The sequence below is a fragment of the Pseudomonas parakoreensis genome (assembly GCF_021602155.1).
Classification (GTDB): domain Bacteria; phylum Pseudomonadota; class Gammaproteobacteria; order Pseudomonadales; family Pseudomonadaceae; genus Aquipseudomonas; species Aquipseudomonas parakoreensis.
Map to the genome: position 1 here is coordinate 1 of NZ_BQHY01000008.1, position 113193 is coordinate 113193.

Genomic DNA, 113193 nt, shown 5'->3' on the forward strand with positions numbered 1-113193 from the left:
GCGCGGCCCATCGGGGATAAATCCCCTCACTACAAGGGTTCCCCCCAACATTAGTGTCCGCCCAGCCTCCCCCCGCTCGCCCTCGGCCCCATGCCCCGCTATACTTCCCGGCTTTTCCTGAATAAATGCCAATAGGGTCCCGCCGCGCATGGATAAGACCTACCAGCCGCACGCCATTGAAACTTCCTGGTACAACACCTGGGAGTCCGAGAACTATTTCGCACCGCAAGGCGCGGGCGATTCCTACACCATCATGATCCCGCCGCCGAACGTCACCGGCAGCCTGCACATGGGTCACGGTTTCAACAACGCGATCATGGACGCCCTGATCCGTTTCCGCCGCATGCAGGGTCGCAACACCCTGTGGCAGCCGGGCACCGACCACGCCGGTATCGCCACGCAGATGCTGGTGGAGCGCCAACTGGAAGCCACCGGCCAGAACCGCCACGACCTGGGCCGCGAGAAATTCCTCGAGAAAGTCTGGGAGTGGAAGGATCAGTCCGGCGGCAACATCAGCCGTCAGATCCGCCGCCTCGGCTCGTCCGTGGACTGGAGCCGCGAGCGCTTCACCATGGACGACGGCCTCTCGGAAGCGGTCAAGGAAGCCTTCGTACGCCTGCACGAAGACGGTCTGATCTACCGCGGCAAGCGTCTGGTCAACTGGGACACCAAGCTGCACACGGCGATTTCCGACCTCGAAGTGGAAAACCACGACGAAAAAGGTTTCCTGTGGAACCTCAAGTACCCGCTGGCCGACGGCGCGAAAACCGCTGAAGGCAACGATTTCCTGATCGTCGCGACCACCCGTCCGGAAACCATGCTCGGCGACTCCGCCGTCGCGGTTAACCCGAACGACGAACGCTACAAAGCCCTGATCGGCAAATTCGTCGAGCTGCCACTGGTTGGCCGCCGCATCCCGATCATCGCCGACGATTACTGCGACCCTGAATTCGGCACCGGCTGCGTGAAGATCACCCCGGCCCACGATTTCAACGACTACGAAGTCGGCAAGCGCCACAACCTGCCGCTGCTGAACATCTTCGACAAGAACGCCAACGTGCTGCCCGCAGCCCAGGTGTTCAACCTTGACGGCACGTTGAACGACAGCATCGACGGCAAGATCCCGGCCGAGTACGCCGGTCTCGAGCGTTTCGAAGCGCGCAAGCAGATCGTCGCTGCGTTCGATGCCGCCGGCCTGCTGGTCAGCGTCGACGATCACAACCTGAAAGTGCCGAAAGGCGACCGTTCCGGCACCGTGATTGAGCCGTGGCTGACCGACCAGTGGTACGTGTCGACCAAGCCTCTGGCCGAGCCGGCGATTGCCGCCGTTGAAGACGGCCGCATCCAGTTCGTGCCCAAGCAGTACGAAAACATGTACTTCTCGTGGATGCGCGACATCCAGGACTGGTGCATCAGCCGTCAACTGTGGTGGGGCCACCGGATTCCGGCGTGGTACGACGAGTCGGGCAAGGTCTACGTCGGTCGCGACGAAGCCGAAGTACGTGCCAAGCACAACCTCGGCCCGGACGTTGCGCTGCAACAGGACAACGACGTGCTCGACACCTGGTTCAGCTCGGGCCTGTGGACGTTCTCCACTCTGGGTTGGCCGGAAAAGACCGAGTTCCTGAAGAAATTCCACTCCACCGACGTGCTGGTCACCGGTTTCGACATCATTTTCTTCTGGGTCGCCCGGATGATCATGCTGACGATGCACCTGATCAAGAACGAGGACGGCACCCCGCAGGTACCGTTCAAGACCGTTTACGTGCACGGCCTGGTGCGTGATGGCCAGGGCCAGAAGATGTCCAAGTCCAAAGGCAACGTCCTTGACCCGCTGGACATCATCGACGGTATCGAGCTGGAAGCCCTGGTGCAGAAACGCACCTCCGGCATGATGCAGCCGAAACTGGCGAAGAAGATCGAGAAGCAGACCCGCGACGAGTTCGCCGACGGCATTGCCAGCTACGGCACCGACGCCCTGCGCTTCACCTTCTGCTCGCTGGCCTCGACCGGTCGCGACATCAAGTTCGACATGGGCCGCGTCGAAGGCTATCGCAACTTCTGCAACAAGATCTGGAACGCCGCGCGTTATGTTCTGGACAAAGGTGAAGACTGCGGCCAGAACGGCGAAGCCTACGAGCTGTCGCTGGCGGATCGCTGGATCATCTCGCAACTGCAACGCACCGAAGCCGAAGTAACCCGTCAACTGGATCAGTTCCGTTTCGACCTCGCCGCGCAAGCACTGTACGAGTTCATCTGGAACCAGTACTGCGACTGGTACCTGGAACTGTCCAAGCCAGTGCTGTGGGACGAAAACGCGCCGGTCGAGCGCCAGCGCGGCACCCGTCGCACGCTGGTGCGCGTGCTGGAAGTGGCGCTGCGTCTGGCGCATCCGTTCATGCCGTTCATCACTGAAGAAATCTGGCAGCGCATCGCGCCGCTGGCCGGTATTCAGGGCAAGACGATCATGCTGCAGCCTTGGCCAGTGGCCAACGAAGAGCGCATTGATCCGGCCGCCGAGGACGACATCGAATGGCTCAAAGGCCTGATGCTCGGCACGCGCAACATTCGTGGGGAGATGAACATCGGCCCGGGCAAACCGCTGCCGATCTACCTGAAGAACGTCAGTGCTGAAGACCAGCGTCGTCTGACCGAGAACGAAGCGCTGCTGAAGAAGCTGGCGCGTCTGGAATCGATCACCGTGCTGGCCGCTGGCGAAGAAGCGCCACTGTCGGCCACCGCGCTGGTTGGCGAGATGGAAGTGCTGGTGCCGATGGCCGGCCTGATTGACAAGGGCGCCGAGCTGGCGCGTCTGGACAAGGAAATCCTGCGTCTGCAGGGTGAAGTCCAGCGAGTTGGCGGCAAGCTGTCGAACGCCGGTTTCGTTGACAAGGCCCCGGCCGAAGTCATCGAGAAGGAACGCGCCAAACTGGCCGAGGCGGAACAGGCCTTGGGCAAACTGGCCGAGCAACACGCGCGGATTTCCAGCCTGTAAGGGCAAGCCGCAATGACAAAGGGAGGCCAAGTGGCCTCCCTTTTTTATTCCAGAACACCAATCCCCTGTAGGAGCTGCCGAAGGCTGCGATCTTTTGACTTTGATTTTTTTAAAAACAAGATCAAAAGATCGCAGCCTTCGGCAGCTCCTACATGCGTTCGGCGCATGACTCATCAATGTGGGACAATACCCGCCACTTTCAGCCATACCCGAATCGATCACACCCATGAACGCCCCCCGCACACCCAAACCTGCGCGCAACAAGCCTGATGCCGCGACCCCGGCCAAAGCCGTCGAGCCGCGTGAAAAGGCCAGCCTGCACCCGCGCAATCGCCATCAGGGCCGCTACGACTTCCCGGCGCTGATCAAGACCACGCCGGAACTGGCGAAATTCGTGATCACCAACCCGTATGGCAAGGAAAGCATCGATTTCGCCAGCCCCGACGCGGTGCGCGTGTTCAACCGGGCGCTGCTCAAAGCGTTTTATGGGATCGAGCATTGGGACATCCCGGCCGATTACCTCTGCCCGCCGGTGCCGGGCCGTGCCGATTACGTGCACTTTCTCGCGGACCTGCTGGCCAGCATGAACGACGGCAAGGTGCCGCGCGGCGCGATCGTGAACGTGCTGGACATCGGCATGGGCGCCAACTGCGTTTATCCGCTGATCGGCAACAGCGAATACCGCTGGCACTTCCTCGGCTCGGAAATCGACCCGACCGCCGTGGCTGCCGCCCGAGCCATCGTCCAGTCCAACGGGCTGAACAAGGTGATCCAGCTGCGCCAGCAGGAGAACCGCAAGCACATCCTGATTGGCTTGCTGGAGCCGGGCGAGCGCTTTGATCTGACCATGTGCAACCCGCCGTTCCACGCCTCGATGGAAGAGGCAACCAAGGGCAGCGAGCGCAAATGGCGCGCACTGGGCAAGGCTGATCCGAAACGCAAACTGCCGGTGCTGAACTTCGGTGGTCAGTCTGCCGAGCTGTGGTGTGAAGGCGGTGAAGCGCGTTTCGTGACGCAACTGATCGCCGAGAGCGCGAACTACCAGCACAAGGTGCTGTGGTTCAGCACCCTGGTCTCGAAAGCCTCGAACCTTCCGGCCATCGAAACCGCCCTGAAAAAGGCCGGCGTGCTGGAAAGCCAGGTGGTGGAGATGTCGCAGGGGCAGAAACAGAGCCGCTTCGTGGCGTGGACCTTTCAGACCAAGTCGGAGCAGCAGATCTGGCGTCGCGAGCGCTGGGTTCGCTGATTCTGTAGGAGCTGCGGCACGCTGCGATCTTTTGATCCTGCTTGAAAACAAGATCAAAAGATCGCAGCCTCGTTTCACTCGACAGCTCCTACAGGGCGGCGTAACGCCTTGCCAAATCGCAGGCACAAAAAAACCGTGCCCGGATCACTCCGGTGCACGGTTTTTTATCGCTGCGTCTTACTTGTTCACAGCGTCGGTCAGGCCTTTGGCCACAACCAGCTTGATCACTTTCTTGGCAGGGATTTCGATGGCAGCGCCAGTCGAAGGGTTACGGCCAGTGCGGGCAGGACGCTCGGTCACTTTCAGCTTGCCGATACCTGGCAAGGTGATTTCGCCGCCGTTTTCCAGCTGATCGGCAACGATTTGGCCCAGTTGGTCCAGAGCGTTACGCGCGGTGGTTTTCGGCGCGTCGATAGCTTCAGCGATGTCGGCGATCAGTTGGTCTTTAGTAAGAGCCATGTAGTGTTCCTTCCCTATCAAATTCATATGGATTGCAGAGTGCAGTGTCAGCCATCGAGCCCGATCTTCTGGATCTGGCACCCTCGGCGATAACCACGACGAGTCGGGTTATAGATGCCGAAATCAGGGTTTGGTTCGACCTGACAAATGCTGATTGCACGCTTAACGCAGTGACTTCGCGTAAGACCGGGCAAAACTAGCACAGAGACGGGGAAATATCCGCCTCTAGCTACCCATTTGGTCAGGTTTATTGCTCTAAATCGGTAAAAAACTGCATAAGCACAGGCGCTTGCCCCGGATTTAGCCTTCAACCCCGTGATTACGCGACCACGGGCCACAATTTTCAAGTCATCCCCCATTCATGTAGGAGCTGCCGAAGGCTGCGATCTTTTGACTTTGATTTTTCAAAAACGAGATCAAAAGATCGCAGCCTTCGGCAGCTCCTACAGGGAGCCTCGGATGGAGTTTGCGGTACACTGGGCGCTTTTTCGGGGGAGCCCGCCCTCCTCCCTTCCACCAGCCGAGAAGCCCATGCCGATCCGTCATTGCATCGTCCACCTGATCGACAAAAAACCCGACGGCACGCCCGCAGTTCTGCACGCCCGCGACTCCGAACTGGCTGAGTCCGCGGCCATCGAGAACATGCTCGCCGACCTCAACGAGAGCTACAACGCCAAGCAAGGCAAAGCCTGGGGCCTGTTCCATCCGGAATCCGGCGCGTTTCCGTTCAGCGGCTGGCTGAAGGAATACATGGAAGGCGGCCAGGACTTCACTGCGTTCAGCAAAGTCGCGGTCGAGCATCTGCAGAAACTGATGGAAGAGTCGAACCTGTCGGTCGGCGGCCACGTGCTGTTCGCCCACTATCAGCAAGGCATGACCGACTACCTGGCGATCGCCCTGCTGCACCACAGCGAAGGCGTGGCGGTGACCGACGAGCTGGACGTCACCCCGTCGCGTCACCTCGACCTCGGCCAACTGCACCTGGCGGCGCGGATCAACGTCTCCGAGTGGCAGAACAACAAGCAGTCCAAGCAGTATATCTCGTTCATCAAGGGCAAGAACGGCAAGAAGGTTTCGGAGTACTTCCGCGACTTCATCGGCTGCCAGGAAGGCGTCGACGGCCCGGGCGAGACCCGCACCCTGCTCAAGGCCTTCAGCGACTTCGTCGAGAGCGAAGACCTGCCGGAAGATTCCGCTCGCGAGAAAACCAAGACTCTGGTCGATTACGCCAGCAGCCAGGCCAAGCTCGGCGAGCCAATGGGCCTGGAAGAGCTGTCGGAGCTGATCGACGAGGAGCGCCCGAAGGCCTTCTACGATCACATCCGCAACAAGGACTACGGTCTGTCGCCGGAAATTCCGGCGGACAAACGCACCCTCAACCAGTTCCGCCGCTTCACCGGCCGCGCCGAAGGCCTGTCGATCAGCTTTGAAGCGCACCTGCTGGGTTCGAAGATCGAATACGACGAGGAGGCCGGCACCCTGATCATCAAGGGCCTGCCAACCTCGCTCACCGATCAGCTCAAGCGCCGCAACTGATGCTGGGCAATGTGCTGAAGAAGGTTGCGCTGGTTCTGCTGGTGGTGGTGATCTATCAGAACTGGGGCAAGATCGAGCGGGTGTTCAACCCGTCGCAGATGGTCTCTGAGCAGACGCGGGCGCAGGCCCGTGTCGTGCTGTATGCCACTGACTGGTGCGGCTACTGCAAACAGACCAAGCGTTTTCTCGACAGCAAGGGGATTCCTTTCCGGGAATTCGATATCGAGAAGGACGCCGAGGCGCGCAAAGCGTACGAGGCGCTGGGCGGGCGCGGGATTCCGTTGATCGACGTGAATGGCACGCTGATTCGCGGATTCGACCCGGACGAAATCCTCGCTGCCCTGCAGTAACACAACTCCTCTGTGGTGAGGGGATTTATCCCCGATCGGCGGCGAAGCCGTCGCAAAATCTGCCTGGTAGGGCGTGCAGTTTTTTGGGGGCGCTTCGCGCCCCATCGGGGATAAATCCCCTCACCACAATTGCCCCCCCAAGCAAAGGCCGCTTGCTGATCAGCGGGCTTCGATGCGGAAACCAAAGCGCGGGAAGTGCACGTGCACCACGCCGCCACGCGGGTCTTCGCGGCGCAGGATCAGCTCTTCGCGGCCAGCAAACAGCAACTCGCCTTCCACCGGATCCACCCCGTAGTCAATGGCGGCAATCGCCACCTGCTGCCCGGCCTTGAACCCGTTCGGATCGACAAACTGCTCATCCGGCAACGCCGCCGGCGTCGAGGTGCGCGCCACTTGCAGCGCCTCCTCGGCGCTCATTTCGCTCGCGGCGCCATGGCCAAAGCCCAGCACACGCCCAAGCCAGGCCGTCACGGCCGGATATTCATCGACCAACGGCGCAGTGACGTGCGTCGCCTTGAGGAACCATAGCGGATGCGCCAGGGCGAAGTCGGCAATCGACGGCTCACCGAACAGAAAGTCGCCCTGCTCGCGCTGCAACTGCTGCTCCAGGCGCGACATGATCGTTGGCCATTGGTGTTTGGCCTGTTCGGCCGGCAACCGCGTGGCGCTGCCACCACTGAACAGACCGGCACGGTCAGCCATGAACGCCTTGATCGCCTCCGGCGGCAACTTGCCGAAACGTACCGCCACCGACTCCGGCTGGAACACCAGGCTGACCGCATGCTGGAACACCACCGAATCGGCCCATGCCGCGAAGCTGGCACTGATCATTTCCTGACCTTCCGGAAAAAACGCCGGCAGGGCTTTTTCCTGCTCCAGACGACGGGCGATCAACGAGGTGTCGCAATAGATGTCCGCGCCGACCTGCAACACCGGAGTCTTGCGGTAGCCGCCAGTAAGCGCGGTCAGATCCGGCTTGGGCATCACCGGCGAGATGTGCACCGAGCGCCAGGACAAGCCTTTGAAGCCCAACAGCAGGCGAGCCTTTTCGGCAAATGGAGAGGTCGGGTAATGATGCAGAATCAACTCGGACATGCTCGGCTCCGCCGCACAGAAAGTGAATCGGCAGCTTAGCGTGCATTTGATTAGCAGCCTACAGATCTGACTGATGGGAACCGATCAGTCAGATTGATAAGACGCGACCAGGCATTCCTTGGCGCTCTTGCGCAGCTTCTTGATCAAGCGCTCCTGACGCAACGCATCGCTCTTGTCGCGGCAACGTTCGGTGTAGACCAGCGCCATCGCCGGGCTGGACAGGAAGAAGCGCGCGCCCTTGCCGCTCTGATGCTTGGCAAAGCGCCGCACCGGATCGTCGCTGATCCCGCAATACAGCGAGCCGTTGGCCGCGCGCACGAGATAGACGAACCAGGATTTGCTCACGGGTTCGACAACATCAACCGGTTTTTCGCTGAGGCTGGTCACTTCGGGATCTGGACGTGCAGGAAACAGGCCGCGATCTTATCAGCGACCGGCCTGAAATGCCTTCAGCCCTTTCAGCGCCTGTGCGCGAACGGCATTGCGCACCAGCGGTGTCCAGCCCAGCAGCAAGCCCTTGAAACCCAACGCCTGACGCGACCAGCGCCACAGGTCGAAGTGATCGTGATGCTCGCAGATCTTGCCGTCACGAAAGACGAAGCGCGCCTGAATATCGTTAATCACCACGTTGCCGGTCTGGCTGAACAGATACGTCGCCACCCAGTGCGCGCCACCGCTGCGCTCGTCGGCGCGGACATTGTCGAAGGTCAGGGAGAAGTCCTTGGCGCGAGTGGTGAGCATGCGCCACATGTCGCCGGCATCGCGCCCGCGCAACTCGCCGAAGGCCGGATCGCTGAACACCACGTCATCGGTGTAGCACGCGGCCATGGCCTCGGCGTCGAGGCGCTGGAAGGCTTGGTAGAAGCGGGTGATCAGGGCGGCGTGGGCTTCGCTCATGGGCAAACTCCGGGAAATGGACAGATTGCCAGCACGATAAGCTGCAAATCGCAGAAACACTATCGGCATTCGCAAAGCGAATACCACGCAAGATTTAAAGCACCGCAAAAACTATGGGAGCGAGCCTGCTCGCGAAGAGGCCGGCACATTCAACACGATCAGTGCCTGAACCACTGTCTTCGCGAGCAGGCTCGCTCCCACATGGGATATCACTGGCCGCAAAAAAGGGTTACGCGTCAGATCTTTTCGCTTTGCACTTGCACGTACAGCGCCCGGCCGGCACCAAGGCCGGCAACGATCGCACCGGTGCCGATGATGCCGAAAATCCAGCCCACGGCATTCCAGCCGCCAGTCCAGTCATGCACCACGCCGACGGCGAACGGTCCCATCGACGCCAGGGTGTAGCCGAAGCCCTGGGACATGCTCGACAGGTTCGCCGCCACATGCGAATCCCGCGAGCGCAGCACGATCAAGGTCAGCGCCAGACTGAACGTACCGCCCTGCCCCAGCCCCAACAGAATCGCCCAGCCCCACAGCCCTTCAATCGGCGCATACAGGCAACCGAACAGACCGCCGAGGGTCAGCGCCATCACCACCACGATCGCCAGACGCTGATCCTTGCCCCGGGTCGCCAGCCACGGCGCCGCGAGGGAGCTGGCGAGCTGGATGATCACCGAGCCGGACAGCACCAGGCCGGCCTGGGTCGGAGTCAGACCACGACCGATCAGGATCGACGGCAACCAGCCGAACACGATGTACGCCAGCGACGATTGCAGGCCCATGTACAAGGTAACTTGCCACGCCAGCGGATCGCGCAGCAGCCCACGCACCCGATAGGCAACGTTGTGCGCGCCGTGTTTCTGCCCGACTTGCGGCAGCCAGAACAGCGCCGCCACCAGCGCCGGAATCACCCAGAAGCCCAGGCCCAGTGCCCAGCTGTTATTAAAGTGCTCGCTCAACGGCACAGTCGACCCCGCCGCCATCGCCGCACCCAGGCACAGCGCCATGGTGTAGACGCCGGTCATGGTTCCGGCGTGTCTGGCGAAGTCGCGTTTGACGATGCCCGGCAGCAGCACGCCGATAATGCCGATGCTTGCGCCACCGAGGACGCTGCCGGCGAACAGCCCGATCTCACCGAAGTTGCTGCGCAGAATGATCCCGGCGGCCAGGGTCAGCAGTATCCCCAACACCACCCGTTCAGCGCCGAAACGCCGCGCGAGAATCGGCGCCAGCGGCGCGAACAAACCGAGGCACAACACCGGCAGCGTGGTCAACAGACCGGCCTGCGCCGCAGACAGGCCAAGGCTTTTCGACACTTCGCTGAGCAACGGCGCCATGCTCGACAGTGCCGGGCGCAAGTTGAGCGCCACCAGAATCAGCCCCAGCAGCAACAGCCACGGCCGACGCACCAGCGGATGGCTTTGCTGTACTTGTTCGTCGTCAGCCTCGGCATCGATCAGCAGCTCTTCGAGCTCCGCCGTGCGCTTGGGGGTTGAAAAGTTTTTCTCGCTTTCGAGGTTCATTGATCAACTGCCTCGATATGGCTTTGGCCCGTTCCGGGTCGCGTTGTTCGACGGCATCGAGCAACTCGATGTGCAGGTCGAACACTTCCTGACGGCGCGGGACGATGTTCAGCGTCTGGCGCAATTGCGCGCCGACGATGCTGGAGAAATAGCGATACAACTCGCTGAGGGTGGGGTTGTGCGCGGCGTCCACCAGACGGCGGTGGAACACCAGATCGCAGGCAATGTAAGTGTCGAGATCACCGTGGTAATGACTGCCACTGGTGCCAAGTGCCTCGCGCAGTGCGACCAGATCCTCATCGGTACGACGCAGCGCGGCCAGACCAATCGCCTCGACTTCGAGGATGTGGCGGGTTTCCCGCGCCTGCTCCAGCGAGCAACGGGACAACGCCTTGAGCGTGTCCATCGGATCCACCACCGCGCGCAAATAACTGCCGTCGCCCTGCCGGATTTCAATCAACCCGGAAAACGCCAGCACGCGCATGGCTTCACGCACGGTGTTGCGGCTGATGCCCAGTTCGGCGCACAGCTCAGGCTCGGTCGGCAGCCTTTCGCCGACCTGCCACACGCCATCGGTGATGCGTTGGCGCAACTGATCCAGGGCCTGATCGACCAGGGATCGCTTGATCAAAGGTGAGATGTCTGTCATGAAATTCGCCCTTTCATCCAATCATAGGATGAATTTTCTGACATCTTAGTCAGCTGGCCGGGTTCATACAACCCCGTGTAGGAGCTGCCGCAGGCTGCGATCTTTTGATCTTGTGTTTAACGATCAACATCAAAAGATCGCAGCCTGCGGCAGCTTCTACAGGGGAAAAATGAAAATCGCGGCAAAAGAAAACCCGGCACAGGGCCGGGTTTGGTTTGCACGTCCGCTTGGGATCAATGCAGGATCTGACTCAGGAACAGTTTGGTGCGGTCATTCTGCGGGTTGTCGAAGAAGTCGTTGGGCGCTGCCTGCTCGACGATTTCGCCTTTGTCCATGAAGATCACCCGGTTGGCCACGGTGCGGGCGAAGCCCATTTCGTGGGTCACGCAGAGCATGGTCATGCCGTCTTCGGCGAGGCCGATCATGGTGTCGAGCACCTCTTTCACCATCTCCGGGTCGAGTGCCGAAGTCGGTTCGTCGAACAGCATGATTTTCGGTTTCATGCACAGCGCGCGGGCAATCGCCACACGCTGTTGCTGACCGCCGGACAACTGCCCCGGGAATTTATGCGCCTGCTCCGGGATGCGTACACGCTCCAGGTAATGCATGGCGATTTCCTCGGCCTTGCGCTTGGGCATCTTGCGCACCCACATCGGCGCCAGCGTGCAGTTCTGCAGGATGGTCAGGTGCGGGAACAGGTTGAAGTGCTGGAACACCATGCCGACTTCGCGGCGGATCGCTTCGATCTGCTTGAGGTCGTTGGTCAGCTCCACGCCATCAACCACGATGCGGCCCTGCTGGTGTTCTTCCAGGCGATTGAGGCAGCGGATGGTGGTCGACTTGCCGGAACCCGACGGGCCGCACAGAACAATACGCTCGCCCTGTTTGACGTTGAGGTTGATGTCCTTGAGCACGTGGAACTGGCCGTACCACTTGTTCACGCCCTGCATCTGGATAATGCCTTCAGGGCCCACAGGCTTTTTGATTGCTTCGCTCATTTACAAAGAACTCCTAACGCTTGTGGCCAGTGTCGAGCTTGCGTTCCAGATGCATGGAATAGCGCGACATACCAAAACAGAAAATCCAGAACACCAGGGCGGCGAACACGTAGCCTTCGGTGGCCATGCCCAGCCATTTCGGATCGGCAGCGGCTTGCTTGACGCTGTTGAGCAGGTCGAACAGGCCGATGATGATCACCAGGCTGGTGTCCTTGAACAGCGCAATGAAGGTGTTGACGATGCCCGGGATCACCAGCTTCAGGGCTTGCGGCAGAATCACCAGGCCCATGGCGCGCCAGTAACCGAGGCCCATCGCCGCAGCCGCTTCGTACTGCCCTTTGGGGATCGCTTGCAGACCGCCGCGCACCACCTCGGCGACGTAGGCCGACTGGAACAGAATCACCCCGATCAGCGCCCGCAGCAGCTTGTCGAAGTTCATGCCCTCGGGCAGGAACAGCGGCAGCATCACCGAGGACATGAACAGCACCGTGATCAACGGCACGCCACGCCAGAACTCGATGAACGTCACGCAGACCACGCGAATCGCCGGCATGTTCGAGCGACGGCCCAATGCCAGAATGATCCCCAGCGGCAAGGCGCCGGCGATACCGACAGTGGCGATGACCAGGGTCAGCATCAGACCGCCCCACTGACTGGTCGCCACAGTGTCGAGGCCGAACACGCCACCGTGCAGCAGGCACCAGGCGACGATCGGGTAGATCACCAGGAAGCTCAGGCCGTACACCGCTTTACGCGGGAAGCGCGAGATGAACAGCGGCGCCACGCCGAGCACTGCCAGCCAGACAGTGAGGTCTACACGCCAGCGCAGTTCCACCGGGTAGTAGCCGTACATGAACTGGCCGAAACGCTGTTGAATGAACACCCAGCAGGCGCCGTCCTTGGTGCAGTCGGCGCGGGTGGTGCCGACCCAGTTGGCATCGAGGATCGCCCAGCTGAGGATCGGCGGCACGACGAGATAGATCAGGTAGAACGCAAACAGGGTCAGCAGGGTGTTGAGCCAGCTGGAGAACATGTTGGCGCGTATCCATGCCATCGGGCCGAAAACCTTGGCCGGCGGTGGCATGTCGGGTTTGAAAGTATGGGTTGTCATGCGCGTTTCCTCACCGCTCGATCAGCGCAATGCGCTTGTTGTACCAGTTCATCAGCAGGGAAATGCTGATACTGATCGCCAGGTACACGCTCATGGTGATGGCAATGACTTCGATCGCCTGACCGGTCTGGTTGAGCACGGTGCCGGCGAACAGCGAAACCATTTCCGGATAACCGATACCGGCGGCCAGCGACGAGTTTTTCGCCAGGTTCAGGTATTGGCTGGTCAGCGGCGGAATGATCACCCGCAGCGCTTGCGGAATGATCACCTTGCGCAGGGTCGGGCCGTTACGCAAGCCGAGCGAACGCGCCGCTTCGGTCTGGCCATGGCTGACCGACTTGATCCCGGAACGGACGATTTCCGCGATGAATGCTGCGGTGTACACGGTCAACGCCAGGGTCAAGGCGAGCAGTTCCGGGATCAGCACCCAGCCGCCGACGAAGTTGAAGCCCTTGAGTTGCGGCATTTCCCAGTGCAGGGGTGCACCGAAGATCAGCGTGCACAAGGTCGGGATCACCAGCAGGATCGCCAGGCCGGTCCAAAACTTGTGGAGTGGTTCGCCGGTGTCTTCGAATCGCTTGTTGGCCCAGCGGCACATCAGCACGATGGCGACGATGGCCAGCACCACGCTGATGAAGAATGCCCAGAAGCCGTCAGCCATTTGCGCGGCCGGCATGTTCAGGCCCCGGCTGCTGACAAAGAAGGTGTCACCGAAGTTGTGGCTGTTACGCGGACCCGGCATGGTCAGGAACACCGCGAAGTACCAGAACAGGATCTGCAGCAGCGGCGGAATGTTGCGGAACACTTCCACATACACGGTCGCCAGTTTGCTGATGATCCAGTTCGGCGACAGCCGCGCCACACCGATGATGAAGCCCAGCAGGGTCGCCAGGATCACGCCGATGAAGGTCACCAGCAGCGTATTGAGCAGGCCGATCACGAACACCCGCGCGTAACTGTCCGCTTCGGTGTAGGAGATCAGGTGTTGAGCGATGCCGAACCCGGCACTGCGCTCGAGAAAGTCGAAACCGGACGTGATGCCCCGGTGTTGAAGGTTGGTCTGGGTGTTATCAAACAGATACCAGCCCATGGCGACCACCGCCACGACGGTGATGATCTGAAACAGCCACGCACGCACTCGCGGATCGCTGAGGCTGAACCTCTGCTTTGGTGCGCCGATTGAATTTTGCATGAAGTGCCCCGGAAAAAATGGAACAGAACATCACCCGGCGGTTGGCCCGCCGGGTGATAGAACCATTAGCGCACTGGTGGTGCGTACTGAATGCCGCCGTTGGTCCACAGCGCGTTCAGGCCACGGTCGATTTCCAGCGGAGTGCTCTTGCCGAGGTTTTTCTCGAAGATTTCACCGTAGTTACCGACCTGCGAAACGATTTTCACAACCCAGTCCTTCGGCAGTTTCAGGTCCTTGCCGTATTCACCGTCAGCCCCCAGCAGACGAGCAACGTCCGGGTTCTTGGTGGATTTGGCTTCTTCCAGCACGTTTTTCGAGGTCACGCCGGCTTCTTCGGCGTTCAGCAGCGCGTAGCCAACCCAGCGAACGATCGCCAGCCACTCGTCGTCGCCATTACGCACGACCGGGCCCAGTGGTTCTTTGGAGATGGTTTCCGGCAGTACCACGTAGTCTTTTGGCGAGGCCAGCTTGCTGCGCTGTGCGTACAGCTGCGACTTGTCGGAGGTCAGCACGTCGCAACGACCGGATTCCAGCGACTTGGCGCTTTCATCGGAGGTGTCGAAGGTGATCGGGGTGTACTTCAGGCCGTTGGCGCGGAAGTAGTCGGAGACGTTCAGTTCGGTGGTGGTACCGGCCTGGATGCAGATGGTTGCACCGTCCAGTTCCTTGGCACTTTTCACGCCCAGCTTGTTGTTGGCCAGGAAGCCCACGCCGTCGTAGTAAGTGATGAAGCCCGGGAATTTCAGGCCCATGCCGGCGTCACGCGAGCTGGTCATGGTGGTGTTGCGCGAGAGCAGGTCGATTTCGCCGGACTGCAGCGCGGTGAAGCGCTCCTTGGCGTTCAACTGGCTGAACTTGACCTTGTTGGCGTCGCCGAATACGGCAGCGGCCACAGCGCGGCAAACGTCAGCGTCGATCCCGAGAATCTTGCCCGAAGCGTCCGGCACCGAGAAACCCGGCAGACCGTCGCTCACGCCGCATTGCACGAAACCTTTCTTTTGCACGGCATCCAGGGTTGCACCCGCCTGAGCGAACCCGCTGACGCCGAGTACTGCTGCAGCAGTCACGACCGCCAGAGTGGATTTCAACATCTTCATTCAAACCTCCAGTTTTGCTCTTGTTGTGTCGGAGCTTGAGTCCAGTCGCACCCTTTTGAGGCGTTGTTGACCCGTGTTGGCTTTTTTTAGGGTCAACCGACGTAAGACCTTCGCTATGAGTCTAGTAGGAGAAAATCCACATCATGGACAACTCACTTCTCACCAGTCGGCCGAACGGGCTGTAGCCCTTTCACGTTCGCGTTGCCCGTAGCGGCCATTGGCGAACATCCATCACCGGATTCTTTGCAATCCCTTCGCACGACGTACACTGATAGTGTTACCGCAAGGCGTAGGACGCTTCATACAGAATCCTCCATAGCAAAGCCCGTACCACACCGCTTGCTGAAGCGGTTGCGCGACAGGTCAATAGCAAAACTTGTAGCCTTGCGACATCTTGTTAACGGATCGACCGGGCGCGCACGCAAATCACGCACTTATTGAGAGCGCCCGCACATTTTTGGAGCAGCCATGCACGAGCCCCTGATTCTTCAACCCCAAAAGCCCGCAGACGCCTGTGTGATCTGGCTGCACGGTCTCGGCGCGGATCGCTATGACTTCCTGCCAGTGGCTGAAGCGCTGCAGGAAAGCCTGCTGAGTACGCGCTTCGTATTGCCGCAAGCGCCAACCCTGCCCGTCACCATCAACGGCGGTTACGCGATGCCGAGCTGGTACGACATAAAAGCAATGAGTCCGGCGCGGTCGATTGACCGTGAGCAGTTGGAAGCGTCGGCGGATCGCATCATCGAATTGATCGAAAAGGAGCGCGCCAGCGGAATAGACGCCTCGCGGATTTTTCTCGCCGGGTTTTCCCAGGGTGGCGCCGTTGTGCTGCACACCGCTTATATAAAGTGGCAAGGCCCGTTGGGTGGTGTACTCGCCCTGTCCACCTATGCCCCGACCTTCACTGACGAGATGGAGCTTTCAGCCAGTCAGCAGCGCATTCCAGCGCTGTGCCTGCACGGTCAATTCGACGGCGTGGTGCAGAACTCGATGGGGCGCAGCGCCTATGAGCATTTGGTGAAGCATGGTGTCACCGTGACATGGCAGGAATACCCAATGGAACACGAAGTGTTACCCGAAGAAATTCGCGACATCGGGGTCTGGCTGGGTGAACACCTGCGTTGATCGTTTCAGTTCGAACGTCCCTTTGATCATCCCACTACGCCGAGCCCGCTTCTTGCATTACACTGGCCGGCGTACATTCCTTAACCAATTGATGAGATGACCGTGCTCAAAGCACTCAAGAAAATGTTCGGTAAAAGCGAGGCTGAGCAGCTCGCGCCAGTCCCCAGTGCGCCGTCGCACGCCCCCGGCCCTCGCAGTGAAGCGCCCAAGGTTGAACGTCCGGCTCCGGTAGCGACACCCAAGCCCGAGCCGAAACCCGCCAGCGCCGCCGAACCTGCCCGCGCCGAAGCGCCGAAACCGGCCCGTCCGCGCCGCGAACCGAAGCCCAAGGCACCGGTCATCCCCTGGAAACTCGAAGACTTCGTCGTCGAGCCACAGGAGGGCAAAACCCGCTTCCACGATTTCAAACTGGCTCCGGAACTGATGCACGCCATCCAGGACCTGGGCTTCCCGTACTGCACGCCGATCCAGGCGCAGGTGCTGGGTTTCACCCTCGCCGGCAAAGACGCCATCGGCCGCGCGCAGACCGGCACCGGCAAGACCGCCGCGTTCCTGATCTCGATCATCACCCAACTGCTGCAGACCCCGCCGCCGAAAGAACGCTACATGGGCGAACCCCGCGCACTGATCATCGCGCCGACCCGTGAGCTGGTGGTGCAGATCGCCAAGGATGCGGCCGACCTGACCAAGTACACCGGCCTCAACGTGATGACGTTCGTTGGCGGCATGGACTTCGACAAGCAGCTCAAGCACCTCGAAGCACGCCACTGCGACATCCTCGTCGCCACACCGGGCCGTCTGCTCGACTTCAACCAGCGCGGCGACGTGCACCTGGACATGGTCGAAGTGATGGTGCTGGACGAAGCCGACCGCATGCTCGACATGGGCTTTATCCCGCAAGTGCGGCAGATCATTCGCCAGACTCCGCCGAAGTCCGAGCGTCAGACCCTGCTGTTCTCCGCGACCTTCACCGAAGACGTGATGAACCTGGCCAAGCAATGGACCACCGATCCGGCAATCGTCGAAATCGAAGTCACCAACGTGGCCAACGAAAACGTCGAGCAGCACATCTACGCGGTAGCCGGTGCGGACAAGTACAAATTGCTGTTCAACCTGGTCAACGACAACGGCTGGGAGCGCGTGATCGTCTTCGCCAACCGCAAGGACGAAGTGCGCCGCATCGAAGAGCGTCTGGTACGTGACGGCATCAACGCTGCGCAACTGTCCGGCGACGTGCCGCAGCACAAGCGCATCAAGACCCTGGAAGGCTTCCGCGAAGGCAAGATTCGCGTGCTGGTGGCCACCGATGTCGCCGGTCGTGGCATCCACATCGACGGCATCAGCCACGTGATCAACTTCACCCTCCCGGAAGTCCCGGACGATTACGTGCACCGCATCGGCCGTACCGGTCGCGCCGGCGCCGATGGCGTGTCGATCAGCTTCGCCGGTGAGGACGACTCGTACCAGTTGCCGTCGATCGAAGAGAAGCTCGGTCGCAAGATCAGCTGCGAAACACCGCCGACGCACCTGCTGCGCGCAGTCGAACGCAAGCGTCCGCAGCCGCAGTAAACGACCCGAAAGCAAAAAGCGCAGCCGGCAACGGACTGCGCTTTTTTTTGCCCGACGTTTTCACCAGGCGCTTGCGATAGATAACTAAAAGTCCATAATGGACAAATAAGTTTATATCCAGACCGCGGAGCCTGACATGTCCAGTACACCCTACGTGATCGACCACACCCAGGCCCGCGAGCTGCTGGCGCGCATTGACGTGCCGCAGATCCTGCGCAAACTGTTTCGCGACCTTGCCGCCGGCCACGCCGTACAACCCGCGCAGCAACTGGTGGAGTTCCCGCAGGGCGCCGGCGACTTTATCAACTACCTGGGCGTGCTGGCCGAGGACGGTGTGTACGGGGTCAAGACCTCGCCGTACATCGTCCGCGAACAAGGGCCGCTGGTGACGGCGTGGACACTGTTGATGTCGATGCAAACCGGCCAGCCACTGCTGCTGTGCGACGCCGGCGAACTGACCACCGCACGCACCGCTGCGACCACCGCCGTTGCTGTCGATGCCCTCGCCCCGCTGAATGCCACACGACTGGCGATCATCGGCAGCGGCAAGGTTGCCCAGGCGCATCTGCATTACGTGAAAGGGCTGCGCGACTGGCAGCGCATCAGCGTGTACTCACCGAGCCTGTCTGAAGACGCTGAAACCCGGGCGCTGCTGAAAGAGATCTACCCCGGGTTGAACATTGCCGACAGCCGCGCAGCCGCCCTCGCCGAGGCCGACGTGATCATGCTCTGCACGTCATCTGCCGGTCCGGTCATCGACCCGGCCAGCTTGAGCAAACCGGCACTGATCACCTCGATCAGCACCAACGCCCCCCGCGCCCATGAAGTACCGCCAAAGACTCTGGGCGACATGCAGGTGTTCTGCGACTATCGGCTGACCACGCCGGGCTCGGCGGGTGAAATGCTGATCGCCGCCGAGCAGCATGGCTGGAACAAGGATTTGATCATCGGCGACCTGGCCGATCTGCTCAGCGAGAAAGTGCAGCGCCCCGGTTACGACCGTCACGTGTTCTTCCGTTCAATCGGCCTGGGCCTGGAAGACATTGCGCTGGCCAATGCTATTTATCACCTCAAGCACTGACACCTCGATCCCTTGTAGGAGCTGACGAGTGAAACGAGGCTGCGATCTTTTGATTTTCAAAAGACAAGATCAAAAGATCGCAGCCTCGTTTCACTCGTCAGCTCCTACAGGATTCCAGATAAATTGGGAGATTTCATGAGCCAGGCAGATTTCATCATCATCGGCGGCGGGATTGCCGGTGCTTCCACCGGTTTCTGGCTGTCGCGCCACGCCAAAGTGATCGTGCTCGAACGCGAATCACACCCGGCCTATCACTCCACCGGACGTTCTGCGGCGCTATATACCGCCGCCTACGGCACGCCGCAGGTGCGCGCGCTGACACTGGCCAGCCGTGCGTTCTTCGACCATCCGCCGAGCGGCTTTTGCGAGCACCCATTGCTGACACCGCGCGGCGAAATGACCGTGGATTTCACTGGTGATGCCGCCGAGCTGAACAACCAGTACCTCAGCGCCAAAGCCACAGTGCCGGAAATGCAACTGCTCAGCGCCGATGAAGCCTGCGCTCGCCTGCCGATCCTGCGTCGGGAAAAAGTCCACGGCGCGATCTACGACCCGACCGCCAGCGACATCGACACCGACGCCCTGCATCAGGGCTACCTGCGCGGTATCCGCCGCAACAACGGCCAAGTGCACACCGATTGCGAAGTGCTGGGCCTGCGTCGTGACACTGACGGCCAGTGGCAAGTGCAGACCAACGGTCAGACCTTCAGCGCGCCGGTCATCATCAACGCCGCCGGCGCCTGGGCCGACAAGATCGGCGCACTGGCCGGTGCCCAAGCGCTGGGCCTGCAACCCAAGCGCCGCGCGGCGTTCATTTTCGCCGGTCCCGAGGGCGTGGACATTCATCACTGGCCGATGCTGGTCAGCCTCGATGAGTCGTTCTATATGAAGCCCGACGCCGGGATGTTCCTCGGTTCGCCGGCCAACGCCGACCCGGTCGAACCCCACGATGTGCAGCCGGAAGAGTTGGACATCGCCATGGGCATCTACCAGATCGAAGAGGCCACGACCCTGACCATCCGCCGCCCGACCCGCACCTGGGCCGGTTTGCGCAGTTTTGTCGCCGACGGTGATCTGCTCAGCGGTTTCGATCCGCAGGTGCCCGGGCTGTTCTGGGTCGCGGCCCAAGGCGGTTACGGTATTCAGACCTCACCGGCCATGGGCCAGGCCAGTGCGGCATTGGTACGCGGTGAAGCCTTGCCTGAACATCTGCAGCAGTTCGGCCTGAGCAGCGCCATGCTCTCCCTCGCAAGGCTCGGCTAAGACCCTTGGCGGATGACGCGCCCAACGGATTGCGGCACACTCGCAGCGCCCCCGTGCACGGGGGCGTTGACGCCGCCTGGAGCTCCACAAACATGACCGCCCCCGAATTCGATCCGGCACTGGATAATTTCCGCGCCATCGCCGACGCCATCGCCACGCTGTTCTTTCCCCACGCCGAAGTGGTGCTGCACGACTTGCGCACGCAGAAGGTCGACTACATCGCCAACAACTTGTCCAAACGCGAGATCGGCGACGATTCATCGCTTGAAGACATGCTCAGCGAGGAGGTCAGTGAGCGCAACATCGGTCCGTACGAAAAGCTCAATTGGGACGGCCAGAAGATACGCAGCCTGAGCACGGTGCTGCGCGACAGCGAAGAGCGGCCACTGGCGGTGCTGTGCATTAACCTGAATATTTCGTTGTTCGAGAATGCCAAGGCTGCGCTGGACCTGTTCCTGTCACCGAGCAAACTGATCCCGCAGCCGGATTCACTGTTTCGCGATGACTGGCAGGAGCGCATCAACACCTTCCTCCACGCCTGGCTGCGCGAGCGCCAGCTGAGCCTGAATCTGCTGACTCGCGACCACAAGCGCGAACTGGTGCTGGCGCTGCACGCCGAAGGCGCGTTCAAGGGCAAGAGCGCCTCGAACTATGTGGCCAACGTGCTGAACATGGGGCGGGCGACGGTGTACAAGCATTTGAAGGAATTGAAGGGCTGAAGATCTGCATTGGCATTTCCGGCCCCATCGCTGGCAAGCCAACTCCCACAGTTTTTTGGGTGTACACAAAATCTGTGCACGACTCGGTCGCTGTGGGAGCTGGCTTGCCAGCGATAGCGGACTGTCAGTCGCCGTAGATGTCGGACTTGAAATACTTCTCGGAAATCTTCTGATATTCGCCGCTGGCACGAATCCCGTCGATGGCCGTATTCAACTGGCTGACCAGTTCGGTATTGCCCTTGCGCACCGCAATCCCCGCGCCTTCGCCCACGTACTTCGGATCCTTCAGTTCCGGCCCGACAAACGCGTAACCCTTGCCGCGTGGCATCGACAGGAAGTCGGTCAGCGGGATGGTGTCGGCAAAAATCGCATCGAGCCGCCCTGCTGCCAGGTCCATGTAGATTTCTTCGTTATTGCCATAGCGCTTGACGATGATGCCCTTGGGTTCGAAGACCTCGGTGGCATACCGGTCGGTGGTGGTCGCACGCTGCACACCGACGGTCTTGCCCTTGAGGCTGGCGTACTGGTCATCGACCGTGGCGCCTTCCTTCATCACCAGCCGCGACGAAGTGAAGTAGTACTTGTGGGTGAAATCCACCGACTTCTTGCGGTCTTCGTTGATGGTCATCGACGACAGCGCCATGTCGATTTTCTTCACTTTCAGCGAAGGGATCAGGCCATCGAACTCACCCTCGACCCACACGCACTTGACCTTCATCTGCGCGCACAGGGCGTTGCCGATGTCGTAGTCGAAACCGACGATCTCGCCCTTGTCGGTTTTCGAGGCGAACGGTGGATAAGCGGCCTCAATGCCGATGCGCAGGGCTTTCTCAGCGGCAAAGGAATGGGTGCACGCCAACAGGCTCAGGGCCAGACCGGTGATGAGGGGGAGTTTCTTCATGTTCGTTCTCTCGCGGGTTGTTGTTGGTTTGGCAAGACAGAAGAAAGGAGCTGGAAAGGGGAATGCCTTTTTTGTACTTATAAATCCATATTGGACTCGCACGTACAAATCGTCAATTAGCTGAAGAAAGGTATTTGGTGTTGCGGATGGCCTCATCGCCGGCAAGCCATCTCCCACAGGGTTCAGAGGTGTACATGAATATGTGCATGACACAAAACACTGTGGGAGCTGGCTTGCCAGCGATGACTGACTAGAGGGCAATGCAGTAATTACTTCTTCCAGCGATCCGCCGCAGCATGATCACTGTCACGCCCTTCGACCCAGCGCGGGCCATCGCGGGTGTTTTCTTTTTTCCAGAACGGCGCGCGGGTTTTCAGGTAGTCCATGACAAAGGCGCAGGCGTCGAATGCCGCCTGGCGATGGGCGCTGGCCGCGCCGACAAACACAATCGGCTCGCCCGGCTCCAGCGCGCCGATGCGGTGCAGCACTTCCAGCTTCAGCAGCGGCCAGCGCTGCTCGGCCTCGACGGCGATCTTGCCAAGGGCTTTTTCGGTCATGCCCGGATAGTGTTCAAGGAACATCCCGGCCACATCCAGCCCGTCATTAAAGTCGCGCACGTAGCCGACAAAACTCACCACCGCGCCAACGCCGACATTCGCCGCGTGCATCGCGTTGACTTCAGCGCCGGGATCGAACGCCGTGGACTGCACACGAATCGCCATGTCTCAGCCTCCGGTCACGGTGGGAAAGAACGCCACCTCGTCGCCGTCGCTCACCGGTTCGTCGAGCTGGCACAGGTCTTCGTTGCGCGCGCACATCAGGTTCTGCTCGCTCAAGACCTCGGCGCCATCGCGTTGCGCGAGCAGCGTACGGACATCGTCGACCGTGGCGAAATCGCCTTCGACCTTGACCGAGTCCACGCCCAGCGCTTCACGGTAACGGGCAAAGAATTTAACCGTCAGTTTCATGGTTGCTCCGCCTGAAAATGCCCGCTCTTGCCGCCGACCTTTTCCAGCAAACGCACGCTTTCGATGGTCATGCCCCGGTCCACCGCTTTGCACATGTCGTAAATGGTCAGCGCGGCAACGCTGGCAGCGGTCAGTGCTTCCATCTCCACGCCGGTCTGCCCGGAGAGCTTGCAGCGGGCGACGATGCGCACACTGTCGTCACCCTCAGCGCTGAGTTCAACCTTGACACCGGTGAGCATCAGCGGATGGCACAACGGGATCAGATCGCTGGTTTTCTTCGCGGCCTGAATGCCGGCAATGCGAGCGACGGCAAACACGTCACCCTTGGGGTGGCCGCCGCTGACGATCATCTGCAGGGTTTCGGGCAGCATGCGCACCAGCGCCTGGGCCGTCGCCTCACGGAATGTCACGGCTTTTTCGGTGACGTCGACCATGTTGGCGCGACCTTGGGAATCGAGATGAGTCAGCACGGGATTACTCCTGATCAGGAGCGTGGATTGTAAACCTGTGGGTCAAATTTCCGCACCCACGAATTCTTCGTGTAGGAGCTGCCGAAGGCTGCGATCTTTTGACTCTGATATTTAAATCGCAGCCTTCGGCAGCTCCTACAGTGGATCAGAGGTGTTCATCGGTTAGGCATCAATCAAGGGATTTTGTGGTTCAGGCATAAAAAACCGGGCGACTTTGCGGCCGCCCGGTTTTATTGGAAGGGTTACAGATGCGATTCGGCGTATTCGGCCAGGATCGAGCGTGGCACGCCCTGCAGGGTGATGTGCACCCCGTTGGGGAAATCCTTGAAGCGTTCGGTCAGGTAGGTCAGCCCGGAGCTGGTCGCGGACAGGTAAGGGGTGTCGATCTGTGCCAGGTTGCCCAGGCACACCACTTTGGAACCGGCGCCGGCCCGGGTGATGATGGTTTTCATCTGGTGCGGCGTAAGGTTCTGGCATTCGTCGATCAGGATCAGGCTCTGCTGGAAGCTGCGACCGCGAATGTAGTTGAGCGATTTGAACTGCAACGGCACTTTGCTGAGGATGTAATCGACGCTGCCATGGGTGTTTTCATCATCCATGTGCAAAGCTTCGAGGTTGTCGGTGATGGCCCCCAGCCAGGGCTCCATTTTTTCCGCTTCGGTGCCGGGCAGGAAGCCGATTTCCTGGTCCAGGCCCTGCACGCTGCGGGTCGCGATGATGCGGCGATAGCGCTTGCTGACCATGGTCTGCTCGATCGCCGCGGCCAGCGCCAGAATGGTTTTACCGGAACCTGCCGCACCCGACAGGTTGACCAGATGAATGTCCGGATCCAGCAGCGCGTAGAGCGCCAGACTCTGATAGATGTCCCGCGGCTTGAGGCCCCAGGCTTCCTGGTGCAGCAGCGGTTCCTGGTGCAGGTCGAGGATCAGCAGCTTGTCTTCCTGGATTTCCTTGATCCAGCCGACAAAGCCTTGTTCGTCAATGATGAACTCGTTGATGTGCACCGCTGGCAGGTTGTCGATCAGCTGCACCTGATGCCAGGTGCGGCCGTGATCCTGACGGGTATCGACCTTGCTCACGCGGTCCCAGAAGGAGCCGGTCATGTTGTGATAACCGTTGGGCAGCAGGGACACGTCATCGACCAGTTGGTCGGTGCTGTAGTCCTCGGCATCGATGCCGCAGGCGCGCGCCTTGAGGCGCATGTTGATGTCTTTGGTGACCAGCACCACCGCCTTCTGTGGATCACGGGTGTGCAGGTCGATCAACTGGTTGATGATTTTGTTGTCGTTCAGGTGCTCGGGCAGAATCAGGTTCGACTCGGCCTGTTTGCTCATCAGAATTGACAGCAAGCCTTTCGGCCCGCCCTTGCCGCGCTGGATCGGCACACCCAGCTCGACGTCCTCGGGGGAGGCATCGCCCAGGGTCTTGTCGATCAGCCGGATGGCCTGGCGGCATTCGGCAGCAACGCTGTGATGGCCGCTCTTGAGCTTGTCCAGCTCCTCAAGCACGGTCATCGGGATCGCGACGTGGTGTTCTTCGAAATTCAGCAGGGCATTTGGATCGTGAATCAATACGTTGGTATCGAGTACATAAAGGATTGGCTGGTTGGAAGAAGGGCTACGTCCGTGATCATCCATACTCGGTCACCTTTGTGGGAGCCATTCGACGCAATACCTGGGCGGTGCTGCGCCTCGAAGTGACTGCCGAATTCATCCACGAGGGCCTGGATGAACTGCACACAAAAGGAGTCTTGGAAGACGCCACCTGTGTTGCAGGTTTCGGCGGTCTGTCTTCGTAATACTCCAAAACCCATGACATAAAAAAGCACTTTGACGGTTTTTTTAAGTTTATTTTGCAGAGTGACGAAAAGCCCTTGGCGGACCGTGCAGACCCCGCTAAAGTCGGAAGTCCGCCTGCATCGAATTCTCTGAAAAAATCGCCAAAAGCCCAATGTTTCCGGGCTTTTTCCGTTTACTAGCGAAACCCGTCCTGACAATCTTCAAAGCCGATGCCGCTTTGCGCAGTCTGCGTGATCAACCACGGCAACGCGGTCCTCACCGCATCCTGTTTCATGTTGAAATTGATCACCCCGTGGCGCCATAACAGCATCAGGGTCAGCACTCGCTGCGCGCTCTGCGCCCCCTTGAGCTTGCCGGCACCATCCTGGGCATCGATGTCCCACAGCGCCACTTGCAAGCCCTGATTGCGCAAGAAGCTGCCAGCATCAGAACGACGCTGTCCCTCCGGCGGACGGAACAGCGGCACGTAGTTTTCCGGCAACTTGTTCTTCACCAGATCACTGCTGCGGCGCACCGAGTCCTGCCAGTCCTGCCAATAGCTGTGGGAACGGAACTCCCAACCTTGCACGCCGACACACTGTTTCGAGAACTCCGGTTGCAGGTTGCTCACCGAGCGATCCGCCAGTCGTGCCTGCACATCCTTGCCCAACAGGAAGAACGTGCCGCTGAGATTGGCTTTGCGCAGGTAGTCGGCGATCCAGTCGGTGTTGTCCGGTTGCAGATTGGCAGCACTGTCGAAACTCAGCAGAAACAGCCGGTCATGCATCTCGTCGCCGCTGCGTTCATAGTCGCCGAAACGATCGATTTCACTGCTGGTCTGCGGCGACAGCGCGGCCTTGCGCATCAGCTCGTCCAGGTACTGCAGATGAAACAACCGGCTCGGTTCGGCCCATTTGGTGTAATAACTGTCGTCGCTGACCACGAACTTGGCGGCCTGCTCGCGCAGGGTCGGCAGGTCTTCGACGAGGAAGCAGAACGAGGCATCCTGATCGCAGCTCTGCTGGGCGAAGTTGTAGTTGGCCAACAGACGCTCCCAGAGCCGCTGCCGCAGGCGGCTGATCGCGTCGACATTGACCGTGCGCAGGCCAAGACGCTGGGCCAGCGCAGCCTCGTCCAGCGCTTCGGTGCCGAGCAGGCCCCGGGCGAACATGAGGATTTCCGCGCGCGAGGCGACGTCAAACAGCGTCGGATTGCTGAGCTGCTCCGGCCAGGTGCTGCGATCCAGCGTCGCGACATCGCCCGGTGCCGCCATGGCCCCGCAGCTCATCAGCCACGCCGTGAATAAAAGAACAATGCGCAAAGGGGTGTCTCCATAACCAAACCCGCGCGGCACTATATCGCGGGTGGCCGCAGGACAATCAAAAGAAAGATCAAAAGATCGCAGCCTTCGGCAGCTCCTACAGAGGCAGCCAACAGTCGACCGTAACCTGTAGGAGCTGCCGAAGGCTGCGATCTTTTCCAGCACACCATCGATCACCTATGGGCTTGATAGCTGGAGTCAACCCGGCCAACCCCCTAGAATCGCCCCCACGATTAAAGGAGACGACTTCATGCTGATGGTGATTTCCCCCGCCAAGACCCTCGATTACGAAACACCGCCGGCGACCCAGCGCTTTACCCAGCCGCAATACCTCGACCATTCCCAGGAGCTGATCCAGCAACTGCGCGAACTGAGCCCGGCACAAATCAGCGAACTGATGCACGTGTCCGACAAGATTGGCGGCCTCAACGCCGCGCGTTTCGGCAGCTGGACGCCCGCCTTCACCCCGGAAAACGCCAAGCAGGCGCTGCTCGCCTTTAAAGGTGATGTGTACACCGGCCTCGACGCCCAGTCCTTCAGCGAAGCCCAGTTCGACTACGCGCAAAAGCACCTGCGCATGCTCTCCGGCCTTTATGGCCTGCTGCGTCCGCTGGATCTGATGCAGCCGTACCGTCTGGAAATGGGCACCAAACTGGCCAACGCCCGTGGCAAGGATCTGTATGGGTTCTGGGGCACCCGCATCAGCGAATGGCTCAACGAAGCCCTGGCCGAGCAAGGTGACGACGTGCTGCTGAACCTGGCGTCCAACGAGTACTTCTCGGCGGTCAAACGCAGCGCCCTGAACGCGCGGATCATCAACACCGAGTTCAAGGACCTGAAGAACGGTCAGTACAAGATCATCAGCTTCTACGCGAAGAAGGCCCGAGGACTGATGAGCCGTTTCGTGATTCAGGAAAAAATCAATGATCCCGCCCTGCTCAAACAGTTCGACGTGCAGGGTTATCAGTACAGCGCCGAGCAGTCGAAACCGGACAATCTGGTGTTTCTGCGCGACCACGCCCCGGAATAAAGCATGCCCAATGCACGACTCTTTCTATAAGGAGTCGTGCAGCTCGCACGACGTCAAAAATCCCCCGCCTCATTTCGCCGTTTTATTGGCGCCATAAAATCGTCCCGCCCGATTCTAATTTTAGTTTCACTCGACACCCGCACTTTTTTTCAGTAGTGGCACGTAAATTTTTTTACGGTAGTGGCACAAAACTATCGAGCTCGATTGCGCACCGATTAATAAAGGCCCAAATCGAAAGTGCTATCAATTTGAGACCAGTGCCATCTTTGTCAATATTTCAAAAAATTTCAGATTTCGCGATGAGCGGGTAGGAACTATGTCCAAATGCATAGCTCATACCACCGGTAACGATTCTCGCCGAGTTTGTACGAGATAACTTACGCAGAGCGGAGAACCATGTAACCAAGTTGTCACAGCAACTTGCCTAGATGGTTCACTCATCTGATCAACTAACGATGGATAGGTGATACGCACCATAAACATCCTCTACAAGGCCAAGGCTGCGCCCCTGTAAACGTGCTCGCCTGAGCACCCAACCGCTTGATCTACGGGCTTTTCGTCCGACATCAGGTGGACTGAAAACATGCACAAGAGTCTTCCAGCAAGAAGATCCGCTGCATAACAGGGCAAGTCATAACAACCAGGCCTAGTTGCGCACATCTTGAGTGCACTTATTTAGACACTCGGAACTTAGTATGCCTGCACACGGCATTGTGGCGCCTGTTTGCCGCACTTTCGAGTGCACTATGACCGCTGAACACCATTAACTCCGGCCATCTAATGGCTTGATAAAACACAGAGGTATTTGCGATGCGCATCAGCATATTTGGTTTGGGTTACGTTGGCGCAGTATGTGCCGGTTGCCTGTCTGCACGGGGCCATGACGTGGTTGGCGTCGATGTTGCCAAAGACAAGATCGACATGATCAACGCCGGCAAGTCGCCGATTGTTGAACCGGGTCTGGGCGAACTTCTGGCCCAGGGTATCGAGACCGGTCGTCTGCGCGGTACAACCAACTTCGCCGAAGCAATTCGTGACACCGACCTGTCGATGATCTGCGTCGGTACACCGAGCAAGAAGAACGGCGACCTGGAACTGAACTACATCGAGGCGGTGTGCCGCGAGATCGGTTTCGTGCTGCGTGAAAAATCCACCCGCCACACCATCGTGGTGCGCAGCACCGTGCTGCCGGGTACCGTCGCCAACGTGGTCATCCCGATCCTCGAAGACTGCTCGGGCAAGAAGGCCGGTGTCGATTTCGGCGTCGCGGTCAACCCGGAATTCCTGCGTGAATCCACCGCGATCAAGGACTACGACCTGCCACCGATGACCGTCATCGGCGAGTTCGACAAGGCCTCGGGCGACGTTCTGCAATCGCTGTACGAAGAACTCGACGCGCCGATCATCCGCAAGGACATCGCCGTCGCCGAGATGATCAAGTACACCTGCAACGTCTGGCACGCAACCAAGGTCACCTTCGCCAACGAGATCGGCAACATCGCCAAAGCGGTCGGTGTCGATGGCCGTGAAGTGATGGACGTGGTCTGCCAGGACAAGACGCTCAACCTGTCCCAGTACTACATGCGCCCGGGCTTCGCCTTCGGCGGTTCGTGCCTGCCCAAAGACGTGCGCGCCCTGACCTACCGCGCCGGTTCGCTGGACGTCGAAGCGCCGCTGCTCAACTCGCTGATGCGCAGCAACGAATCGCAAGTGCAGAACGCCTTCGACATCGTTGAAAGCCACGACAAACGCAAAGTCGCGCTGCTCGGCCTGAGCTTCAAGGCCGGCACCGACGACCTGCGCGAAAGCCCGCTGGTGGAACTGGCCGAAATGCTGATCGGCAAGGGCTATGACCTGAGCATCTACGACAGCAACGTCGAGTACGCCCGTGTTCACGGCGCGAACAAGGACTACATCGAGTCGAAGATCCCGCACGTGTCGTCCCTGCTCAACGCGGACTTCGATTCGGTGATCGACAACTCCGACGTGATCATCCTCGGCAACCGCGACGAGAAATTCCGCGCGCTGGCCCAGGAAGCTCCGCAAGGCAAACAGGTCATCGACCTGGTCGGCTTCATGGCCAAAGCCACCAACCCAGGTACTCGCACTGAAGGTATCTGCTGGTAACACAGACGTTGCGCGCCGCCGCGTAACCCATAGGCGGCGCGCAACCAATGTGTGATCCCGGAATGTAGGAGCTGCCGCAGGCTGCGATCTTTACCCGGCGCACTTGAGTCCTGAGTGAACCCGAAAAGATCAAAAGATCGCAGCCTTCGGCAGCTCCTACACAGGGTTCGCCCGAATTGCGCGTGACATTGCAGTTCTTTGTAAGCCTGCCTTAACCCCATCGGGCCACCGACAGGCTCGCCCGAGATAGAGACGGATGCAGATTATGCACAGGCTAAAGCACGGCCTACTTCAGGCCGCCGGTTGGCTGTTTTACCTCAGTTTGTTGATGGGCCTGGCCTTGATGCTGCCCACGTCCACATTCGACTCCGAGTCGAAGGACTTCATTTTCCTGATTGGCGCCGTGGGTATCTGGCGCTACTCGATGGGTGCAACGCACTTTGTGCGCGGCATGATTTTTCTCTACATCGTTTACCCGCACCTGCGCCGCAAAGTGCGTAAGCTGGGTAAAGCGGCGGACCCGTCGCATGTGTTTCTGATGGTCACCAGTTTCCGTATCGACGCGCTGACCACCGCGCAGGTCTACAGCTCGGTGATCCGCGAAGCCATCGACTGCGACCTGCCGACCACCGTGGTCTGCTCGATCGTCGAGATGTCCGATGAGCTGCTGGTCAAGGCGCTGTGGGCGCGGATGAATCCGCCAGACCGGGTGAAGCTCGACTTCGTGCGCATTCCCGGCACAGGCAAACGTGATGGCCTGGCCTACGGTTTCCGCGCGATCTCCCGTCACCTGCCGGACGACCGCGCCGTGGTGGCCGTGATCGACGGTGACACCGTGCTCGGTGAAGGCACCGTGCGCAAGACCGTGCCGTGGTTCCAGCTGTTCGGCAATGTCGGCGGCCTGACCACCAACGAATTCTGCGAAGTGCGCGGCGGCTACATCATGAGCGAATGGCACAAGCTGCGTTTCGCCCAGCGTCACATCAACATGTGCTCGATGGCCCTGTCCAAGCGCGTACTGACCATGACCGGGCGTATGTCGGTGTTCCGCGCCACCGTGGTGACCGACCCGGAATTCATCGCCGACGTCGAAAGCGACTCGCTGCAACACTGGCGCCTGGGCCGTTTCAAGTTCCTCACCGGTGATGACAAATCGAGCTGGTTCAGCCTGATGCGTCTGGGTTACGACACCTTTTACGTGCCGGACGCCGCGATCAACACCGTTGAACATCCGCCGGAAAAGAGCTTCATCAAGGCCAGCCGCAAGCTGATGTTCCGCTGGTACGGCAACAACCTGCGCCAGAACTCGCGAGCGCTGGGGCTGGGTGTGAAACGCCTCGGCGCCTTCACCTCGGTGGTGCTGTTCGATCAGCGTGTGTCGATGTGGACCTCGCTGCTGGGCCTGACCGTGGCGATCATCGCCAGCTTCAAGTACGGCGGTGCGTTCATCCTCGCCTACCTGCTGTGGATCGGCATCACGCGCCTGATTCTGACCTTGCTGCTGTCGTGCTCCGGTCACCGGATCGGCCCGGCCTATCCCGTGATTCTGTATTACAACCAGATCGTCGGTGCGCTGGTGAAGATCTACGTGTTCTTCCGCCTCGACCAGCAATCCTGGACGCGCCAACCCACTTCCCTGACCCGTGATCTCGCCAGCTTTCAACGTTGGTTCAACACCTGGTCGTCTCGGACCATGACCTTCTCCGCCGGCAGCATTTTCGTCGCCGTGCTGCTGATGATGGTCTGACCTGCCCCTATTGAATTAACAAGGAAATCGCCCCCATGAATACCGCCGTCAACGCCAACGTAGTGCATGAATCCGAAGCCCAGCGTCAGCACGCCCGAGTGAAAATCCCGGCCAAACTGCGCTTCTTCGGCCCGGACCGGACGCCGGTCGAGGCGCGGGTCCTGGACCTGTCCGCCGGTGGTCTGGCGTTCAACGCCGGACAACTGCCGCTCAAGACCGGCGACGTGTACAAGGCACGCCTGCAATTCGTGATCGACAACCTCGGCCTGGCCATGGACGTCGAACTGCAAGTGCGCTCCTACGACCGCCAGAGCGGCCGCGTCGGTTGCCAGTTCCAGAACCTCGAACCGCAAGACATCTCGACCCTGCGTCACCTGATCACATCGCACCTGGCCGGCGACATCGTCAGCATGGGTGAAGTGCTGGCGACGCTGCAGCGCGACAACTTCACCAAGGCGCGCAAGGTCAAGGACGGCGGCAGCGGCATGACCCCGTTCGGGCGTCTGAAAGCGGTGACCTTCAGCGCCGGGGTATTCGCCATCGGCCTGGTGGCGTTCGGTTTCGTCTTCAAGTCGGTGTACGGCATGTACTTCGTCAGCCATGCGCAGGCCGGTCTGGTCAGCGTACCGGGAATGAACATCACCATGCCGCGTGACGGCACCGTGCAGAGCCTGGTCAAGTCCGACGGCGTCGCCGCCAAAGGCGCCCCGCTGGCGACCTTCAGCACCAGCATGCTCGACGTGCTCAAGGGCCATCTCGACGAAGACCAGTTGCAACCGGCCAAGGTGGAAGAACTGTTCGGCAAGCAGATGACCGGCACCCTGACCTCGCCGTGCGATTGCACCGTGGCCCAGCAACTGGTGGCTGACGGTCAGTACGCAAGCAAAGGCGACGTGATTTTCACCCTGGTACCGCGCAACACCCAGGCCACCGTCGATGCACGCTTCTCCTATCGCCAGTTCGGCGACGTGCGTCCGGGGACACCAGTGAGCTTCCAGATTGCCGGCGAAGACCAGACCCGCACCGGCAAGATCGTCAGCAGCACCAGCCTGAAAAGCGCCGACCTGTCCTCCGACATCCGCGTGCAGATCCAGCCGGACGAACCGCTGGACAGCAGCTTCGCCGGCCGTCCGGTGGAAGTGAACAGCGACCGTGGTCCGAACCTAAACTGGCTGATCGACAAAGCCATGGCTGCCGGTCTTTAAGTCGAGGACATGCCTGTGACTATCATCCGTCTCCTGAGAACACCGCGATCCCTGTGGGAGCTGGCTTGCCAGCGATTGGATCAACGCGGTCTGTCTGACACACCGAGCCGCCTGAATCGCTGGCAAGCCAGCTCCCACAGAGGTCATATGGTGTGCTCGCTGGCACTGGCCGTCAGCCTCGCCGGTTGCGCCGGCCTGCCCGACCAGCGCCTGGCCAACGAAGCGCTCAAGCGTGGCGACACTGCCACTGCCGCGCAGAACTACCGCGCACTGGCCGATCTGGGTTACAGCGAGGCGCAAGTCGGTCTCGCCGATATTCAGGTCGACAGCCGCGACCCCGAGCAGATCAAACAGGCCGAAGCGACCTACCGCGCAGCCGCCGACGTGTCGCCACGGGCCCAGGCCCGTCTCGGCCGTCTGCTGGTGGCCAAGCCCGGTTCCACCGAAGCCGAGCACCACGAAGCAGAAAGCCTGCTGAAAAAAGCCGCCGCCAACGGCGAAGGCAACACGTTGATCCCGCTGGCGATGCTGTACCTGCAATACCCGCACAGCTTCCCCAACATCAACGCACAGCAACAGATCGATCAGTGGCGCAAATCCGGTTACCCGGAAGCGGGTCTGGCGCAGGTGCTGCTGTATCGCACCCAAGGCACTTACGACCAGCATCTGGATGACGTGGAAAAGATCTGCAAAGCCGCGCTCAACACCACCGACATCTGCTACGTCGAACTGGCCACGGTGTATCAGAAACGTGCCCAGCCTGAGCAACAGGCCGAGCTGCTCAAGCAGATGCAGGCCGGTTACAGCCGCGGCACGGTCAGCGCGCAGCGCGTCGATTCGGTGGCCCGCGTGCTGGCTGATTCGACCCTGGGCAAGACCGACGAAAAGACCGCACAGTCGCTGCTCGAACCGATCGCACCGGGCTACCCGGCGTCGTGGGTGACCCTCGCGCAACTGCTTTACGACTTCCCGGAACTGGGCGACGTCGATCAGATGATGAAGTACCTGGACAACGGCCGCGCCGCCGACCAGCCGCGCGCCGAACTGTTGCTGGGCAAGCTCTATTACGAAGGCAAACTGGTGCCGGCCGACGCCAAAGTCGCCGAAGAACACTTCCAGAAAGCCGTCGGCCGCGAAGTCGCCGCTGACTACTACCTCGGCCAGATCTATCGCCGTGGTTACCTGGGCAAGGTCTATCCGCAGAAGGCTCTCGACCACCTGCTGACCGCTGCGCGCAACGGCCAGAACAGCGCCGACTTCGCCATCGCCCAACTGTTTTCCCAAGGCAAGGGCACCAAGCCCGACCCGCTCAACGCCTATGTATTCAGCCAATTGGCCAAGGCGCAGAACACCCCGCAAGCCGATGAACTGGCGACCACCCTCGCAGCGCAATTGCCGCCCGAGCGTCTGGCCGAAGCCCAGCGCCTGCTGCAACAGGAACAGGCCAGCCGTGGCGCCCTGAACCAGAACACGCTGCAACTGCACGCCCTGCAAGAAGAAGACGGCGAGGAATCCCTATGAAGTTGAATCCCTTTGTGAAGGCTGGCATTGGCCTCACGTTCGCGCTGATCTGGTCTTGCCCGACACTGGCCGCGATCACTGAAACCAAGAACTTCGGCCTGGAAGTGAAAATCACCGGCCAGTCCGAAGACGACCGCGACCTCGGCACCGCCAGCGGCGGCGACGTCAACGGTGTGGGCCTGGACCTGCGTCCATGGATCTACGGCGAAAGCGGCGCGTGGAGCGCCTACGCCATGGGTCAGGCCGTGATCTCGACCGACATTATCGAAACCGACACCCTGCAGCAGTCCGACGGTGAACAAACCACCGACAACAGCGACCGCAAAACCAAGAAAAACTACCTGGCGATGCGCGAATTCTGGGTCGGCTACAGCGGCCTGACGCCGTACCCCGGCGAGATGCTCAAGTTCGGTCGCCAGCGTCTGCGCAATGACGACGGCCAATGGCGTGACACCAACATCGAAGCGCTGAACTGGACCTTCGACACCACCCTGCTGCGCGCCAACGTCGGTGTCGCCGAACGCTTCAGCGAATACCGCACCGACCTCAAAGAGCTGGCGCCAAAAGACAAGGATCGCCTGCACGCCTACGCCGATGCCGCTTACCAGTGGACACCGGGTAACTGGGTCGGCATTCGCGGTCATCACACCCACGACAACGGCAAGCTCGATTACGCCGAACCGGGCGTGCCCCGCGACACCCTCGACAAAACCCAGAACGGCGACATCAGCTGGCTCGGTCTGACCGCCGACAGCGACGCCTACAACTGGCGCAACACCAACACCATCAACTACTGGGGCAGCATCACCGGCATGAGCGGCGACCTTGATTCGGTCAACCCGCTGAACGCCGATGGCAGCCGTCCGGCGCAAGCCAAGCGCAGTGATGACATCAACGGCTGGGCCACCGACCTGGGCGTGCGCCTGCGCCTCGATCCGCAGTGGCAGGTCGGTGCAGCCTACGCCCGCGCCAGCGCCGATTACCAGCAGAACGGTCTGGAAAGCAACCGCTCCAACTACACCGGTACCCGCTCGCGGGTGCACCGTTTCGGCGAAGCATTCCGTGGCGAAATGAACAACATGCAGACCGCGACCCTGTTCGGTTCGTGGATGCTCAACGACCAGTACGACGCCAGCCTGATCTACCACAAGTTCTGGCGCGTGGACGGCAACAAGCCGGTGGGCAGCAACGGCATCAACGCCGTGGAAAACAACACCGACGACGTCACCGGCGCAATCCTCTCCAGCACCTCGCTGCCACTGCAGGATGGCAACAAGGACCTGGGTCAGGAAATGGACCTGGTGGTGACCAAGTACTTCAAGCAAGGCTTGCTGCCGGCGGCGTTGAGCCAGTCGATCGACGAACCGTCGGCGCTGGTGCGTTTCCGTGGCGGTGTGTTCAAGCCGGGTGATGCCTATGGCAGCCAGGTCGATTCGTACATGCACCGCGCGTTCATCGACGTGATCTGGCGCTTCTGATGCAAACCGCCAAGGGAGTGCCCGACATGCACCATGCAAGGAAAGGCTCGCTCAGCCTGTTGGCCGGCGCCATGCTGCTGGCCTCCGCTGGCGCGTTCGCCACGGTGGAACCGGCCAAGCCGGTGACCACCGCCAAAGAGCTGCAACAAGCCAAGACCTACACCGTCAGCAGCGCGCCGACCGAGGCGCTGGAGCTGGCCAAGCCGAAACTGCCCGACCTGTCCGGCTTCACCGCCGAGGCTGCCGCTGCGAAGATCAATCGCAGCAAACCGGGCAAGATCAGCGTGCGCCGGATGATGCAGGAAGACGCCCTGAAGGACTTCATCGGCGGCGACAACAAGATGGCCGAATGGGTGGTGCGTCAGCACGGTATCCCGCAGGCGATCTTCGTCGATGACGGTTACCTGAACCTCAAGGATCTGGCGCAGAAGCTGCCCAAGCAGTACTTCAGCGAGACCTCGCCGGGCGTGTACCTGGCGAAGCTGCCGATTGTGGTCGGCCGCAAAGGCATCCTCGAAATCGACGGCCAGACCCAGGAATTGCGCCTGTCGCAAGAAGCGGGTTCGTTCCTGGTCAACGACGGTCAGTTGTTTGTGCGTGACACCAAAGTCACTGGCTGGCGCGAGAAGGACAACGGCCCGGCCACCTTCCGTTCGCCGAAGGAGTTCCGTCCGTTCCTGCTGGCCTGGGGCGGCACCGAGACCTACATCGTCAACAGCAAGATGGCCAGTTTCGGTTACGCCAACAGTAAGTCGTACGGGGTGAGTATTTCCCAGTACACGCCGAACATGGCCAAGGTCCTCAAGCGTCCCGAGCCGACCGGCTGGATCGTCGGCTCCGAGTTCTCCGACATGTGGTACGGCTTCTACTGCTACGAGACCCGCGACTTCGTGGTCAAGGGCAACACCTACAAGGACAACATCGTCTACGGCATCGACCCGCACGACCGTTCCCACGGTCTGATCATTGCCGAGAACACCGTCCACGGCACGAAGAAGAAGCACGGCATCATCATTTCCCGTGAGGTGAACGACAGCTTCATCTTCAACAACAAGAGCTACGACAACCACCTCTCGGGCCTGGTGATCGACCGTAACAGCGTCAACAACATCATTGCCTACAACGAGATCTACAAGAACCACACGGACGGCATCACCCTCTACGAGTCCGCCGACAACCTGCTGTGGGGCAACAAGGTCATCAGCAACAAGCGCCACGGCATCCGCATTCGTAACAGCGTGAACATCCGCCTCTACGAAAACGTCGCCATGGCCAACGGGCTGACCGGCGTCTACGGCCACATCAAGGACCTGACCGACACCGACCGCGACATCAAGCTCGACCCGTTCGACGCGCAAGTCTCACTGATCGTGGTCGGCGGTGAACTGGCGGCCAACGGCAGCGGGCCGATGGCCATCGACTCGCCGTTGAGCGTCGAGCTGTATCGCGTATCGATGCTGGCGCCGACCAAGTCCAGCGGCATCAGCTTCAACGGCATCCTCGGCGAACGCCAGGATGAAATTCTCGACCTGCTGGTGCGCCAGCAGAAAGCCGTACTGATCGACCCTGTCGAACGCCAGACCGAACTGCGGGACTGAGGATAATTTTATGCACCCACACTTGATCAAATTACTCAGCCTGTCGGCCCTGACCGTGGGCATTCTGGCGGCCAGCAATGCTGCCCGCGCCGATGAAGCGGCGGGCGCCACCGCGCCAAAATTCAGCGCCGAACCGTGCTGCAACCTGTGCCCGGCCGCGCACGACGCGAAGAACTACACCACGCGTTATCAGCAGAACTTCACCACCCTGGTGCAGGCGCAGGGTGACTGGCTGTTCCGTACCCAGGAAGATTTGCGCACCGAGTTCAACACCACCCCGGCCGGCTACAAACGCCTGCAACAACTGCACGATGCGTTCAAGGCCAAAGGCGTCGAACTGGTGATCGTTTACCAGCCGACCCGTGGTCTGGTGAACCGCAACAAGCTCAACCCGCAGGAAAAAGCCGCGTTCGATTACGAGAAAGCGCTGGGCAACTACAAGACCATGCTCGGCCGATTCGCCAAGATGGGATACGTGGTACCGGACCTGTCGCCGCTGACCAACGAATCGCTGCCGGACACCCTGCCCGCCCACGATTTCTACTTCCGCGGCGACCAGCACTGGACCCCATACGGTGCTCAGCGCACAGCGAAAATCGTCGCCGAGAAGGTCAAGCAGATCCCGGCCTTCGCCGACATTCCCAAGCGTGAATTCGAGACCAAGCGCACCGGGCGCATGGGCAAGACCGGCACCCTGCACAACATGGCCGGGCAACTGTGCGGCACCAGTTACGCGATCCAGTACATGGACCAGTTCACCACCGAGCCGAAAGGCGAGGCCGGTGACGGCGACCTGTTCGGTGATTCCGGCAACCCGCAAATCACCCTCGTGGGCACCTCGCACAGCGGCAAGAACTACAACTTCGCCGGCTTCCTCGAAGAGGCCATTGGCGCCGACATCCTCAATGTCGCCTTCCCCGGCGGTGGTCTCGAAGGTTCGATGCTGCAGTACCTCGGTAGCGATGAATTCCAAAAGACCCCGCCGAAGATTCTGATCTGGGAATTCTCGCCGCTGTACCGCCTCGACCAGGAAACCATCTATCGCCAGATGATGGCGCTGCTGGATAACGGTTGCGAAGGCAAGGAAACCCAAATGTCCGCCAGCACCACGCTCAAGCCTGGCGGCAAACAGGAACTGCTGGTCAATAGCAAAAACCTGAACCTGCAGAACAGCAGCCATCAGGTCGACATCCGCTTCGCCGACACCTCGGTGAAAACCCTGCAAGCCACCCTCTGGTACATGAACGGTCGCCACGAGGACATCAAGATCGAGAAACCGGAAACCTCCGACACCGACGGTCGTTTCGCCTTTGAGCTGCGCACGGACGAAGACTGGGCCTCGCAAAATCTGCTGGCCGTCGAAGTCCAGGGCCCGGAAGCGGGTACCGCGCCGCAAAAAGTCGAAGCGAAAATCTGCAAACGCAACGTATTCCCGGGCGCTGGGCCACAAACCGCTCAGCTCGGGCAATGAGGTCTGCTATGCGAAATCGAACGATCAAACACCTGCTTGCGCCATCCCTGCTGACCCTGGCGATGTTCGCCGGGGCCACTCAGGCCGCCGCGCCATTGCGCCCGCCGCAGGGCTATTTCGCCCCGGTGGATAAATTCAAGAGCGGTGACAACAGCGAAGGCTGCGACGCGATGCCGGCGCCGTACACCGGACCGCTGCAATTTCGCAGCAAATACGAAGGCTCGGACAAGGCCCGCGCGACCCTGAACGTGCAGTCGGAAAAAGCCTTCCGCGACACCACCAAGGACATCACCACCCTGGAGCGCGGCACCGCCAAACGAGTGATGCAGTTCATGCGCGACGGCCGTCCGGAGCAGCTCGACTGCACGCTGAACTGGCTGACCGCGTGGGCCAAGGCCGATGCGTTGATGTCGAAAGACTTCAACCACACCGGCAAGTCGATGCGCAAATGGGCGCTGGGCAGCATGGCCTCTTCGTACATCCGCCTGAAGTTCTCCGACTCGCATCCGCTGGCCACGCATCAGCAAGAAGCGCAGCAGATCGAGGCGTGGTTCAGCAAGATGGCCGATCAGGTGGTCAGCGACTGGGACAACCTGCCGCTGGAAAAAACCAACAACCACTCGTACTGGGCCGCCTGGTCGGTGATGGCCACCGCCGTCGCCACCAACCGTCGCGACCTGTTCGACTGGGCGGTGAAGGAATACAAGGTCGGGGTCAATCAAGTCGACGCCGACGGCTTCCTGCCCAACGAACTCAAGCGCCAGCAACGCGCCCTCGCCTATCACAACTACGCCCTGCCGCCACTGGCGATGATCGCCAGCTTCGCCCAGGTCAACGGGGTGGATCTGCGTCAGGAAAACAACAGCGCGCTCAAGCGTCTGGGTGATCGGGTGCTGGCCGGGGTGAAAGACCCGGATCAGTTCGAGGAAAAGAACGGCAAGAAACAGGACATGACCGACCTGAAAGAGGACATGAAATTCGCCTGGCTCGAACCGTTCTGCACCCTCTACACCTGCCCGGCGGATGTGATCGAGAAGAAGCACGGCATGCAACCGTTCAAGACCTTCCGCCTCGGCGGCGACCTGACCAAGGTCTACGACCCGTCGCACGAGAAGGGCAACAAAGGTTCGTAGGACAGGACACAAAACCCTGTGGGAGCTGGCTTGCCAGCGATTGCAATCCGACATTCAACACGGATGTCGAACGACCTGACGCTATCGCTGGCAAGCCAGCTCCCACACGGGTTGTGGTGAATCTGGATGCAATACATCCCCCGGAATTTTCATGGGGGGTTTGGGGGGGCTTTGGCCCTTGACTGTTGGTTCAAACATGGAGAGATCGGGATGGTATTTTCATCCAACGTGTTCCTGTTTCTGTTCTTGCCGATCTTTCTCGGCTTGTACTACCTGAGCGGGCAACGCTATCGCAACCTGTTGCTGCTGATCGCCAGCTACGTGTTCTACGCGTGGTGGCGGGTGGACTTCCTGGCGCTGTTCGCCGGCGTCACCCTGTGGAACTACTGGATCGGCCTGAAAGTCGGTGCCGCCGGCGTGCGTACCAAACCGGCGCAGCGCTGGCTGCTGCTCGGCGTCGCGGTCGACCTGTGCATCCTCGGCTACTTCAAATACGCCAATTTCGGCGTGGACAGCATCAACGCGATCATGACCTCGTTCGGTCTGGAGCCGTTCATCCTGACCCACGTGCTGCTGCCGATCGGCATTTCGTTCTACATCTTCGAGTCGATCAGCTACATCATCGACGTGTACCGCGGCGACACCCCGGCCACGCGCAACCTGATCGACTTCGCGGCGTTCGTGGCGATCTTCCCGCACCTGATTGCCGGCCCGGTTCTGCGCTTCCGCGACCTTGCCGATCAATTCAACAACCGCACCCACACCCTCGACAAGTTCTCCGAAGGTTGCACGCGGTTCATGCAGGGTTTCATCAAGAAGGTGTTCATCGCCGACACCCTCGCGGTAGTGGCCGACCACTGCTTCGCCCTGCAAAACCCGACTACGGGTGATGCCTGGCTGGGCGCGCTGGCGTACACCGCGCAGCTGTATTTCGACTTCTCCGGTTACAGCGACATGGCCATCGGTCTGGGTCTGATGATGGGTTTCCGCTTCATGGAAAACTTCAAGCAGCCGTACATCAGCCAGTCGATCACCGAGTTCTGGCGTCGCTGGCACATCAGCCTGTCGACCTGGCTGCGTGACTACCTGTACATCACCCTCGGCGGTAACCGCAAAGGCACGCTGATGACCTATCGCAACCTGTTCCTGACCATGCTGCTGGGTGGTCTGTGGCACGGCGCGAATATCACTTACATCGTCTGGGGCGCCTGGCACGGTATGTGGCTGGCGATCGAAAAAATGCTCGGCATCAACACCTCGCCGCGCAGCCTCAACCCGATCCGCTGGGCGCTGACCTTCCTGCTGGTGGTGATGGGCTGGGTGATCTTCCGTGCCGAGAACCTGCACGTCGCCGGGCGCATGTACGGCGCGATGTTCAGCTTCAGCGACTGGTCGCTGTCGGAACTCAACCGCGCCAGCCTCACCGGTCTGCAAGTGGCAACCCTGGTGGTGGCGTACGCAACGCTGGCGTTCTTCGGCCTGCGTGATCTGTACACCAACCAGCCTCCAGTGAAGAGCAAACCTGAAGTCAACGTCGAGGCCAACGGCCCTGCCACCGCGACCCCGGGAATGATCAAGGCAGCCCCCGGCGAAAACCCGGCGAGCATCCATGAGCCTGGCTACACCGTCGGCGTCGAAGCCCAGGTGCAACCGGCGTACTGGACGGCGGACTGGTCGCGCTACGTGATGCGCGGGCTGATCCTGCTGCTGTTCATCGCCTCGATTCTCAAACTCTCGGCGCAAAGCTTCTCGCCGTTCCTTTACTTCCAGTTCTGAGGGATCTGACATGACCCGCTCATTACGCATCTTCTACATCGCGCTGTTTCTGCTGACCCTGCTGGTGCTCGGTCTGTGGTCGGTGCGCAGCTTCTTCGGCTTCAACACCAATGCCGACGCGACGGTGCTCAACGGCCGCTGGACCAAAGCCGTGGAAACCCACTACGACGATCAGTTTCCGATCAAGCGACTGGGCACCAACCTCTGGGCGGCGCTGGATTTCAAACTGTTCAACGAAGGGCGTCCGGGCGTGGTGCTCGGTCGCGATCAGTGGCTGTACAGCGACGAAGAATTCAACCCGATCGTCAACGAAGAGCTGAACCTGCAAGGCAACTACGCGCTGGTTGAAGGCGTGCGCCAGACCCTGAAAGAGAAAGGCGTGAAACTGGTGATGGCGATCGTGCCGGCCAAGGTGCGCCTGTACCCGGAACACCTGGGTGAAGTGAAACCGGCAAGCATTCACGCCAACCTTTATCAGGACTTCCACGCCCGTGTCGCGGCAGACAAGATTCTCGCCCCGGACCTGCTCGGCCCGCTGCAACAAGCCAAGCAAAACGGTCAGCAAGTGTTCCTGCGCACCGACACGCACTGGACCCCGGAAGGCGCCGAAATCGCCGCCAACACCCTGGCCAAGACCATCGCCGACAAGTTCCCGCTCAGCGGCGAGCCGCAGCGCTTCGTCACCACGCCAGCCGAAAAGGTCACGCACAAGGGCGACCTGCGTCTGTTCCTGCCGCTGGATCCGCTGTTCGAAAACCTGATGCCGGCGCAAGAGCCGCTGCAAAAGCGCAACACCGTGGCCGCCGAGCAACCGGCCGGTGACGACGCGCTGTTCGCCAGCAGCGAAGTACCGGTCGCACTGATCGGCACCAGCTACAGCGCGAACCCCAACTGGAACTTCGTCGGTGCGCTGAAACAAGCGCTGCACAGCGACGTGGTCAATTACGCCGAGGACGGCCACGGCCCGATCCTGCCGATGCTCAGCTACCTGAAAAGCGATGACTTCAAGAACAGCCCGCCACAGGTGCTGATCTGGGAGTTTCCTGAACGATATCTGCCTGTGAACAACGAAATCGGCGACGCCGACCCGCAGTGGGTCGCAGAGCTCAAACAAGCCGGTGCTCGCCAACAAAACGTAGCCATCAACACTAAATCCGAGACGCCCGATCGGGCGCAAAACTGAAAGAGAGGTAACACCATGACTTTCACTACTACTCCTCGTCGTCTCGCCAAACGCTTCGCACTGGTTGCGGGTCTGAGCGTGCTGTCGGTCCAGGCCTTTGCCGGTGGTGACGCCGCGCTGTACGGCCCGACCGCACCAAAAGGCTCGACCTTCGTGCGGGTCTACAACGCCAGCAACGCCGAAGTCAGCGCCACCGTCGGCAGCACCAATCTGAGTGACGTAGCGCCACTGGCCAGCAGCGACTTCAGCTTCATGCCGGGCGGTGACTACAGCGCCAAAGTCGGCAGCCAGACCCTGCCGGTCAAACTGGCCGGTGACCACTACTACACCCTGGTCAACAACGCGTCCGGCGCGCCGCAACTGATCGAAGAACCGCCGTTCAAGAACAAGCAGAAATCCCTGGTGCGCGTGCAGAACCTCAGCGACAAGCCGCTGACCCTGAAGACCGCCGACGGCAAGACCGAGGTGGTGCCGAACGTGGCCGCCAAGGGCCGTGGCGAGCGTGAAATCAACCCGGTGAAAGTCAGCCTGGCGCTGTACGAAGGTGACAAGAAAGTCGGCGACGTGAAACCGGTCGCGCTGGAGCGCGGTGAGGCCGCGGTGCTGTACGTCACCGGCTCCGGCAGCAGCCTGTCGCCAGTCTGGGTGAAGCGCCCGGTGTCGACGCGCTAACAAATTTCATGAACTGACCCGGCCTCCTGTGGGAGCTGGCTTGCCAGCGATGCAGACACCTCGGTTCTGCAGATACACCGAGGTGATGCCATCGCTGGCAAGCCAGGCTCCCACAGGGACCGAGGCAAGAGTTCGGATACGAGACAACAACAAGAGTGAAACGACACAACGTTCGTGCCTCTAACCAATCGATTTTTATGGAGTAAACAACATGATTCCGGTGATCTTGTCAGGTGGTAGCGGTTCACGTCTTTGGCCGCTTTCGCGTAAGCAATTCCCTAAACAATTCCTCGCCCTGACCGGTGAACACACGCTGTTCCAGCAAACGCTGGAGCGCCTGGTGTTCGAAGGCATGGACACGCCGATCGTGGTCTGCAACAAGGATCACCGTTTCATCGTCAACGAACAGTTGGCCAACCGTAACCTCGAATGCCAGCGCATCCTCATGGAGCCGTTCGGCCGCAACACCGCACCAGCGGTAGCGCTGACTGCGATGATGCTGGTCAATGAAGGGCGTGACGAACTGATGCTGGTGCTGCCGGCCGACCACGTGCTGGAAGACCAGAAAGCCCTGCAACGCGCCCTCGCCCTGGCCACCGTTGCCGCCGAAAACGGCGAGATGGTGCTGTTCGGCGTGCCGGCGACCAAACCGGAAACCGGCTACGGCTACATCAAATCCACCGGCGACTCGCTGCTGCCAGAAGGCGTCAGCCGCGTTTCGCACTTCGTTGAAAAACCTGACGTCAAACGCGCCACTGAGTACGTTGAATCAGGCGGCTACTACTGGAACAGCGGCATGTTCCTGTTCCGCGCCAGCCGCTTCCTCGAAGAGCTGAAAAAGCACGATCCGGACATCTACGACACCTGCCTGCTGACCCTTGAGCGCAGCCAGCAGGACGCCGACACCATCACCTTCGACGAAGCCACCTTCGCTTGCTGCCCGGACAACTCCATCGACTACTCGGTGATGGAAAAAACCCAGCGCGCCTGCGTGGTGCCGCTGACCGCCGGCTGGAGCGATGTCGGTTGCTGGTCGTCGCTGTGGGAAGTCAACGAGAAGGATGCCAACGGCAACGTCAGCAAAGGCGACGTGGTGATCCAGGACAGCAAGAACTGCATGATCCACGGCAACGGCAAACTGGTGTCGGTGATCGGCCTGGAAAACATCGTCGTGGTCGAAACCAAGGACGCGATGATGATCGCCCACAAAGACAAGGTTCAGGGCGTCAAGCAGATGGTCAACACCCTCAACGAGCAGGGCCGCAGCGAAACCCAGAACCACTGCGAGGTCTACCGTCCGTGGGGTTCCTACGACTCAGTGGACATGGGCGGCCGCTTCCAGGTCAAGCACATCTCGGTCAAGCCGGGCGCGTGCCTGTCGCTGCAAATGCACCACCACCGCGCCGAACACTGGATCGTGGTCAGCGGCACCGCCGAAGTGACCTGCGATGACAACGTGTTCCTGCTCTGCGAGAACCAGTCGACATACATCCCGATCGCCTCGGTGCACCGCCTGCGCAACCCGGGCAAGATCCCGCTGGAAATCATCGAAGTGCAGTCGGGTTCGTACCTGGGTGAAGACGATATCGAGCGCTTCGAAGACATCTACGGTCGCTCCACCCCGATCGAACGCGGCGTGTCGGTGAAAACCATCGCGCAGTGATCTCCCGGCAATAGGAAGCCCCCGTCCAGCCCGCTGCGTCCCCTATCCGCAGTGGGTTGGGCGGGGGCTTTTTTTAGAAGCAAAAGATCGCAGCCTGCGGCAGCTCCTACAGGGAAAACGCGTTCAAACCGTAGGAGCTGCCGCAGGCTGCGATCTTTTGACTTTACCCTGCCCATCGCCAACCTCACCTACGCTTAGGTAGGATGCCCCTCTATCCCTGCGAGGTTGTGCGACATGTTCATCGGCGTCCTGCTGGTCATTACCTGGCTGATCCTCTTGCTACGCTATCCGGCCAAGGCCGTGCCGGTGTCGGTCGCGGCCGCCGTGGGTCTGGGACTGGTCGCGGTCTGGGTAGTGTGGCTGGACAACCGCGAGCTCAAGCAACTGGCGCGTCTGGAGATGCGCATTGTCTATGCGCCTGAACAATGCCCGGCGGATCGCCCGCTGCAACTGAAAATGAACAACGGCAACGACGTGCCGCTGACCGAACTGCGCTGGCGCATCGCAGCCTACGCGCCCGGTGACACGGTCAATCTGGCCGACAACCAATACACCGCCCCACGCTATCGCGGTCCCGGCGAACTGCAGGCCGGCGGTAACTGGGAAGACTGCCTGCCGATGCCACCGCTGCGCCCCGGTTACCGTCCGCAAACCCTGGAGTTTCGCGCCGAGCGTTTGCAGGGCAGTTTCTCCGACTGATCCTTCTCCCCACCTTTTTGCACAAGGAATGCGCCATGCCCGTTGCGTTGATTACCGGTTGCTCCAGCGGCATTGGCCGCGCCCTCGCCGATGCATTCAAAGCCGCCGGCTACGAAGTCTGGGCCACTGCGCGTAAAACCGAAGATGTCGCGGCCCTCGCCGCTGCCGGGTTCACCGACATCGCGCTGGACGTCAATGACAGCCTGGCGCTGGAACAGCTCGCCGAACGCCTCAACCAGCAACACGGCGGCCTCGACGTGCTGATCAACAACGCCGGTTATGGTGCCATGGGGCCGTTGCTCGATGGCGGCGTACCGGCCATGCAGCGCCAGTTCGAGACCAACGTGTTTTCGATGGTCGGCGTGACTCGTGCCCTGTTCCCGGTGCTGCGCCGGGCCAAGGGGCTGGTGGTGAATATCGGCAGTGTCTCAGGCGTGCTGGTGACGCCGTTCGCTGGCGCGTATTGCGCCTCGAAAGCGGCAGTGCATGCGTTGAGCGATGCACTGCGCATGGAACTGGCGCCGTTCGGCATTCGCGTGATGGAGGTCCAGCCCGGGGCGATTCAGTCGAGCTTCGCCAAAAACGCCGGACACGAAGCCGAGCAACTGATCAACGAGCAGTCGCCGTGGTTTCCCTTGCGTGAGGGAATCCGCGCACGGGCCAAGGCCTCGCAGGACAAGCCGACGCCAACCAGTGAGTTTGCGGCTGAGTTGCTCAAGGCTGTGCAGCGGGACAAGCCGCCACGCTTGATTCGTATCGGTAATGGCAGCCGCGCGTTGCCGTTGCTGGCGACGGTGTTGCCCAAGGGGTTGCTGGAGTCGACGTTGATGCGGCGGTTCGGGTTGCGTGGGAAGCTCTGAGACCGAGGTGCCCCCATCGCGGGCAAGCCACGCTCCCACAGAGTTTTGCGCCGTACACGAATATCCAGAGCAACACAAAAACCTGTGGGAGCGTGGCTTGCCCGCGATGAGGCCGGCACAGTCAACCGAGATCCTCAGCCCCAGCCCTTCATGAAATCAATGAACGCCCGCACCTTCAGCGGCAAATGCCGGGTATCCGGGTACAGCGCATACACCCCCTGCTGAGCAAAACGGTAATCGGCCAGCAACCGCACCAATCGCCCCGCTTCCAGATCATCCTGAATCAGCCACTGCTGCTCAGTTCGCTGTTGGGCGCATTGGGCGGCAATGATTTCCGCTTACTGCTTTCTCGCCGCCGCTCTGCTGAAGCTGTTGCCGATGGTCGCCGCGCTGCGTTTCGACGCCTCCACAGTGCTCGCCCTACTGAGCCCACCTTCCCTTCAGGAAAAATCCACATGATTGACTACAACGAATATTTTGATGAAGTGATCCAGGCCCACCTGGTCATCGAACGCTGGTTTGCCGTGGAGCAGGATTCGGCCGAATTGGCGCGTTTGCTGAGCCGGTTCTCGGCGGATTTTTCCATGGTCACGCCGCTGGGTCGGGCGCTGGATATCGAAGCCTTGCGCGGGCTGTTTCAGTCAGCAGGCGGGAAGAAGCCCGGGTTCCGGATCGAGCTCAGTGAGCTGCGCGGGATTGCCCTGCATGCGCATGGCGCAACGCTGAGTTATCGCGAGCAGCAGAGCGATGCGAGCGGGTTGCACACTGATCGCCGGTCGACAGTGGTGTTTGAAAAGAGCGAAGACGGGCGGGTGCTGTGGCGGCATTTGCAGGAGACGTTTTGCAGCGAATAGATTTCCTGAGAAACCGCGTCGCCCCAATCGCGGGCAAGCCACGCTCCCACAGATATCACGGCGTTCAAAGAATTTGCGCACGCCACAACATCTGTGGGAGCGTGGCTTGCCCGCGATGGCAGCGACGCGGTCTGTCAGTTGTCCACCGACTCTTGCTTCACCACCACCGTGCAAGTGATCCCCGCCGCCAGCAACACCCCCTCCGGCACGTCATCGATGTGAATGCGCACCGGTACCCGCTGTGCCAGGCGCACCCAATTGAACGTCGGGTTCACGTCGGCGATCAGCTCGCGGCTTTCCGGGTTGTCGCGGTCGTAGATGCCGCGGGAAATGCTTTCCACGTGGCCCTTCAACACTTCGCCGCTCATCAGTTGCATGTCGGCTTTGTCACCCACGCGCACATGCGGCAGTTTGGTCTCTTCGAAGAAGCCGTAGACCCAGAACGAGTTCATGTCGACCACGGCCATTTTCGCTTCGCCGATGCGCGCGTAATCGCCGCGATGCACGTTGAGGTTGGTCACGTAACCGTCCACCGCCGCGCGCACTTCAGTGCGTTTGAGGTTCAGTTCGGCGGCTTCCAGTTGCGCTTGTGCGTGTTGGTAATCGGCCAGCGCGGCGTCGGCGATGTTGCTGGCGTCGTCGCGGTTTTCCTTGGAGATCACCAGGTTGTCCAGGTCAGCGCGGCGATGTGCGTTGACTTTGCGCATCTCCCACGTCGACTTGCGCGAAGCCACCAGCGACTGCGCCTGCTTGACCGCGATGCGGTAGTGCTCGGGGTCGATCTGCATCAACAGGTCGCCCTTCTTCACCAACTGGTTGTCGCGCACCGGCACATCGATGACTTCACCGGTGACGTCGGCGGCGACGTTGATGATGTCGGCGCGAACGCGGCCGTCACGGGTCCACGGGGTGTTCATGTAGTGCTCCCACAGGGTCCGGCCAATCCACAGTGCCAGGGCCAGCACCAGCAGGGTCGCGAGCAGGCTGAAAAACTTTTTCATCAGAACGTTCTCAACGGTAGACAGTCAGCGCCATGGCGCCGAACAGACAGGTAAACAGACTCAGGCGCAGCAGCGCCGGGTGCCAGAAAAAACGGTACAGATCGAACCCCGAAAGGAACCGGTCGAGCGCCCAGGCCAACGCCGCAGCGACAAAGAACATCAGGGTCATGGTCGGCATGTACACGCCGTGGAAGGCGATTTCACGAGGCATGGGCAAGTCCTTCGGGTTTGGCGACGGCATAGGCGGCGAGCGGTGATTGCGGGTCGAGCAACGAGGTGCGGATGAAGTGCAGGTAGCTCTTCACCCGACGCAGCGCGGAGGTGTCGAAGTGCGGCGCGAACGGCTCGTCGGTCGCGGCGACCCGGCTGATCGCGTGATCGACCGCCACCAGTGCGCGCTCCAGATTGCTCGGGTTCGGTTGCAGAAACAGCCGCACCAGCGCCCGGCCCATCACCCGAATGGCCTGGCGCCACGGCTGCGATTCGGCATACGCCGGGTGCACCGGGAGAATTGCCTGTTCCTTGCGCAACTCGATGATCGCGTGGCCGACTTCGAGCACCACGAACATCCAGCGCAGCAGGTTTTTTTGTACCTTCGGCTGACCGGCAGCGAGGCCGTATGCCTGATGCAACAGATCGCGGGTGCGACTCTCGAAACTCGACGCCAGCCCCTTGAGTTTGCCGCTGATGGCGTAGACCACCTGACCGCGCAGGTCCTGCTCCAGCCGCTTCCACAACCAGCGGCTGTTCGGCGGCAGAATGATTGCCCCCGCCGCCGCGCACACCAGCATGCCCATGACCATGGCGATGTAGTCGTTGATGAAGGTGTAAGGGTTGTAGACGGTCAGGTTGTCCGGCACGGAACCTGTGCTGAAGAAGATCAGCAACCCCAGGCCGACCCCGGCATATTGCGGCCGCGACGTGAGGAACGAACCGAGCACGATCACCGGCGCGAGCATCACGCACAACAGCGGAAAACCGTCGATCCACGGGAAGATGAAAAACATCTCGACGAAGCCGATCAGCGCCCCGAGGAACGTCCCGCAGGCCATCTGGAACGCCATGCGTTTCGGGTTCGGTGTGGCGGCGGACAAACCCACGGTGGCGGCGGCAATCAAGGTCATGGTCGCGCCACTCGGCCACGCGGTGGCCACCCAATAGCTGCCCAGCACAATCAGGATGAACGACGCGCGGATCCCCGAAGCCGCTGCGGCCCACCAGTTGGTTTGCGGGGTGAACGGCTCGTCCCAGCGCTCACGCTCGTGGCGGTGATCGGCCAGCGAGGCGTGGGTCTGTGCATAACTGTGCAAGTCATCGACAAAGCGATAGAGCAATTCGTAGGCGGTGTGGAAGTCCAGTTGCTCGGCTTCACTCGGAGCGGTTTCCTGGAAAATGCCGCGCAAGGTTCGCACGCGTGTCGGCAGGCCTTCCTTGTAAGTCGCCAACGCCGTCGCCAGACGTGCCGCGTCCGGGCTGGTCAAGGCACGGCCACTGAAGCCGTCGAGCACTTCGGCCAGGTCCTGCAGGCCCGGTTTGATCGCGGCCACCACATGTTCTTCGCCATTGCCGCGCAGGCGCTCGAGCAACTGATGCAGGGCGTTGAAGCGTGTGGTGATGCCCATGAACTCGCTGTTCAAACGACTGAGGCGACCGTTGCGCCGACGCATGTGCGGGTCTTCGAACACGGTCACGCTGCGCAGCCCTTCCAGGCCTACGGCTTCGGCGATGAAGCGCACGTTGCTCGCTTCGAACGACTCGGCCTTGCTGCGCCCGCGCAGGCCATCGGTGACGAATAGCGCGAACACACCGAAGCGCTGATACAGCGCGTTGCGCATGGCTGCGCTGGCGGTTTGCGGCAGGATCGCGGCGCTGATCACGGTCGAGCAGAGAATCCCCAACGAGATTTCCAGCACCCGCCACACAGCGGCCATGAACGCACCGTCCGGATGCGCCAGCGCCGGCAGCCCGACCATCGCCGCGGTGTAGCCCGCCAGGACAAAACCGTAGGCGCGAAAGTTACGGCAGCGCGCCGCCCCCGCCGAACAGATGCCAACCCAGATCGCCAGCGAGCCCAGGAACAATTCGGTGTTCTGCGCGAACAGCGCGATCAGCGTGACCATCATCGCCGACCCGGCCAGCGTGCCGAGAAAGCGATAGAAACTCTTGGCGAACACCTGCCCGCTCTGCGGCTGCATGACGATGAACACGGTGATCATCGCCGTACGCGGTTGCGGCAACTCCAGGCGCATCGCCAGCCACAGCGTCAGGAACGCGGCGAGCAATACCTTGAAGATGTAGACCCAGGTCACGCCATCACTGCGCGCCCAGTCAAAGAAGCCACGGCGCCATTCCAGGGAGGCGAGCCAGCGTAGAGGTGCGGGCAAGGGAGTCATTAAATCTGCTCAATGATTGAGGACTGAAGAGTTATCTGTGGCAAACATCAATTTTTGTGGTGAACACAAACTCTGTGGTGAGGGGATTTATCCCCGATGGGTTGCGCAGCAGCCCCAAGAAAAGCCAATGCGGTGTGCCAAGCAGAACCGGTTTGCAGGTTTTGGGGCTGCTCCGCAGCCCATCGGGGATAAATCCCCTCGCCACAAAGGTTTTGTGTAGTGAGTTGTGTGTTCACCGCAGCAGAGTCGGGGTTTTCGGGGCTGCTGTTTGCTCGGCAGTCGGCACGTCATTACCCGCCCCGAGGCCGCCACCCAACGCCGTCACCAGCTCGGCATGCGCACTCAAGCGCGCCGCCTGCACTTGCTGCTGCACTTGCTGTTGCTTGAACAGCAAGGTCTGCGCATTGAGCACGTTGAGGTAATCGGTGAGGCCGCGCTGATAGGCAATCATCGCGATGTCGTAGGTCTTCTGCGCGGTGGCCACCGACTCGGCAGCGAAGGCTTGCTGCTTGTCCATCGACTCGCGGCGGATCAACTGGTCGGAGATGTTCTTCAGCGCATTGACCAGCGTCTGGTTGTAATGCGCCACAGCGATGTCATACCCGGCGGACGCTTCGCCCAGCTCACTGCGCAAACGTCCACCGTCGAAGATCGGCAAGGAGATCGCCGGGCCGACGTTGTAGTTGAGCTTCTTGCCAGTCAAAAACTCCAGCGCCCCGCCGCCGGTGGCCATGTAGCCGAGGCTGCCGACCAGATCGACGTTGGGATAAAACCCGGCGTGCGCCACGTCGATGCCGCGTGCCTGCGCTGCCACTTGCCAGCGACTGGCAACCACGTCCGGGCGTTGACCGAGCAACTCGGCGGGCAATGCCGACGGCAGTTTCAACGCAGCACCCAGGGCCAAAGTCGGGCGCTGCAATTGCGCACCGTCGCCCGGGCCCTTACCGGCCAGCGCGGCGATCTGGTTGCGGCTCAGGGCGATGGCTTCGTCGAGCGCATCCAGTTGCCGATGGGTTTCCGGCAACGGTGTTTCGGCCTGACTGACTTCGAAGTGCGTGCCGATCCCGCCATCCAGACGCTTCTGCGCCAGATCCAGAATCTGCTGTTGCTGCTTGAGGGTCGCGGCGACGATATCGCGCTGGGCATAGTGCAGCGACAGCTCGATGTAGGCGCGCACGATATTGTTCTGCAATTCCAGCTGCGCCAGCCGCGCTTCGGCGGCGCTCATGTGCGCCAGATCCACCGCGCGTTCGCTGGCATTGCTTTCACGCCCCCAGAGGTCGAGGGCGTAGCTGAAACCCAGCGCGGCGTTGTTGTCCCAGGTGGTGGTGTTGGCCAGCTCGCCCGGGCCGTAGAACTGGTCGGTCGGCCAGTTGTGGCGCTTGAGCGTCGACTCGCCATTGATCTGTAACGACTCGGCCGCTTCGGCGACACCGGCCAGCGCCTTGGCCTGACGCACCCGCGCCGCGGCCATGGCCATGCTCGGACTGCCCTGCACGGCGAGGTCGATCCAGCGATTGAGTTGCGGGTCGCCGTAGGCTTGCCACCATTGTGCGGTGGGCCAATTGGCGTCTTTGGCTGCGTGGGCAATCGCGTCGTCGGTGGCCAGGGTATTGGCCTCCAGTGCCTTGCCCTGCGGGGCAATTCCTCCGGTACCGATGCAGCCGCCAAGACCCAAAGTAAAAGCCAGAACACTGAGCGGCAAAAGCGCTCTGTTGATGCGACGCGGCACAGCTGCGAATTCCTGAAAGAGGATAAGGCGGGACGTGTTCCCTTCTGTAGGAGCTGCCGAAGGCTGCGATCTTTGATCCTGATTCCCTTAAAACAGAATCAAAAGATCGCAGCCTTCGGCAGCTCCTACAGGGAACGGCGCAATTCTAGGTGGACGCCTTGGTGGCGATAAGCTGGGATTCCTGTGAATCTTTGTTACCGTTAACGAGATAATCCCTTGGTCGGGGGTCTCAGCCCCTGAAACTTCGTGTCACAATTTGCCATCTCCCTTGAGAGCACCCCATGGACACATTGCAAAACATGCGCGCCTTCAGTTGTGTGGCCGAAGCTGGCAGCTTCACCGCCGCCGCCGTGCAACTCGACACCACCACGGCCAACGTCTCGCGCGCGGTCTCCAACCTGGAAGCCCACCTGCAAACCCGCCTGCTCAATCGCACGACCCGGCGCATCGCCCTGACCGAGGCCGGCAAGCGCTACCTGCTGCGCTGCGAACAGATCCTGGCCTATGTCGAAGAAGCCGAAGCCGAGGCCAGCGAAGCCCACGCGCGCCCCGCCGGGCAACTGAAAGTGCACACCATGACCGGTATCGGTCAGCACTTCGTGATCGACGCCATCGCCCGCTACCGCAAGACCCACCCGGACGTGACCTTCGACCTGACCATGGCCAACCGCGTGCCGGACCTGCTCGACGAGGGCTATGACGTGTCCATCGTGCTGGCCAGCGAACTGCCGGACTCGGGCTTCGTCTCGCAACGCCTGGGCATCACCTACAGCATCGTCTGCGCCTCCCCGGCCTACGTGAAAGCCAACGGCTGCGCGCAAAAACCCAGCGACCTGCTGAACCACGCCTGCCTGCGCCTCGTCAGCCCGGTGATCCCCCTGGAAAAATGGGCCTTCAACGGCCCCGACGGCCAGGAAATGGTCACCATCAACAGCTCGCCGTTCCTGGTGAACTCCGCCGACGCCATGAAAGCCGCGATCATCAGCGGCATGGGCGTCGGCGTCCTGCCGGTCTACGCCGCCATCGAAGGCCTGCGCAACGGCACGCTGGTGCGGATGATGCCCAACTACCGCTCGCAGGAACTCAACCTGTACGCGATCTACCCGTCGCGGCAATACCTGGACGCGAAGATCAAGACCTGGGTCGAGTATCTGCGCGGATCACTGCCGGAAATCCTTGCCGCGCACCAGGCAGAACTGGCGGCTTATGAGTTGAGTGGCAGCCTCGCCGGAGCCCGTGTCGCCAACTGACTTAAACAAACCGCCAAACCTGTAGGAGCTGCCGCAGGCTGCGATCTTTTGCCCTTGATGTTTAACAATCAAAAGATCGCAGCCTACGGCAGCTCCTACAGAAGCGGTGATTTGAAGGAAGTTTTCCGACAGGTTTTGACGGTTGTGGCTCGGAAGTGGGGTGGATAGGCTCAGGGGGTCGTTGACGAATCAACGACCGGACTTGGTCGTCCGGGTTTAGAATGGCGCACTTTTTAAGCTTGCTTAATGGCGAGCTGTGCGTGGGAGGGCCTTGGCCCTGCCGGGTTTCCATTCCCTGGTCGACCAACCTGCGTACGGTTCGCCACCCTATTGCTTGGTCGCAGTACGTGGCGAACTCCACATCCCGAATGGAGTTCCAGCATGATCAAACCCACACCCAATCCGCCCCCAGCGGAAAGCACCTCCCCCTACGAATCCCTCGATTCAAAAAAGCTCCACGATGCCGCCGAACGCGCCCTCGACCACTACCTGAAACCTTCCGCCGCCGCTGTAAGATTCCACAAACCCAGCAGCATGTTCCAGGTCGCCCCCGACATGGACGACGAAAGCCTGCTGGTCCACGCCTGCGAATCACTGGCCCAAGCCAGCCTCATGACCAGCGACATCGCCGCGTACATCGACATCCCGCAGCGCCGGACGATACTGGCCATTCAGCAAATCATCATGCTCGCCGAACTGGCGGTGAACCGAGTGCTGGATAACCACGAAATCACACAATCTCCAACACACAACTAATCCCCTGCTCGCGAAGGCGCCAGCACATTCAATATTTATGGTGCCTGCACCACCGCTTTCGCGAGCAGGCTCGCTCCCACAGGTAAATTGAGTGCATTGAGCCAGAACATGGTCGGCTGTCAGGCCGCCATCGCTGGCAAGCCAGCTCCCACAGTTTTTGATTTGTGCATGCCCCATGCGGCGCAGCCGCCCCACTCAAAACAATGAGCGCAAGCTCGAGTACCGCTCTTGATCTCCCACAGGTAAATCGAGTGCATTCAACCAGAACCTGGTCGGCTGTCAGGCCGCCATCGCTGGCAAGCCAGCTCCCACAGTTTTTGATTTGTGCATGCCCCATGCGGTGCAGCCCACACTCAAAACAATGAGCGCAAGCTCAAGTACCGCTCTTGATCTCCCACAGGTAAATTGAGTGCATGCAGCCAGAACATGGTCGGCTGTCAGGCCGCCATCGCTGGCAAGCCAGCTCCCACAGTTTTTGATTTGTGCATGCCCCATGCGGCGCAGCCGCCCCACTCAAAACAATGAGCGCAAGCTCGAGTACCGCTCTTGATCTCCCACAGGTAAATTGAGTGCATTCAGCCAGAACATGGTCGGCTGTCAGGCCGCCATCGCTGGCAAGCCAGCTCCCACAGTTTTTGATTTGTGCATGCCCCATGCGGCAAAGCCGCCCCACTCAACAGGATGAGCGTTAGCTCGGCTGCAGCTCTTGATCTTGATCCACGGGCGACGTCGGAAGGCTGAGCGGAGGGATTGATCCGGGGGTGGGAGCGCAGCGACCGTTTGGCGCAGCCAAACACAGCGAGAGGAGGTGCAGCGAAGCAAACCGGAGGCGATGCGCCCGGATGAACCCCGCAACGAAGGAACCCGAGCCTGAGCGAGGGCCGTACGCCGGGGCCCAGCGTTTTGGTTACTTTTGGGCGTCTGCAAAAGTGACTCGCCGTAAGGGCGAAACCGCCAGCCGCAACACCCGAAGCAACGGATAAACACCCAAAACCCCAGGAGCATGGTCGGCCCGGAGGCCGCCAAGACAAGCCAAACCCCACAAAGAAATGTTAGCGTGCTTGGTAATAAAGACAGCCGAGCCCAAGCCCAATGAAAAAAACAGTCCTGGCCTTCAGCCGCATCACCCCACCCATGATCGAACGCCTGCAACAGGAATTCGACGTCATCGTTCCCAACCCGAAGAACGGTGACATCAACGCCCAATTCAACGAAGCCCTGCCCCACGCCCACGGCCTGATCGGCGTTGGCCGCAAACTCGGTAAAGCCCAACTCGAAACCGCCACAAAACTCGAAGTGGTCTCCAGCGTCTCCGTCGGCTACGACAACTACGACCTCGACTACTTCAATGAACGCGGAATCATGCTCACCAACACCCCGGACGTGCTCACCGAAAGCACCGCCGACCTCGCCTTCGCCCTGATCATGAGCAGCGCCCGCCGCGTCGCCGAACTCGATGCCTGGACCAAGGCCGGGCAGTGGCAAGCCAGCGTCGGCGCGCCATTGTTCGGCTGCGACGTCCACGGCAAGACCCTGGGCATCGTCGGCATGGGCAACATCGGCGCTGCCATCGCCCGCCGTGGCCACTTCGGCTTCAACATGCCGATTATCTACAGCGGCAACAGCCGCAAGCCCGAACTGGAACAACAACTCGGCGCACACTTTCGCAGCCTCGACCAGTTGCTCGCCGAAGCCGATTTCGTCTGCCTGGTGGTGCCGCTCAGCGACAAGACCCGCCACCTGATCAGCCATCGCGAACTGGGCCTGATGAAGCCGGGCGCGATCCTGGTCAACATCTCCCGTGGTCCGGTGGTCGACGAGCTGGCGCTGATCGAGGCGCTGCAGAACAATCGCATCCGTGGCGCCGGTCTGGACGTCTACGAAAAAGAACCGCTGGCCGAGTCCCCGCTGTTCCAGTTGAAAAATGCTGTGACATTGCCGCACATCGGCTCGGCCACCGGAGAAACCCGCGAAGCCATGGCCAATCGCGCGCTGGCCAACCTGCGCAGCGCCTTGATGGGCGAGCGTCCACGGGATCTGGTAAACCCGCAGGTCTGGCGCGGTTAAACAAAATCGGGCAAGTGCCAAAAGACACTTGCCCGACACGTTATGCACGCCCACATACTTTGCAATTCAACCCGACACCAAAACAATAGACCCCGCTATAAACTCTCCCGACATATCGAACCCTCGACAAATGTTATGGAGAACACACTTGAACGCTCTGACCATGGATAAAATTATCCGCTACAGCAAAGTCATACTGATGAGTTACTTCAGTTTTTTTGGCTTGCTGATGATGTTCAGCAATTTCACCGACTACGGTTCAAACTACGAATATGTCGCGCACGTCCTGAGCATGGACACGACCGAACACAACCCCAACCTGCGCTACCGCGCCATCACCTCGCCAACGCTGCACCACCGTATCTACTGGCTGATCATTACCCTGGAAGTCACTTTCAGCGCATTTTGCATGTTGGGTGTCTATCAATTACTCAAGAACATCAACGGCTCCAGCGAGGAATTTCATGAAGCCAAGAAGTTTTCGATCATTGGCCTTTTAATAGCTGTTTTCATCTACTACGTATGTTTTCAAGTTGTCGGTGTCGAATGGTTCGACATGGACACTTCAAACATCTGGAACGCCAAGGATTGGGCCCGACATATTGTCGACTTTATCTTGCCGCTGCTGATTTACATCGTGATAAAAGTCGAGCGCTGAACATCAGCGCTCGCACAGTGACAGGCTCAAGCCAATTTGCCTTGACGGGGCAATGCCACGGCACGAGGTTTGCGAAATACCAAGACGTTGCCAAGCATGACCAACACCAGGCCGAGCAGCGCCGGAGCCGTCCACTGGTAGCCTTCGGCAAACGCCGAAACGTTCAGCGCCACCACCGGGAACAACACTGTGCAATAGGCCGCGCGCTCCGGGCCCATGCGCCCGACCAGCGTCAGGTAGGCGGTGAAACCGATCACTGAACCCGGGATCACCAGATACAACAGCGCGCCGACGTAACGTGGCGACCAGTCCATGTCGAACGCAATGCCTTTGACCAGGCACCACACCGACAACATCGCCGCCCCGTAGGCCATGCCCCAGGCATTGGTGGTCAACGGTTTCAGACCGGCCTTCTGCTGCAGACTCGACAGCATGTTGCCCGCCGAGAAACACAGCGTGCCGCACAGGGCCAACGCCAGACCGAGCAAGGTCTGCGGACTGGCTTGATGGCCGGACAGTTCCGGCCAGAACAACATCCCCAGCCCGAACAAACCGAGCGCGCCCCCCATCAGCACATTGCGCGCAATGCGCTGACCGAAGAACACCCGCGCATTGAGCGCGTTCCACAAGGTGGCGGTGGAAAACACCACCGCCACCAGACCGCTGGGAATCCACTGACTGGCCGTCAGAAAGCACATGAAGTTGACACAGAACAGGCACAACCCCTGCGCCACGCAGATCAAATGACCACGGCGATTCATCGGTTGCAGGCGCCGACTGAGCAGCAACAGCACGAACAGCACCAGCGCGGCGAGGCCGAAGCGATAGACGATCGACACCGGAATCGCCACCACCCCCAATTGCCATTTCAGGGCAATCCAGGTGGTGCCCCAGATCAGCACAGTCAGCAGATACAGCGAAAGGTTCATGACGAGACTCCTGAGGACACCGGACACTCTGTGGCGAGCGAGCTTGCTCGCGCCGGGCTGCGCAGCAGCCCCGTTCATGAGTGCTGCGCACTCGACGGGAGCAAGCTCCCTCACCACAGGGTTGTGTTGTATGGAGATTCAGGGTGCGGCAGCAACGATCGGGGCGCTTGCAGATTCTTGCGCTTTTGTCGCCCGACAGGCTGGCAGCGCCAAGGCTACGGAGTAGGATGCAAGGCGTTAGAGAGAACCGCACATGGCCGCTATCGATACCCTGCAAGTCTTTCAAGCCCTCAACCGCTCGCCGAACGCACGCCTTGTGCACAGCGCCGAGCTCGGTGACGGCTTGTCTGCGGCTCTGTGGACCAACCACCACGACGCCCAGGAATACGAAGCGCCGAGCCACCACACGCTGTCCTGCTACATCGCCGGTGGCACCGGCACCTTTCGGCGCGGGCAGCCGGGGCACAAGGGTGGGCCGGACAAACTGTGCATCCTGCCCGCCGATCACGAATCCGGCTGGGTGATCAACGGTGACATTCGCCTCGCTCACCTGTATTTCAGTGCCGAGCAATTTGCGTTGGGCTGCGTCACCTTGCTCGATCGCGAGCCGCGAGAAATGCAGTTGCGCGAGCAGACTTTTCTCGAAGATCCGCAACAGGCACAGCGCTTTCGGCAATTGCTCATGCTGAACTGGGACGAGCCGGCCGAACGTTTGCTGACCAGCAGCCTCGCTCACGAATTGATCAGCCACACCCTGCTCAGCCAGGTCGGCGCGCGCCAGGGTGTGCGCCTCAAGGGCGGACTGGCGCCCCACCAGCGCCGGCAGTTGGTGGAGTTCATCGACAGTCAATTGGCCGAACCGATCAGCCTCGGGCAACTGGCCGGTCTGTGTGCGTTGTCGGAATACCACTTTGCGCGGATGTTTCGCGTGAGCTTCGGCTTGCCGCCGCATCAGTACGTGCTGGCGCGACGCATGAGCCGGGCGCGGGAGTTGCTGCGCGGGACGGCGTTGCCGCTGGGGGAAATTGCGCTGGCGTGCGGGTTTGCCAGTGCCAGTCATTTCACCAACCGGTTTCGCCAGGTGTTGGGTGGGACACCGGGGGAATATCGGCAGGCGTTTTTGCGTTAGAGGCGAATTTTTCAGGTGTCTGTCAGGGCCTTATCGCTGGCAAGCCAGCTCCCTCAATGTCTCCGCCCGTTCAAGCCATTTGTGCCCGACCGAGAACCTGTGGGAGCTGGCTTGCCAGCGATGAACGATGACGCGGTCCCCGATCAGAACTCCAGCGTGCTGGAGAGCGAAATCTGCCGCGAGTCGCCCATCGACACAAAGAACCGGCTTGCCGCCGAGGTGTAATACGTGCGGTCGAACAGGTTCTTCACATTGAGCTGGAACTTGACCTTCTGCCCTTCGAGTCGGGTGTCGTAAGTGGCAAACGCATCGGCCACGGTGTAGCTCGGCAGATCGAAATCATTCACCGCGTTGCCCGCGCGCTCACCGACATACCGCGCCCCGGCACCGACCCGCAGTTGGTCGCCACCGATCACGCTGCCGAAGTCATACACCGCTGACAATGAGCCGCTGTTTTTCGCCACGTTCTGCAGGCGATTGCCTTTGTAGTCCGGGTCTTCGGTGACCTCGGCATCGGTGTAGGCATAGGCGCCGATCAGGCTCCAGCGATCGCTCAACTGGCCGGTCAGGTCCAGTTCCAGACCACGGGAACGCACCTCGCCCGCGGCGCTGTAGATCGTGGTCGGGCCTTCGGCGTTGGCCACCAGCACGTTACGTTTCTTGATGTCGAACAATGCAATGTTGCCGGTGATGCGCCCCGGCATATCCAGACGCGCCCCCAATTCCCACGACTTGGCTTCTTCCGGCGCAATACTGCCGTCGAGCACAGTGCTGCTGCCGCTGAGCGGGGCGATGGTCGAGTTGGGTTTGAACGATTCGGTGTAGCTGCCGTAGAACGACAACTCGTCGGTGTAGCGATACACCAGACCGGCGCGCGGTACGAACTTCTGCCCGTTGCTGTCGGTGTTGGCCTTGAACGGCACCCCCTTGCCGGCGTACTGGTCGTACTCCTGGAAGCGCCCGCCGGCGACCAGAATCCACTGATCATTGAGATGGATCGAGTCCTGCAGGAACACCGAATCGCTGCGCAGCAGATCGGTCTGCGCGCTGTCCGCCGGGCTGACCGTGGTGCCTTCGACTTCACGGCCATACACCGGATTGACGTAGCTGAAGGTGCTCAGGCTTTTCTGGCGGATCAGGTCGGCGCGATAGATTTTGCGGTACTCGTCGTCGACGCCGAACACCAGGTCATGTTGCATGCCCAGCAGGTTGACCTTGCCCTCAAGGCTGGCGGTGGTGAAGCGGTCGGTGCTGATCGCGCCTTGCGTGCCGTCCATGCTGCGGGTCAGCGTGCCTTTTTTGGTATCGATGGCGGTCACGCGCACCTGGCTGGCGTCGTAGGTTTCGCGGTTCCAGCTGTAGCCGAAGTGGGCTTTCCAGTCGTCGTTGAGTTCGTGATCGGCCTCGAAATGGTACAGATCCGAGCGGCCTTCCATGTCGTTGAACGGCTCGTCCAGACGCTCGTTGCGCGAGATGTCCAGCGGATGGTTGGTGCGCGGATCGATGACCGTGCCCCGGTCGAACGGGGTGAGAAACTCGCGGTGTTCATAGCCGAACGACAGCTTGGTACGCTCGCCGAACCAGGCCAGCGACGGCGCGATCAGCGTCTCGCGATGGGTGCCGTAGTTGCGCCAGTAATCTTCGTCTTCATGGTCCAGCACCAACCGGTAGGCCAGCCCGGATTCACCCAGTGCCCCGGTGCTGTCGAAGGTGCCGCCGCTGCCATTCTTGCCGTCGCCGTAGCTCGAACCGCGCAGGGTCAGCGCGTTGTATTGGGTCAATTCCGGCTTTTTGCTGACCAGGTTGACCACCCCGCCCGGGTCCTGAATGCCGTAGAGCAACGAGGCCGGGCCCTTGAGCACTTCGACCCGATCGACTGTCGCGTTCATGCCACGGCCCTGCACGATCGGCATGCCGTCGCGCATGATCGAGCCGTTGCGGTTGTCGCCAAAGCCGCGGGTCATCACCGAGTCCTGAGTGCTGCCCAAGGTGTTGCCCTGGGTGATGCCGCTGACGTTGGCCAGCGCATCGTCGAGATTGCGCGGGGTCTGATCGCGAATGACCTGGGCCGGAATCACGTTGACGGTCTGCGGAATCTCCTGCAGCGAAGCCGAGGAGCGCATCACCGAACTGGTCTGCGGCGGCTGGTAGCTCATCGACTCGTCGCGGGTCGAGGTGATGGTGGTGGCGCCGAGGTTAAGCGCACCAGCGGTGGGCTGCGGTTCCAGCGCCAGGGTGTGGCTGTCGGTGCGGCGGAAGGTCATGCCCGAACCGCTGAGCAGGCGTTGCAGCGCTTGTTCGGCGCTCATCTGGCCGCTGACGGCCGGGGCGTTGATGCCGTACGGCGCCTCATCGGTGTAGACCACGCTCTGCCCGGTGACGCGGCTGAAATCGCTCAGGGCCTGGGGCAGCGGTTTGGCGCTCAGGGAAAAATTGAACTGCTTCTGCGCGGGGCTGCTGACGGCTTCAGCGGCGAGTGCAACGCTCATCGGCAACAGCGCCAATGCGGAAAAACTCAATGCCGAAACGCCTAACCACTGTTTGACCGAACCCGATTTTGCCCTGGACTTCATTGCTCAATGACCTGTGTAGAACCGCAACGGATGCGAATGAATCGCAGTTTCAGTCACTACACGGATGGGGCTGTGGTTTACCTCACCACAATTTTGAAAATTTTTTTGGAGATCAAAAGATCGCAGCCTGCGGCAGCTCCTACAGGTTACGCGATCCCCTGTAGGAGCTGCCGCAGGCTGCGATCTTTTGACGTTGATTCAACGCAGAATAATCAGATGCCCCAACACCTGATGCTGCTCAAACCCCATCACCCCTTGCAGCGAACTCAATACAGCCTGCGGATCCTTGCTCGGAAAACTGCCGCTGACCTTGCGCGCAGCCAACTCATCGTTGAGCACAACAATCCGCCCTGGGTAATAGCGCCGCAAATCCTGCACCACATCGGCCAGCGACGCCTTGTAGTACGTCAGCCAGCCCTGCCGCCAGGCCAGTTGTGCTTCGCTGTCCACGGCGTGCAGTTTTTCTGCGCGGCCTTGTCCGTAAGCCACTTGCTGGCCGGCGGTCAGAATCTGCTGTTGCGCATTGCGATCCGCCGTCACGCCAACGCGCCCGGACAACACCGTGACCTGCGCGCCCTGCGGTTGCAGACGCACTTCGAACTGCGTACCGAGGACCCGCGCCTGGCCATTCTCGGCCTCGACCACAAAGGGATCACCGGTGTGCGTCACATTGAAAAAACCAGCGCCACGCCGCAACTGCACATGCCGCTCACCTCGACTGAAATCCACGGCAATAGCGCTGTCGGCGTCCAACGTGACTTGCGATTGGTCGGCCAGGGTCACCGTGCGGATTTCCCCCGGCGCCGAAACGTAATCGGCGCCCAGATCGTCGATCCAGCGCTGCGGCTGCCAGCCCGTGCCGAGGCTGAGCATCAGCAACAGACACGCGGCCATTGCCAGCGCGCCCGACCAGCGCAACAGCGGCGAGCGACGCGGACGCTCCATTGCGTTGAGGTAGCCCTGCAACGCAAACGCGTCCTCATCGGCCAGGGCGCGCGCCGGACTTTCGCTCAACTCCCACACGACTTGCGCCTGGGCGTAGGCCTCGGCGTGGGCCGGGTCGGCGCGCAGCCACTGGCTGAAGGTCAGTTGATCGCCAGTGCTCGGGCGGTCGTGCAACAGGCTCAGCCAGGCGAGTGCGGCCTGTTCCTGAGCGGGTGTAGGGATGATGCGGTCGGTGGCTTTCACGGTGCTTTCCCTGGCAGGCGTGGTGCGGGTTCGCGCAGGCTGGCCTTGCAGGCCTCGAGGGCGCGCATCATATGTTTTTCCACGGCACTTTGAGACAGGCCCATTGCCTTGGCGATGTCTGCGTACTTGCGACCGTGAATGCGATTGAGCAAAAAAATCTGCCGGGTGCGCTCGGGCAAGGCGCGCAACGCCGCTTCGACATGGCGCAGGTCATTGCCCGCTTCGAGCGCGGCTTGCGGTTCGCTGCCGTGGCTGTCCGGCGCATCCGGTTGCCAGCCCTCGTTGACCCGCACCCGCGTGCCTTCGCTGCGCAAATGATCGATGGCGATGTTGCCGGCGCAACGCAACAGGTAGGTGCTGAGCTCTTCGACCTGCACCAGCGGCCTGCGCCAGAACCGCAGGAACAGGTCCTGCACCAGATCCGCTGCCGTGGCCCGGCAACCGACGCGCCGGTTGACCAGCGCTTCCATTTGCGAGCGCTGCGAGAGGAACACCTGAAGAAAATGCGCACGCGCGCCATGGGGCTCGTCGTCGCGGGACTCCGGCGGATGACCGATCAGCATCTCAGCACCGCGCCCAGGCGGCGACCGGACTGGCGAGCAGGCTCAACCCGGCCAGTGCGAGTGCCAGACGTGGCCGATAGGGCAGCAACAACACCAACGCCAAGGCGCTGAGCATGAGCACCGCGAACCAGTCGACCAGACCGAAACCCCAGCCGCTCGCCCCGACAGCTGCCCAGAGCGAAAGCCCGAGCAACAGCCACCCGGCGAGTTGCAGAACCCGTGCACGTCGGGCCGAGGGTTTGTTGCCGAGCAGCTCATCGTGATGCCGAGGCATCGACAGACACAACGCGCTGAACCCGGCATAGCACAGCAACAACGCCAGCAACATCAGCTCACCTCCTGCTCAAGCGTGATCGGCCGCGGCTTTTCGCGGGGAGTTTTTTTCACGCTGACGGCGCTGCCGGCACGCTGCATTTTCCAGGCGGCCCAACCAAGGAACAGGCCTGCGCCCAGGCACGTCAGATCGAAACCCGCCAGCGTCCAGTCGCCTTGCGCCAGCGTTACGCCGAGACTCCATGGCGTGGCCAGATTGATCAGTGGCACCGCGATAAACAGCACGGCAGCCAGCCCCAGCTGTTCGACCCAGGCCGTTCGCCCCTTGCGCAGCAGCGCATGCACCACGCTCAAGGCCCAGGCGATAAAAAACGCATTCACTTCTTGATCGGCGCGCCCGGCCAGGTCCGCCGGCAACAGGCGATTGGCCAAAAAGAACACCGCCACCGCCACCACCAGCCCGGTCATGCTGGCGATGTTCAGCACCTCCACCACGCGCAATTCGAATGGAAGCACACCGCTTTTGGCATGTTTGAGCTGGCGCTTGCCGAGCCAGATCACCAGCCCGGTGCCGATCATCGCGGTACTCGCCAGACCGCAGATGAAGTACAGCCAACGCAGGATCGGGCCGGCGAAATGACCGATGTGCAAACCGTAGAAACCACTGGCGATCGTCATCGGCAGCGGCTTGTCGGGCGTGGCGCCGAGCATCTGCCCGGTGACGCCGTTGAAGGTCAGGTTGCTGCCGTACTCATAGGCGATCCGGTCGGAACTCGCGCGCGACAGTTGCACCGTGGCATTGGCGTCGCCGGGGTTGATGACGCTGACCCGCGCCGTATGCCCCCCCGCCCACTGCTCGCTCGCCCGTACCAATAAGGGTGCCAGCGGTGGCAGCGAACTCGCTTGAGCGGCGCGTTGCGGGGTTGGCGTTTCGGGAAACATCTCTTGGTAAAACGCTTCGCGATCAGTGCCGTAGGACGCCAGAATGCTGGCCGGCATGACCATCGCCATGAAAATCACCAGGCTGCTGTAAGTGATCATCAGATGAAACGGCAGCACCAGCACGCCGACCGCATTATGCCCGTCGAGCCATGAACGCTGGCCTTTGCGCGGGCGAAAGGTGAAGAAGTCTTTGAAGATTTTCTTGTGGGTGATGATGCCAGTGATCAGCGCAATGAACATTACCATCGCGGCCGTCGTCGCCAGCCAGCGGCCCCACGGATACGGCATTTGCAGCTGGAAATGGAAGCGGTAGAAGAACTCGCCGCCCCGGCTGTCCCGGGCCTTTATTTCTGCACCGGTCTGCGCATCGAGCGTTTTTTGCGTGAAACCTCCGCGCTTGCCGGCTTCGACCGGTGTGTTTTGCCAACGCACAGTCAACGCAGGATCACGGGCATTCGGCAAATCAATCAACCAACGCGAAGCAGCCGGCGCGTGCTGCTGCAGATAGCCTTGCGCCAGGCTCAGGCTGTTCGCTGAATCGATGGCGTGCACGGGAATTTCCGGCTGCATCCAGTGGCTGATTTCAGCCTTGAAATAGGCCAGCGTTCCGCTCAGGAAAATCGCAAACAGCAGCCAGCCAAACACCAGTCCCGTCCAGGTATGCAGCCAGGCCATCGACTGACGAAAGCCCTCCTTCATGCGTAGCCCAAGCCCCGCGCGGCGCCGGATACCGTCGCCAGAATCACGCTGGGCACCAGCAGACCGACCCACGCCGACCACGCCGTGCGACAGGCGAAGCACCAGAGCACCGCAACCAGATAAACCAGAAAGGAAATGGTCATGCCGGTCACCACCGCTTCGGCACGACTCAACGGTAGCCACAGCGTCAGGGCGACACTGGCCAGCGCCGCAACCAGATAGCCGCCGAACACCGCCGCCAGCACCCGCGAGGTGATGGCCAGACGATAGGACATGGGAAGTGAGGCGAGTTTGCCTTTCATGTTTCGACCCTGAAACGAAAAAACGTCCAGCCGATAAAGCCGAACCAACAGGCGAGCAATATTAATGATAAATATTCTCATACGCAAAAGCATCTGATTGCCGGGCAGCGCTGCACACCCCTACAATGCGAACAGTTCTTGTTCTCTAACGCATCGATCATGCGCCCGGAGTAATACCCTTGTCGTCCGCCCATCCCGTCGAATCGCTCTACCTTGACCACCACAGCTGGCTCACCGGCTGGTTGCGGCGCAGACTCGGCTGCCCGGACAGCGCCGCAGATCTGGCCCAGGACACCTTCATTCGTGTGCTCAGCGCCCGCGAATCTGCAGCGATCATCGAACCGCGCGCCTTTCTCACCACCCTCGCCAAACGCGTGCTGTTCAATCATTACCGTCGCCAGGATCTGGAACGCGCCTACCTCGAGACCCTGGCGCAGATGCCGGAAATGCTTGCGCCGTCGGAAGAAGACAAAGCGATCATCCTGCAAACCCTGATCGAACTGGATCAGTTGCTCGACGGCTTGCCGCGCCTGGTCAAACGCGCCTTTCTGCTGGCGCAGGTTGATGGCCTGACCTATCCGCAAATCGCCGCCGCACTGGGCATCTCCGTAGCCACAGTCAAACGTCATCTGCACAAAGCCGCCCTGCGCTGCTACTTCGCCCTATGAACCGCGTCCCGGATTTCTCTGCGCAGGTGGCCGAACAGGCCGTGCACTGGCTGATGGAAATGCAGCAGGGGTCGCTCTCCCCGCGCCAGCAACACGCCTGGCAGCAATGGCTGGACGCCCACAGCGAACACCGTCGGGCGTGGGAGCACATGCAGCGGGTCAACCAGCGCTTGCGCGGTGTTTCTTCGCCATTGGCCCATGCCGCGTTGAACGGGCCGAAGTCCTCCAGCCGCCGTCAGGCGCTCAAATTGCTGCTGCTTCTCGGTGCCGGTTCCGCCGTCACCTGGGGCATGCGCGAGCACAATCCGCTGCCGGCACTGCTCGCCGATTACCGCAGCCCGCTGGGTCAGCGTCGCAAGGTGACGCTGGGTGCGGGCAGCCAGTTGCAGCTCAACACCGCCAGTGCAGCGGACGTGGACAGCACGCAACGACTGATCCGTCTGCTGGAAGGCGAGATCCTCCTGAGCACCACGCAAGCGTTCGAAGTGCGCACGGCGCAAGGCACTCTGCAAACCCTGGCGGCACGCCTCAACGTGAGGCAGTTCGCCGATCGCACGCAGGTGGCAGTGTTTGAGGGTCAAGTGGAGTTGAATGCCCAAGGGCGTGCGCCGATGTTATTGCCCATCGCCCGTCAGCTGAGCTTCAGCGCCACCTCGATCAGCGAAGCCAGGCCACTGGACGCCAACAGCGGCGCCTGGGCCGACGGCATGTTGATCGCCGCGCACATGCGCCTGGGCGACTTCCTTGAAGAGCTCGGGCGCTACCGGCGCGGCCAGTTGCATTGCGATGCAAAAGTGGCCGATCTGCTGATCTCCGGGACTTATCCACTGGACGACAGCGAGCGGATTCTGGATCTGCTTCAAGTCAGTCTGCCGGTGAACGTGCGGCGGTTTACCCGCTATTGGGTGAGCGTCGAAGCGCGGGTTTAAAAAAAAACTGTGGCGAGGGAGCTTGCTCCCGCTGGCCTGCGCAGCAGGGCCTCAATACAGGGGCGGCTTCGCGCCCCAACGGGAGCAAGCTCCCTCGCCACAAAAATCAGTCATTCAAAAAATATTCGTAAACCATGAGCCGTTTTTCAGATCTGGCGTGACAGAGAAGGAAAGCCCCCTTGATTCAACCTTCTCAGGATCAACCTTCATGCACCCCACCCGCCTCACGCCACTGGCCCGCCGCCTGCGCAACCTCGTACTGGGCGCCAGCCTGAGCTTCAGCGCTCTGCCCGCCGCGATGGCCGCCGAAACCAAGGTTTACCACATCGCCCCGGCGTCGCTGGAAAATGCCCTCAACCAGTTTGGTCGTGAAGCCGGCGTGCTGATCTCCTTCGGTTCGCAGATCACCCGCGGCGTGCAAAGCCGTGGCCTGGAAGGCAGCTACACCGCCGCCCAAGGTCTCGATGCACTGCTCGAGGGCACCGGCCTGCAAGCCCGCGCCGAAGGTACCAACGCGTTCAGCCTGCAACCGGTCGGCGACACCGCGCTGGAGCTGGACGCCTCGAAAGTCGTCGGTGACTGGCTCGGTGACGCGGCGCAGGTCAACGTGTTCGAGCATCCGGGCGCCCGCGACGTGATCCGCCGTGAAGACTTCGAACGCCAAGGCGCGACCCAGGCGCGCGATGTACTCAACCGCATCCCCGGGGTCAACGCGCCGGAAAACAACGGCACCGGCAGCCACGACATGGCGCTGAACTTTGGCATTCGCGGTCTTAACCCGCGCCTGGCGGCGCGCTCGACGGTACTGATGGACGGCATTCCCGTGCCGTTCGCCCCTTACGGCCAGCCACAGTTGTCGTTTGCGCCGATCAGCATGGGCAACATGGACGCGGTGGATGTGGTGCGTGGCGGCGGCGCGGTGCGTTACGGCCCGCAAAACGTCGGCGGTGTGGCCAACTTCGTGACCCGCGCCATCCCCGATGAGCCGACGGTCAAGGGTGGGTTCCAGACAGAAACCAGTCCGTCGTCGAGCCATGACGGCTTCAAGACCAGCGCCAATCTGCTGGCCGGCGGCACCAATGCCAACGGTCTGGGCGGCGCGTTGCTGTATTCCGGGACTCGCGGTGGCGACTGGCGTGAACACAGCGACAGCGAGATCGACGACCTGATTCTCAAGGGTAAATACCAGTTCGACGAGGCCAACAGCTTCAACGCCATGGCCCAGTATTACGAAGGCAAGGCCGACATGCCCGGTGGCCTGAGCGTCGCCGATTACGACGCCGATCCGTACCAGTCGACGCGCCTGAAAGACCAGTTCTGGGGTCGCCGCACAATGTTCAACTTCGGCTATCGCTATCAGGAAGATCGCCGCGAATTCACCGCCAACACCTTCTTCACCAAAACCTTGCGCAGCGGTTATCTGGATCAGGGCAGCTTTCTCTCGCTGTCGCCGCGCGAGTATTGGGTACGCGGTTTCGAAACGCGCTTCGCCCAAGGTTTTGATCTCGGCCCGACCAGCCATGAAGTCGGCGTCGGTTATCGCTACATCAACGAGGCTGGCCACGAGTTGCGCTATCGCACGCCGATCAGCAGCAACCAATACCCGACCACTAACAGCCGCAACGACCGCGACACCCGCGGTGGCACCGAAGCCAATGCGTTGTTCGTCGACGATCGCATCGACATCGGCAAATGGACCATCACCCCGGGCGTGCGCTACGAGATGATCGAGTCGCAGCAGACCAACAACCTGACCAACGTCAAATACCAAGGCGACTACAACACCGCGCTGCCGGCACTGAACGTGCTGTATCACCTGACTGACAGCTGGAATCTGTACGCCAACACCGAAGGCTCGTTCGGCAGCGTGCAGTACAGCCAGATGCCTAACCGCGTGAGCAGCGGCGAAGTGAAACCGGAGAAGGCTCGCACCTGGGAACTCGGCACCCGTTACGACAACGGTGCATTGCGCGCGGAGATCGGTGCATTTCTGATCAACTTCGACAACCAATACGAAAGCAACCAGACCAATGATTCAGTGATCGCCCGTGGCGAGACCCGCCATCAGGGAATCGAGACCAGCGTCAATTACGCACTGGATGACTTGAGCCCGGCACTGGCCGGTTTCGATGTGTACGCCACTTATGCCTATGTCGACGCGACCATCCGCGAAGACGGGCCGAACAAGGGCAACCGCGTACCGTTCTCCTCGAAACACAAAGGCACAATTGGCGTCGGTTACACCGAAGGGCCGTGGAAGCTCAACGTTGACAGCAGCTTCCAGAGCGACCAGTTCGCCGACAACGCCAACACCTCCAAGGAAAGTGCCGACGGCAGCACCGGCAAAATCCCCGGCTACATGCTGTTCAGCAGCCGCGCCGGTTACGACTTCGGCCCGCAACTGTCGGATCTGAACGTGGCAGTGGGGGTGAAGAACATCTTCAACACGCAGTACTTCACCCGCTCGTTTGACGACAACAACAAGGGCAAGTACGTCGGTGAACCGCGCACGGTGTATGTACAAACGTCTGTAGCTTTCTAAAAGAACTGTGGCGAGGGAGCTTGCTCCCTCGCCACACTGCTCAGCAACACAAACAAAAACGGGCCTGCTTGCGCAGGCCCGTTCTCATGGGGTGGCTTGAAGAATCAGCGCATCAACTGTTGATCGCTGCCTGTTCGTTCTCCAGAAACTCTTCTTCCAGCAGTGCGTCATTCGCCTTGCTGAATGGCACGATGGCGGCGCGGGGTTTGCCCCGCAGTTTGCCAAACAGGTGCTCCAGCGCATGTTCCAGTTTTTCGGCTGCACCGTCGATCGCCTGTTCCAGCGAATCGGCTTTATGGGTGACGGAAATCGGTTGATGGCCTTTTGGCCGCGCTTCCAGTTGGCAGCGCAAGTCATGGGGACCTGGTTTGTCGCCGTTCTCGTCGCTCAGGTGGACTTCGACACGGGTCAGGTCTTCTTCATAACGGTCGAGCGTGCTCTCAATGGTTGTACGTACCCACTCCTCCAGTCGTTTACTGCTTTGAATATGGTTATCGCTGTTGACTTGGATTTGCATAGTTCATCCCTTATTTCAGCTAGCTCGCGAGAGGCCTTGAATTGAATTTCCTGACCCCTTGGTTACAACAATCGGCCCGACTGACGAACATTTCAACCCCTGAAAAAAGATAAATATTCATTCGCAAAAAAAGCCGGACAACCGAGCAAGTCACTGGTAAGGTCGGGAGTTGGGTTGCCTCGCAACCCTGCAAAATCTGCTCATAATTGCCCGTCGTTCAACGGATGCAAACTGCGGAAAATCCCCGCTTCCTCCACCAGCCAGTCATGCACTGCGCGCACGCCCGGATGGCTCAACGCCCCCGGCGCATAGAGCAATACATAGCGCTTGTGGTTAGGCACCGACAGCCCGAACGGCACGATCAACGTCCCGCGCTCCAGCTCATCGTTGAGCAACGTGCGCCGGGCAATCGCCACGCCCATACCGGCGATAGCCGCTTCGATGGTCAGGTGATTGCGATTGAACGTGTGCCCCCGCCGCACGTCGGCGCCTTCAAAGCCAATCGCATTCAGATAGAACTCCCACTCCGCGTATTCATAACTGCCGCGCCAGGCGGTGATGTCGTGCAACAACGGGAAATGCACCAGATCCGCCGGCCCATGCAGCGGCGGGCGCCCGCGCAACAGGCTCGGCGCACACACCGGAAAAATCTGCTCATCGAGCAAGGCTGTGGATAACAGCCCCGGATAGCTGCCGTCGTTCAGATCGATCGCCAAATCGAAGTCACCCTCGTGCAACGGCACGCTGCTGTCCTCGGCCACCAGCCGTAACTGGATGTCCGGATAGCGCTGTTGCAGGCGCGGCAGACGCGGAGTCAGCCATTTGCTCAGGAACGACGGAATCGAACGCACGCGCAAAATCCCGCTGATCATCCCGGCATCCAGACGACGCAATTCAGCATCGATGTTGCCGTAGGCCTCATTGACGGTGATGGCCAGCCGCTGGCCTTCCGCACTCAACTCGACACCCCGCGCCCGGCGATGAAACAGGCGAAAGCCCAGACGCTCTTCCAGCTGGCGAATCTGCTGACTGACCGCCCCCGGGGTGATGTGCAGCTCTTCCGCGCAACGGGTGAACGACAGGTGCCGCGCGGCACAGGAAAACACCTGCAGCCAGACGTAGGTCTGGGCGTGCAATTGACGACTCATCGTTTAGTCCTGCTAAAGGCTTTCTTAGGAAGTTTCGTTGGTCACGTAGGACCGAGGTAGGCAGTATCGCCGACATTGCGCTTGTCCTACAAAAAATGGCAGCGATTCCTACTCCATTGCTTGTAAGGGTTTAGCATGGCTATCAGTGTTTTTGATCTATTCAAAGTCGGCATCGGTCCGTCCAGTTCCCACACCGTCGGCCCGATGCGCGCTGCTGCGACCTTCGCCCAGGCGCTGATCGAGCACCGCCTGCTCAACGATGTGCGTCGGGTGGAAATCCGTTTATACGGCTCGTTGTCGGCCACCGGCGTCGGCCACGCCACCGACCGCGCCACCGTCATGGGCCTGATGGGCGAATGGCCGGACAGCATTGATCCCTCGACCATCGACCTACGCATCCAGCAACTGCGCGAAAGCGGCCTGTTGCTTCTGGCCGGTCAGAGAGAAATTTCCTTCAACTGGCAGCACGATCTCCTGCTGCTGGACCAAAGCCTGCCCTACCACCCCAACGCCATGTCGCTGACAGCCTTTGGCGAAAGCGCCGAGCTGTTCACGCAAACGTACTACTCGATTGGCGGCGGTTTCATCATCGAAGCGGCGGAAGCCGAGTCCGGTGTGGCGCCGGCCGGCGACGTGGTGTTGCCGTACGATTTTTCCAGCGCCGCCGAATTGCTCAGCCTGTGCAAGCAGTACAACTTGCGCGTGTCGGAGCTGATGATGGCCAACGAACGGGCCTGGCGCAGTGACGCTGAAATCCGTAACGGTTTGCTGCACATCTGGTCGGTGATGCGCGAGTGCGTCGAACAGGGCCTGCGCCACGAAGGCGTCCTCCCCGGCGGCCTGAATGTGCCGCGCCGGGCGGCGAAACTGCACCGCAGCCTGCTGGAAATCGGCAAGCCGAACGTGATCAGTTCAACGCTGTCGGCGATGGAGTGGGTCAACCTATTCGCCCTTGCCGTTAACGAAGAGAACGCGGCCGGCGGGCGCATGGTGACCGCGCCGACCAATGGCGCGGCCGGGATCATTCCGGCGGTGCTGCACTACTACATGAAATTCAACCCGGACGCGTCTGACGATGACGTGGTCGCGTTCTTCATGGGCGCCGCCGCTGTCGGCATTCTGTGTAAGAAAAATGCCTCGATCTCCGGCGCTGAAGTCGGCTGCCAGGGCGAGGTCGGTTCGGCCTGTGCGATGGCCGCGGCGGGCCTCGCTGAAGTGCTGGGTGCGACTCCGGAACAACTGGAAAACGCCGCCGAAATCGGCCTGGAACACAACCTCGGCCTGACCTGCGACCCGGTCGGCGGCCTGGTGCAGGTGCCGTGCATCGAGCGCAATGCCATCGCCGCCGTGAAGGCGATCAATGCCACACAAATGGCCCTGCGCGGCGACGGCAAACACTTTATTTCTCTCGACCGGGTGATCCGCACCATGCGCGACACCGGCGCCGACATGCACGACAAATACAAAGAGACTTCACGGGGCGGCCTGGCTGTGAACTGGGTGGAATGCTGACGCGCATTCCCTGACCGCCCCGGCAGGCCGCAACTTGCGGCCTGCCAACCGTGAGCCCGAGCAAAAATAATAACGAGGCAAAAACGATGACCGATGTACGTACACCTGCTGCCGAAAATCCCGCTGTAGATCGCACACGCAACACCGACGTTGCCCACAAGGGCTGGAGCAAATCCGACACCACCTGGATGCTCGGTCTGTACGGCACCGCGATTGGTGCCGGCACATTGTTCCTGCCTATCAATGCCGGCGTCGGCGGTTTCTGGCCGTTGCTGATTCTGGCGCTGCTGGCCTTCCCGATGACCTTCTTCGCCCACCGAGGCCTGACCCGCTTCGTGCTGTCCGGGCGTTCCGGCGACATCACCGAAGTCGTCGAAGAACACTTCGGTATCGGCGCCGGCAAGCTGATTACCCTGCTGTATTTCTTTGCGATTTTTCCGATCCTGCTGGTGTACAGCGTGGCGCTGACCAACACCCTGAGCAGTTTTCTCGAACACCAGTTGCACATCGCCCCGCCACCACGGGCAATCCTGTCGCTGGTGCTGATCCTCGGCCTGATGGCGATCGTGCGCTGCGGCCAGAACGTGATCGTCAAAGCCATGAGCGTGCTGGTTTACCCGTTCGTCGCCGCGCTGCTGTTACTCGGCCTCAGTCTGATTCCGAACTGGAACGGCGCGTTCTTCGCCAGCGCTCAAGAGGCAATGCCGCTGTCGACGTTCCTCAAGACCCTGTGGCTGGCGATCCCGGTGATGGTGTTCTCGTTCAACCACTCGCCGATCATCTCCGCCTTCGCGGTCGATCAGAAACAGCGTTACGGCGCGGAGGCCGAACGCAAGAGCAGCGGCATCCTCGCCATGGCCCACGGCATGATGGTGGTGACGGTGATGTTCTTCTGCTTCAGTTGCGTACTGGCGCTATCGCCGGCCGATCTTGCAGCAGCGAAGGCGCAGAACATATCGATCCTGTCGTACCTGGCCAACCACTTTCAGACCCCGGTCATCGCTTACGCCGCACCGCTGATTGCGCTGGTGGCGATCACCAAATCCTTCCTCGGCCACTACATCGGCGCCAGCGAAGGCTTTCAGGGCATGATCGTCAAGAGTTTGCGGGGCCGTGGCAAAGTGATGTCGGCGAGCTGGCTGAACCGTGCGACCGCGCTGTTCATGATCCTCAGTTGCTGGGCCGTCGCCACCTTCAACCCGAGCATTCTGGGCATGATCGAAACCCTCGGCGGGCCGGTGATTGCCTGCCTGTTGTTCCTGATGCCGATGTACGCCATCCGCCGGGTGCCAGCCTTGCGCCAGTACTCGGGACAGGCCTCCAACGTGTTCGTGGTGCTGATCGGCCTGATTGCACTGTCGGCGATCATCTACTCGGTTCTGCCCTGAAACGGGCCATAAATGACAAAGGCGAGCCATGGGCTCGCCTTTTTTATGCCGTATCCATTGTCCAACAATTTTCCCGGCACAGCCCTTGCTATGACCTGTGCAGGAGCTGACGAGTGCAACGAGGCTGCGATCTTTTGATCTTCATGACCGAAGTCAAAGCAGCACAGATCAAAAGATCGCAGCCTGCGGCAGCTCCTACATAAGCAACAACACAGGCCACGGAATGGCCGATGGTCCGGTATGGCGAACCAACCCGATCACGGCCGGTCAACAACTGCACGTTCAATCAGGCGGTGACGCATCATGGACAACCCTTTTCAGATCATTACCGATGCCTTCGCGCCGGACTATCAGATCAACCTGAGCATTCAAGGACTGGACGGCAGCATCATGCTGACCCTGTCCAACAGCGGCCGAATCGTCGCCAAACGGATGATCAGCGCCGAACAGCGCAACGACCCGTTACGGCTCAAGCGGCTGGTGCAAAGCATTCAATTCGGCATCGCCATCGAACAGGGCCACAGTGCCATGGCGATCCTCGAAGCGATGACCAGCGGCGACGGGTTGCCCCCGCCACCGCAGCAGAACAATGGCCAGCCTCGGCCGTCGATGGGCCTTTAAAGCTCACCCTTCTCGATCTCGGGGTGTTCACCGGAACCGGCGCCGAGTTTGCGTTGCGGTTTTTCGATCTTCACCGACGGGAATTGCGACGAGGCGTAGCGCACCACCAGAATCGAGAACGCCAGCAGCAGAATGCCGCCGCACAGGTAGATGATGCCCATGTCCGGCGGATTGTGGTGCGAGACGTTGGAGATCAGCAGGCGGGTCAGCGCAGTGATCGCCACGTAGATCAGAAAGCGCACTGGCATGTGGTTGGTCTTGAAGTAAATCCCGACCATTGCGCCCAGTTCCAGATAGATGAACAGCAACAGAATGTCATCGATCTTGATGTGGCCTTCTTCGAGCATGCCGAGAAATTCCATCACCGCCGCCCACGCGGTCACCGCACCGATGGCGAACAGTGCCAGGTAGTGGAAGGTCTCGACAAACAGGTTGCCCAGGGACTCGGCCAGTTGATGCACGTTTTGCCGCAATTTCTCGGCCCAGTTGATTTTCACGATGATGTTCCTTAGCCCGATGCGAGCGGATGATGCCGGTTGGACGTGACGGTTTTCCGTATGCGCTGTGCGCCATGCAGAAACGAGGCCACGCATCATGGCGAGACGGCATGAAACCTGCGCCGTGGCGTTTGGTCGCACCGTTGAACAGACACCGTCGACAGGAATGATTGTGACGATCCAACTAAAGTTTGTTGATAAGTTCGTTACACTGAAAAGGCATTATCTTATAAATGAAATATTATTAACCGGGTCATTCTGTGAACTCGCGCACACTCCCCCGGTAATTCACCAGTTAGTTATCGAATAAATTACTCGTGTAATTATTTCCAGAGCAGGCCCATCAGCGAAGCTTTAACGGCAGCAGCAATCTTGTTTTGGCAACCGAGTTTCTTCAAGCAATGGTTTATATGGAAGTTTACGGTCCTTTTGCTGATGCCGAGGATCACCGAAACATCGTCCGATGACTTTCCGTCAGCGGTCCATTGCAGAATTTCCTTTTCCCTTTGCGACAGTTCTATCGGTACCGGGATTACCGAATCGGCGCCGCGCATTTGCAGGCGCGTCAGGCCCAGATGGGTGATCTGGGCCAGCCATGAAAGCGCTGCCTGCTTGGTTTCGAGTTCCAGTGCGGTGATCGCTTCGCTGCCCCGGGCAAACGTCACCAGCCCTTGAGTTTCGCTGTTCAGCAGCGTCTGCCCCCAACCTTCGCAGATTCCATGAGCATGCGCTTCCTGCCAGAATTCGGGCGCCTGAGCCTTGAGTTCCGCGTCCCACAACACCGGTCTCACGCTGCGCATTGCGCGCATCACGTAAGGGTCGATGTCCAGGTAACGATTGGCGGAATAGGCAGCTTGCCAGGCCGGCGAATAGTTATTGGCGAGAAACAGGCAAGGTTTGGTGATGGGAAAAAGCCTGCGTGAACCATAGGCCACATAATCAAACTCCAACTGCCTGGCAACGGTCTTGATATTGTCGAACAACAACTCGACATCCGTTGCAGACATGGCGTTTTCCAACAGTTCAGCCTGCCAATATGACATAGAGATTCCTTTCCCACAGTTATTGCTGTCGGCCTCTTGCCAACATGCCTAGCATATTTCCAAATGTTTCCGCTAGCTGTCAAGGGTGACAGGTAGTCTGCGAGCGCAGTGTGCACTTTAATCGCCACCCAACCAATCACTAAACGGAATCTGTGATGGATTACTTGTCAGGACGTTATGACCAGTTGACGACAGTAAAGCGTCAACGCTTGGCTCAATATCGCTATCAGGTCTTTGTCGAACGCCTCGGCTGGCAATTATCAACACCGGACGATTTCGAGTTTGATCAGTTCGACCACAGCGGCACCCATTACATCGTTGCGCAAGAACAAGACGGCAACATCAAAGGTTGCGCACGCCTGTTGCCGACCACCCAGCCGTATTTGCTGAGTGAGGTGTTCACCGCGTTGCTCGGTGACCAGCCTGCACCGTGCGGTGATGACATCTGGGAGCTGTCGCGCTTCACCTCACTTGACCTCGATGCCGAGGGCGGCAAAAACGAACAAGTGATGTCCGACGAAAATACCGTCGGCCTGTTCATGGCCACGCTCGAGTACGCCCGAACCTGCGGTGTTTCACATCTGGTGTCGGTGTCCCCGATCGCCATCGGCCGCCTGCTCAAACGTGGCGGCATCGACTACAAATGGCTGGCACCGCCACAGGTCCTGGACAACCGAACCCTCGGCGCCTGCTACATCACGGTGCAGTAAAACTGTCCGACACGCGATAACAAAAAACACATCAACTGAAGCTGCTGACACGCGTCGAGCAGCACCTTTCGGTGTGGGTCGATTTCACGCCATGGATAGCAACTGCCTTAAACCAACGTTCAACACAGAGGGATGATCATGATCGACATGCACAGGAAAGTTGCCAAAGACATCGTCCACAAGGGCCACGACGACGATGTGCTGATTTACGACGCTCACCACTTGCTGCCGGCCTGGTTGCCTGCCGCCATCGTGCAACGGGCGAACCTTGATCCGGTGGATCTGGAGATAATCAATCAGGCCTATCGGCTGGACAGCGAGCGCCTGGTGCTGCGCTCACTGCCAACCATCATCGACCTGCAGGCGCTCGAACAGGCGGGCCTGTCCGACTGTCTACCGGAGCTGCTGACGAATTACGAAAAGACCACCGACCACCTGATCCTCAGCGGCGTCTGGGTGCTGGAAAGCACCGAAGCCAAACTGGCTCGACTGCCCGGTTGCGACAACGGCCTGAGCCTCGATCAGCGCCGGCAGGTGCATGATGTCCTGAAAACCCTGGACGGCTGCCCGCAGCAGGGTCTGCTGTATTTCACCCTGTTCAACGACACCGCCAATTACTTTTTCTACCGCAAGCACCACGAGCACGTGCCGGGCCTGATGCTGATCGAAGCGGCACGCCAAGCGATGTATGCACAGTTCTACGAGCACAGCGGTTACGCCCGCGGCGAGGTGTCGATTTCCATCGTTGATCTGCTGTCGAGTTTTCCCCGTTACACCGAGTCTTCGTTTCAGGTGGATGTGCTGGTCGGCGACTACGAAGGCATGGCGCAGCCACGGGCGCGCAAGGTCGACAAGCGTGCGCGCTTCTTTCAGCGCGGCGAACTGGTGGCCGACATTCGCCTGCATGGCGAAGTGATCAAGATGCCGGTGTTCAAGCGCATGCGGAATATCAACATCGACCCGGCCTGCTGGTTCCGCCCGCTCAAGGGCATACGCCATGAAGTGCTGGTGCGCCTGGATTCCGGGCGTCACCTCTCCGCCCGTCTGGAGCTGCTGTCGATGGCCGGCCTGCAAGTGCAATGCGACAGCCCGCTCGACGCCTCCGAGCGCGGCCACGTTTACCTGTATCTGGAAAGCGAAGGGATGCTCAGTCTGCCGCTGCAATCGCTGCACGCCAGCGACGCGACAAAGGCCGGCACGCTCAAACTGCATCTGGCAGAGCTGGATTCGCCGTTGCGCTTCAAGTGGCGCGAAGTGCTCAAACAGTTCGCTTACTTCTCCCACGAAGAAACCGCTCCGGCCCCGGCGCCCGCTCTCGGACAACCGCTGTGGATGACCTTCGATCAGACCAGCGCAATGCCCGAACACAGGAAGGAAGCATGATGACGCGCTATCCCCACGTGCTGGAGCCGCTGCGGCTGGCCGGCGGGCTGGAGTTGCGCAATCGGCTGTTCTTCGCGTCGATGGGCGTGGACCTGGCCGATCACAGCGGGTGCGTGACACCCGCCATGATCGAGTTCTATCAGGGCATCATGGAGGGCGGCTGCTCCATGGCGTTTCTGTGCAACGCCACGGTCTCGCCGCAGTCACGCTTGCAGAGCACCGGGCTCGGCCTGTTCGAGGCGCATCAGGGTGAATCGCTCAGGGCGATGTTCGCCATGGCCGAGCAGGTCAACACGCCGGTGGGTGTACAACTGCAGCATTACGGTGGTCAAGGCACCACCACGCACACCGGCGTTGCCGTGTTGACCCCGAGCGGCGTGCCCTGCCCGCGCGTGTCGAAACTTGATCCGGATTATCGCGTGCGGATCATGGACGAAACCGACATCGCCCTGGTGATCGAGCAGTTCGCCCATTCCGCCTGGCTGGCCTGGACCAACGGCGCACGCCTGGTGCAGTTGCAGGCGTCCAACGGCTACCTGCTGAGCAGTTTTCTCTCGCCGCACACCAACAAGCGCACCGACCGCTATGGCGGCAGCGAAGAGAACCGCGCGCGGCTGTTGCTTGACGTGGTCAGGGCCATTCGCGAGCGCACCCAGGGCCAATTGATCGTCACCATTCGTCTGGGCATCGACGACCGTCTGGGCGCGGAAGGGCTGCAATATCCGGACATCAAGGAAACCGTGCAGGCACTCTGTCAGGCCGGCGTTGCCGCGCTGGAATGTTCGATGTGCATGGGTGCGACCTTCGGCCAGTTGATCGTGCACTCCGAGACCATGGACCACTACCTGCAAGCCGGCGTGCGGGCGATAAAGTCCGTGGCGACAGTGCCGGTGGGTTACGCCGGTTTCATCGACGGTCTGGACAAGGCCGAGCAGTTGCTGGCCGACGGCGTATGCGATTGGGTGGGCATGTCGCGGGCGCTGTTTGCCGACAACGACCTGATTAACAAAACCCTGCAGGGCCGCTCCGCCGATATCCACAAATGCCGGTGGGACAGCCAGTGCTTCAGCGACAAGAGCAATCCGCGACTGGATCGGGTGTATTGCTGCGTGAACCCGAAATATTTACGCCCCGCGTTGGCATAAGGAGATGCGACATATGTACGATTTTCTGGGAAAAGTATGCCTGGTCACCGGCGGCACCAGCGGCATTGGCGAGACCGTCAGCGAACGCCTGATCAAGGCCGGCGCCGAGGTGATCGTGTTCGGCCGGGACGAGGAAAAAGGCGCGGCGCTGGCCGATCGGCTGGGTGAACACTGCCGCTTCATCGCCTGCGATGTCGGGGATCCGGCGCAGGTCGAGCAGGCGTTCGCGAGCATTCGTTCGGCCTACGGCCGCCTCGATTGCGCGTTCAACAATGCCGGCGTGACCGCCAAGTACGGAGCGCTCGCGCAATCGTGCCCGGATGACTGGATGAAGGTGATGAACATCAACGTCAACGGCACCTACCACTGCATGCGCCATGAACTGCAACTGATGCTCGACCGCGGCACCGGGGCCATCGTCAACACCTCGTCCTGCGCCGGCGTGGTACCGATTGGCGGCCAAGTGGCCTATGTCGCCAGCAAGCAGGCGATCAACGGCATGACCCAAGTGGCGTCGATCGAAAATGCGCGGCTGGAAGACGGTGGCTGCATTCGCGTCAATGCGGTCGCCCCGGGACCGATCCTCGGCGGCATGAACAGCGAGGCACGCCTGAAAGCCGCACCGGAAAACACCCAACGCAAAATCAACGTGACGTCGATGAAACGCTTCGGCACGGCGGACGAAGTGGCCAACGCGGTGCTCTGGCTGCTCAGCGATCAATCCGCTTACGTCACGGGTGTGATCATGCCCATCGATGGGGGGTACGCCAGCGGCAAGTTCTGAAATCAAACAAACCAACGACCCGCCGCGTGCGGGTCGTTTTGTTTGAGGGGCGTGAATCAGGAAAATCGCCGAATCCGGTCTACATTGAAAAGCCACTACCCAAAGCGCAGGGATTCGCTTATCCTTTCGCTGTATATAAATACAGTAGTCGCTAAGACAACTAAATGTGAAGGCATGTGAGGTGGTGAATGGCCGTCGAAGTGGTATACCGCAGCAGCCGAGATCTGGAGCGCTTGTTCATGGATAAAGCCGAAGCTGACCGTCATGACAAAATGCTCGAACTGGCCGAGATGCTGTCCGAAGTGTTGCAAAAAGCCGTGCCGTCGCTGAACGAGCAACAGGTTGAAGAAGTCGGGATCTACATGGCGAAGAACCGCGATGTGTTTGCCAAGGCGTTCAAGAGCCAGCCTGATGCGCTGTCGGAGCTGATCAATGCACCGGCCGAGCCAGTGGCTGAAGAGACTGGACCGGCAGAATCCGATGAAGCGCCGGTCAAACCGGCAAAAGCGGCGAAAGCTGCCAAGTAACAACGTTTTAATCGAAAAGATCGCAGCCTGCGGCAGCTCCTACAGGGAATACGCATTCCATTGCAGGAGCTGCCGCAGGCTGCGATCTTTTGCTTTTCAGCGATACAGGACTTTCTCCGCCAACTCATCCGCCACCCGCGCCGGCGAGCGTTTCTCGGCCTGCGCATGGGCAAACACTTCGGTCAGTCGCGAGGAAATCTTCGACAGGTGCGCAGTGATCGTCCCCAGCTCCTCACCGCGATGCTTGAGCGAAACATAAATCAACCCACCCGCGTTGATCACGTAATCCGGCGCATACAGAATCCCCCGACGCTCCAGTTGATCAGCCACATCCAGATGCGTCAGCTGATTGTTCGCCGAACCCGCCACCGCCGAGCAACGCAGTTGCGTCACTGTGTGGCTGTTGAGTACCCCGCCGAGGCCGCACGGTGCAAGGATGTCGCACGGTGTGCTAAGCAACGCATCGTTGGCGATCGGATGCGCGTTGAGTTGCTCCATCGCCAGTTGCACCTTGCCGTGATCGATGTCGCTGACCAGCAATTCGGCGCCCGCCGCATGCAGTTGTTCCGCCAATGCATAACCCACATTCCCCAGCCCCTGAATCGCTATGCGCAATCCTTCGAGATTGTCGCTGCCCAGCCGCGCCATGGCGGTGGCGCGAATGCCGGTGAACACTCCCATCGCTGCGTGCGGTGCCGGGTCACCGGCCGAGGTGGTGCTGGTAACATGCCGGGTCTGCTGGGCGATGCAATCCATGTCCGCCACCGACGTGCCGCTGTCGATGGCGGTGATGTAGCGACCGTCGAGCTGCTCGATACAGCGCCCGAAAGCCTCGAACAGCGCACCGCGGTTTTCCACATGCGCCGGGCGTACGATCACTGCCACCCCGCCGCCCTGGGCCAGTCCGGCCAGCGCCGCTTTGTAGCTCATGCCCTGCGCGAGGCGAATGGCGTCCTCGACTGCAGATTCGTCGTTGGGATAGGCAAGATAACGGCAACCGCCCAGGGCAGGCCCGAGGCGACTGTTATGAATGGCAATGACCGCCTTCAACCCGGTGACCGGGTCAACGCTGAGGTGCAGCGATTCCAGGCGAGTGCTTTGCATGAGAGCGAACATCGGCAGGCTCCCGAATCACTTCTGGTAGTCGCCAGTATAGGCTTGCGCCCAAAAATTGCTGAAGCGCACCGGAATAAGCGTCGGCGCCAACGGCGACTTTGCGGCATAACCTGGCCGGTACTGGACGAATGGCACGGACGGGGCTAAAACGAGGCATGCCCCGGAGATTTCGATGAGTCCGCGCCAACGTTTTTTCGAGTGTCTGCACCGTTCACCGCCCGCACTGTTCGAAGCGGCGTTGTGGATGGCTGCCGAGCACGAAAAAGGCCTGGATATCGAAGCGCTGCAACAGGACTTCAAGGAGCTGCAACAGCGCGTCAGCTACGGCTTGCCGATGCTGCCGGTCAGCGAACTGGCGCAGCCGTTGCTGCGGCGGATGAATGATCTGGGGTTCGCCCAGGATGATTTTTTGCCGTTGCGCCCGCAGGTCGCATTGCTGCACAAGGTGTTGCAGACCCGTCGCGGCCAGCCACTGAGCCTGTCCCTGATAGCCCTGGAACTGGCGCGCAGTCTGGAGATTCCGCTGGTCGGCGTGAACTTCCCCGGGCATTTCCTGCTGCGGGTGCCTGGCGCTGATCACTTGCTGGATCCCTGCGGCGGTCGGCGGCTTTATCCGAATGATTGCCGCGAGTTGTTGCAGCGTCAGTACGGCGCGCACATGAAACTCAACGCCGAGCATCTATTGGTCGCCAGTCCAATCCAAATGCTGCAGCGCCTGTCACGCAACCTGCGCCAGTTGCATCTGGCGCACGAGGATTACATCGCTGCGTTGATCGATGCCGAACGCGTGCTGGAACTGGGCGGTGCCAGCGCTGCCGATTATCTGGCCCGCGCCAGCCTGTATCAGCGCCTCGACTGCCCGAACGCCGAGCGTTTCGATCTGGAGCATGCGTTGCTGCTCAGTGACGATCCGATCCAGCGCCTGCGCCTGACCGAACGGCTCGGGCACCTGCCTCCGAATTCCGTGGTCCACTAATCCCTGTGTGGGAGCGAGCCTGCTCGCGAAGCAGTCGCCTCGGTTTATCCTTTAAACCGCGTTATCGTTCTTCGCGAGCAAGCTCGCCCCTACATTGGATTGCGGGATATCTGAGGGCGAACGCACCTGGATGATCAGCAGTGCCGCAATAACCGCCGGAATCGCGCAGAAGAAGAAAATCTGCGCCACCGGAATGTGCATCGCCAGCAGCAGGCTGCCAAACAGCGGCCCGAGGATCGAACCGAAGCGCCCTACCCCCAGCGCCCAGCCAGTGCCCGTGGCGCGCACCTGCGCCGGATAGAAGTTACTGGCGAAAGCGTTCAGCGTCAGTTGCCCACCGATGATGCAGAACCCGGCGGCAAACACGCAGGCCACCAGATAGCGCGGATTGTCGTGATTCAGGCCCAGCAGAATCGTGCACACAGCCGCCCCGGCCAACACTGCGCAGAGCAGGCGTACCTTGCGCTTGAGCCGGTCAGCGAACCACGCCATGCACACCGCGCCCAAGGTGCCGGCGAACAGGAACATCGAGGTCACCAGGTTGGCTTCATTGAGTTTCAGACCGCTTTCGAGCAACAGCGTCGGCAGCCAGCTGATCATGAAATACAGCAGAATCAGGCTGACAAAAAACGTCGCCCAGATCAGCAGGGTCGGTCGTGCATAACCGTTGCGGAACAGCTCGACCACGGTCAGTTTGCTGCCCTGCTCGCGCTCGTTCTGCTCGACCGAGGCGGCCGGTGGCTGCCAGTCCGGCAGCATTCGCGCGGTGACTTTGCGCAGGCGCGCATAGGGCGGTGCATCGCGCAGCAGTCGCGGCAGCGATTCCGGCAGCATCCACCACAGAAACGGAAACAGCAGCAGCGGCGTGACACCACCGGCAAGGAACACCGCTTGCCAGCCAAAGCGATCAATGAAGCCCGCCGCAACAAAACCACCCGCCGCACCGCCAAAGGAAAAGCCGCAAGCGGCCAGCGTGACCATCAAGGTGCGCAGGCGCGGCGGCGAATACTCCGACATCAGGGCCATGGCACTGGGCATCGCCCCGCCCATGCCGATGCCGCAGATAAAGCGCGCGATCATCAGGGTATTCAGGGAATCGGCGAACACCATCAGCACCGTGAGGGTGGCGTAGATCAGCACGCACGCCAGCAGAATCCGCCGCACGCCGAAGCGGTCAGCCAGCGGCGTCACCGCGAGCGAACCAAGGGTCAGGCCCAACAGGTTGGCACTGAAAACCGGCCCGAAGGCGGCTTTCTCCAGGCCCCAGTCCTGCGCCAGGGCCGGCACCACATAACCGAGCACCTGGGCGTCGTAGCCGTCGGTGACCAGCAACAAGGCGAGCAGGATCAAGAGCAACCACTGATAGCGGGACACAGGACGGGCGTCGAGTGCCGCCCGGAAGCTGGCAATCTGGTTGTGCATCGCAAGGTACCTGTTTTGTTTTTATGATTTTTTAGGGGCAACACGGACCCCATGTGGGAGCGAGCCTGCTCGCGAAAGCGGTGTGCCAGCTAAAAGAATGTCTGCTGATACGACCTCTTCGCCAGCAGGCTCGCGCCCACAGGGTCTTACGGTGTATCGGGCTGGTTGGCCGGATGCGCCTTGATGAACGCCGGATGCTCAGCCGCCAACGCGGCTACGCGACAAATCCGTGGATAAGCCTCCAGCGAAACACCGAAGCGCTGCGCTGCGTACAACTGTGGAATCAGGTACACGTCCGCCACACACGGCCACTCGCCGAAACAGAAACCGCTGTCGCCGATCAACTGCTCGACGGTCGCCAGCCCCTGACTGATCCAGTGCGCAATCCACTCCACCACCTGCGGCTCTTCGTGGCCCAGCTGGCGCAGACGATTGAGCACGCTGACGTTGTGCAGCGGATGCACATCGCAGCCAATCACCGCCGCGACGCCACGCACATGGGCGCGGGCGGCGAGGTCTTCCGGCAGCAGCGGCTGCTGTGGATAACGCTCTTCCAGGTACTCGATGATCGCTGGCGACTGAATCAGCAACTCGCCGTCATCCGTACGCAAAGCCGGCACCCGGCCCTGCGGATTGATCGCCAGATACGCCGCCTGCCGATGCTCGCCCCCGGACGGCGCAATCAGGTTGACCGGCAGCGCGTTGTAGTCGAGCCCCTTCAGCGCCAGAGCGATACGCACCCGGTACGACGAGGTGGAACGGTAATAGGTGTAGAGATCCATGAGCCGCTCCTGTCAGCGCGCCGCCAGCACTGTGCCGCGGCATTCGCCGAAGCCGATCGAGGCAAAACCGTCCCGGGCGCAACGCGCGCGCAGGATGATTTCATCACCGTCTTCGAGGAATTTGCGCACTTCGCCGGAAGCCAGTTCGATCGGCTTTTTACCGCCCTCGGTGATTTCCAGCAGGCTGCCGAACTGACCGCTTTGCGGACCGGACAAAGTGCCCGAACCGAACAGGTCACCGGCCTGCAACTGGCAGCCGTTGACGCTGTGATGCGCGACCATTTGTGCGACGGTCCAGTACATGTAGCGCGTGTTGCTCAGGGTCAGGCGATGAGCCGGCAGATTCTGCTCGCGCATGGCTTCGGTGAGCAGCAGCACTTCCAGTTCGATGTCAAAGGCACCGCCCTCCTGATCGCGCTTGTCGAACAGGTAAGGCAGCGGCTGCGGATCACCTTCAGGGCGCGCCGGTTGTGCTGTGCGGAAAGGCTCCAGCGCTTCGGCCGTCACCACCCACGGTGAGACGCTGGTGATAAAACTCTTGGACAGGAACGGGCCCAGCGGCTGGTATTCCCAGGCCTGGATATCGCGGGCCGACCAGTCGTTGAGCAGGCAGAAACCGGCAATGTGATCAGCCGCGTCACCAATCGCAATCGGCTCGCCCATGTCGTTGCCCTGACCGATCCAGATGCCCAGTTCCAGCTCGTAGTCCAGTCGTGCGCACGGGCCGAAGGTCGGCTCGCTGGCACCGGCTGGCAGGGTCTGGCCTTTGGGGCGGCGCACGTCGGTACCGGAGGCGCGCACGGTGGAGGCGCGACCGTGATAGCCGATCGGCACGTGCTTGTAGTTCGGCAACAACGGGTTGTCCGGGCGGAACAGTTTGCCGACGTTCTGCGCGTGTTCGATGCCGACGTAGAAGTCGGTGTAATCGCTGATGCGGGCCGGCAGGTGCATCTGGCAATCGGCAGCCAAGGGCAGCAGTTTTGCGCCTTGGGCTTCGATGGCGCCGCGATGGCTGCTGCCCTCGCTGAACAGTTCCAGCAAGCGCGTACGCAAGGCGACACGGGCTTCGCGACCGAGGTCGAAGAAGGCGTTCAACAGGCCGCCGTGCATGGCCTCGACCGCACTGCGCGCGGCACCGTCAAACAGACCGGCTTCAAGCGCCACTTGCAGATCGAAAATGTGTTCGCCAATCGCCACGCCCGCGCGCGGCGCCGAGCCGTTGATGCTGAATACGCCCAGCGGCAGGTTCTGCAACGGGAAATCCGCGTGGCCGTTGGCCGAAGCAACCCAGCTGCGGGTGATGGAAGTCTGAGTCATGGGTTATCTCCGGGTCGGGTCGAACGTGGCGGGCAGCGTGGCCCAGCAGGCGTCGTAATTGGATTGCAGTTGCGGGCAGTCGAGGGCGAAACGGCTTGGACGCAGCACCTGACTGGTCTCGAACATGAAGGCCATGGTGTTGTCGATCTTCGCTGGTTTGAGTTCGGCGTTGATCGCTTTGGTGCAGGTTTCGCCGTCCGGGCCGTGGGCACTCATGCAGCTGTGCAGCGAGGCACCGCCGGGCACAAAGCCTTCAGCCTTGGCGTCGTATTCGCCGTGGATCAGGCCCATGAACTCGTTCATCAGGTTGCGATGGAACCACGGTGGACGGAAGGTGTTCTCGGCGACCATCCAGCGTGGCGGGAAGATCACGAAGTCGAGGTTGGCCATGCCATGCACGCTGGTCGGCGAGGTCAGCACGGTGAAAATCGATGGGTCAGGATGATCGAAACTCACGGTGCCAATGGTGTTGAAACGGCGCAGATCGTATTTGTACGGCACGTTGTTGCCGTGCCAGGCGACCACGTTCAGCGGCGAATGATCGAGTTGGGTGCCCCACAACTGGCCAAGGAATTTCTGCACCAGCGTCGTCGGCTGCTGCAGGTTTTCGTAGGCAGCGACCGGCGCGAGGAAGTCCCGTGGATTGGCCAGACCGTTGCTGCCGATCGGCCCCAGGTCCGGCAGGCGCAGCGGCGCGCCGTGGTTCTCGGCAACGTAACCGCGCACCTGCGGATCAAGCAGTTCGACGCGGAATTTCAGACCGCGTGGCAACACGGCGATTTCCAGCGGCGCGACTTCGAGCACACCGAGTTCGGTGGCAATCCGCAGTCGCCCGAGTTGCGGCACCAGCAGCAGTTCGCCGTCGGCGTTGTAGAACACCCGATCCATCGAGCGATTGGCGGCGTAGTTATAGATGCTGATGCCGGCCGGTTTTTCCGCTGCCGAGTTGGCGACCATACCGACCAGGCCGTCGATGAAGTCGGTCGGCTCGGCGGGCATTTGCAGTGGATTCCAGCGCAGACGATTCGGGGTTACGTCACCCAGCGGGCCGCCAGCCAGTTGCCGCTCCAGTTTGACGAACGCCGGGTGATTGGCCGACGGTTGAATCCGGTACAACCACGTACGTCGCGCTTCACTGCGGGTCATGGTGAACGCCGTGCCGGAGAGCAATTCGGTGTAGAGGCCGTAGGGCGCTTTTTGCGGGGAGTTCTGGCCGATGGGCAAGGCGCCGGGCAACGCTTCACTGCAAAATTCGTTGCCGAAACCGGACTGGTACGCCAGCGCCGACGCGTTTGAATCGAGGTTCATGGAGCCTCCTGAACAGGGAGTCGGCAGTGGCCCATCGCTCTGGCTCAGAGCTTTGCGCACGCCGGGGTTGTTATTATCGTAATTCGATTACGCATAACGTAATTTGCTCGCTAACCAGCGTCAAGCTATAAAGACGCCCATTCGTTTTCGGATCCCGGCCGCACCATGGAAAAAACCAGCGACAGCAACGGCAAACAGAAAGTCCGCTCCGCCGAGGTCGGCACCGACATCCTCAAGGCGTTGGCCGAGTTGTCGCCCTCCACCTCGTTGTCGCGGCTGGCCGAACATGTGCAGATGCCGGCGAGCAAGGTGCACCGTTATCTTCAGGCCCTGATCGCCAGTGGTTTCGCCGAGCAGAACGCCGCCACCAACCATTACGGACTCGGCCGTGAAGCGTTGCGCGTGGGCCTGGCAGCCCTGAACAGTATGGACGTGCTGAAAGTCGCCGCCCTGCCGCTGTCGGAGTTGCGTGATGAACTGAATGAAACCTGCTTTCTGGCGGTGTGGGGCAATCAGGGCGCGACCGTGGTGCACATCGAGCCGGCGGTGCGCGCGGTGACGGTGGTCACGCAATTGGGTTCGGTATTACCGCTGCTCAGTTCATCCACTGGCTTGGTGTTCAGTGCCTATCTGCCGCATCGCGAAACCGATGAACTGCGCGTACTGGAAACCGCCATCGCCGACCATCCGCTGGCCGATGAAAAAAACTACGTCAGCCTGTGTGAACAGATCCGTGAACGCGGTCTGCATCATGTGCACGGTTTGTTGATGCCGGGCGTGGATGCGTTGTCGGCGCCAGTGTTCAACGCCGTCGGGCAGATCGCAGCGGTACTGACGATTGTCGGCCCGACTTCATTGTTCCACGCCGATGAAAACGGCCCGGCCGCCCGGCGATTGCTGGCGGCGGCACGCGCCGTCAGTTGGCGCATGGGCTATCAGGCCGACGACCTGCGCCCTTGAAACAACAGCCACAATCCCTTCAGTGACCCAATAGCGTAGCCGGACACGACTGTTGCATGCCCCGTAACAGTGCATGTCCGGAATCGCTCTGTTTCCTTCGATCTCAAGTGCTTATTCTGAGCGGGCTTTCACGGCACACGCCGCAAAGCCCCGGCCTTGGCTGCCGAGCAACTCGCGCCAGCGCTGACCGATTTCAGATGAGTCGATGCTTCGATTGATCGCCCCGGTGTTCACTGACGTTGATTTGTAGCTCCTTGATCCAACGTCTTACCTTGGCCGCTGCGTTTGCAGCGGCCTTTTTTATGGGCGGTATTTATGCCGGCGGGACAGGTCGCTTGACGGTCATGGCAGATGTCACAGTGAATACTTCTGCAGATTCGCCATCATTTCCTTCAGCGCTTCAATGTTGTCCTTGGGATGCGCCGCGCCTTCGAAATCGCAGATCTGCTGCCAATGCGCCGCGACGTCTTCCGGAGAGAAACCGCTGCGTGGATCGAACCCGGCGCCGAGGCTGCGCTCCCAGCGCACCTTGCCCATCCAGCCACCACCGACTTCAAACAGACCGGACGTTTCCTGGCACTGTTCACTGGTCAGGTACACCACCAGCGGGCTGACCAGTTCCGGTTTCAGCTGTTCGAACACTTGCGGCGGGATCAGCCCCTCGGTCATGCGTGTGCCGCCAGTGGGCGCGATGGCGTTGACCAGAATGTTGTTCTTGCGCCCTTCGATGGCCAGCGTCCGGGTCAACCCGTACAGGCCGAGTTTGGCCATGCCGTAATTGGACTGACCGAAGTTGCCGTAGATGCCTGAGGTCGATGCCGTGAAGATCACCCGGCCATAGTTCTGCTCGCGCAGGTGCGGCCAGGCGGCGCGGGTCACTTTGTAAGCGCCTTCGACGTGAACGCGATAGACCAGATCCCAGTCGGCGTCGTCCATCTTGTGAAAGGTCTTGTCGCGCAGGATCCCGGCGTTGTTCACCACCACGTCGACACGGCCAAAGGCGTCGAGGGCGTTCTGCACCAGTTTGTCGCCGTCGGTGACCGAGTCGTGGTTGGCCTCGGCAATGCCGCCGGCTTCGCGAATTTCCGCCACCACACGGTCGGCGGCGGAGGCGTTGGCGCCCTCACCCTGGGTCGAGCCGCCGAGGTCGTTGACCAGCACTCTGGCGCCGTGCCGCGCGAACAGCAAAGCATGCGCCCGGCCCAGGCCACCACCGGCGCCGGTGACGATCACGACTTTATCTTCGAAACGTACGGACTCATTCATCGCAGGAACTCCAGCAGGCCAGTATTGAGTCCGAGTGTCAGGCACAGGGCTTTGGGTCACAACAAATACGGCTGAGGCTGAATGGTGCGCGATAAGGGTGGGGGATGATGAGGGCGTCAAAAGATCAAAAGATCGCAGCCTGCGGCAGCGCCTGCATTAATTTGTGCAGGAGTTGCCGCAGGCTGCGATCTTTTGATCTCTCAGGAGCACGCCACCTTGCGCGGCGGCAACGCCAGGCGGTCACGAAACGCCAGATAATGTTTGAGCACCTGCACCGGCGCCTCGATCTGTGGATAGTGGCCGATGCCCGGCAACAACACCGTGTCGGCGCCCGCGATCAACTGGCGGTAACGCTCGACCATGTGCGCACCGGAGACCGGATCGACTTCGCCATCAATCACCCGCAACGGGATGTCATCACGCTGCATGGCCGCTACCCAGCGGTCGCGCTGCGCCCGGCGCTCGGGGATGTAGCCAATCAGTTTGTGCAGGATGCGCGGACCGCGATGGGTCTCGATCAGGCTCCAGAAATCATCCAGCTCACTTTCGCTGGGGCCGGTCTGCGGACCGAAAATCTGCCGAAAGCTTTTCACCAACGCATCACGGCTGAAGGCCCGGCCAATCATCCAGCCCAAAGGGCTGAGCAACAGCTTTTGCATCAACACCGGGCGATGGGTTTCCGGGAACAGCCCGCCGTTGAGGAACACGCAACTGGCGACGGCGAGCCGGTTTTCGTAATGCCGCGCGAGCAGTTCCTGGGCGACGCTGTCGCCGTAATCGTGAGCCAGAATATGCAGGGGTTGCTCGACCTGCAGATGGGCCAGCAGTGCCTGTTGCAAATCGGCCTGTTCCAGCAGGCTGTAGCTGTGACTCAACGGTTTGGCCGAATCACCGAAACCGAGCATGTCACAGGCGATCACCCGATAGCGCTGGGCCAGCGGCTGCCACAAGTAGTGCCAGTCCCAACTGGCCGTTGGAAAGCCATGGATCAGCAACAGCGGCTCACCCTGCCCCGCCGTCCAGTAACGGATCGACTGGCCGCGAAAGACAAACGTCCGGCTGCGTTTGCGCCAGACACACAGAGGAATCTCGGCAAGAGGCATCAGAGTTTATATCCGGGGTCTTGTTTATCGAGTTTGCGCAGCAACGCCGGCCAGGCCAGCGCGCCGCCCATGCCTTGAGCGCTTTTGGTCACGCCGGCGATCATCGCCTTGGCGCCCGCCAGAATTTGCGGTTCGATGGCGATCAGTTCAGTACCGCCGGTCTGCGCCATGACCTGGATATCGCAGGCGCGCTGGAAGGTGAACATCATCAGAAAAGTGTCGGCGATGGTGCCGCCACAGGTCAGCAGACCGTGGTTGTGCAGCATCAGGAAATTGTTCTCGCCCAGGTCGGCCTGCAAGCGCGCTTTCTCTTCGTGATTCAGCGCCACGCCTTCGTAGCCGTGATAGGCCAGGCTCGACAACACGAACAGCGACTGCTGGCTGATCGGCAACACGCCCTGTTTCTGCGCTGAAACGGCCACGCCGGACGCGGTGTGCGTGTGCAGTACACACACCACGTCATGCCGCACTTCGTGCACGGCGCTATGGATGGTGTAACCGGCGGGATTGATTTCGTAGGGACTGTCCATGAGCTTGTTGCCGGCCTGATCGACTTTGACCAGGCTTGAGGCGGTGATCTCATGAAACATCAAGCCGAACGGATTGATCAGGAAGTCTTCGGTGCCCGGGACCTTGGCGGAAATGTGGGTAAAGATCAGGTCGTCCCAGCCATGCAGGGCGACCAGTCGATAACAGGCGGCGAGATCGACCCGGGTCTGCCACTCCGCAGCACTGACCTGGTCTTTGACATTAACGGGCGACTGGACGGGGGCTACGCTCACTGTATGCACCTCTGCGTTCTTATTGTTTGGCACGTGTCAGCAGTCTAGTCAGCTCCCGGGGCTCACGTAGTTGCATTGCCAGCCAGCTTGATGACTGAGCGGGTCAGCCATGCAAACAGCTTGGATCCATGTCAAAGCAACGACGCCAACAAAGGCGCGGCGAACAGATTGAGCAGTCCCGTCAGCACCATCACCAGCCCGGCCACCGAGCCCTCTTCACCGCCCACTTCATGCGCCCGACTGACGCCGGCACCGTGCGCGCCAACCCCAAACAATGCACCGCGCGCCAAGGCACTGCGTAGCGGCAGCCACTTGAGCAGCACGCCGCCGAGCATCGCACCGAACACACCGGTGAACATCACGAACACGGCCGTCAGTTCCGGCACGCCACCCAGATCCTGCGCCAGCGGCATGGCGAACGGCGTGGTGATCGAACGCGGCACCAGCGACATCGTGACTGAGATATCCAGCGCCAGCGCCCTGGCCAGGCCAAACGAGGTAGCGATCGATGCCGCGCTGCCGGCGAGCATGCCCAGCAACAGCGCTGACCAGTGCCGCACCAGCAGACGTCGCTGCTGCCAGATCGGCACCGCGAAAGCGACCGTCACCGGCCCGAGCACCAGCATCAGCCAATGGGTGTTGCTGGCGTATTCGGCATAGGCCGTGTGCAACGGTATGGCGAGCGCCAGCAGCAGCGCCGGCACCAGAATCAGCGGCGACAGCAGATAACGCCCGGTGCGTCGATAAATCCAGCGACTGAACAGATACGCCAACAGCGTGAAAGCGAGCCAGAACATCGGCATCCATTCAAGCTTCATGAGACCGCCTCAGGCGCACAGCCAACTCCACGGTAAAGGCCGTCACCAGCATCACCATCAGGGTGCTGGCGCCAATCACCAGCAGAATCCGCCAACCGTCATCACGCAGCAGTGCGCCGTAGTCGAGCAGACTCATCAGTGCCGGAATAAAGAACAGCAGCATCTCGGCCATCAGCAAGCCGGCACCCAGTTGCAGCGCCGCCGGTTTGACCCAGCCAAACGCGAACGCCAGCAGCAACAGGGCCATGCCGATAACGCCACCGGGGATTGGCCAGGCCAGCCACGCGGCGATCTGGCAGCCGAGCAGATAGAGACCGAGCAACACGGCCAGTTCTGCTATCAGACGGGAAACATACGTGAGGGACGCAGCGTTCATGATGGGCTCCTTACAGGGGCTTATTTTACGAAGCGGCCTGCCATCCCAGAAGCGAATTGTTAGACTCATGGCTATTCCAAAACGGAATCGGACAATGGAATTCAAACAGCTGCGCAGTTTTGTCGAAGTCATGCGTCAAGGCGGCTTTACCCAGGCGGCGAAAACCCTGCACGTCAGTCAGTCGGCGGTGAGCAAACAAGTCGCGCAACTGGAGCAGAGTCTCGGCACGCCGTTGCTCGAACGGCTCGGCTCCCAGTTACACCTGACCGCTGCGGGCAGCGTGGTGCTGTCATACGCCGAGGGCATGCTGCGCTTGCGTCAGGAGTTGCTCAGCGAACTGGATGATCTGAGCCAACTGGCGCGCGGCGAATTGCGCCTCGGTCTGCCGCTGCTGGGCAGCGATGCGTTGTTCGCCGGGTTGTTCGCCGAATATCGACGGCGCTATCCGAACATCAGCATTCAATTGCTTGAGGGCGGCAGCCGTAACGTGGAACAGGCGGTGCTCAGCGGAGAACTGGAGTTGGGTGGCAGCTTGCAGCCCAAGGATCCGCAGTTCGATTTTCAGCCGTTCTGCGATGAGAAGCTCGACGCGTTGCTGCCGGTGGATCATCCACTGGCGGCGCGCGGTGAAATTGCTCTGGAGGAGTTGGCCGAAACACCGTTCCTGCTGTATCAGCGCAGCTTCGTGCTCAATGACCGTCTATTGCAGGCGTGCCAGCAATTGGGCTTTACCCCGAAAGAAGGCGGGCGCAGTGGCCAGGCGGATTTTCTCGTGGCGCTGGTGGCGGCCGGGCAAGGCGTGGTGCTGTTGCCGAGCGTGGTCGCCCGGGCACTGGAGCGTCCGGGCGTGGTGCGCCTGACCTTGCGCGCGCCAGATTATCTGCGTTGGGATATCGCGTTCATCTGGCGTCGCGGCGCCTACCTGTCGAAAGCCGCGCAGGCCTGGCTGGCCCTTCTGCGCGAGCGCGCGATCAGCCCTTGAGCGTGGCGATCAACTGCGCCAGCCAAGGCTCGGCATCGGTTTCCGGGGTCACGCTTTCGCTGGCGTCCAGACGCAGCATCTCCTGTACTTCGCGCAGGCCCAGCTCGGCGAACAACTCACGCATCAGCTCGCCGCCACCGCAGAACGTATCGCCGTAACTGGCATCGCCCAAACCGATCACCGCGCCGGGCAAACCGCGCCAGGCCATCGGCAATTGATCGCGAAGGCTGAAATAGAGCGGCTGCAGGTTATCCGGCAACTCGCCCATGCCGGTGGTCGAGGTCACCGCGAGAATCGCTTCAGGGCCGAACGCCTGTATATCCGCCAGGCTGGCGCGCGAGTTGTAGAAGGTTTCAAAACCGGCGTCTTTCAGCAGGTTCTGCGCGTGACGGGCGACTTCTTCGGCCGCGCCGTAAACCGAGCCGGAGAGGATGGCGACTTTCATCAATCTGATCCTGAAGCTGAAAAAAAGAGCGGCGATAGTAGCAGTCCGACGTAAAAGCCGCGATCCAGGCCCGAATAGCCGTGATGGCCAGTAGACAGACTGGCTGGAACTTCTAGAATGCCAGCCAATATCGACACTGAAAGGATTCATTGATGATCAACGCCAGTCTGCTGCAAATGGTGATCAACGCTTCGAACGACGGGATCGTGGTTGCAGAAAAGGAAGGCGAACAGGACAACATCCTGATTTACGTAAACCCGGCCTTCGAGCGCCTGACCGGTTATAGCAGCGAAGAAATTCTCTACCAGGATTGCCGTTTTCTGCAGTCCGGCGACCGCGATCAGGCAAGTCTGGAAAGGATTCGCGAAGTGCTGCGCGCTGGTGGCGCGTGTCGCGAAACATTGCGCAATTATCGCAAGGACGGCACGCCTTTCTGGAATGAACTGTCGCTATCGACGGTACAAAACGCCGATGATGGCCAGACTTATTTCGTCGGCGTGCAGAAGGACGTCACGGTTCAGGTCAAGGCGCAGCAACGCGTCGCGCAACTGGAAGCACAGGTTGCCGCCTTGCAAGCCGAACTCTCTGCCCTGAAAGCGACGAACGGCGCAAACAAAACGGCGAACTAAGTGTCAGTAACTACAATCACCAATGACTTTGTAACTAATTCTTTCGAGCCAGGCCATGCAACGCGACGCCCTCCTGACCCAGGATGAGCTGGATTTCATCCAGACCATGCAGCACAACCCGCAACTCAATGTGCGGGATGCGACGTCGAGCCTGTTGGTCAATGGTGGCTCGCAGATCCGTGACCTGCTCACGCGCCTGGCGGCTCATGAGCAAGTGACCATCCAGGCCAACTTCGAAAATCAGCAGATGACCTTCCCGTTGCACCTGGTGGAAGACGAATTTCACGCGTTGCACCTGCGTCTGGGCGTACCCAGCATTTACGAAGACGGGCCGATGGTTCGCCCATGGCGTCTGACCCTCGAAGAGCCGGTCGCGCTGGAAAACGCCAAGGGCCAACCGGGGATGATGTGGGTGCACGAGGTGTCGCACAAAGGCGTGCTGCTGGAAATGCGCAACAAGACCAAACCGCCCAAGCATTTCGCCCTGTGGTTCAGCCCTTCAGGTTATGAGCGGATCTCCCTGCGCGGCAATTTCGAGCGCGAAACCGAGCATGGCTTCTACGCTTACGAGCTGAGCCAGACCGATGCCGATGAAACCGAACGCCTGCGTCAGTTCATCCTGCAACAACACCGTCTGACCCACCCCGCCCTGCACACCTGATATTCAGGTATCCAGCGTCCCCGCGAGAAACTGCGTCATGCGCTGACGCATCGTCGCCCCTTCATTGCCCAGACAACCGATTGACGATCCGGCCAGACTATCCTGTGCCAGATCGGCAGCGTCGCCCGCGAGCATTACCTGACAGTCGAGACTCAAGGCCAGCCGATTCAGACGGCGCGGCAAATCCGGGGTGGGGGCGTGATTGGAAAACAGCACCAGCGCCTGTGGCTTGATCCGCTCGCAGACCAACGCCAATTCATCGAATGGCTGACCAGTGGTCAGCACTCGCACCCCCGCATCATTGCCACTGAGAAATAACGCGGCAACCAGTAACTCGAGTTCACGGCACTGACCGGCGAGCGCACTGACAATCACCTTGCGCGGTTGCGTGCCGCGCAGCGTGACAATGCGTTGCAGAACCCGCGCCCTCAGGAACCCGTCGAAAAACAGCCACTCGCTGGTCTGCCCAAAGGCATCCTGGCGTTGCAACATCTGCAGCCACAACGGCATGAGAATGTCCTGGAACACCACTGACAGCGAATATGAAGAGAAAATCTGGTTGTAGACCTGATCCAGCGCGCGGTCATCGAACGCGCTGACTGCAACCTGCACCTGTAGCTGCCACTGCGCGTAATCAGCCTGCACCAGATCATCAGGAATGATATGCGCCAGCACTTTCAGCGGCTCGGTCTTGGCGAGGATCTTGCCGACCTTGCTCACCGCCACGCCGCGGTCGATCCAGTCGACGATGCTGCGCACGCGCTCGATTTCGGTCATCGAATACAGCCGGTGCCCGCTTTCGGTGCGCGTCGGCTGAATCAAACCGTAGCGACGCTCCCATGCACGCAGCGTTACCGGGTTGACGCCGGTCAGGCGCGACACCTCACGAATAGGGAACAACTCTTCGCGCTCAAATGCGACAGAGGCCTGCAAAGCAGAGTCAGCGTCCGTGATAACAGCCATTGTGCAGGTGCATCCACTCGGTAGATTTGGATCCCATTCTACCTCCGATGCCCTGTATCGGTTCAACCCATCAATAGAGACGAAAGTCTCTGAAACGGCGCGCAAAATCAGGAATAATCCTTGCTAGTCGAAAAACGCAGGCCCTTACCCCGGGCCTGCGCATCGCGAAACTTCTACCCGAAGCGACGCACTCGGAAACATGGAGATACATAATGTCTACTTCCCCCGTCACACTGATGGTCGCGCGTCGCGTCGCCGACGGACGCTATCAGGACCTGATTGCCTGGCTGCGCGAAGGCGAACAACTGGCCACTGACTTTCCCGGTTACCTGGGCTCCGGCGTGCTCGCTCCGCCACCCGGTGACAACGAATTCCAGATCATTTTCCGCTTTGTCGACGAACAGACCCTGCATGCCTGGGAGCACTCGGTCTCGCGTACCGCGTGGCTCGCGCGGGGCAGCGATCTGTTCGCGCATCCCAAAGAACATCGGGTCAGCGGCATCGAAGGCTGGTTCGGCGCGGCCGGTCAGCGGCCACCGCGCTGGAAACAGGCCGTGGCCATCTGGCTGGCGTTCTTTCCGGTATCGCTGCTGTTCAACTTTGTTCTCGGGCCGTTGCTCGGCGACATGAGCCTGCTGCCGCGGGTGTTGATCAGCACGGCGTGCCTGACGCCATTGATGGTGTATTTCTTTATTCCGCTGTCGACGCGGCTGCTGGCCAACTGGTTGAACGCTGTGCCGGCGCGACCTTTGCCTGCAACACCCTCTACGCAGAATCGCTAAAGATCGCAGCCTCGTTGCACTCGTCAGCTCCTACGGTGAAGGCGCCCCTGTAGGAGCTGCCGAAGGCTGCGATCTTTTCGCCAGCGTCGCTGTTATAGTTTTTGCTCCAACCGCGACGCGAGCCATGCATGACCAATTCCTCCGCCCCGATTCTCATCACCGGTGCCGGCCAGCGTGTCGGTCTGCACTGCGCGCAGCGTTTGCTTGAAGACGGCCATCAGGTCATTTTCACCTACCGCAGCGAACGTCCCGGCGTGCAAGCGCTGCGGGATCTGGGGGCGATCGGAGTGTTCGCCGACTTCTCCAGCGAAGCGGCCATTCTCGCCTTCATCGATGAACTGAAAACCCATACCGACCGCCTGCGCGCCATCGTCCACAACGCCTCCGAATGGCTGGCGGAAACCCCGGGCAACGAAGCCGAAGCCTTCGTACGCATGCTCAACGTGCACCTGCTCGCGCCGTATCTGATCAACCTGCACTGCGCCGACCTGCTCAAGCGCTCGACACCGGCCGACATCATCCATATCAGTGACGACGTCACGCGCAAGGGCAGCAGCAAACACATCGGCTATTGCGCCAGCAAGGCCGGGCTCGACAGCCTGACCCTGTCCTTCGCCGCGCGCTATGCGCCGGCAATCAAGGTCAACGGCATCGCGCCGGCCCTGCTATTGTTCAATCCCGACGACGACGCGGCGTACCGCGCCAAGGCGCTGGCCAAATCCGCGCTGGGCATCGAACCCGGCAGCGAAGTGATCTACCAGAGCCTGCGCTATCTGCTCGACAACCCCTATGTCACCGGTACGACCCTGACCGTCAACGGCGGACGGCACGTCAAATAAGTTGCTGCGCGAGGATCTCCCATGAGCCGTACCCTGCCCGAGAATTACCGCGAGATCCTCATCGGCCTCGGTGAAGACCCCGACCGCGAAGGCCTGCTCGACACTCCGCTGCGCGCGGCCAGGGCCATGCAATACCTGTGTCACGGCTATGAACAGCGTGTGGAGGAGATCGTCAACGGCGCGCTGTTTGCCTCTGACAGCGATGAGATGATCATCGTCGCCGACATCGAGCTCTACTCGTTGTGCGAACATCACCTGCTGCCCTTCATCGGCAAGGCCCATGTGGCTTATATTCCAACCGGCAAGGTGCTGGGGCTGTCGAAGATCGCGCGGCTGGTGGACATGTTCGCCCGGCGCCTGCAGATTCAGGAAAACCTCACCCGGCAGATTGCCGAAGCGGTGCAACAGGTCACCGATGCCGCTGGCGTCGCAGTGGTCATCGAGGCCCGGCACATGTGCATGATGATGCGCGGTGTCGAGAAACAGAATTCGACCATGAACACCTCGGTCATGCTCGGCGCCTTTCGCGACTCGAGCAACACTCGCCAGGAGTTCCTGCAATTGATTGGACGGAGCAAGTAAATGTCACAACTTCAACCGGGAATGGCGCGCATCCGGGTCAAGGATCTGCGCCTGCGCACCTTTATCGGGATCAACGAGGACGAGATCCTCAACAAACAGGATGTGCTGATCAACCTGACCATCCAGTACGCCGCGCAGGAAGCGGTGCGCGACAACGACATCGATCACGCGCTGAACTACCGCACCATCACCAAGGCGATCATCGCCCACGTCGAGGGCAATCGCTTTGCACTGCTCGAACGCCTGACCCAGGAGCTGCTGGATCTGGTGATGAGCAATACCGCCGTGCTTTACGCCGAAGTCGAAGTCGACAAGCCGCATGCCCTGCGATTTGCCGAGTCGGTGTCGATCACCCTCGCGGCAAGCCGCTGAGCGCGTCTGGCGCATTGCTCGCCAGACTTTTATCATCCGCGCCACGAATAGACTGCACAGAGCCCATCATGACCGAGCAACAACGCCTCGAACTCGAAGCCGCCGCCTTCCGCCGGCTGGTCGCCCATCTGGACAGCCGCAAGGACGTGCAGAACATCGACCTGATGAACCTTGCCGGGTTCTGCCGCAACTGCCTGTCCAAGTGGTACAAGGCCGCCGCCGACGAGAAGCAGATCGAGGTCAGCCTCGATGACGCCCGCGAAGTGGTTTACGGCATGCCGTACGCCGAATGGAAAGCCCAATACCAGCAAGAAGCCAGCGCCGAACAACAGGCGGCGTTCGCCAAAGGAAAACCCAATGAGTGATCTGAACACCCTGCGCGCCAGCCTCAACAGCGGCGAACACGCTTTCGCCGATACCCTGGCCTTCATCGCTGCCGGTTATGACTACCAGCCGCAAGCGTTCAACAATGGTGGCGTGGAAAACGCTGACGGGCAGAACGAAGGTTCGTGCAAGACCCTGGGTCTGGCACTGCTGGAAGGCTTGAGCGATGAAGAAGCGCTGCTGGCATTCGGCGAGCATTACCGCTCGGTGCTGGCGACGCCTGAAGGCAGTGACCACGGCAATATCCGTGCGCTGATCAAGCACGGTCTGGCCGGTGTGAAGTTCGAAGCACAGCCGCTGACCCGCCGCTGATTCAAGATCAAAAGATCGCAGCCTGCGGCAGCTCCTACACTGATCCCTGTAGGAGCTGCCGCAGGCTGCGATCTTTTGACTCTCATAAAAAAACCGGCCGAAGCCGGTTTTTTTGTGCCTGCGGTCTTAGAACGAAGCGTTCTGCAGACCGTCCAGGTAACGCTCGGTGTCCAGTGCCGCCATGCAGCCGGCGCCAGCCGAAGTGATGGCCTGACGGTAAACGTGGTCAGCCACGTCGCCGGCAGCGAAGATACCTTCGACGCTGGTGGCAGTGGCGTTGCCGTCACGGCCGCCCTGCACCACCAGGTAACCGTCTTTCAGGGTCAACTGGCCTTCGAACAGCGAAGTGTTCGGAGTGTGACCGATGGCGATAAACACGCCGTCGACCTTGATTTCGTCGAAGCTGCCATCGTTGTTTTTCAGGCGCGCACCGGTCACACCCATGTTGTCGCCCAGCACTTCGTCGAGGTTGGCGTTCAGCTTGAGGATGATCTTGCCTTCGGCCACACGGGCGTTGAGCTTGTCGATCAGGATCTTCTCGGCGCGGAAAGTTTCGCGACGGTGGATCAGGGTCACGGTGCTAGCGATGTTGGCCAGGTACAGTGCTTCCTCTACTGCGGTGTTGCCGCCGCCGACCACAGCCACTGGCTTGTTGCGGTAGAAGAAACCGTCGCAGGTCGCGCAGGCGGAAACACCTTTGCCCATGAACGCCTCTTCCGACGGCAAGCCCAGGTAACGAGCGCTGGCACCGGTGGCGATAATCAGGGCGTCGCAGGTGTAGGTCGCGCTGTCGCCAGTCAGGGTGTACGGCTTGACGGCGAAGTCCACGGCGTTGATGTGATCGAAAACGATCTCGGTTTCAAACCGCTCGGCGTGCTCGCGCATGCGCTCCATCAGCGCCGGACCGGTCAAGCCGTGCACGTCGCCCGGCCAGTTGTCGACTTCAGTGGTGGTGGTCAGCTGACCGCCAGCCTGCATGCCGGTGATCAGCAGTGGCTTGAGGTTGGCACGGGCGGCGTAGACCGCAGCGCTGTAACCGGCAGGGCCGGAACCGAGAATAATCACTCGCGAATGACGGACTTCAGACATGACCTGCTCCTGTTGACCGGGCCGAAACACTGGCGCGGAACGCCGGACTGCCGGCGGGAATAAAAAAGGACTGTAGATAACCTTGGGGAAGGCATGAGCTCGACAGTCCTGTAAAAAGTTGGGTGCAGCGTATCGAGGGGGGCAAGATTAAGGAAATACGGTTTAACAATCCAGCTCATAGGTGGTCTCTATGCGCAGACTCCGACCAGATCGACGTCTTTGTTACAGTGAATGTCGATCGCTCTGCCGCGCTTTCGCACCGGTTGCAAAGTCGGTAAGGTCGGCGCGTTTTCCCTTGCTCGGAGCACCTTATGCCCGCCCCTGTTCTGTCCGGCCCGCAATACCTGCGCGAAGGCCTCAAACTGGTTCTCAGCCCGGGCCTGCGCCTGTTCGTGCTGCTGCCACTGGCGATCAACCTGGTGCTGTTCGTCGGACTGATCTATCTGGCCGGCCATCAGTTCAGCCTGTGGGTCGACAACTTGATGCCGTCGCTGCCCGACTGGCTGAGTTTTCTCAGTTACATCCTGTGGCCGCTGTTCGTGGTGCTGGTGGCATTGATGGTGTTTTTCACCTTCACCATGCTCGCCAACGTGATCGCGGCGCCGTTCAACGGCTTCCTCGCGGAGAAGGTCGAAGTGGTGGTACGCGGCACCGATGATTTCCCGGCCTTCAGCTGGGGCGAACTGATCGCGATGATTCCGCGCACCCTGGCCCGGGAAATGCGCAAGCTCGGCTACTTCCTGCCGCGAGCAATCGGCCTGTTCATTCTCTCGTTCATCCCGGTGGTCAATATCGTCGCCGCACCGCTGTGGCTGCTGTTCGGCGTGTGGATGATGGCGATCCAGTACATCGACTACCCGGCGGACAACCACAAACTGGGCTGGAACGAGATGCTCGCCTGGCTGCGCCAGAAGCGCTGGCAGAGCATGAGTTTTGGCGGGATCGTCTATCTGGTGCTGCTGATTCCGGTGGTGAATATTCTGATGATGCCGGCCGCTGTTGCGGGCGCGACCTTGTTCTGGGTACGTGAGCGCGGCGCGGAGAACCTTGTCGCACAGCGCTGAGCCGCTCACAGACCGCCAGTCACAAATCCATCATCCGAACGTCACAAGCACGACATGGCCTCAGCCGACACTGAGGTCATGACGACAGCTCTGCATATCACTCTGATCAGCGAAACCTTCCCACCGGAAATCAACGGGGTGGCCAATACCCTTGGTCGCTTGTGCGATGGCTTGCGCGCGCGAGGGCATCAGGTGGAACTGGTGCGACCGCGCCAGGCGGGCGATCCGCAGCGCGTCGATGACGATGCCTTGCTGTTGTGCCGAGGCTGGCCGTTGCCAGGTTATCCGGGGTTGCAGTGGGGTCAGTCGTCGATGCACAAGCTGCTGCGGCGCTGGCAGCGTCATCGCCCGGACGTGCTGTACATCGCCACAGAAGGTCCGCTCGGCCTGTCGGCGTTGCGGGCCGCGCGACGCCTGGGGATCTCGGTGGTCAGTGGTTTTCATACCAATTTCCAGCAGTACACCCATCAGTACGGGCTGGGTTTGCTGACGCGCTTGCTGACCCATTATCTGCGCTGGTTTCACAATCGCTCGGCAATGACCCTGGTGCCGAGCGTCAGTCAGCGTCTGGAACTGGAGCGCCGGCATTTCGACCGCCTCGCCCTGCTCTCCAGAGGCGTGGACAGCCAGTTGTTTCACCCGGCCAGGCGCCTGAACGGGTTGCGTGAGCAATGGGGCCTGAGCGAGCAGGACATCGCGGTGATTCACGTAGGACGTCTGGCCACGGAGAAGAACCTGGGCCTGCTCAAGCGCTGCTTCGATAAACTCCGCAGCACTTATCCACAGCGCAACCTGAAGCTGATTGTGGTCGGCGACGGACCACAACGGCTTGCGCTGGAAAAAGAGCTGCCTGAGGCGATTTTCTGTGGTGCACAGCGCGGCGAAGCGCTGGCGGCGCACTATGCCTCGGGGGATATTTTTCTGTTCCCGAGCATGACCGAAACCTTCGGCAATGTGGTGCTTGAAGCACTGGCTTCAGGTCTGGGGGTGGTGGCGTACGATCAGGCAGCGGCGGCGCAGCATATTCGCCACGGCTACAACGGTGTGCTGGCGATGCCGGGTGATGAAGAGGCGTTTTGCGATGCGGCGGCTTGGCTGCTGGAAGAAGATGAGCGGTTGCGCTGCGTGCGCCTGAATGCGCGTCAGCATGCCAGTCGCCAGGGGTGGGCGGCGATCATCGAGCAATTTGAAAAGCATTTGCGTGGGGCGTGTCTGCGGGAGCAGGTGTTGCCGAATGCGCAGACATTGCCTTAGATCTTTGCTGATTTTGAAGCCGCCATCGCTGGCAAGCCAGCTCCCACAAGGGCCTGCGGTGAACACAATTTTTGTGAACACCCGCAATACCTGTGGGAGCTGGCTTGCCAGCGATAGCATCAGTTTGAGCGCCGCTTAAACCAGCGTCATCAACGCCTCACGGCTGAACGGCAGAATGTCCTGCTCACGCCCTTCACGGACTTTCAGCGCCCAGTCCGGATCCACCAGCAGCGCACGGCCCACCGCCACCAGATCGAACTCGTCGCTGTTCAGACGCTCCAGCAGTTTTTCCAGACTGGCCGGTTGTGCGACCTTGTCGGTGTTGACCATGAACTGCAGGAACTCGCCGTCCAGGCCGACGCTGCCAACGGTAATGGTCGGCTTGCCGGTCAGCTTGCGTGTCCAGCCGGCCAGGTTCAGCTCGGAACCGTCGAACTCGGGCTCCCAGAAACGCCGCGTCGAGCAGTGGAAAATATCCACACCGGCGTCGGCCAGCGGCTTGAGGAATTCGCCCAGCGCCTCAGGCGTTTGTACCAGACGCGCGGTGTAATCCTGCTGCTTCCACTGCGAGAAACAGAAGATGATCGGGAAGCCTTCGCCGACGGCGGCGCGCACCGCTTGAATCAATTCGATGGCGAAACGCGAGCGGTTGGCCAGGCTGCCGCCGTATTCGTCGCTGCGCTGATTGCTGCCTTCCCAGAAGAACTGGTCGATCAGGTAACCGTGGGCACCGTGGATTTCCACGCCGTCCATGCCGATGCTTTTGGCGTCTTTGGCGGCCTGGGCGAATGCGGCGATCACGTCTTGAATGTCCTGCTTGGTCATGCCGTGCACCACGACCTGACCGTCCTTGAGTTTTTCCGTCGGGCCGTAACCCGGCACGCTGGCGTCCGGCTCGGTGCCGATACGGCGCACGCTGCCGACATGCCACAGTTGCGGAACAATCTTGCCGCCCTCGGCATGCACCGCGTCGACCACTTTTTTCCAGCCGGCCAGTGGCGCTTCACCGAAGAACTGCGGCACGTTCGGGTAACCATTGGAGGCCTTGTGACCGACCGTGGTGCCTTCGGTGATGATCAGACCGACACCGGCCGCAGCGCGGCGACGGTAGTACTCGATCACTTTGGAGTTGGGCACGCCACCCGGGGAAAACGAGCGGGTCATTGGCGCCATGACCACGCGGGTCGGCAGTTCGAGGGCACCGAGGTGGAACGGTTTGAACAGGGCTTGCACCGGCATTGGAAGGCTCCACAGGGAATGACTTTATGACGGCGATAATATGGAGAGTCGCAAGCCTTGAACAGCATTATTGATTTGAGTGATCAAGGATCAAAAGACACAAAGCAAAGATCGCAGTCTGCGGCAGCGCCTGCAACGGTCAGTGCAGAAACGAAAAAATCGCAGCTTCGACAGTCCTTGTAGGAGCTGCCGCAGGCTGCGATCTTTTGCTCTGACTATTTCAGCCCAGCGCTTTTTCAATCGCGTGAACGATGGTCGGATCATCCGGCGCCGTACGCGGCGAAAACCGCGCCAGCACCCGGCCGTCCTTGCCAAGCAGAAATTTCTCGAAGTTCCAGGTGATATCACCCGGAAACTCCGCGCCCTCGCCCGCCAGCAAACGGTACAGTTGATGGCGCTCGTGACCATTGACTTCGAGCTTGCTCGACAACGGAAATGTCACTCCGTAGTTGAGGCTGCAGAACTCTTGAATTTCCTGTTCGCTACCGGGTTCCTGGCCGGCAAACTGGTTGCACGGCAGGCCCAGCACACTGAAGCCTTTGTCTTTGAATTGCTGATAGAGGTTTTCCAGTGCCGCGTACTGTGGAGTCAAGCCGCATTTGGAGGCGACGTTGACCACCAGCACGACTTGGCCCTTGAACGGCGCCAGCGGTAGCTCCTGACCATCCAGGGCTGTCAACTTAAGGTCGTGAAAAGCACTCATGACGTACTCCAGGATTCCCGTGTTCTACTCGAAACAGCCACTTGGCGAGGCCACCAAGGACAGCCGCGGACTAAAAAGGCGCCCGCAGGCGCCTCTCCAGTACTCGAAGCTTAGCGCAGAAAATCAGTGGTGATGGCCACCTTCGCCATGGACGTGACCATGCGCGACTTCTTCCTGGCTGGCGTCACGGACAGCAACGACCTTCACTTTGAAGTTCAGGCGCTGACCGGCCAGTGGGTGGTTACCGTCAACGGTGACATCGTCGCCGTCCAGGTCACGGATGGTCACGATCTGCATCTGGCCGTCCGGCGCCGAAGCGTGGAACTGCATGCCGACTTCCAGCTCGTCAACGCCTTCGAACATGCTGCGGCTCAGGGTGCTGACCAGTTCGGCAGCGTATTCGCCGTAAGCGTCTTCCGGCTCAACGGACACTTCCAGCTCGTCACCAACAGCCTTGCCTTCCAGCGCTTTTTCCAGGCCCGGGATGATGTTGCCTGCGCCTTGCAGGTAAACCAGCGGAGCGCCGCCGGCGGAGCTGTCGATGACCTCACCAGCGTCGTTGGTCAGGGTATAGTCGATAGAGACAGCCTTGTTGGCGGCGATCAGCATGGGGCGAAACCTTTTGTATAAGAATATAGAAAGACCCAGTTTAGCGAAGCAATCGCGCGAAAGCGAACACAACCCGGACAAACGGGAATCAACGATCACCGGCTTCCATCAGGACGAGGAGGGTCACTGGGTGGCCGAGCTATCCTGTGGCCACACCCAGCACGTGCGTCATCAGCCGCCCTGGCAATCGCGCGCGTGGATCCTTGACCCGGCAAAACGTGTTGAAAAAATAGGCCAACCCTTTACCTGCGGTTGGTGCGCACAAGGCTCGGTTAGCGATAACCTTGGCGACTGAATTTCGGTAGGCGGTCACATATAGATCGCCACCCTTGCCATGCACCCTCAGAGAATCCGCATGCAAACTTTTTTTATCGCACCCACCGATTTTGGTGTGGGTCTGACCTCCATCAGCCTGGGGCTGGTGCGTACCCTGGAGCGGGCCGGACTGAAAGTCGGCTTCTTCAAACCGATTGCCCAGCCGCATCCCGGCGACACCGGCCCCGAGCGTTCCACCGAACTGGTGGCGCGCACCCACGGCCTGAAACCGCCGCAACCATTGGGCCTGGCCCACGTCGAGCGGATGCTCGGCGACGGTCAGCTCGATGAGCTGCTCGAAGAAATCATCGCCCTGTATCAGCAAGCGGCTGTCGGCAAGGACGTGCTGGTGGTCGAAGGCATGGTGCCGACCCGCAGCGCCAGCTACGCCGCGCGGGTCAATTTGCACCTGGCCAAAAGCCTGGATGCCGAGGTGATTCTGGTGTCGGCTCCGGAAAACGAAGTGCTCGCCGAACTCTCCGGCCGCGTGGAATTGCAGGCGCAACTGTTCGGCGGTCCGAAAGATCCGAAAGTCCTCGGCGTGATCCTCAACAAGGTCAAAACCGAGGAGAGCATGGAGGCCTTCGCCACGCGGCTGAAGGAGCATTCACCGTTGCTGCGCAGCGGTGACTTCCGCCTGCTCGGCTGCATTCCGTTCCAGCCCGAACTCAACGCCCCACGTACCCGCGACGTTGCCGACCTGATGGGCGCACAGGTACTCAATGCCGGCGATTATGAAACCCGGCGCATGACCAAAATCATTATCTGCGCGCGCACCATGCGCAACACCGTAGAACTGCTCAAGCCCGGCGTGCTGGTGGTAACCCCGGGCGATCGCGACGACATCATTCTTGCGGTCAGTCTTGCGGCGCTCAACGGCGTGCCATTGGCCGGGCTGTTGCTGACCAGTGACACCCTGCCCGATCCACGCATCATGGACTTGTGCCGTGGCGCGTTGCAGGCCGGTCTGCCGGTATTGTCGGTGAGCACCGGCTCCTACGACACCGCCAACCTGCTCAATGGCCTGAACAAGGAAATCCCCATTGATGACCGCGAGCGCGCGGAGATCATCACCGACTTCGTCGCCAGCCATCTCGACGCCAAGTGGTTGCACCAGCGCTGCGGCACCCCGCGGGAAATGCGCCTGTCGCCAGCGGTATTCCGCTATCAACTGATTCAACGGGCGCAGTCGGCAAACAAGCGCATCGTCCTGCCCGAAGGCAGCGAGCCGCTCACCGTGCAGGCGGCGGCGATCTGTCAGGAGCGCGGCATCGCCCGTTGCGTGTTGCTGGCCAAACCGGCGGACGTTGAAGCCGTGGCCCGCGCGCAAGGCATCGAGCTGCCGCCGGGGCTGGAGATTCTCGATCCGGACCTGATCCGCGAGCGCTATATCGAGCCGATGGTCGCCCTGCGCAAAAGCAAAAGCCTCAACGCGCCGATGGCCGAACAGCAACTGGAAGACACCGTGGTCATTGGCACCATGATGCTTGCGCTGGATGAAGTCGATGGTCTGGTGTCGGGCGTGATCAACACCACCGCCAACACCATCCGCCCGGCGCTGCAACTGATCAAGACCGCGCCGGGCTGCACGCTGGTGTCTTCGGTGTTCTTCATGCTGTTCCCCGAAGAAGTGCTGGTCTACGGCGACTGCGTGATGAATCCGCACCCAAGCGCAACTGAGCTGGCCGAGATCGCCCTGCAAAGCGCCGACTCGGCAGCGGCCTTCGGCATCACCCCGCGCGTGGCGATGATCAGTTACTCCAGCGGCGAATCGGCCAGCGGCGAAGAAGTCGAGAAAGTCCGCGAAGCCACCCTGCTCGCCCACGAGCAACAGCACTCGCTGCTGATCGACGGGCCGCTGCAATACGACGCCGCTGCCAACGCCGATGTGGCCCGGCAACTGGCGCCCAACAGCCAGGTGGCCGGCCGCGCCACGGTGTTCGTGTTCCCCGACCTGAACACCGGCAACACTACCCACAAAGCCGTGCAGCGCAGCGCCGACTGCGTCAGCCTCGGCCCGATGCTGCAAGGCCTGCGCAAACCGGTGAACGACCTGCCGCGCGGCGCGCAGGTCGACGACATCGTCTACACCATCGCCCTGACCGCGATTCAAGCCGCCAACCGACCTATGGATGTGTAAATGCTGGACTTCCTGCCCGCCCCGATTCGCGGCGTGATCGCCGCACTGCTGTTGGCGCTCAATACGATTCTGCTGTGCTCGTTTCTGTTCTGTGTGGCGCTGATCAAAGTGCTGCCCTTCGACCTCGCCCGCCGCGCCTCGCTGTGGCTGATGAGCCACACCCACGAAGCCTGGATCAGTAACAACAAGGGCTGGATGAACTTGGTACGCCGCACCCGCTGGCACATCAGCGGCTTGCAAGGCCTGGATTACAAACACTCGTATTTGATCACCAGCAACCACCAGAGCTGGGTCGACATTCTGGTGCTGCAATACGTGCTCAACCGGCGTATCCAGCCGCTGAAATTCTTCCTCAAGCAGGAGCTGATCTGGGTCCCGGTGATTGGCTTGGCGTGGTGGGCGCTGGGCTTTCCGTTCATGAAACGCTACTCCAAGGCCTATCTGGAAAAACACCCGGAGAAGAAAGGCAAAGACCTGGAAACCACGCGCAAGACCTGCGCGAAGTTTCGCGACAACCCGGTGGGGATTTTCAACTTTGTCGAAGGCACACGCTTCACCGAAGGCAAGCACGCGCAGCAGCAATCACCGTTCAAATACCTGCTCAAGCCCAAGGCTGGCGGCATCGCCTTTGTGCTGGATGCGATGGGTGAGCAGCTTGAGTCGATCGTCAACGTGACCATTCACTACCCGGGCGGGCGCCCGGGGTTCTGGGACCTGCTGTGCGGCAACGTGCGCGACGTGGTAGTGCACTTTGAAGAACTGAAAATCCCGCCGGCCTTCATCGGCAAGAACTACGACCAGGACGGCGAATACCGTCTGCAGTTTCAGGGCTGGATCAATCAGCTGTGGCAGGACAAGGATGCGCTGCTGGAGCAGATGCACTGCGAATTCCCGAACCGGCACTAACCTTGTGGAAGCCAGCCTGTTGGCGATGGCCGAGATCAGCAAGCGTCATTGGTGAATGACACACCGCCATCGCTGGCAGGCCAGCTCCCACAGTTGGATTGGGTGCGTTCAGTTAGGGATTGGTCGGCTGGCAGGCCGCCTTCGCTGGCAAGCCAGCTCCCACAATTGGGTTGGGTGTGTTCAGTTAGGTATCGGTCGGCTGGTAGGCCAGCTCCCACAAAATCAAGATCAAAAGATCGCAGCCTGCGGCAGCTCCTACAGGGAAGATAATACAACCCGCACGCGGCGCATGCCGCCCCACTCCAGGATGAGCGCAAGCTCGGCTGCAGCTCTTGATCTTGATCCACGGGCGACGTTGGACGACTGAGCGAAGGGATTGATCCGGGGGTGGGAGCGCAGCGACCGTTTGGCGCAGCCAAACACAGCGAGAGGAGGTGCAGCGAAGCAAACCGTAGGCGCTGCCCCCGGATCAATCCCGCAGCGAAGGGACCCCGAGCCCCAGCGAGCGGGCCGAACGCAGGAGCAAGCCTTTTAGGTTACCTTTTCGGCGTTTGGAAAAGGTGACTCGCCGTAAGGGCGAAACCCTAAGCAGCCGTTACCGCAGCAACGGATATGTACTCAATCAACAAGAGCATGGTCGGCCCAAAAGCCGCCACCGCCGAAAACCAAATCGCCCCCAATAAAAAAGCCCGCCGATGATCACTCATCCGCAGGCCTTTCATTTCCGGCAAACGCTTAAATCGCGCCACGCTTGCGCAGCAGATCCAACACCTGCTTGACGCTCTCTTCCAGCGACAGCGACTGCGTGTCGATCACCAGATCAGCATTCAGCGGCACGTCATACGGGAACGACTCACCCGGAATATTATCGCCACCCGCAGCATACAAGCCCTGCGGATCACGCTCGGCACACACCGCCGGCGAAGCCTGCACATAAACCGTCAGCAGACGCTCCTTGCCGATCAGCTCCCTGGCCTGCTCGCGACCTTCAGCACTCGGCGCAACAAACGCCGCCAGGGTCAACAGACCGGCTTCGTTGAACTGACGCGCCACATGTGCGGCACGACGCCAGTTCTCGGTACGACCGGCACGATCCTGCGGCAGACCTTTGTTCAGGTCGTGACGCAGATTCTGACCATCCAGCACAAACACCGCACGGCCCATGTCGAACAACTTGCGCTCGACCGCATAGGCCAGCGTGCTCTTGCCCGCGCCCGACAGACCGCTGAACAGCACGGTAGCCGGTTGCTGGCCAAAGCGCTGGGCACGTTCTTCGGTAGCAACGTGGGCCAGTTTGCCGTGGTGGGTGGCCGTGCCGTGGCTCAGTGGCTGAGCGACGATCATGCCGGCGCCAACGGTGCCGTTGGTCAGACGATCGATAACGATGAACGCACCGGTGGTGCGGTTACTGTCGTAACCGTCGAGGGCGATCGGCGCGTCGAGCGCGATCTTCACCTTGCCGATTTCGTTGAGCTGCAACGCGCTCGCCGGACCTTCTTCGAGGGTGTTCACGTCGACCTTGTTGACGATGCTGGCAATCGAGCCCGGCACGTAACTGGTGGCGCGTTTGATGTCGTATTTCTTGCCCGGCAGCATCGGCTCTTCAGCCATCCACACCAGCATCGCTTCGAAGCTGTCGGTGACCGGCGGCACGTTGTCGGCATGCACCAGCAAGTCGCCACGGGAGATGTCGATTTCGTCTTCCATGGTCAGCGTCACCGCTTGACCAGGACCGGCCTGCTCCAGCTCACCTTCGAAGGTAACGATGGATTTGACACGGCTGCTCTTGCCCGACGGCAGAACCACCACTTCGTCGCCCTTGTGCACGATGCCGCTGGCGAGGGTGCCGGCGAAGCCGCGGAAGTTCAGGTTCGGACGGTTGACGTATTGCACCGGGAAACGCAGATCGGTGAAGTTGCGATCGCCCGACACCTCCACGGTCTCGAGAATTTCCATCAGCGACTGGCCGGTGTACCACGGCGAGCGCTCGGACTTGTTCACCACGTTGTCGCCCTTGAGAGCAGACATCGGCACGAAGTGCATGCTGGTCGGCTTCATCTTCAAGCCTTCGGCGAACTTCAGGTAGTCGGCCTTGATCGACTCGAACACACCTTCATCAAAGTCTTTCAGGTCCATCTTGTTGATGGCGACGACGATGTGCTTGATGCCCAGCAACGAGGCGATGAAGCTGTGGCGACGGGTCTGGGTCTGCACGCCGTAACGCGCGTCGACCAGGATGATCGCCAGGTCACAGGTGGATGCACCGGTGGCCATGTTGCGGGTGTACTGCTCATGGCCGGGGGTGTCGGCGATGATGAACTTGCGCTTGGCGGTGGAGAAGTAGCGGTAGGCGACATCGATGGTGATGCCCTGCTCACGCTCGGCCTGCAGGCCGTCGACCAGCAACGCCAGGTCGATGTCGTCACCGGTGGTGCCGACTTTCTTCGAATCGCGGGTAATGGCTTCCAGATGATCTTCGTAGATCATCTTGGAGTCGTGCAGCAGGCGCCCGATCAGGGTACTTTTGCCGTCGTCGACGTTACCGCAGGTCAAAAAGCGCAGCAGCTCTTTACGTTCGTGCTGGCCCAGGTAGGCGAGGATGTCCTCGCTGATCAAATCAGATGCGTGCGACATGACAACCCCTTAGAAATAGCCTTGACGTTTTTTATCTTCCATCGAGCCGGCGCCATCGTGGTCGATGACCCGGCCCTGGCGCTCGGAAGTTCGCGTCAGGAGCATTTCCTGAATGATGTCCGTGAGGCTTTCGGCCTCGGACTCCACCGCGCCCGTCAACGGGTAGCAGCCAAGGGTACGGAAACGCACTTTCTTTTTGACGATACGCGCCTTGTCCTCGTCGGACAGATGCTCAAGGATGCGCTCGTCGTCGATCATGATCAGCGTGCCGTTCTTCTCAATCACTTCGCGTTCGGCGGCGAAGTACAGCGGCACGATCGGGATGCCTTCGAGGTAGATGTACTGCCAGATGTCCAGTTCGGTCCAGTTCGACAACGGGAATACGCGAATGGATTCGCCCTTGTTGACCTTGCCGTTGTAGACGTTCCACAGCTCCGGACGCTGATTCTTCGGGTCCCAGCGGTGCTTGCTGTCGCGGAACGAATACACGCGCTCCTTGGAGCGGGACTTCTCTTCATCACGACGGGCACCACCGAACGCGGCGTCGAAACCATGCTTGTCGAGTGCCTGCTTCAGGCCCTCGGTCTTCATGATGTCGGTGTGCTTGGCGCTGCCATGGGTGAACGGGTTGATGTTCTGCGCCACGCCATCGGGGTTGATGTGGGTGATCAGATCCAGGCCCAGCTCTTCGACCATCTTGTCGCGGAACTTGTACATCTCCTGGAATTTCCAGCGAGTGTCGACGTGCATCACCGGAAACGGCAGTTTGCCCGGGAAGAACGCCTTGCGTGCCAGGTGCAGCATCACGGCGGAGTCTTTACCGATGGAGTACAG

104 protein-coding genes and 3 pseudogenes (1 of these 107 only partly in view) are annotated in these 113193 nt (G+C 60.6%); 57 read left to right on the forward strand and 50 right to left on the reverse strand.

Annotated features, from left to right (window positions below; genetic code table 11):
- Positions 1–148 precede the first annotated feature (148 nt).
- Together L6D63_RS13795 and rlmF are read left to right on the forward strand one after the other, a co-directional pair.
- Positions 149–2995, forward strand: coding sequence for a valine--tRNA ligase (locus L6D63_RS13795; protein WP_007965170.1), 2847 nt, complete (start codon positions 149–151; stop codon positions 2993–2995).
- 226 nt (positions 2996–3221) lie between these two features.
- Entirely contained in the window at positions 3222–4241 is a 1020-nt protein-coding gene (gene rlmF / locus L6D63_RS13800; RefSeq protein WP_131671489.1) for a 23S rRNA (adenine(1618)-N(6))-methyltransferase RlmF, read from the forward strand.
- 177 nt (positions 4242–4418) lie between these two features.
- Here rlmF and L6D63_RS13805 read toward each other — a convergent pair whose 3' ends face one another.
- On the reverse strand, positions 4419–4700 hold the full coding sequence (locus tag L6D63_RS13805; RefSeq protein WP_003221909.1) for an HU family DNA-binding protein: 282 nt from the start codon (positions 4698–4700) through the stop codon (positions 4419–4421).
- A 531-nt stretch (positions 4701–5231) separates the two neighbouring features.
- Between L6D63_RS13805 and yejK the strand changes: the two genes are divergently transcribed.
- Together yejK and L6D63_RS13815 are read left to right on the forward strand one after the other, a co-directional pair.
- Entirely contained in the window at positions 5232–6236 is a 1005-nt protein-coding gene (yejK, locus tag L6D63_RS13810) for a nucleoid-associated protein YejK (protein WP_047292700.1), read from the forward strand.
- Positions 6236–6586 (forward strand): glutaredoxin family protein, encoded by a 351-nt coding sequence (locus L6D63_RS13815; protein WP_047292699.1) that lies wholly within the window; start codon positions 6236–6238, stop codon positions 6584–6586. Before yejK ends, L6D63_RS13815 begins: the two co-directional genes overlap by 1 nt.
- A 159-nt stretch (positions 6587–6745) precedes the next feature.
- Here L6D63_RS13815 and L6D63_RS13820 read toward each other — a convergent pair whose 3' ends face one another.
- The 9 genes and pseudogenes from L6D63_RS13820 to L6D63_RS13860 form a co-directional block, all read right to left on the reverse strand.
- Positions 6746–7681 carry a glutathione S-transferase family protein gene (locus L6D63_RS13820; RefSeq protein WP_047292698.1) on the reverse strand — a complete coding sequence of 312 codons (936 nt, stop codon included), beginning with the start codon at positions 7679–7681 and terminating at the stop codon, positions 6746–6748.
- An 84-nt stretch (positions 7682–7765) separates the two neighbouring features.
- Entirely contained in the window at positions 7766–8068 is a 303-nt protein-coding gene (locus tag L6D63_RS13825; RefSeq protein ID WP_047292696.1) for a GIY-YIG nuclease family protein, read from the reverse strand.
- Between the two features lie 39 nt (positions 8069–8107).
- Positions 8108–8578 carry a nuclear transport factor 2 family protein gene (locus L6D63_RS13830; protein ID WP_003221901.1) on the reverse strand — a complete coding sequence of 157 codons (471 nt, stop codon included), beginning with the start codon at positions 8576–8578 and terminating at the stop codon, positions 8108–8110.
- Positions 8579–8814: 236 nt separating this feature from the next.
- Entirely contained in the window at positions 8815–10101 is a 1287-nt protein-coding gene (locus L6D63_RS13835; RefSeq protein WP_131671488.1) for a CynX/NimT family MFS transporter, read from the reverse strand.
- A pseudogene (locus tag L6D63_RS13840) lies at positions 10094–10750 on the reverse strand (FadR/GntR family transcriptional regulator); the annotation flags it as partial. The pseudogene L6D63_RS13840 and the gene L6D63_RS13835, both read right to left, overlap by 8 nt.
- Before the next feature lie 233 nt (positions 10751–10983).
- On the reverse strand, positions 10984–11748 hold the full coding sequence (locus tag L6D63_RS13845) for an amino acid ABC transporter ATP-binding protein (RefSeq protein WP_003221897.1): 765 nt from the start codon (positions 11746–11748) through the stop codon (positions 10984–10986).
- A gap of 13 nt (positions 11749–11761) precedes the next feature.
- A complete protein-coding gene (locus tag L6D63_RS13850) occupies positions 11762–12859 on the reverse strand; it encodes an amino acid ABC transporter permease (RefSeq protein ID WP_095667440.1) in 1098 nt (365 codons plus the stop codon).
- Positions 12860–12869: 10 nt separating this feature from the next.
- Positions 12870–14051 (reverse strand): amino acid ABC transporter permease, encoded by a 1182-nt coding sequence (locus tag L6D63_RS13855; protein WP_131671487.1) that lies wholly within the window; start codon positions 14049–14051, stop codon positions 12870–12872.
- Between the two features lie 65 nt (positions 14052–14116).
- Positions 14117–15148 carry an amino acid ABC transporter substrate-binding protein gene (locus tag L6D63_RS13860; protein WP_047292688.1) on the reverse strand — a complete coding sequence of 344 codons (1032 nt, stop codon included), beginning with the start codon at positions 15146–15148 and terminating at the stop codon, positions 14117–14119.
- Between the two features lie 468 nt (positions 15149–15616).
- On the opposite strand from L6D63_RS13860, the gene L6D63_RS13865 reads away from it, so the two are divergent.
- The 5 genes from L6D63_RS13865 to L6D63_RS13885 all read left to right on the forward strand — a co-directional run bounded on the left by L6D63_RS13865 (position 15617) and on the right by L6D63_RS13885 (position 20905).
- Positions 15617–16273 carry an alpha/beta hydrolase gene (locus L6D63_RS13865; RefSeq protein WP_047292685.1) on the forward strand — a complete coding sequence of 219 codons (657 nt, stop codon included), beginning with the start codon at positions 15617–15619 and terminating at the stop codon, positions 16271–16273.
- Positions 16274–16369: 96 nt separating this feature from the next.
- Complete coding sequence (gene rhlB / locus L6D63_RS13870; RefSeq protein WP_047292683.1) at positions 16370–17842, forward strand: ATP-dependent RNA helicase RhlB; 1473 nt, start codon at positions 16370–16372, stop codon at positions 17840–17842.
- Positions 17843–17978: 136 nt separating this feature from the next.
- Positions 17979–18923: an ornithine cyclodeaminase family protein gene (locus L6D63_RS13875; protein WP_095667441.1), complete on the forward strand. Its 945-nt coding sequence runs from the start codon at positions 17979–17981 to the stop codon at positions 18921–18923.
- 135 nt (positions 18924–19058) lie between these two features.
- Positions 19059–20186 carry an NAD(P)/FAD-dependent oxidoreductase gene (locus tag L6D63_RS13880; RefSeq protein WP_131671486.1) on the forward strand — a complete coding sequence of 376 codons (1128 nt, stop codon included), beginning with the start codon at positions 19059–19061 and terminating at the stop codon, positions 20184–20186.
- A 92-nt stretch (positions 20187–20278) separates the two neighbouring features.
- On the forward strand, positions 20279–20905 hold the full coding sequence (locus L6D63_RS13885) for a helix-turn-helix transcriptional regulator (protein WP_047292678.1): 627 nt from the start codon (positions 20279–20281) through the stop codon (positions 20903–20905).
- Positions 20906–21029: 124 nt separating this feature from the next.
- On the opposite strand, the gene L6D63_RS13890 is transcribed toward L6D63_RS13885, so the two are convergent.
- The 6 genes from L6D63_RS13890 to L6D63_RS13915 all read right to left on the reverse strand — a co-directional run bounded on the left by L6D63_RS13890 (position 21030) and on the right by L6D63_RS13915 (position 26295).
- The gene (locus tag L6D63_RS13890; RefSeq protein ID WP_047292677.1) at positions 21030–21806 is read right to left on the reverse strand and encodes an ABC transporter substrate-binding protein; all 777 of its coding nucleotides are present in this window, start codon (positions 21804–21806) and stop codon (positions 21030–21032) included.
- A gap of 269 nt (positions 21807–22075) precedes the next feature.
- On the reverse strand, positions 22076–22528 hold the full coding sequence (gene moaE / locus L6D63_RS13895) for a molybdopterin synthase catalytic subunit MoaE (protein ID WP_047292676.1): 453 nt from the start codon (positions 22526–22528) through the stop codon (positions 22076–22078).
- Positions 22529–22531: 3 nt separating this feature from the next.
- Positions 22532–22774 carry a molybdopterin converting factor subunit 1 gene (gene moaD / locus L6D63_RS13900; RefSeq protein WP_047292675.1) on the reverse strand — a complete coding sequence of 81 codons (243 nt, stop codon included), beginning with the start codon at positions 22772–22774 and terminating at the stop codon, positions 22532–22534.
- Positions 22771–23244, reverse strand: coding sequence for a cyclic pyranopterin monophosphate synthase MoaC (gene moaC, locus L6D63_RS13905; RefSeq protein WP_007972660.1), 474 nt, complete (start codon positions 23242–23244; stop codon positions 22771–22773). The genes moaD and moaC overlap by 4 nt, the downstream gene beginning before the upstream one ends.
- Positions 23245–23486: 242 nt before the next feature.
- Positions 23487–24881, reverse strand: coding sequence for a PhoH family protein (locus L6D63_RS13910; RefSeq protein ID WP_041064814.1), 1395 nt, complete (start codon positions 24879–24881; stop codon positions 23487–23489).
- 337 nt (positions 24882–25218) lie between these two features.
- Complete coding sequence (locus L6D63_RS13915) at positions 25219–26295, reverse strand: polysaccharide deacetylase family protein (protein ID WP_373873758.1); 1077 nt, start codon at positions 26293–26295, stop codon at positions 25219–25221.
- Between the two features lie 298 nt (positions 26296–26593).
- Here L6D63_RS13915 and yaaA point away from each other — a divergent pair, with 298 nt between their 5' ends.
- The 15 genes from yaaA to L6D63_RS13990 all read left to right on the forward strand — a co-directional run bounded on the left by yaaA (position 26594) and on the right by L6D63_RS13990 (position 46506).
- The gene (yaaA, locus tag L6D63_RS13920) at positions 26594–27373 is read left to right on the forward strand and encodes a peroxide stress protein YaaA (RefSeq protein ID WP_047292672.1); all 780 of its coding nucleotides are present in this window, start codon (positions 26594–26596) and stop codon (positions 27371–27373) included.
- An 810-nt stretch (positions 27374–28183) separates the two neighbouring features.
- Positions 28184–29500, forward strand: coding sequence for a nucleotide sugar dehydrogenase (locus L6D63_RS13925; protein WP_041064820.1), 1317 nt, complete (start codon positions 28184–28186; stop codon positions 29498–29500).
- Between the two features lie 265 nt (positions 29501–29765).
- Positions 29766–31247, forward strand: a complete 1482-nt coding sequence (gene alg8 / locus L6D63_RS13930; protein WP_373557819.1) for a mannuronan synthase — start codon at positions 29766–29768, stop codon at positions 31245–31247.
- A 35-nt stretch (positions 31248–31282) separates the two neighbouring features.
- Positions 31283–32452, forward strand: a complete 1170-nt coding sequence (locus L6D63_RS13935; RefSeq protein WP_047292670.1) for an alginate biosynthesis protein Alg44 — start codon at positions 31283–31285, stop codon at positions 32450–32452.
- A gap of 9 nt (positions 32453–32461) precedes the next feature.
- A complete protein-coding gene (gene algK, locus L6D63_RS13940) occupies positions 32462–33973 on the forward strand; it encodes an alginate biosynthesis TPR repeat lipoprotein AlgK (RefSeq protein ID WP_276574671.1) in 1512 nt (503 codons plus the stop codon).
- Positions 33970–35451, forward strand: a complete 1482-nt coding sequence (locus L6D63_RS13945) for an alginate export family protein (protein WP_131671483.1) — start codon at positions 33970–33972, stop codon at positions 35449–35451. The genes algK and L6D63_RS13945 overlap by 4 nt, the downstream gene beginning before the upstream one ends.
- Before the next feature lie 26 nt (positions 35452–35477).
- Positions 35478–37049, forward strand: a complete 1572-nt coding sequence (algG, locus tag L6D63_RS13950; RefSeq protein ID WP_098968480.1) for a mannuronan 5-epimerase AlgG — start codon at positions 35478–35480, stop codon at positions 37047–37049.
- Positions 37050–37059: 10 nt separating this feature from the next.
- Positions 37060–38520 carry an alginate O-acetyltransferase gene (locus tag L6D63_RS13955; RefSeq protein WP_047292668.1) on the forward strand — a complete coding sequence of 487 codons (1461 nt, stop codon included), beginning with the start codon at positions 37060–37062 and terminating at the stop codon, positions 38518–38520.
- Positions 38521–38528: 8 nt separating this feature from the next.
- Positions 38529–39653 (forward strand): mannuronate-specific alginate lyase, encoded by a 1125-nt coding sequence (locus tag L6D63_RS13960; RefSeq protein ID WP_121183804.1) that lies wholly within the window; start codon positions 38529–38531, stop codon positions 39651–39653.
- Between the two features lie 210 nt (positions 39654–39863).
- Positions 39864–41429, forward strand: coding sequence for an MBOAT family O-acyltransferase (locus tag L6D63_RS13965; protein WP_007969546.1), 1566 nt, complete (start codon positions 39864–39866; stop codon positions 41427–41429).
- Between the two features lie 10 nt (positions 41430–41439).
- Positions 41440–42612 carry an alginate O-acetyltransferase gene (locus L6D63_RS13970; protein ID WP_047292663.1) on the forward strand — a complete coding sequence of 391 codons (1173 nt, stop codon included), beginning with the start codon at positions 41440–41442 and terminating at the stop codon, positions 42610–42612.
- Positions 42613–42627: 15 nt separating this feature from the next.
- Complete coding sequence (locus tag L6D63_RS13975; RefSeq protein WP_041064839.1) at positions 42628–43284, forward strand: alginate O-acetyltransferase AlgF; 657 nt, start codon at positions 42628–42630, stop codon at positions 43282–43284.
- A 211-nt stretch (positions 43285–43495) separates the two neighbouring features.
- On the forward strand, positions 43496–44947 hold the full coding sequence (locus tag L6D63_RS13980; protein WP_041064843.1) for a mannose-1-phosphate guanylyltransferase/mannose-6-phosphate isomerase: 1452 nt from the start codon (positions 43496–43498) through the stop codon (positions 44945–44947).
- A gap of 234 nt (positions 44948–45181) precedes the next feature.
- A complete protein-coding gene (locus L6D63_RS13985; RefSeq protein WP_095667447.1) occupies positions 45182–45646 on the forward strand; it encodes a multidrug transporter in 465 nt (154 codons plus the stop codon).
- A 35-nt stretch (positions 45647–45681) separates the two neighbouring features.
- Positions 45682–46506, forward strand: coding sequence for an SDR family oxidoreductase (locus tag L6D63_RS13990; protein WP_131671482.1), 825 nt, complete (start codon positions 45682–45684; stop codon positions 46504–46506).
- A 134-nt stretch (positions 46507–46640) separates the two neighbouring features.
- Here the strand turns inward: L6D63_RS13990 and L6D63_RS13995 are convergent.
- Positions 46641–46799 (reverse strand): annotated as a pseudogene (locus L6D63_RS13995) (LysR substrate-binding domain-containing protein); the annotation flags it as partial.
- A 162-nt stretch (positions 46800–46961) separates the two neighbouring features.
- Between L6D63_RS13995 and L6D63_RS14000 the strand changes: the two are divergent.
- Positions 46962–47360 (forward strand): DUF4440 domain-containing protein, encoded by a 399-nt coding sequence (locus tag L6D63_RS14000; RefSeq protein WP_131671481.1) that lies wholly within the window; start codon positions 46962–46964, stop codon positions 47358–47360.
- Between the two features lie 134 nt (positions 47361–47494).
- Here L6D63_RS14000 and L6D63_RS14005 read toward each other — a convergent pair whose 3' ends face one another.
- From L6D63_RS14005 to L6D63_RS14020, 4 genes are all read right to left on the reverse strand, one after another.
- Positions 47495–48361 (reverse strand): efflux RND transporter periplasmic adaptor subunit, encoded by an 867-nt coding sequence (locus L6D63_RS14005; protein WP_121183790.1) that lies wholly within the window; start codon positions 48359–48361, stop codon positions 47495–47497.
- A 10-nt stretch (positions 48362–48371) separates the two neighbouring features.
- Positions 48372–48572, reverse strand: a complete 201-nt coding sequence (locus tag L6D63_RS14010; protein ID WP_003221811.1) for a DUF1656 domain-containing protein — start codon at positions 48570–48572, stop codon at positions 48372–48374.
- Complete coding sequence (locus tag L6D63_RS14015) at positions 48562–50754, reverse strand: FUSC family protein (RefSeq protein WP_131671480.1); 2193 nt, start codon at positions 50752–50754, stop codon at positions 48562–48564. Before L6D63_RS14015 ends, L6D63_RS14010 begins: the two co-directional genes overlap by 11 nt.
- Positions 50755–50986: 232 nt before the next feature.
- The gene (locus tag L6D63_RS14020; RefSeq protein WP_108181736.1) at positions 50987–52486 is read right to left on the reverse strand and encodes an efflux transporter outer membrane subunit; all 1500 of its coding nucleotides are present in this window, start codon (positions 52484–52486) and stop codon (positions 50987–50989) included.
- Positions 52487–52767: 281 nt separating this feature from the next.
- On the opposite strand from L6D63_RS14020, the gene L6D63_RS14025 reads away from it, so the two are divergent.
- From L6D63_RS14025 to L6D63_RS14040, 4 genes are all read left to right on the forward strand, one after another.
- Positions 52768–53736: a LysR family transcriptional regulator gene (locus tag L6D63_RS14025; RefSeq protein ID WP_025112118.1), complete on the forward strand. Its 969-nt coding sequence runs from the start codon at positions 52768–52770 to the stop codon at positions 53734–53736.
- A gap of 381 nt (positions 53737–54117) precedes the next feature.
- Complete coding sequence (locus L6D63_RS14030) at positions 54118–54492, forward strand: DUF6124 family protein (RefSeq protein WP_131671479.1); 375 nt, start codon at positions 54118–54120, stop codon at positions 54490–54492.
- A 1092-nt stretch (positions 54493–55584) separates the two neighbouring features.
- Complete coding sequence (locus tag L6D63_RS14035; protein ID WP_131671478.1) at positions 55585–56559, forward strand: 2-hydroxyacid dehydrogenase; 975 nt, start codon at positions 55585–55587, stop codon at positions 56557–56559.
- Positions 56560–56707: 148 nt separating this feature from the next.
- On the forward strand, positions 56708–57217 hold the full coding sequence (locus L6D63_RS14040; protein ID WP_131671477.1) for a DUF2165 family protein: 510 nt from the start codon (positions 56708–56710) through the stop codon (positions 57215–57217).
- Positions 57218–57243: 26 nt separating this feature from the next.
- Here the strand turns inward: L6D63_RS14040 and L6D63_RS14045 are convergent, their stop codons facing one another.
- Positions 57244–58146 (reverse strand): DMT family transporter, encoded by a 903-nt coding sequence (locus L6D63_RS14045; protein WP_108181732.1) that lies wholly within the window; start codon positions 58144–58146, stop codon positions 57244–57246.
- Between the two features lie 253 nt (positions 58147–58399).
- Here L6D63_RS14045 and L6D63_RS14050 point away from each other — a divergent pair, with 253 nt between their 5' ends.
- Positions 58400–59275, forward strand: coding sequence for an AraC family transcriptional regulator (locus L6D63_RS14050; RefSeq protein ID WP_131671476.1), 876 nt, complete (start codon positions 58400–58402; stop codon positions 59273–59275).
- Between the two features lie 143 nt (positions 59276–59418).
- Here the strand turns inward: L6D63_RS14050 and L6D63_RS14055 are convergent, their stop codons facing one another.
- The 6 genes from L6D63_RS14055 to L6D63_RS14080 form a co-directional block, all read right to left on the reverse strand.
- Positions 59419–61848, reverse strand: coding sequence for a TonB-dependent siderophore receptor (locus L6D63_RS14055; protein WP_047291830.1), 2430 nt, complete (start codon positions 61846–61848; stop codon positions 59419–59421).
- Positions 61849–62046: 198 nt separating this feature from the next.
- Positions 62047–63036 carry a FecR family protein gene (locus L6D63_RS14060; RefSeq protein ID WP_131671475.1) on the reverse strand — a complete coding sequence of 330 codons (990 nt, stop codon included), beginning with the start codon at positions 63034–63036 and terminating at the stop codon, positions 62047–62049.
- Positions 63033–63599 carry an RNA polymerase sigma factor gene (locus tag L6D63_RS14065; RefSeq protein ID WP_003221797.1) on the reverse strand — a complete coding sequence of 189 codons (567 nt, stop codon included), beginning with the start codon at positions 63597–63599 and terminating at the stop codon, positions 63033–63035. Before L6D63_RS14065 ends, L6D63_RS14060 begins: the two co-directional genes overlap by 4 nt.
- 1 nt (position 63600) lies before the next feature.
- Positions 63601–63927: a DUF3325 domain-containing protein gene (locus L6D63_RS14070; RefSeq protein WP_131671474.1), complete on the reverse strand. Its 327-nt coding sequence runs from the start codon at positions 63925–63927 to the stop codon at positions 63601–63603.
- Positions 63927–65513 carry a PepSY-associated TM helix domain-containing protein gene (locus tag L6D63_RS14075; protein ID WP_131671473.1) on the reverse strand — a complete coding sequence of 529 codons (1587 nt, stop codon included), beginning with the start codon at positions 65511–65513 and terminating at the stop codon, positions 63927–63929. The genes L6D63_RS14070 and L6D63_RS14075 overlap by 1 nt, the downstream gene beginning before the upstream one ends.
- A complete protein-coding gene (locus tag L6D63_RS14080; protein ID WP_041073980.1) occupies positions 65510–65815 on the reverse strand; it encodes a DUF3649 domain-containing protein in 306 nt (101 codons plus the stop codon). The genes L6D63_RS14075 and L6D63_RS14080 overlap by 4 nt, the downstream gene beginning before the upstream one ends.
- Positions 65816–65994: 179 nt before the next feature.
- On the opposite strand from L6D63_RS14080, the gene L6D63_RS14085 reads away from it, so the two are divergent.
- The 3 genes from L6D63_RS14085 (at position 65995) to fecA (ending at position 69954) form a co-directional block, all read left to right on the forward strand.
- Complete coding sequence (locus L6D63_RS14085) at positions 65995–66483, forward strand: sigma-70 family RNA polymerase sigma factor (protein ID WP_131671472.1); 489 nt, start codon at positions 65995–65997, stop codon at positions 66481–66483.
- The gene (locus L6D63_RS14090; protein ID WP_131671471.1) at positions 66480–67412 is read left to right on the forward strand and encodes a FecR domain-containing protein; all 933 of its coding nucleotides are present in this window, start codon (positions 66480–66482) and stop codon (positions 67410–67412) included. The genes L6D63_RS14085 and L6D63_RS14090 overlap by 4 nt, the downstream gene beginning before the upstream one ends.
- 208 nt (positions 67413–67620) lie before the next feature.
- Complete coding sequence (gene fecA / locus L6D63_RS14095) at positions 67621–69954, forward strand: TonB-dependent Fe(3+) dicitrate receptor FecA (RefSeq protein ID WP_131671470.1); 2334 nt, start codon at positions 67621–67623, stop codon at positions 69952–69954.
- A gap of 112 nt (positions 69955–70066) precedes the next feature.
- Here the strand turns inward: fecA and L6D63_RS14100 are convergent, their stop codons facing one another.
- Positions 70067–70471, reverse strand: coding sequence for an HPF/RaiA family ribosome-associated protein (locus L6D63_RS14100; RefSeq protein WP_007968091.1), 405 nt, complete (start codon positions 70469–70471; stop codon positions 70067–70069).
- Between the two features lie 200 nt (positions 70472–70671).
- Complete coding sequence (locus L6D63_RS14105) at positions 70672–71619, reverse strand: LysR substrate-binding domain-containing protein (RefSeq protein WP_047291811.1); 948 nt, start codon at positions 71617–71619, stop codon at positions 70672–70674.
- A gap of 135 nt (positions 71620–71754) precedes the next feature.
- Here L6D63_RS14105 and L6D63_RS14110 point away from each other — a divergent pair, with 135 nt between their 5' ends.
- The 3 genes from L6D63_RS14110 to L6D63_RS14120 all read left to right on the forward strand — a co-directional run bounded on the left by L6D63_RS14110 (position 71755) and on the right by L6D63_RS14120 (position 75140).
- A complete protein-coding gene (locus tag L6D63_RS14110) occupies positions 71755–73131 on the forward strand; it encodes an L-serine ammonia-lyase (RefSeq protein ID WP_131671469.1) in 1377 nt (458 codons plus the stop codon).
- An 86-nt stretch (positions 73132–73217) separates the two neighbouring features.
- Positions 73218–74519: an HAAAP family serine/threonine permease gene (locus L6D63_RS14115; RefSeq protein ID WP_131671468.1), complete on the forward strand. Its 1302-nt coding sequence runs from the start codon at positions 73218–73220 to the stop codon at positions 74517–74519.
- Between the two features lie 303 nt (positions 74520–74822).
- On the forward strand, positions 74823–75140 hold the full coding sequence (locus L6D63_RS14120) for a DUF3509 domain-containing protein (RefSeq protein ID WP_047291805.1): 318 nt from the start codon (positions 74823–74825) through the stop codon (positions 75138–75140).
- On the opposite strand, the gene L6D63_RS14125 is transcribed toward L6D63_RS14120, so the two are convergent.
- Positions 75137–75637 (reverse strand): phosphate-starvation-inducible protein PsiE, encoded by a 501-nt coding sequence (locus L6D63_RS14125; RefSeq protein ID WP_003221775.1) that lies wholly within the window; start codon positions 75635–75637, stop codon positions 75137–75139. The two genes, L6D63_RS14120 and L6D63_RS14125, sit on opposite strands and share 4 nt — an antisense overlap.
- A gap of 323 nt (positions 75638–75960) precedes the next feature.
- On the reverse strand, positions 75961–76680 hold the full coding sequence (locus L6D63_RS14130) for an autoinducer binding domain-containing protein (RefSeq protein ID WP_095667466.1): 720 nt from the start codon (positions 76678–76680) through the stop codon (positions 75961–75963).
- 155 nt (positions 76681–76835) lie between these two features.
- Between L6D63_RS14130 and L6D63_RS14135 the strand changes: the two genes are divergently transcribed.
- The 5 genes and pseudogenes from L6D63_RS14135 to L6D63_RS14155 all read left to right on the forward strand — a co-directional run.
- Positions 76836–77390 (forward strand): acyl-homoserine-lactone synthase, encoded by a 555-nt coding sequence (locus L6D63_RS14135; protein ID WP_047291800.1) that lies wholly within the window; start codon positions 76836–76838, stop codon positions 77388–77390.
- Positions 77391–77528: 138 nt separating this feature from the next.
- Positions 77529–78773, forward strand: coding sequence for an AfsA-related hotdog domain-containing protein (locus L6D63_RS14140; RefSeq protein ID WP_131671467.1), 1245 nt, complete (start codon positions 77529–77531; stop codon positions 78771–78773).
- Entirely contained in the window at positions 78770–79918 is a 1149-nt protein-coding gene (locus L6D63_RS14145; RefSeq protein WP_047291796.1) for an oxidoreductase, read from the forward strand. Before L6D63_RS14140 ends, L6D63_RS14145 begins: the two co-directional genes overlap by 4 nt.
- Positions 79919–79931: 13 nt before the next feature.
- Positions 79932–80702 carry an SDR family NAD(P)-dependent oxidoreductase gene (locus L6D63_RS14150; protein ID WP_131671466.1) on the forward strand — a complete coding sequence of 257 codons (771 nt, stop codon included), beginning with the start codon at positions 79932–79934 and terminating at the stop codon, positions 80700–80702.
- A 188-nt stretch (positions 80703–80890) separates the two neighbouring features.
- Positions 80891–81145, forward strand: a pseudogene (locus L6D63_RS14155) (YebG family protein); the annotation flags it as partial.
- Positions 81146–81325: 180 nt separating this feature from the next.
- On the opposite strand, the gene L6D63_RS14160 reads toward L6D63_RS14155, so the two are convergent.
- Positions 81326–82345 (reverse strand): Glu/Leu/Phe/Val dehydrogenase family protein, encoded by a 1020-nt coding sequence (locus L6D63_RS14160; RefSeq protein WP_047291790.1) that lies wholly within the window; start codon positions 82343–82345, stop codon positions 81326–81328.
- A gap of 172 nt (positions 82346–82517) precedes the next feature.
- Here L6D63_RS14160 and L6D63_RS14165 point away from each other — a divergent pair, with 172 nt between their 5' ends.
- Entirely contained in the window at positions 82518–83321 is an 804-nt protein-coding gene (locus tag L6D63_RS14165) for a SirB1 family protein (RefSeq protein WP_131671465.1), read from the forward strand.
- Positions 83322–83372: 51 nt separating this feature from the next.
- Here the strand turns inward: L6D63_RS14165 and L6D63_RS14170 are convergent, their stop codons facing one another.
- From L6D63_RS14170 to hmgA, 4 genes are all read right to left on the reverse strand, one after another.
- Entirely contained in the window at positions 83373–84743 is a 1371-nt protein-coding gene (locus L6D63_RS14170) for an MFS transporter (RefSeq protein ID WP_131671464.1), read from the reverse strand.
- A gap of 146 nt (positions 84744–84889) precedes the next feature.
- Positions 84890–85525 carry a maleylacetoacetate isomerase gene (gene maiA, locus L6D63_RS14175; RefSeq protein WP_095667471.1) on the reverse strand — a complete coding sequence of 212 codons (636 nt, stop codon included), beginning with the start codon at positions 85523–85525 and terminating at the stop codon, positions 84890–84892.
- Between the two features lie 12 nt (positions 85526–85537).
- Positions 85538–86842, reverse strand: a complete 1305-nt coding sequence (gene fahA, locus L6D63_RS14180) for a fumarylacetoacetase (RefSeq protein ID WP_131671463.1) — start codon at positions 86840–86842, stop codon at positions 85538–85540.
- Positions 86843–86845: 3 nt separating this feature from the next.
- Positions 86846–88150 carry a homogentisate 1,2-dioxygenase gene (gene hmgA, locus L6D63_RS14185; RefSeq protein ID WP_121183748.1) on the reverse strand — a complete coding sequence of 435 codons (1305 nt, stop codon included), beginning with the start codon at positions 88148–88150 and terminating at the stop codon, positions 86846–86848.
- A gap of 165 nt (positions 88151–88315) precedes the next feature.
- Here hmgA and L6D63_RS14190 point away from each other — a divergent pair, with 165 nt between their 5' ends.
- On the forward strand, positions 88316–89110 hold the full coding sequence (locus tag L6D63_RS14190) for an IclR family transcriptional regulator (protein WP_047291777.1): 795 nt from the start codon (positions 88316–88318) through the stop codon (positions 89108–89110).
- 354 nt (positions 89111–89464) lie between these two features.
- On the opposite strand, the gene L6D63_RS14195 is transcribed toward L6D63_RS14190, so the two are convergent.
- The 5 genes from L6D63_RS14195 to L6D63_RS14215 all read right to left on the reverse strand — a co-directional run bounded on the left by L6D63_RS14195 (position 89465) and on the right by L6D63_RS14215 (position 93455).
- A complete protein-coding gene (locus tag L6D63_RS14195) occupies positions 89465–90376 on the reverse strand; it encodes an SDR family oxidoreductase (RefSeq protein WP_047291775.1) in 912 nt (303 codons plus the stop codon).
- Positions 90377–90576: 200 nt separating this feature from the next.
- On the reverse strand, positions 90577–91479 hold the full coding sequence (locus tag L6D63_RS14200; protein ID WP_047291773.1) for an alpha/beta fold hydrolase: 903 nt from the start codon (positions 91477–91479) through the stop codon (positions 90577–90579).
- Complete coding sequence (locus tag L6D63_RS14205; RefSeq protein WP_131671462.1) at positions 91479–92261, reverse strand: class II aldolase/adducin family protein; 783 nt, start codon at positions 92259–92261, stop codon at positions 91479–91481. Before L6D63_RS14205 ends, L6D63_RS14200 begins: the two co-directional genes overlap by 1 nt.
- A 131-nt stretch (positions 92262–92392) precedes the next feature.
- Positions 92393–93079, reverse strand: a complete 687-nt coding sequence (locus L6D63_RS14210) for an LrgB family protein (RefSeq protein ID WP_047291768.1) — start codon at positions 93077–93079, stop codon at positions 92393–92395.
- Positions 93069–93455 (reverse strand): CidA/LrgA family protein, encoded by a 387-nt coding sequence (locus L6D63_RS14215; RefSeq protein ID WP_041073952.1) that lies wholly within the window; start codon positions 93453–93455, stop codon positions 93069–93071. Before L6D63_RS14215 ends, L6D63_RS14210 begins: the two co-directional genes overlap by 11 nt.
- A 94-nt stretch (positions 93456–93549) precedes the next feature.
- On the opposite strand from L6D63_RS14215, the gene L6D63_RS14220 reads away from it, so the two are divergent.
- Positions 93550–94437 carry a LysR family transcriptional regulator gene (locus tag L6D63_RS14220; RefSeq protein ID WP_131671461.1) on the forward strand — a complete coding sequence of 296 codons (888 nt, stop codon included), beginning with the start codon at positions 93550–93552 and terminating at the stop codon, positions 94435–94437.
- On the opposite strand, the gene L6D63_RS14225 is transcribed toward L6D63_RS14220, so the two are convergent.
- Positions 94427–94882: a flavodoxin gene (locus L6D63_RS14225; protein ID WP_041073948.1), complete on the reverse strand. Its 456-nt coding sequence runs from the start codon at positions 94880–94882 to the stop codon at positions 94427–94429. The two genes, L6D63_RS14220 and L6D63_RS14225, sit on opposite strands and share 11 nt — an antisense overlap.
- A gap of 152 nt (positions 94883–95034) precedes the next feature.
- Between L6D63_RS14225 and L6D63_RS14230 the strand changes: the two genes are divergently transcribed.
- Together L6D63_RS14230 and L6D63_RS14235 are read left to right on the forward strand one after the other, a co-directional pair.
- Entirely contained in the window at positions 95035–95511 is a 477-nt protein-coding gene (locus L6D63_RS14230; protein WP_047291764.1) for a PAS domain-containing protein, read from the forward strand.
- A 55-nt stretch (positions 95512–95566) separates the two neighbouring features.
- Positions 95567–96172: a hypothetical protein gene (locus L6D63_RS14235; protein ID WP_025109427.1), complete on the forward strand. Its 606-nt coding sequence runs from the start codon at positions 95567–95569 to the stop codon at positions 96170–96172.
- 3 nt (positions 96173–96175) lie between these two features.
- Here the strand turns inward: L6D63_RS14235 and L6D63_RS14240 are convergent, their stop codons facing one another.
- Complete coding sequence (locus L6D63_RS14240; RefSeq protein WP_047291763.1) at positions 96176–97135, reverse strand: MerR family transcriptional regulator; 960 nt, start codon at positions 97133–97135, stop codon at positions 96176–96178.
- Between the two features lie 212 nt (positions 97136–97347).
- Here L6D63_RS14240 and L6D63_RS14245 point away from each other — a divergent pair, with 212 nt between their 5' ends.
- From L6D63_RS14245 to L6D63_RS14270, 6 genes are all read left to right on the forward strand, one after another.
- Entirely contained in the window at positions 97348–97917 is a 570-nt protein-coding gene (locus L6D63_RS14245; protein ID WP_047291761.1) for an antibiotic biosynthesis monooxygenase, read from the forward strand.
- Between the two features lie 128 nt (positions 97918–98045).
- Entirely contained in the window at positions 98046–98756 is a 711-nt protein-coding gene (gene folM, locus L6D63_RS14250) for a dihydromonapterin reductase (RefSeq protein ID WP_047291759.1), read from the forward strand.
- A 21-nt stretch (positions 98757–98777) separates the two neighbouring features.
- Positions 98778–99338, forward strand: coding sequence for a GTP cyclohydrolase I FolE (gene folE / locus L6D63_RS14255; protein WP_131671460.1), 561 nt, complete (start codon positions 98778–98780; stop codon positions 99336–99338).
- Positions 99339–99710, forward strand: a complete 372-nt coding sequence (gene folX, locus L6D63_RS14260; protein ID WP_041073935.1) for a dihydroneopterin triphosphate 2'-epimerase — start codon at positions 99339–99341, stop codon at positions 99708–99710. It abuts the gene before it with no gap.
- Positions 99711–99778: 68 nt separating this feature from the next.
- Positions 99779–100075: a DUF1244 domain-containing protein gene (locus L6D63_RS14265; protein ID WP_115986687.1), complete on the forward strand. Its 297-nt coding sequence runs from the start codon at positions 99779–99781 to the stop codon at positions 100073–100075.
- Complete coding sequence (locus L6D63_RS14270; RefSeq protein ID WP_131671459.1) at positions 100068–100406, forward strand: HopJ type III effector protein; 339 nt, start codon at positions 100068–100070, stop codon at positions 100404–100406. The genes L6D63_RS14265 and L6D63_RS14270 overlap by 8 nt, the downstream gene beginning before the upstream one ends.
- Positions 100407–100532: 126 nt before the next feature.
- Here the strand turns inward: L6D63_RS14270 and trxB are convergent, their stop codons facing one another.
- Entirely contained in the window at positions 100533–101495 is a 963-nt protein-coding gene (gene trxB / locus L6D63_RS14275) for a thioredoxin-disulfide reductase (RefSeq protein WP_047291749.1), read from the reverse strand.
- A gap of 311 nt (positions 101496–101806) precedes the next feature.
- Between trxB and cysZ the strand changes: the two genes are divergently transcribed.
- Both cysZ and L6D63_RS14285 read left to right on the forward strand, forming a co-directional pair.
- Positions 101807–102559: a sulfate transporter CysZ gene (gene cysZ, locus L6D63_RS14280; protein ID WP_047291747.1), complete on the forward strand. Its 753-nt coding sequence runs from the start codon at positions 101807–101809 to the stop codon at positions 102557–102559.
- Positions 102560–102613: 54 nt separating this feature from the next.
- Complete coding sequence (locus tag L6D63_RS14285) at positions 102614–103813, forward strand: glycosyltransferase family 4 protein (RefSeq protein WP_131671458.1); 1200 nt, start codon at positions 102614–102616, stop codon at positions 103811–103813.
- Positions 103814–103948: 135 nt separating this feature from the next.
- Here the strand turns inward: L6D63_RS14285 and L6D63_RS14290 are convergent, their stop codons facing one another.
- The 3 genes from L6D63_RS14290 to L6D63_RS14300 all read right to left on the reverse strand — a co-directional run bounded on the left by L6D63_RS14290 (position 103949) and on the right by L6D63_RS14300 (position 106364).
- The gene (locus L6D63_RS14290; RefSeq protein WP_131671457.1) at positions 103949–105052 is read right to left on the reverse strand and encodes an NADH:flavin oxidoreductase; all 1104 of its coding nucleotides are present in this window, start codon (positions 105050–105052) and stop codon (positions 103949–103951) included.
- 220 nt (positions 105053–105272) lie between these two features.
- Positions 105273–105755 (reverse strand): glutathione peroxidase, encoded by a 483-nt coding sequence (locus tag L6D63_RS14295; protein WP_121183730.1) that lies wholly within the window; start codon positions 105753–105755, stop codon positions 105273–105275.
- 123 nt (positions 105756–105878) lie between these two features.
- Entirely contained in the window at positions 105879–106364 is a 486-nt protein-coding gene (locus L6D63_RS14300) for an FKBP-type peptidyl-prolyl cis-trans isomerase (protein WP_003221719.1), read from the reverse strand.
- Here L6D63_RS14300 and L6D63_RS14305 point away from each other — a divergent pair.
- From L6D63_RS14305 to L6D63_RS14315, 3 genes are read left to right on the forward strand one after another with little or no spacing between them, the layout of a single operon-like run.
- Complete coding sequence (locus tag L6D63_RS14305) at positions 106363–106659, forward strand: DUF3565 domain-containing protein (RefSeq protein WP_236170350.1); 297 nt, start codon at positions 106363–106365, stop codon at positions 106657–106659. The genes L6D63_RS14300 and L6D63_RS14305 overlap by 2 nt on opposite strands.
- Before the next feature lie 60 nt (positions 106660–106719).
- Positions 106720–108819 (forward strand): phosphate acetyltransferase, encoded by a 2100-nt coding sequence (gene pta, locus L6D63_RS14310; RefSeq protein ID WP_047291738.1) that lies wholly within the window; start codon positions 106720–106722, stop codon positions 108817–108819.
- Complete coding sequence (locus L6D63_RS14315) at positions 108820–109725, forward strand: acyltransferase (RefSeq protein WP_047291737.1); 906 nt, start codon at positions 108820–108822, stop codon at positions 109723–109725. It abuts the gene before it with no gap.
- Positions 109726–110460: 735 nt separating this feature from the next.
- Here the strand turns inward: L6D63_RS14315 and cysN are convergent.
- The gene (gene cysN, locus L6D63_RS14320) at positions 110461–112359 is read right to left on the reverse strand and encodes a sulfate adenylyltransferase subunit CysN (protein ID WP_131671456.1); all 1899 of its coding nucleotides are present in this window, start codon (positions 112357–112359) and stop codon (positions 110461–110463) included.
- Positions 112360–112368: 9 nt separating this feature from the next.
- On the reverse strand, positions 112369–113193 hold the 3' portion of the coding sequence (gene cysD, locus L6D63_RS14325) for a sulfate adenylyltransferase subunit CysD (RefSeq protein ID WP_236170343.1). 93 nt of this gene lie beyond the right edge of the window; only the last 825 of its 918 coding nucleotides appear in the window; its start codon lies beyond the right edge, outside the window; its stop codon occupies positions 112369–112371.

What these genes read in the sequence shown, in the direction of transcription:
- folM (WP_047291759.1), top strand. Translation starts at nt 98,046, where the DNA reads ATGACCAATTCCTCCGCCCCGATTCTCATCACCGGTGCCGGCCAGCGT.
- L6D63_RS14295 (WP_121183730.1), bottom strand. Translation starts at nt 105,755, where the DNA reads ATGAGTGCTTTTCACGACCTTAAGTTGACAGCCCTGGATGGTCAGGAG.
- L6D63_RS14300 (WP_003221719.1), bottom strand. Translation starts at nt 106,364, where the DNA reads ATGCTGATCGCCGCCAACAAGGCTGTCTCTATCGACTATACCCTGACC.
- L6D63_RS14160 (WP_047291790.1), bottom strand. Translation starts at nt 82,345, where the DNA reads ATGTTCGCTCTCATGCAAAGCACTCGCCTGGAATCGCTGCACCTCAGC.
- L6D63_RS14065 (WP_003221797.1), bottom strand. Translation starts at nt 63,599, where the DNA reads ATGCTGATCGGTCATCCGCCGGAGTCCCGCGACGACGAGCCCCATGGC.
- L6D63_RS13875 (WP_095667441.1), top strand. Translation starts at nt 17,979, where the DNA reads ATGTCCAGTACACCCTACGTGATCGACCACACCCAGGCCCGCGAGCTG.
- L6D63_RS14010 (WP_003221811.1), bottom strand. Translation starts at nt 48,572, where the DNA reads ATGCCTCGTGAAATCGCCTTCCACGGCGTGTACATGCCGACCATGACC.
- algG (WP_098968480.1), top strand. Translation starts at nt 35,478, where the DNA reads ATGCACCATGCAAGGAAAGGCTCGCTCAGCCTGTTGGCCGGCGCCATG.
- L6D63_RS14150 (WP_131671466.1), top strand. Translation starts at nt 79,932, where the DNA reads ATGTACGATTTTCTGGGAAAAGTATGCCTGGTCACCGGCGGCACCAGC.
- L6D63_RS14075 (WP_131671473.1), bottom strand. Translation starts at nt 65,513, where the DNA reads ATGAAGGAGGGCTTTCGTCAGTCGATGGCCTGGCTGCATACCTGGACG.
- L6D63_RS13925 (WP_041064820.1), top strand. Translation starts at nt 28,184, where the DNA reads ATGCGCATCAGCATATTTGGTTTGGGTTACGTTGGCGCAGTATGTGCC.
- L6D63_RS13980 (WP_041064843.1), top strand. Translation starts at nt 43,496, where the DNA reads ATGATTCCGGTGATCTTGTCAGGTGGTAGCGGTTCACGTCTTTGGCCG.
- L6D63_RS13830 (WP_003221901.1), bottom strand. Translation starts at nt 8,578, where the DNA reads ATGAGCGAAGCCCACGCCGCCCTGATCACCCGCTTCTACCAAGCCTTC.
- L6D63_RS13855 (WP_131671487.1), bottom strand. Translation starts at nt 14,051, where the DNA reads ATGCAAAATTCAATCGGCGCACCAAAGCAGAGGTTCAGCCTCAGCGAT.
- L6D63_RS13910 (WP_041064814.1), bottom strand. Translation starts at nt 24,881, where the DNA reads ATGGATGATCACGGACGTAGCCCTTCTTCCAACCAGCCAATCCTTTAT.
- moaD (WP_047292675.1), bottom strand. Translation starts at nt 22,774, where the DNA reads ATGAAACTGACGGTTAAATTCTTTGCCCGTTACCGTGAAGCGCTGGGC.
- L6D63_RS13975 (WP_041064839.1), top strand. Translation starts at nt 42,628, where the DNA reads ATGACTTTCACTACTACTCCTCGTCGTCTCGCCAAACGCTTCGCACTG.
- L6D63_RS13865 (WP_047292685.1), top strand. Translation starts at nt 15,617, where the DNA reads ATGCACGAGCCCCTGATTCTTCAACCCCAAAAGCCCGCAGACGCCTGT.
- yaaA (WP_047292672.1), top strand. Translation starts at nt 26,594, where the DNA reads ATGCTGATGGTGATTTCCCCCGCCAAGACCCTCGATTACGAAACACCG.
- hmgA (WP_121183748.1), bottom strand. Translation starts at nt 88,150, where the DNA reads ATGAACCTCGATTCAAACGCGTCGGCGCTGGCGTACCAGTCCGGTTTC.
- L6D63_RS14015 (WP_131671480.1), bottom strand. Translation starts at nt 50,754, where the DNA reads ATGACTCCCTTGCCCGCACCTCTACGCTGGCTCGCCTCCCTGGAATGG.
- L6D63_RS14220 (WP_131671461.1), top strand. Translation starts at nt 93,550, where the DNA reads ATGGAATTCAAACAGCTGCGCAGTTTTGTCGAAGTCATGCGTCAAGGC.
- L6D63_RS14145 (WP_047291796.1), top strand. Translation starts at nt 78,770, where the DNA reads ATGATGACGCGCTATCCCCACGTGCTGGAGCCGCTGCGGCTGGCCGGC.
- L6D63_RS13915 (WP_373873758.1), bottom strand. Translation starts at nt 26,295, where the DNA reads ATGGCGGCACCGGGCGATGTCGCGACGCTGGATCGCAGCACCTGGCCG.
- L6D63_RS14265 (WP_115986687.1), top strand. Translation starts at nt 99,779, where the DNA reads ATGACCGAGCAACAACGCCTCGAACTCGAAGCCGCCGCCTTCCGCCGG.
- L6D63_RS14080 (WP_041073980.1), bottom strand. Translation starts at nt 65,815, where the DNA reads ATGAAAGGCAAACTCGCCTCACTTCCCATGTCCTATCGTCTGGCCATC.
- alg8 (WP_373557819.1), top strand. Translation starts at nt 29,766, where the DNA reads ATGCACAGGCTAAAGCACGGCCTACTTCAGGCCGCCGGTTGGCTGTTT.
- L6D63_RS14035 (WP_131671478.1), top strand. Translation starts at nt 55,585, where the DNA reads ATGAAAAAAACAGTCCTGGCCTTCAGCCGCATCACCCCACCCATGATC.
- L6D63_RS13820 (WP_047292698.1), bottom strand. Translation starts at nt 7,681, where the DNA reads ATGTCCGAGTTGATTCTGCATCATTACCCGACCTCTCCATTTGCCGAA.
- L6D63_RS14190 (WP_047291777.1), top strand. Translation starts at nt 88,316, where the DNA reads ATGGAAAAAACCAGCGACAGCAACGGCAAACAGAAAGTCCGCTCCGCC.
- L6D63_RS13880 (WP_131671486.1), top strand. Translation starts at nt 19,059, where the DNA reads ATGAGCCAGGCAGATTTCATCATCATCGGCGGCGGGATTGCCGGTGCT.
- trxB (WP_047291749.1), bottom strand. Translation starts at nt 101,495, where the DNA reads ATGTCTGAAGTCCGTCATTCGCGAGTGATTATTCTCGGTTCCGGCCCT.
- L6D63_RS14030 (WP_131671479.1), top strand. Translation starts at nt 54,118, where the DNA reads ATGATCAAACCCACACCCAATCCGCCCCCAGCGGAAAGCACCTCCCCC.
- rlmF (WP_131671489.1), top strand. Translation starts at nt 3,222, where the DNA reads ATGAACGCCCCCCGCACACCCAAACCTGCGCGCAACAAGCCTGATGCC.
- L6D63_RS14005 (WP_121183790.1), bottom strand. Translation starts at nt 48,361, where the DNA reads ATGAAAAAGTTTTTCAGCCTGCTCGCGACCCTGCTGGTGCTGGCCCTG.
- L6D63_RS14210 (WP_047291768.1), bottom strand. Translation starts at nt 93,079, where the DNA reads ATGAAGCTTGAATGGATGCCGATGTTCTGGCTCGCTTTCACGCTGTTG.
- L6D63_RS14240 (WP_047291763.1), bottom strand. Translation starts at nt 97,135, where the DNA reads ATGGCTGTTATCACGGACGCTGACTCTGCTTTGCAGGCCTCTGTCGCA.
- L6D63_RS14140 (WP_131671467.1), top strand. Translation starts at nt 77,529, where the DNA reads ATGATCGACATGCACAGGAAAGTTGCCAAAGACATCGTCCACAAGGGC.
- pta (WP_047291738.1), top strand. Translation starts at nt 106,720, where the DNA reads ATGCAAACTTTTTTTATCGCACCCACCGATTTTGGTGTGGGTCTGACC.
- L6D63_RS13945 (WP_131671483.1), top strand. Translation starts at nt 33,970, where the DNA reads ATGAAGTTGAATCCCTTTGTGAAGGCTGGCATTGGCCTCACGTTCGCG.
- L6D63_RS14305 (WP_236170350.1), top strand. Translation starts at nt 106,363, where the DNA reads ATGGGGCGAAACCTTTTGTATAAGAATATAGAAAGACCCAGTTTAGCG.
- L6D63_RS14070 (WP_131671474.1), bottom strand. Translation starts at nt 63,927, where the DNA reads ATGTTGCTGGCGTTGTTGCTGTGCTATGCCGGGTTCAGCGCGTTGTGT.
- fahA (WP_131671463.1), bottom strand. Translation starts at nt 86,842, where the DNA reads ATGACTCAGACTTCCATCACCCGCAGCTGGGTTGCTTCGGCCAACGGC.
- L6D63_RS13850 (WP_095667440.1), bottom strand. Translation starts at nt 12,859, where the DNA reads ATGACAACCCATACTTTCAAACCCGACATGCCACCGCCGGCCAAGGTT.
- L6D63_RS14235 (WP_025109427.1), top strand. Translation starts at nt 95,567, where the DNA reads ATGCAACGCGACGCCCTCCTGACCCAGGATGAGCTGGATTTCATCCAG.
- maiA (WP_095667471.1), bottom strand. Translation starts at nt 85,525, where the DNA reads ATGGATCTCTACACCTATTACCGTTCCACCTCGTCGTACCGGGTGCGT.
- L6D63_RS14215 (WP_041073952.1), bottom strand. Translation starts at nt 93,455, where the DNA reads ATGAACGCTGCGTCCCTCACGTATGTTTCCCGTCTGATAGCAGAACTG.
- L6D63_RS14315 (WP_047291737.1), top strand. Translation starts at nt 108,820, where the DNA reads ATGCTGGACTTCCTGCCCGCCCCGATTCGCGGCGTGATCGCCGCACTG.
- L6D63_RS13885 (WP_047292678.1), top strand. Translation starts at nt 20,279, where the DNA reads ATGACCGCCCCCGAATTCGATCCGGCACTGGATAATTTCCGCGCCATC.
- L6D63_RS14105 (WP_047291811.1), bottom strand. Translation starts at nt 71,619, where the DNA reads ATGAGTCGTCAATTGCACGCCCAGACCTACGTCTGGCTGCAGGTGTTT.
- L6D63_RS14225 (WP_041073948.1), bottom strand. Translation starts at nt 94,882, where the DNA reads ATGAAAGTCGCCATCCTCTCCGGCTCGGTTTACGGCGCGGCCGAAGAA.
- L6D63_RS13845 (WP_003221897.1), bottom strand. Translation starts at nt 11,748, where the DNA reads ATGAGCGAAGCAATCAAAAAGCCTGTGGGCCCTGAAGGCATTATCCAG.
- L6D63_RS14270 (WP_131671459.1), top strand. Translation starts at nt 100,068, where the DNA reads ATGAGTGATCTGAACACCCTGCGCGCCAGCCTCAACAGCGGCGAACAC.
- L6D63_RS13795 (WP_007965170.1), top strand. Translation starts at nt 149, where the DNA reads ATGGATAAGACCTACCAGCCGCACGCCATTGAAACTTCCTGGTACAAC.
- L6D63_RS14115 (WP_131671468.1), top strand. Translation starts at nt 73,218, where the DNA reads ATGACCGATGTACGTACACCTGCTGCCGAAAATCCCGCTGTAGATCGC.
- fecA (WP_131671470.1), top strand. Translation starts at nt 67,621, where the DNA reads ATGCACCCCACCCGCCTCACGCCACTGGCCCGCCGCCTGCGCAACCTC.
- L6D63_RS13805 (WP_003221909.1), bottom strand. Translation starts at nt 4,700, where the DNA reads ATGGCTCTTACTAAAGACCAACTGATCGCCGACATCGCTGAAGCTATC.
- L6D63_RS14245 (WP_047291761.1), top strand. Translation starts at nt 97,348, where the DNA reads ATGTCTACTTCCCCCGTCACACTGATGGTCGCGCGTCGCGTCGCCGAC.
- L6D63_RS14290 (WP_131671457.1), bottom strand. Translation starts at nt 105,052, where the DNA reads ATGCCGGTGCAAGCCCTGTTCAAACCGTTCCACCTCGGTGCCCTCGAA.
- L6D63_RS14055 (WP_047291830.1), bottom strand. Translation starts at nt 61,848, where the DNA reads ATGAAGTCCAGGGCAAAATCGGGTTCGGTCAAACAGTGGTTAGGCGTT.
- L6D63_RS14050 (WP_131671476.1), top strand. Translation starts at nt 58,400, where the DNA reads ATGGCCGCTATCGATACCCTGCAAGTCTTTCAAGCCCTCAACCGCTCG.
- yejK (WP_047292700.1), top strand. Translation starts at nt 5,232, where the DNA reads ATGCCGATCCGTCATTGCATCGTCCACCTGATCGACAAAAAACCCGAC.
- L6D63_RS13960 (WP_121183804.1), top strand. Translation starts at nt 38,529, where the DNA reads ATGCGAAATCGAACGATCAAACACCTGCTTGCGCCATCCCTGCTGACC.
- L6D63_RS14110 (WP_131671469.1), top strand. Translation starts at nt 71,755, where the DNA reads ATGGCTATCAGTGTTTTTGATCTATTCAAAGTCGGCATCGGTCCGTCC.
- moaE (WP_047292676.1), bottom strand. Translation starts at nt 22,528, where the DNA reads ATGGCGATTCGTGTGCAGTCCACGGCGTTCGATCCCGGCGCTGAAGTC.
- L6D63_RS14135 (WP_047291800.1), top strand. Translation starts at nt 76,836, where the DNA reads ATGGATTACTTGTCAGGACGTTATGACCAGTTGACGACAGTAAAGCGT.
- L6D63_RS13815 (WP_047292699.1), top strand. Translation starts at nt 6,236, where the DNA reads ATGCTGGGCAATGTGCTGAAGAAGGTTGCGCTGGTTCTGCTGGTGGTG.
- L6D63_RS14000 (WP_131671481.1), top strand. Translation starts at nt 46,962, where the DNA reads ATGATTGACTACAACGAATATTTTGATGAAGTGATCCAGGCCCACCTG.
- L6D63_RS13890 (WP_047292677.1), bottom strand. Translation starts at nt 21,806, where the DNA reads ATGAAGAAACTCCCCCTCATCACCGGTCTGGCCCTGAGCCTGTTGGCG.
- L6D63_RS14170 (WP_131671464.1), bottom strand. Translation starts at nt 84,743, where the DNA reads ATGCACAACCAGATTGCCAGCTTCCGGGCGGCACTCGACGCCCGTCCT.
- L6D63_RS13990 (WP_131671482.1), top strand. Translation starts at nt 45,682, where the DNA reads ATGCCCGTTGCGTTGATTACCGGTTGCTCCAGCGGCATTGGCCGCGCC.
- L6D63_RS13970 (WP_047292663.1), top strand. Translation starts at nt 41,440, where the DNA reads ATGACCCGCTCATTACGCATCTTCTACATCGCGCTGTTTCTGCTGACC.
- L6D63_RS14045 (WP_108181732.1), bottom strand. Translation starts at nt 58,146, where the DNA reads ATGAACCTTTCGCTGTATCTGCTGACTGTGCTGATCTGGGGCACCACC.
- cysZ (WP_047291747.1), top strand. Translation starts at nt 101,807, where the DNA reads ATGCCCGCCCCTGTTCTGTCCGGCCCGCAATACCTGCGCGAAGGCCTC.
- L6D63_RS14025 (WP_025112118.1), top strand. Translation starts at nt 52,768, where the DNA reads ATGGACACATTGCAAAACATGCGCGCCTTCAGTTGTGTGGCCGAAGCT.
- algK (WP_276574671.1), top strand. Translation starts at nt 32,462, where the DNA reads ATGCCTGTGACTATCATCCGTCTCCTGAGAACACCGCGATCCCTGTGG.
- L6D63_RS14200 (WP_047291773.1), bottom strand. Translation starts at nt 91,479, where the DNA reads ATGCCTCTTGCCGAGATTCCTCTGTGTGTCTGGCGCAAACGCAGCCGG.
- L6D63_RS13955 (WP_047292668.1), top strand. Translation starts at nt 37,060, where the DNA reads ATGCACCCACACTTGATCAAATTACTCAGCCTGTCGGCCCTGACCGTG.
- L6D63_RS13835 (WP_131671488.1), bottom strand. Translation starts at nt 10,101, where the DNA reads ATGAACCTCGAAAGCGAGAAAAACTTTTCAACCCCCAAGCGCACGGCG.
- L6D63_RS14285 (WP_131671458.1), top strand. Translation starts at nt 102,614, where the DNA reads ATGGCCTCAGCCGACACTGAGGTCATGACGACAGCTCTGCATATCACT.
- L6D63_RS14230 (WP_047291764.1), top strand. Translation starts at nt 95,035, where the DNA reads ATGATCAACGCCAGTCTGCTGCAAATGGTGATCAACGCTTCGAACGAC.
- L6D63_RS14165 (WP_131671465.1), top strand. Translation starts at nt 82,518, where the DNA reads ATGAGTCCGCGCCAACGTTTTTTCGAGTGTCTGCACCGTTCACCGCCC.
- L6D63_RS14195 (WP_047291775.1), bottom strand. Translation starts at nt 90,376, where the DNA reads ATGAATGAGTCCGTACGTTTCGAAGATAAAGTCGTGATCGTCACCGGC.
- folE (WP_131671460.1), top strand. Translation starts at nt 98,778, where the DNA reads ATGAGCCGTACCCTGCCCGAGAATTACCGCGAGATCCTCATCGGCCTC.
- L6D63_RS14090 (WP_131671471.1), top strand. Translation starts at nt 66,480, where the DNA reads ATGAACCGCGTCCCGGATTTCTCTGCGCAGGTGGCCGAACAGGCCGTG.
- L6D63_RS14100 (WP_007968091.1), bottom strand. Translation starts at nt 70,471, where the DNA reads ATGCAAATCCAAGTCAACAGCGATAACCATATTCAAAGCAGTAAACGA.
- L6D63_RS14120 (WP_047291805.1), top strand. Translation starts at nt 74,823, where the DNA reads ATGGACAACCCTTTTCAGATCATTACCGATGCCTTCGCGCCGGACTAT.
- L6D63_RS13860 (WP_047292688.1), bottom strand. Translation starts at nt 15,148, where the DNA reads ATGAAGATGTTGAAATCCACTCTGGCGGTCGTGACTGCTGCAGCAGTA.
- L6D63_RS13965 (WP_007969546.1), top strand. Translation starts at nt 39,864, where the DNA reads ATGGTATTTTCATCCAACGTGTTCCTGTTTCTGTTCTTGCCGATCTTT.
- cysN (WP_131671456.1), bottom strand. Translation starts at nt 112,359, where the DNA reads ATGTCGCACGCATCTGATTTGATCAGCGAGGACATCCTCGCCTACCTG.
- rhlB (WP_047292683.1), top strand. Translation starts at nt 16,370, where the DNA reads ATGACCGTGCTCAAAGCACTCAAGAAAATGTTCGGTAAAAGCGAGGCT.
- L6D63_RS13985 (WP_095667447.1), top strand. Translation starts at nt 45,182, where the DNA reads ATGTTCATCGGCGTCCTGCTGGTCATTACCTGGCTGATCCTCTTGCTA.
- folX (WP_041073935.1), top strand. Translation starts at nt 99,339, where the DNA reads ATGTCACAACTTCAACCGGGAATGGCGCGCATCCGGGTCAAGGATCTG.
- L6D63_RS13935 (WP_047292670.1), top strand. Translation starts at nt 31,283, where the DNA reads ATGAATACCGCCGTCAACGCCAACGTAGTGCATGAATCCGAAGCCCAG.
- L6D63_RS14130 (WP_095667466.1), bottom strand. Translation starts at nt 76,680, where the DNA reads ATGTCATATTGGCAGGCTGAACTGTTGGAAAACGCCATGTCTGCAACG.